Origin of the sequence: Actinomadura madurae (genome assembly GCF_900115095.1) — a bacterium.
Classification (GTDB): Bacteria; Actinomycetota; Actinomycetes; order Streptosporangiales; family Streptosporangiaceae; genus Spirillospora; species Spirillospora madurae.
The window spans coordinates 113634-227926 of the sequence record NZ_FOVH01000010.1; the positions used below are offsets into that span (position 1 = coordinate 113634).

103 protein-coding genes, 1 tRNA gene and 2 pseudogenes (2 of these 106 cut by a window edge) are annotated in these 114293 nt (G+C 72.7%); 63 read left to right on the plus strand and 43 right to left on the minus strand.

Annotated elements, in window-relative coordinates; all coding sequences use genetic code 11:
* The 4 genes from BM339_RS50090 to BM339_RS26455 form a co-directional block, all read left to right on the plus strand.
* Window positions 1–487, plus strand: the 3' portion of a protein-coding gene (locus BM339_RS50090; protein WP_177287785.1) for a DAPG hydrolase family protein. The gene continues 428 nt to the left of window position 1, outside the view; 487 of the gene's 915 nt are visible here — the last part of the coding sequence; its start codon lies off the left edge, out of view; the stop codon is at window positions 485–487.
* A gap of 218 nt (window positions 488–705) precedes the next feature.
* Window positions 706–1101: a N,N-dimethylformamidase alpha subunit family protein gene (locus BM339_RS26445; protein WP_075022568.1), complete on the plus strand. Its 396-nt coding sequence runs from the start codon at window positions 706–708 to the stop codon at window positions 1099–1101.
* On the plus strand, window positions 1101–3395 hold the full coding sequence (locus BM339_RS26450; RefSeq protein WP_218163762.1) for a N,N-dimethylformamidase beta subunit family domain-containing protein: 2295 nt from the start codon (window positions 1101–1103) through the stop codon (window positions 3393–3395). The genes BM339_RS26445 and BM339_RS26450 overlap by 1 nt, the downstream gene beginning before the upstream one ends.
* 80 nt (window positions 3396–3475) lie before the next feature.
* Window positions 3476–4099 (plus strand): TetR/AcrR family transcriptional regulator, encoded by a 624-nt coding sequence (locus BM339_RS26455; RefSeq protein WP_177287786.1) that lies wholly within the window; start codon window positions 3476–3478, stop codon window positions 4097–4099.
* A 142-nt stretch (window positions 4100–4241) separates the two neighbouring features.
* On the opposite strand, the gene BM339_RS26460 is transcribed toward BM339_RS26455, so the two are convergent.
* On the minus strand, window positions 4242–5567 hold the full coding sequence (locus BM339_RS26460) for an MFS transporter (RefSeq protein ID WP_075022571.1): 1326 nt from the start codon (window positions 5565–5567) through the stop codon (window positions 4242–4244).
* Between the two features lie 343 nt (window positions 5568–5910).
* Complete coding sequence (locus BM339_RS26465; RefSeq protein ID WP_075022572.1) at window positions 5911–6549, minus strand: TetR/AcrR family transcriptional regulator; 639 nt, start codon at window positions 6547–6549, stop codon at window positions 5911–5913.
* 236 nt (window positions 6550–6785) lie between these two features.
* Here BM339_RS26465 and BM339_RS26470 point away from each other — a divergent pair, with 236 nt between their 5' ends.
* The 8 genes and pseudogenes from BM339_RS26470 (at window position 6786) to BM339_RS26505 (ending at window position 15126) form a co-directional block, all read left to right on the plus strand.
* Complete coding sequence (locus BM339_RS26470; RefSeq protein WP_075022573.1) at window positions 6786–8405, plus strand: AMP-binding protein; 1620 nt, start codon at window positions 6786–6788, stop codon at window positions 8403–8405.
* Entirely contained in the window at window positions 8402–9232 is an 831-nt protein-coding gene (locus BM339_RS26475; protein ID WP_075022574.1) for an alpha/beta fold hydrolase, read from the plus strand. Before BM339_RS26470 ends, BM339_RS26475 begins: the two co-directional genes overlap by 4 nt.
* 14 nt (window positions 9233–9246) lie before the next feature.
* The gene (locus BM339_RS26480; RefSeq protein WP_177287787.1) at window positions 9247–10248 is read left to right on the plus strand and encodes an LLM class flavin-dependent oxidoreductase; all 1002 of its coding nucleotides are present in this window, start codon (window positions 9247–9249) and stop codon (window positions 10246–10248) included.
* A gap of 81 nt (window positions 10249–10329) precedes the next feature.
* A pseudogene (locus BM339_RS51710) lies at window positions 10330–11042 on the plus strand (SDR family NAD(P)-dependent oxidoreductase); the annotation flags it as partial.
* A complete protein-coding gene (locus BM339_RS26490) occupies window positions 11035–12438 on the plus strand; it encodes an amidase (protein WP_075022576.1) in 1404 nt (467 codons plus the stop codon). The pseudogene BM339_RS51710 and the gene BM339_RS26490, both read left to right, overlap by 8 nt.
* Window positions 12435–13175 carry an enoyl-CoA hydratase/isomerase family protein gene (locus BM339_RS26495; RefSeq protein ID WP_177287788.1) on the plus strand — a complete coding sequence of 247 codons (741 nt, stop codon included), beginning with the start codon at window positions 12435–12437 and terminating at the stop codon, window positions 13173–13175. The genes BM339_RS26490 and BM339_RS26495 overlap by 4 nt, the downstream gene beginning before the upstream one ends.
* Window positions 13172–14332, plus strand: coding sequence for an acyl-CoA dehydrogenase family protein (locus tag BM339_RS26500; protein ID WP_075022578.1), 1161 nt, complete (start codon window positions 13172–13174; stop codon window positions 14330–14332). The genes BM339_RS26495 and BM339_RS26500 overlap by 4 nt, the downstream gene beginning before the upstream one ends.
* Window positions 14329–15126: a MaoC/PaaZ C-terminal domain-containing protein gene (locus tag BM339_RS26505; RefSeq protein WP_075022579.1), complete on the plus strand. Its 798-nt coding sequence runs from the start codon at window positions 14329–14331 to the stop codon at window positions 15124–15126. Before BM339_RS26500 ends, BM339_RS26505 begins: the two co-directional genes overlap by 4 nt.
* 285 nt (window positions 15127–15411) lie before the next feature.
* On the opposite strand, the gene BM339_RS26515 is transcribed toward BM339_RS26505, so the two are convergent.
* Window positions 15412–15485 (minus strand) — tRNA-Arg (locus BM339_RS26515).
* A 105-nt stretch (window positions 15486–15590) separates the two neighbouring features.
* Between BM339_RS26515 and BM339_RS26520 the strand changes: the two genes are divergently transcribed.
* The 4 genes from BM339_RS26520 to BM339_RS26535 are packed head-to-tail and all read left to right on the plus strand — an operon-like array spanning window position 15591 to window position 19448.
* Window positions 15591–16382 (plus strand): phosphotransferase enzyme family protein, encoded by a 792-nt coding sequence (locus BM339_RS26520; RefSeq protein ID WP_075022580.1) that lies wholly within the window; start codon window positions 15591–15593, stop codon window positions 16380–16382.
* Window positions 16366–17262 carry a cobalamin biosynthesis protein gene (locus tag BM339_RS26525; protein ID WP_218163773.1) on the plus strand — a complete coding sequence of 299 codons (897 nt, stop codon included), beginning with the start codon at window positions 16366–16368 and terminating at the stop codon, window positions 17260–17262. Before BM339_RS26520 ends, BM339_RS26525 begins: the two co-directional genes overlap by 17 nt.
* On the plus strand, window positions 17259–18770 hold the full coding sequence (locus BM339_RS26530; protein WP_075022718.1) for a cobyric acid synthase: 1512 nt from the start codon (window positions 17259–17261) through the stop codon (window positions 18768–18770). The genes BM339_RS26525 and BM339_RS26530 overlap by 4 nt, the downstream gene beginning before the upstream one ends.
* Before the next feature lie 45 nt (window positions 18771–18815).
* A complete protein-coding gene (locus BM339_RS26535) occupies window positions 18816–19448 on the plus strand; it encodes a DUF1444 domain-containing protein (protein ID WP_256255463.1) in 633 nt (210 codons plus the stop codon).
* A 6-nt stretch (window positions 19449–19454) separates the two neighbouring features.
* Here the strand turns inward: BM339_RS26535 and BM339_RS26540 are convergent, their stop codons facing one another.
* Window positions 19455–20993 carry an ArnT family glycosyltransferase gene (locus tag BM339_RS26540; RefSeq protein ID WP_075022582.1) on the minus strand — a complete coding sequence of 513 codons (1539 nt, stop codon included), beginning with the start codon at window positions 20991–20993 and terminating at the stop codon, window positions 19455–19457.
* A gap of 121 nt (window positions 20994–21114) precedes the next feature.
* Between BM339_RS26540 and BM339_RS26545 the strand changes: the two genes are divergently transcribed.
* A complete protein-coding gene (locus BM339_RS26545) occupies window positions 21115–21756 on the plus strand; it encodes a LysE family translocator (RefSeq protein WP_075022583.1) in 642 nt (213 codons plus the stop codon).
* 4 nt (window positions 21757–21760) lie between these two features.
* On the opposite strand, the gene BM339_RS51720 is transcribed toward BM339_RS26545, so the two are convergent.
* On the minus strand, window positions 21761–23572 hold the full coding sequence (locus tag BM339_RS51720; RefSeq protein ID WP_075022584.1) for a serine/threonine-protein kinase: 1812 nt from the start codon (window positions 23570–23572) through the stop codon (window positions 21761–21763).
* Window positions 23573–23685: 113 nt separating this feature from the next.
* Between BM339_RS51720 and BM339_RS26555 the strand changes: the two genes are divergently transcribed.
* Window positions 23686–24636: an alpha/beta hydrolase gene (locus BM339_RS26555; RefSeq protein ID WP_256255464.1), complete on the plus strand. Its 951-nt coding sequence runs from the start codon at window positions 23686–23688 to the stop codon at window positions 24634–24636.
* A gap of 45 nt (window positions 24637–24681) precedes the next feature.
* Here the strand turns inward: BM339_RS26555 and BM339_RS50845 are convergent, their stop codons facing one another.
* From BM339_RS50845 to BM339_RS26575, 4 genes are all read right to left on the minus strand, one after another.
* On the minus strand, window positions 24682–26409 hold the full coding sequence (locus BM339_RS50845) for a serine/threonine-protein kinase (protein WP_075022586.1): 1728 nt from the start codon (window positions 26407–26409) through the stop codon (window positions 24682–24684).
* Window positions 26410–26487: 78 nt separating this feature from the next.
* Entirely contained in the window at window positions 26488–27849 is a 1362-nt protein-coding gene (locus BM339_RS26565) for a DUF4389 domain-containing protein (protein ID WP_075022587.1), read from the minus strand.
* Between the two features lie 74 nt (window positions 27850–27923).
* Complete coding sequence (locus BM339_RS26570; RefSeq protein WP_075022588.1) at window positions 27924–28886, minus strand: quinone oxidoreductase family protein; 963 nt, start codon at window positions 28884–28886, stop codon at window positions 27924–27926.
* A gap of 80 nt (window positions 28887–28966) precedes the next feature.
* Window positions 28967–29647 carry a TetR family transcriptional regulator gene (locus tag BM339_RS26575; RefSeq protein ID WP_021598492.1) on the minus strand — a complete coding sequence of 227 codons (681 nt, stop codon included), beginning with the start codon at window positions 29645–29647 and terminating at the stop codon, window positions 28967–28969.
* Between the two features lie 300 nt (window positions 29648–29947).
* On the opposite strand from BM339_RS26575, the gene BM339_RS26580 reads away from it, so the two are divergent.
* The 3 genes from BM339_RS26580 to BM339_RS26590 all read left to right on the plus strand — a co-directional run bounded on the left by BM339_RS26580 (window position 29948) and on the right by BM339_RS26590 (window position 33942).
* A complete protein-coding gene (locus BM339_RS26580; RefSeq protein WP_024935014.1) occupies window positions 29948–30220 on the plus strand; it encodes a hypothetical protein in 273 nt (90 codons plus the stop codon).
* 106 nt (window positions 30221–30326) lie between these two features.
* The gene (locus tag BM339_RS26585; protein ID WP_083597953.1) at window positions 30327–30602 is read left to right on the plus strand and encodes a DUF6504 family protein; all 276 of its coding nucleotides are present in this window, start codon (window positions 30327–30329) and stop codon (window positions 30600–30602) included.
* A 1-nt stretch (window position 30603) separates the two neighbouring features.
* Window positions 30604–33942: a DNA polymerase III subunit alpha gene (locus BM339_RS26590; protein ID WP_256255465.1), complete on the plus strand. Its 3339-nt coding sequence runs from the start codon at window positions 30604–30606 to the stop codon at window positions 33940–33942.
* Between the two features lie 21 nt (window positions 33943–33963).
* On the opposite strand, the gene BM339_RS26595 is transcribed toward BM339_RS26590, so the two are convergent.
* The 4 genes from BM339_RS26595 to BM339_RS26610 all read right to left on the minus strand — a co-directional run bounded on the left by BM339_RS26595 (window position 33964) and on the right by BM339_RS26610 (window position 37010).
* Window positions 33964–34641, minus strand: a complete 678-nt coding sequence (locus BM339_RS26595; protein WP_021598496.1) for a DUF4328 domain-containing protein — start codon at window positions 34639–34641, stop codon at window positions 33964–33966.
* 94 nt (window positions 34642–34735) lie between these two features.
* Window positions 34736–35068, minus strand: coding sequence for a hypothetical protein (locus BM339_RS26600; protein WP_256255466.1), 333 nt, complete (start codon window positions 35066–35068; stop codon window positions 34736–34738).
* 78 nt (window positions 35069–35146) lie between these two features.
* On the minus strand, window positions 35147–35794 hold the full coding sequence (locus BM339_RS26605) for a response regulator (RefSeq protein WP_075022592.1): 648 nt from the start codon (window positions 35792–35794) through the stop codon (window positions 35147–35149).
* Between the two features lie 25 nt (window positions 35795–35819).
* Entirely contained in the window at window positions 35820–37010 is a 1191-nt protein-coding gene (locus BM339_RS26610) for a sensor histidine kinase (RefSeq protein ID WP_244938407.1), read from the minus strand.
* 317 nt (window positions 37011–37327) lie between these two features.
* Between BM339_RS26610 and BM339_RS26615 the strand changes: the two genes are divergently transcribed.
* Both BM339_RS26615 and BM339_RS26620 read left to right on the plus strand, forming a co-directional pair.
* On the plus strand, window positions 37328–37543 hold the full coding sequence (locus BM339_RS26615; protein ID WP_021597557.1) for a hypothetical protein: 216 nt from the start codon (window positions 37328–37330) through the stop codon (window positions 37541–37543).
* 141 nt (window positions 37544–37684) lie between these two features.
* Window positions 37685–38485, plus strand: coding sequence for a methyltransferase domain-containing protein (locus tag BM339_RS26620; protein WP_075022593.1), 801 nt, complete (start codon window positions 37685–37687; stop codon window positions 38483–38485).
* A gap of 7 nt (window positions 38486–38492) precedes the next feature.
* On the opposite strand, the gene BM339_RS26625 is transcribed toward BM339_RS26620, so the two are convergent.
* The 5 genes from BM339_RS26625 to BM339_RS26645 all read right to left on the minus strand — a co-directional run bounded on the left by BM339_RS26625 (window position 38493) and on the right by BM339_RS26645 (window position 42949).
* Complete coding sequence (locus tag BM339_RS26625) at window positions 38493–38912, minus strand: DUF3592 domain-containing protein (protein ID WP_075022594.1); 420 nt, start codon at window positions 38910–38912, stop codon at window positions 38493–38495.
* A 25-nt stretch (window positions 38913–38937) separates the two neighbouring features.
* Window positions 38938–40647, minus strand: coding sequence for an acetolactate synthase large subunit (locus BM339_RS26630; protein WP_075022721.1), 1710 nt, complete (start codon window positions 40645–40647; stop codon window positions 38938–38940).
* A 98-nt stretch (window positions 40648–40745) separates the two neighbouring features.
* A complete protein-coding gene (locus BM339_RS26635; protein WP_075022722.1) occupies window positions 40746–41765 on the minus strand; it encodes an LLM class F420-dependent oxidoreductase in 1020 nt (339 codons plus the stop codon).
* Window positions 41766–41906: 141 nt separating this feature from the next.
* Window positions 41907–42107 (minus strand): DUF397 domain-containing protein, encoded by a 201-nt coding sequence (locus BM339_RS26640; RefSeq protein WP_218163763.1) that lies wholly within the window; start codon window positions 42105–42107, stop codon window positions 41907–41909.
* Window positions 42104–42949: a helix-turn-helix domain-containing protein gene (locus BM339_RS26645; protein WP_021597551.1), complete on the minus strand. Its 846-nt coding sequence runs from the start codon at window positions 42947–42949 to the stop codon at window positions 42104–42106. The genes BM339_RS26640 and BM339_RS26645 overlap by 4 nt, the downstream gene beginning before the upstream one ends.
* A 199-nt stretch (window positions 42950–43148) precedes the next feature.
* Here BM339_RS26645 and BM339_RS50095 point away from each other — a divergent pair, with 199 nt between their 5' ends.
* Window positions 43149–43661, plus strand: coding sequence for an ATP-binding protein (locus BM339_RS50095; RefSeq protein WP_021597550.1), 513 nt, complete (start codon window positions 43149–43151; stop codon window positions 43659–43661).
* On the opposite strand, the gene BM339_RS26655 is transcribed toward BM339_RS50095, so the two are convergent.
* Window positions 43658–44302: a TetR/AcrR family transcriptional regulator gene (locus tag BM339_RS26655; RefSeq protein WP_075022595.1), complete on the minus strand. Its 645-nt coding sequence runs from the start codon at window positions 44300–44302 to the stop codon at window positions 43658–43660. The genes BM339_RS50095 and BM339_RS26655 overlap by 4 nt on opposite strands.
* A 74-nt stretch (window positions 44303–44376) precedes the next feature.
* Here BM339_RS26655 and BM339_RS26660 point away from each other — a divergent pair, with 74 nt between their 5' ends.
* The 17 genes from BM339_RS26660 (at window position 44377) to BM339_RS26740 (ending at window position 64377) form a co-directional block, all read left to right on the plus strand.
* Entirely contained in the window at window positions 44377–45012 is a 636-nt protein-coding gene (locus BM339_RS26660) for a GNAT family N-acetyltransferase (protein WP_075022596.1), read from the plus strand.
* A complete protein-coding gene (locus tag BM339_RS26665) occupies window positions 45009–45488 on the plus strand; it encodes a hypothetical protein (protein ID WP_075022597.1) in 480 nt (159 codons plus the stop codon). Before BM339_RS26660 ends, BM339_RS26665 begins: the two co-directional genes overlap by 4 nt.
* Window positions 45489–45490: 2 nt before the next feature.
* Entirely contained in the window at window positions 45491–46735 is a 1245-nt protein-coding gene (locus tag BM339_RS26670) for a bifunctional cobalt-precorrin-7 (C(5))-methyltransferase/cobalt-precorrin-6B (C(15))-methyltransferase (protein ID WP_075022598.1), read from the plus strand.
* Window positions 46736–46748: 13 nt separating this feature from the next.
* The gene (locus tag BM339_RS26675; protein WP_021597545.1) at window positions 46749–47345 is read left to right on the plus strand and encodes a precorrin-8X methylmutase; all 597 of its coding nucleotides are present in this window, start codon (window positions 46749–46751) and stop codon (window positions 47343–47345) included.
* Window positions 47342–48361: an Rv2231c family histidinol phosphate aminotransferase CobC gene (gene cobC / locus BM339_RS26680; RefSeq protein WP_075022599.1), complete on the plus strand. Its 1020-nt coding sequence runs from the start codon at window positions 47342–47344 to the stop codon at window positions 48359–48361. Before BM339_RS26675 ends, cobC begins: the two co-directional genes overlap by 4 nt.
* Before the next feature lie 15 nt (window positions 48362–48376).
* Window positions 48377–49474: a nicotinate-nucleotide--dimethylbenzimidazole phosphoribosyltransferase gene (gene cobT / locus BM339_RS26685; RefSeq protein WP_024935008.1), complete on the plus strand. Its 1098-nt coding sequence runs from the start codon at window positions 48377–48379 to the stop codon at window positions 49472–49474.
* A 130-nt stretch (window positions 49475–49604) separates the two neighbouring features.
* Window positions 49605–50843, plus strand: coding sequence for a uroporphyrinogen-III C-methyltransferase (gene cobA, locus BM339_RS26690; RefSeq protein WP_021593094.1), 1239 nt, complete (start codon window positions 49605–49607; stop codon window positions 50841–50843).
* Entirely contained in the window at window positions 50840–52936 is a 2097-nt protein-coding gene (locus BM339_RS26695) for a GTPase family protein (protein WP_256255467.1), read from the plus strand. The genes cobA and BM339_RS26695 overlap by 4 nt, the downstream gene beginning before the upstream one ends.
* On the plus strand, window positions 52933–54642 hold the full coding sequence (locus BM339_RS26700; protein ID WP_083597959.1) for a GTPase family protein: 1710 nt from the start codon (window positions 52933–52935) through the stop codon (window positions 54640–54642). Before BM339_RS26695 ends, BM339_RS26700 begins: the two co-directional genes overlap by 4 nt.
* An 83-nt stretch (window positions 54643–54725) precedes the next feature.
* Window positions 54726–55196 carry a single-stranded DNA-binding protein gene (locus tag BM339_RS26705; protein WP_075022600.1) on the plus strand — a complete coding sequence of 157 codons (471 nt, stop codon included), beginning with the start codon at window positions 54726–54728 and terminating at the stop codon, window positions 55194–55196.
* A 240-nt stretch (window positions 55197–55436) separates the two neighbouring features.
* Window positions 55437–56729, plus strand: a complete 1293-nt coding sequence (locus tag BM339_RS26710) for a sensor domain-containing diguanylate cyclase (protein ID WP_075022601.1) — start codon at window positions 55437–55439, stop codon at window positions 56727–56729.
* Window positions 56730–57120: 391 nt separating this feature from the next.
* Entirely contained in the window at window positions 57121–58782 is a 1662-nt protein-coding gene (gene ettA, locus BM339_RS26715) for an energy-dependent translational throttle protein EttA (RefSeq protein ID WP_021593089.1), read from the plus strand.
* 151 nt (window positions 58783–58933) lie between these two features.
* Window positions 58934–60406 (plus strand): aldehyde dehydrogenase (NADP(+)), encoded by a 1473-nt coding sequence (locus tag BM339_RS26720; protein WP_021593088.1) that lies wholly within the window; start codon window positions 58934–58936, stop codon window positions 60404–60406.
* Window positions 60403–61731, plus strand: coding sequence for an enolase C-terminal domain-like protein (locus BM339_RS26725; RefSeq protein WP_075022602.1), 1329 nt, complete (start codon window positions 60403–60405; stop codon window positions 61729–61731). Before BM339_RS26720 ends, BM339_RS26725 begins: the two co-directional genes overlap by 4 nt.
* Window positions 61732–61787: 56 nt before the next feature.
* Window positions 61788–62219 carry an acyl-CoA thioesterase gene (locus BM339_RS26730; RefSeq protein WP_075022603.1) on the plus strand — a complete coding sequence of 144 codons (432 nt, stop codon included), beginning with the start codon at window positions 61788–61790 and terminating at the stop codon, window positions 62217–62219.
* A complete protein-coding gene (locus BM339_RS26735; protein ID WP_075022604.1) occupies window positions 62216–62809 on the plus strand; it encodes a GNAT family N-acetyltransferase in 594 nt (197 codons plus the stop codon). Before BM339_RS26730 ends, BM339_RS26735 begins: the two co-directional genes overlap by 4 nt.
* A gap of 161 nt (window positions 62810–62970) precedes the next feature.
* Window positions 62971–64377 carry a S28 family serine protease gene (locus tag BM339_RS26740; protein ID WP_218163764.1) on the plus strand — a complete coding sequence of 469 codons (1407 nt, stop codon included), beginning with the start codon at window positions 62971–62973 and terminating at the stop codon, window positions 64375–64377.
* 112 nt (window positions 64378–64489) lie between these two features.
* Here the strand turns inward: BM339_RS26740 and BM339_RS26745 are convergent, their stop codons facing one another.
* The 4 genes and pseudogenes from BM339_RS26745 to BM339_RS26760 all read right to left on the minus strand — a co-directional run bounded on the left by BM339_RS26745 (window position 64490) and on the right by BM339_RS26760 (window position 68107).
* The gene (locus BM339_RS26745) at window positions 64490–66061 is read right to left on the minus strand and encodes a glycoside hydrolase family 13 protein (protein ID WP_075022606.1); all 1572 of its coding nucleotides are present in this window, start codon (window positions 66059–66061) and stop codon (window positions 64490–64492) included.
* 24 nt (window positions 66062–66085) lie between these two features.
* Window positions 66086–66451 (minus strand): annotated as a pseudogene (locus tag BM339_RS26750) (globin); the annotation flags it as partial.
* Between the two features lie 61 nt (window positions 66452–66512).
* Window positions 66513–67553 carry a mechanosensitive ion channel family protein gene (locus tag BM339_RS26755; RefSeq protein ID WP_083597961.1) on the minus strand — a complete coding sequence of 347 codons (1041 nt, stop codon included), beginning with the start codon at window positions 67551–67553 and terminating at the stop codon, window positions 66513–66515.
* A 254-nt stretch (window positions 67554–67807) separates the two neighbouring features.
* Window positions 67808–68107: a hypothetical protein gene (locus tag BM339_RS26760; protein ID WP_075022608.1), complete on the minus strand. Its 300-nt coding sequence runs from the start codon at window positions 68105–68107 to the stop codon at window positions 67808–67810.
* A gap of 399 nt (window positions 68108–68506) precedes the next feature.
* On the opposite strand from BM339_RS26760, the gene BM339_RS26765 reads away from it, so the two are divergent.
* Window positions 68507–70156 (plus strand): NsdA family TPR-like regulatory protein, encoded by a 1650-nt coding sequence (locus BM339_RS26765; RefSeq protein WP_075022609.1) that lies wholly within the window; start codon window positions 68507–68509, stop codon window positions 70154–70156.
* Between the two features lie 6 nt (window positions 70157–70162).
* On the plus strand, window positions 70163–70768 hold the full coding sequence (locus BM339_RS26770) for a GNAT family N-acetyltransferase (protein WP_075022610.1): 606 nt from the start codon (window positions 70163–70165) through the stop codon (window positions 70766–70768).
* Between the two features lie 492 nt (window positions 70769–71260).
* On the opposite strand, the gene BM339_RS26775 is transcribed toward BM339_RS26770, so the two are convergent.
* Together BM339_RS26775 and BM339_RS26780 are read right to left on the minus strand one after the other, a co-directional pair.
* Entirely contained in the window at window positions 71261–72067 is an 807-nt protein-coding gene (locus BM339_RS26775) for a methyltransferase domain-containing protein (RefSeq protein WP_083597963.1), read from the minus strand.
* Entirely contained in the window at window positions 72064–74178 is a 2115-nt protein-coding gene (locus tag BM339_RS26780; RefSeq protein WP_075022612.1) for a prolyl oligopeptidase family serine peptidase, read from the minus strand. Before BM339_RS26780 ends, BM339_RS26775 begins: the two co-directional genes overlap by 4 nt.
* Before the next feature lie 261 nt (window positions 74179–74439).
* Between BM339_RS26780 and BM339_RS26785 the strand changes: the two genes are divergently transcribed.
* Together BM339_RS26785 and BM339_RS26790 are read left to right on the plus strand one after the other, a co-directional pair.
* A complete protein-coding gene (locus tag BM339_RS26785) occupies window positions 74440–74949 on the plus strand; it encodes an HNH endonuclease (protein WP_075022613.1) in 510 nt (169 codons plus the stop codon).
* Window positions 74950–75070: 121 nt separating this feature from the next.
* On the plus strand, window positions 75071–75283 hold the full coding sequence (locus BM339_RS26790) for an FmdB family zinc ribbon protein (protein ID WP_075022614.1): 213 nt from the start codon (window positions 75071–75073) through the stop codon (window positions 75281–75283).
* Here BM339_RS26790 and BM339_RS26795 read toward each other — a convergent pair.
* From BM339_RS26795 to BM339_RS26805, 3 genes are all read right to left on the minus strand, one after another.
* Window positions 75280–75627 carry a DUF1330 domain-containing protein gene (locus BM339_RS26795; RefSeq protein WP_075022615.1) on the minus strand — a complete coding sequence of 116 codons (348 nt, stop codon included), beginning with the start codon at window positions 75625–75627 and terminating at the stop codon, window positions 75280–75282. The genes BM339_RS26790 and BM339_RS26795 overlap by 4 nt on opposite strands.
* Window positions 75628–75719: 92 nt before the next feature.
* Window positions 75720–77576: a dihydroxy-acid dehydratase gene (gene ilvD, locus BM339_RS26800; RefSeq protein ID WP_075022616.1), complete on the minus strand. Its 1857-nt coding sequence runs from the start codon at window positions 77574–77576 to the stop codon at window positions 75720–75722.
* A 281-nt stretch (window positions 77577–77857) separates the two neighbouring features.
* Entirely contained in the window at window positions 77858–78694 is an 837-nt protein-coding gene (locus tag BM339_RS26805) for a nuclease-related domain-containing protein (protein WP_075022617.1), read from the minus strand.
* Between the two features lie 225 nt (window positions 78695–78919).
* Here BM339_RS26805 and BM339_RS26810 point away from each other — a divergent pair, with 225 nt between their 5' ends.
* Window positions 78920–80344 (plus strand): amidase, encoded by a 1425-nt coding sequence (locus tag BM339_RS26810; protein ID WP_024935817.1) that lies wholly within the window; start codon window positions 78920–78922, stop codon window positions 80342–80344.
* Window positions 80345–80372: 28 nt separating this feature from the next.
* Window positions 80373–82481, plus strand: coding sequence for a 4-alpha-glucanotransferase (gene malQ / locus BM339_RS26815; RefSeq protein WP_075022618.1), 2109 nt, complete (start codon window positions 80373–80375; stop codon window positions 82479–82481).
* Here the strand turns inward: malQ and BM339_RS26820 are convergent.
* The gene (locus BM339_RS26820; protein WP_021593067.1) at window positions 82462–83457 is read right to left on the minus strand and encodes a hypothetical protein; all 996 of its coding nucleotides are present in this window, start codon (window positions 83455–83457) and stop codon (window positions 82462–82464) included. The genes malQ and BM339_RS26820 overlap by 20 nt on opposite strands.
* 88 nt (window positions 83458–83545) lie before the next feature.
* Window positions 83546–86125: an aminopeptidase N gene (gene pepN, locus BM339_RS26825; RefSeq protein ID WP_075022619.1), complete on the minus strand. Its 2580-nt coding sequence runs from the start codon at window positions 86123–86125 to the stop codon at window positions 83546–83548.
* Window positions 86126–86293: 168 nt separating this feature from the next.
* On the opposite strand from pepN, the gene BM339_RS26830 reads away from it, so the two are divergent.
* The 8 genes from BM339_RS26830 (at window position 86294) to BM339_RS26860 (ending at window position 92425) form a co-directional block, all read left to right on the plus strand.
* Window positions 86294–86908, plus strand: a complete 615-nt coding sequence (locus BM339_RS26830; protein ID WP_024935816.1) for a mycothiol-dependent nitroreductase Rv2466c family protein — start codon at window positions 86294–86296, stop codon at window positions 86906–86908.
* Between the two features lie 116 nt (window positions 86909–87024).
* Window positions 87025–87744, plus strand: coding sequence for an energy-coupling factor ABC transporter permease (locus tag BM339_RS26835; protein ID WP_256255469.1), 720 nt, complete (start codon window positions 87025–87027; stop codon window positions 87742–87744).
* Between the two features lie 13 nt (window positions 87745–87757).
* Window positions 87758–88114 (plus strand): PDGLE domain-containing protein, encoded by a 357-nt coding sequence (locus BM339_RS50850; protein WP_021593063.1) that lies wholly within the window; start codon window positions 87758–87760, stop codon window positions 88112–88114.
* Entirely contained in the window at window positions 88114–88878 is a 765-nt protein-coding gene (gene cbiQ, locus BM339_RS26840; RefSeq protein ID WP_075022620.1) for a cobalt ECF transporter T component CbiQ, read from the plus strand. The genes BM339_RS50850 and cbiQ overlap by 1 nt, the downstream gene beginning before the upstream one ends.
* Window positions 88875–89654: an energy-coupling factor ABC transporter ATP-binding protein gene (locus tag BM339_RS26845; protein ID WP_075022621.1), complete on the plus strand. Its 780-nt coding sequence runs from the start codon at window positions 88875–88877 to the stop codon at window positions 89652–89654. Before cbiQ ends, BM339_RS26845 begins: the two co-directional genes overlap by 4 nt.
* 157 nt (window positions 89655–89811) lie before the next feature.
* Window positions 89812–90771: an ATP-binding protein gene (locus BM339_RS26850; protein WP_075022622.1), complete on the plus strand. Its 960-nt coding sequence runs from the start codon at window positions 89812–89814 to the stop codon at window positions 90769–90771.
* Window positions 90772–90816: 45 nt separating this feature from the next.
* Window positions 90817–91905, plus strand: a complete 1089-nt coding sequence (locus BM339_RS50100) for a hypothetical protein (RefSeq protein ID WP_075022623.1) — start codon at window positions 90817–90819, stop codon at window positions 91903–91905.
* Window positions 91906–91948: 43 nt separating this feature from the next.
* Window positions 91949–92425 (plus strand): ribose-5-phosphate isomerase, encoded by a 477-nt coding sequence (locus BM339_RS26860; protein WP_075022624.1) that lies wholly within the window; start codon window positions 91949–91951, stop codon window positions 92423–92425.
* A gap of 23 nt (window positions 92426–92448) precedes the next feature.
* Here the strand turns inward: BM339_RS26860 and BM339_RS26865 are convergent, their stop codons facing one another.
* Window positions 92449–92673: a hypothetical protein gene (locus BM339_RS26865; RefSeq protein ID WP_021593057.1), complete on the minus strand. Its 225-nt coding sequence runs from the start codon at window positions 92671–92673 to the stop codon at window positions 92449–92451.
* 141 nt (window positions 92674–92814) lie between these two features.
* Between BM339_RS26865 and BM339_RS26870 the strand changes: the two genes are divergently transcribed.
* The gene (locus BM339_RS26870) at window positions 92815–93933 is read left to right on the plus strand and encodes a PP2C family protein-serine/threonine phosphatase (protein WP_024935814.1); all 1119 of its coding nucleotides are present in this window, start codon (window positions 92815–92817) and stop codon (window positions 93931–93933) included.
* A 17-nt stretch (window positions 93934–93950) separates the two neighbouring features.
* Here the strand turns inward: BM339_RS26870 and BM339_RS26875 are convergent, their stop codons facing one another.
* Window positions 93951–95072, minus strand: a complete 1122-nt coding sequence (locus BM339_RS26875; protein ID WP_024935813.1) for a serine/threonine-protein kinase — start codon at window positions 95070–95072, stop codon at window positions 93951–93953.
* Between the two features lie 395 nt (window positions 95073–95467).
* On the opposite strand from BM339_RS26875, the gene BM339_RS26880 reads away from it, so the two are divergent.
* The gene (locus BM339_RS26880; RefSeq protein WP_083597965.1) at window positions 95468–96832 is read left to right on the plus strand and encodes a sensor histidine kinase; all 1365 of its coding nucleotides are present in this window, start codon (window positions 95468–95470) and stop codon (window positions 96830–96832) included.
* Window positions 96833–96838: 6 nt separating this feature from the next.
* On the opposite strand, the gene BM339_RS26885 is transcribed toward BM339_RS26880, so the two are convergent.
* Window positions 96839–98260 carry an amidase gene (locus BM339_RS26885; protein WP_075022625.1) on the minus strand — a complete coding sequence of 474 codons (1422 nt, stop codon included), beginning with the start codon at window positions 98258–98260 and terminating at the stop codon, window positions 96839–96841.
* A 100-nt stretch (window positions 98261–98360) separates the two neighbouring features.
* On the opposite strand from BM339_RS26885, the gene BM339_RS26890 reads away from it, so the two are divergent.
* Entirely contained in the window at window positions 98361–99833 is a 1473-nt protein-coding gene (locus BM339_RS26890; protein ID WP_075022626.1) for a carboxyl transferase domain-containing protein, read from the plus strand.
* A gap of 82 nt (window positions 99834–99915) precedes the next feature.
* Here the strand turns inward: BM339_RS26890 and BM339_RS26895 are convergent, their stop codons facing one another.
* From BM339_RS26895 to BM339_RS26905, 3 genes are all read right to left on the minus strand, one after another.
* Window positions 99916–100206: a hypothetical protein gene (locus tag BM339_RS26895; RefSeq protein ID WP_021599281.1), complete on the minus strand. Its 291-nt coding sequence runs from the start codon at window positions 100204–100206 to the stop codon at window positions 99916–99918.
* A 97-nt stretch (window positions 100207–100303) separates the two neighbouring features.
* Window positions 100304–100957 (minus strand): response regulator, encoded by a 654-nt coding sequence (locus BM339_RS26900; RefSeq protein ID WP_075022627.1) that lies wholly within the window; start codon window positions 100955–100957, stop codon window positions 100304–100306.
* Window positions 100954–102063 carry a sensor histidine kinase gene (locus tag BM339_RS26905; RefSeq protein ID WP_083597967.1) on the minus strand — a complete coding sequence of 370 codons (1110 nt, stop codon included), beginning with the start codon at window positions 102061–102063 and terminating at the stop codon, window positions 100954–100956. Before BM339_RS26905 ends, BM339_RS26900 begins: the two co-directional genes overlap by 4 nt.
* A gap of 133 nt (window positions 102064–102196) precedes the next feature.
* Between BM339_RS26905 and BM339_RS26910 the strand changes: the two genes are divergently transcribed.
* Entirely contained in the window at window positions 102197–103093 is an 897-nt protein-coding gene (locus BM339_RS26910; protein WP_143118603.1) for a hypothetical protein, read from the plus strand.
* Between the two features lie 15 nt (window positions 103094–103108).
* A complete protein-coding gene (locus BM339_RS26915) occupies window positions 103109–104158 on the plus strand; it encodes an alpha/beta hydrolase (protein WP_218163765.1) in 1050 nt (349 codons plus the stop codon).
* Here the strand turns inward: BM339_RS26915 and BM339_RS26920 are convergent.
* Window positions 104155–105582: an aldehyde dehydrogenase family protein gene (locus tag BM339_RS26920; RefSeq protein ID WP_075022630.1), complete on the minus strand. Its 1428-nt coding sequence runs from the start codon at window positions 105580–105582 to the stop codon at window positions 104155–104157. The two genes, BM339_RS26915 and BM339_RS26920, sit on opposite strands and share 4 nt — an antisense overlap.
* Before the next feature lie 4 nt (window positions 105583–105586).
* Window positions 105587–107065, minus strand: a complete 1479-nt coding sequence (locus BM339_RS26925; protein WP_075022631.1) for a PucR family transcriptional regulator — start codon at window positions 107063–107065, stop codon at window positions 105587–105589.
* A 91-nt stretch (window positions 107066–107156) separates the two neighbouring features.
* Here BM339_RS26925 and gabT point away from each other — a divergent pair, with 91 nt between their 5' ends.
* Complete coding sequence (gabT, locus tag BM339_RS26930; protein WP_075022632.1) at window positions 107157–108497, plus strand: 4-aminobutyrate--2-oxoglutarate transaminase; 1341 nt, start codon at window positions 107157–107159, stop codon at window positions 108495–108497.
* A 17-nt stretch (window positions 108498–108514) separates the two neighbouring features.
* Here gabT and BM339_RS26935 read toward each other — a convergent pair whose 3' ends face one another.
* The 4 genes from BM339_RS26935 to BM339_RS51730 form a co-directional block, all read right to left on the minus strand.
* Entirely contained in the window at window positions 108515–109504 is a 990-nt protein-coding gene (locus BM339_RS26935) for an LLM class flavin-dependent oxidoreductase (RefSeq protein ID WP_021598254.1), read from the minus strand.
* Window positions 109505–109542: 38 nt separating this feature from the next.
* Entirely contained in the window at window positions 109543–109839 is a 297-nt protein-coding gene (locus BM339_RS26940) for a hypothetical protein (protein ID WP_143118604.1), read from the minus strand.
* Window positions 109840–109958: 119 nt separating this feature from the next.
* Window positions 109959–110939 carry an ExeM/NucH family extracellular endonuclease gene (locus BM339_RS51725; RefSeq protein WP_256255476.1) on the minus strand — a complete coding sequence of 327 codons (981 nt, stop codon included), beginning with the start codon at window positions 110937–110939 and terminating at the stop codon, window positions 109959–109961.
* On the minus strand, window positions 110936–111652 hold the full coding sequence (locus tag BM339_RS51730; RefSeq protein WP_256255470.1) for a hypothetical protein: 717 nt from the start codon (window positions 111650–111652) through the stop codon (window positions 110936–110938). The genes BM339_RS51725 and BM339_RS51730 overlap by 4 nt, the downstream gene beginning before the upstream one ends.
* Window positions 111653–111761: 109 nt before the next feature.
* Here BM339_RS51730 and BM339_RS26950 point away from each other — a divergent pair, with 109 nt between their 5' ends.
* Complete coding sequence (locus BM339_RS26950) at window positions 111762–112556, plus strand: IPT/TIG domain-containing protein (RefSeq protein WP_075022633.1); 795 nt, start codon at window positions 111762–111764, stop codon at window positions 112554–112556.
* Here BM339_RS26950 and BM339_RS26955 read toward each other — a convergent pair.
* A complete protein-coding gene (locus BM339_RS26955; protein WP_143118605.1) occupies window positions 112543–114009 on the minus strand; it encodes a carbon-nitrogen hydrolase family protein in 1467 nt (488 codons plus the stop codon). The two genes, BM339_RS26950 and BM339_RS26955, sit on opposite strands and share 14 nt — an antisense overlap.
* A 173-nt stretch (window positions 114010–114182) precedes the next feature.
* Here BM339_RS26955 and BM339_RS26960 point away from each other — a divergent pair, with 173 nt between their 5' ends.
* A protein-coding gene (locus BM339_RS26960; protein WP_021598249.1) for a hypothetical protein crosses the window boundary here: on the plus strand, window positions 114183–114293 show its 5' portion. Its footprint extends 450 nt past the window's final position; only the first 111 of its 561 coding nucleotides appear in the window; it begins with the start codon at window positions 114183–114185; the stop codon falls past the right edge of the window.

Sequence of the window (114293 nt, forward strand, 5' to 3'; positions counted from 1 at the left end):
CGACCGGTCGCTGACCGACCGGCAGCGGTACATCGGCAACGTCGCCTACGTCGATGAGTACATCGGCGGGCGGCTGCAGCCCTTGGCGATCCGCTTCCTGGACCCCGCCGCGATGGGCATCGCCCCTGCCTCCGGCACCACCCACATATGCGCCCGCGTGAGCCTCAGCTCGCATCCCATCGCCATCGGCTGGCTCGTCCACCAGGTCCGGCCCACCGACGACGGCGCCGAGATGCGTTCCCGGTTCTTTCTGGGCGACACCGCACTGCTGAACTTGCCCGCCCACGCCCTGCCGCCCGGCCGCACCACTCGCCCGCTCACCTCACCGATCGGACGCGCCCTGAGCCGCACCGCCATCGCCAAGGCCGGTCATCGCTTCATACCCGGCACGATCGGCGCCGACATGGTCCACCACTGTGCCGCCGAGATGAACCATCTGGCCTCTTTTCTTCCCCAACTCCACCAGGAATTCCAGGACACTCCATGAATCATCAGGCCCCCCTGGGCCAGGGGCCAGGGGCCGGCTGTCGGCAGGAACCCCACCAGGCGCCATTGCCGCGTGTTCTCTGTGTCAAGGGCCTCACCTGCGGAAATGGGTTCAGTTGACGGATATCGGTTCGTGCGGGACGTCCCTGGCCTCTGACTGGACCAGAGGACGCGCCGCGAGGCGATCCGGTTCTTCCACTCCGCAGTCTTGGAGGGCCGATGAGCTCACTCCCTTCACTCGAGGAACAGAACGCACGGGCGTACGCCGCGTTCCGGCAGGTCGAGGACCGCATCCTGGCCACGGAGATCCGCCCTCGGATCACGACGGCGGTCATCGAGGAGCATCGGCGGCGGCCGGTCGGCAAGCACAGCGACGATCTTGAGCGCGTGCTGGTCTACCTGCGCAAGAACCATCTGGTCATGGCCAGCAAATACATCCTGGTGTGCACCAGACCTCACGAGGAGTGGCGGATCGCGGCCATCACCGGCGAACCGGACCGGCCGCCGAGGCTTCTGGACGACACGTTCTCCGACCGGTTCGAGGCCGAGCACGGGTTGTTCCTGAAGCGGCTGCGTGACAACGGCCTGCTCGCGGACGCGGAAGGAGCGCGCTGATGAAGGTCGTCGGATACAGCGAACAGCTCAGCGTGCGCCCCGGTGAACGGGTGGACTTCAACGTCAGCTGCGATGCCGACCGCTACCACGCGGACATCGTCAAGCTCGTCCACGGCGACACCAACCCCGACGGTCCCGGCTTCAAGGTCGAGCCGGTCGCGACGTCGGTCGACGGGGAGTACCCGGGGCAGGTCCAGCGGATCCACTCCGGGTCCCACGTCCTGGTCGACGACGACGAGGCGCTCAGGTTCACCGGCCCCTTCACACTGCAGGTGCTCATCTGCCCGACGACGCCCGCGAAGGGCGTCCAGGGTCTGATCACCAAGTGGGACAGCGCCCGGCACTCCGGATACGGCCTGTTCATTGGAGAAGACGGCGGTGTCCAGCTCTGGATCGGGGACGGGGCCGGCAGGGTGCAGCGCCTCAGTACCGGCAGGCCGCTGCTGGCCGGCATCTGGTACCGGGCATCGGCGTCGCTGAACACCGACGGCATGATCACGGTACGGCAGGAGCCGGAGGTGGCGAAGGCGAACGGGCGCTTCACGCTGGCCTCTTCCTTCGCGTCGACCACGGCGGAGGTCACCGGGAGCGCGGTTCTGCGGCCGGCCTCGGACAACGGCGTGCCGCTGGTGATGGCGGGCTTCGTCGAGGCGCTGACCGCCGAGCGGATCGGTGTCGTCGTCGGCGGTCACTACAACGGCAGGCTCGATCGCCCTCGTGTGCATGCGCGGGCTCTGGACGGCGACGCCGTCCGCGCGCAGACCGACCGGCCGGGCGGCGACGGGCTTGTCGCCGCGTGGAACTTCCAGCACGAGATCACGCCGAACGGCATCGAGCAGACCCGCCAGATCACCGACGTGTCGTCGAACCGGCTCGACGGGCGCACCGTCAACCTGCCCACCCGCGCCGTGACCGGCTACAACTGGGAGGCGCGCGAGCAGAACTTCGTCCACGCGCCCGAGCAGTACGGCGCGATCCACTTCCACGACGACGATCTCGACGACGCGCGCTGGCGGGCCGACTTCTCGCTCACCGTGCCGGACGACCTGCCGTCCGGGCTGTACGCCGCGCGCCTCGCCGCCGCCGATGACACCGACTACGTGCCGTTCTACGTGCGCGCCCCGCGCGGGCGAGAGAAGCGCGTCTGCTTCCTGGCGCCCACCGCCAGCTACATGGCCTACGCGAACGATCATGTGACGCTGTCGGCACCGCTCGCCCAGCTTCTCGTGGCGCGGACGCCGGTGCTGGAACAGCGGAACATCGTGCTCAGCGAGCACCGCGAGTTCGGCCTGTCCACCTACGACACGCACACCGACGGCTCCGGCGTCGCCTACTCCACCCGGCTGCGCCCGATCCTCAACATGCGGCCGGGCTTCCGGCACTGGCTCTCGCCCTCGCTCTGGCAGTTCAACGCCGATCTGCACCTGATCGACTGGTTGATCGAGATGGGCTACGAGTTCGACGTGGTGACCGACGAGGACCTGCAGCGGGAAGGGCCGGAGGCCATTGCCCCCTACCGGGTCGTGCTCACCGGCTCGCATCCGGAGTACTACTCCGAGCAGATGCTCGACGCGCTCAACGGCTACGTCGAGAACGGCGGCCGGCTGATGTACCTCGGCGCCAACGGCTTCTACTGGGTGATCAACTACGACCCGCAGAACAGGAACGTCATCGAGGTCCGCAAGGGCAATGGCTCCAACGCCTGGAAGTGCGCACCGGGCGAGTTCCACCTGTCGTTCACCGGAGAGTACGGCACCCTGTGGCGGCATCGCGGGCGTGCCCCGCAGCGGCTCGTCGGGGTCGGCTTCGGCGCCGAGGGCTTCGACGTCTCCTCGTACTACCGGCGCACGCCCGAGGGCCGCGACCCGATCACCGCATGGATGTTCGAGGGGATCGAGGACGAGAGGATCGGCGACTTCGGGCTCGTCGGCGACGGCGCCGCCGGACTCGAACTGGACATCTACGACGCCGCCCTCGGTACACCGCCGGAGACGGTCATCGCGGCGACGTCGGAGGACCACACCGACATCTACCTTGAGGTGCTCGAGGAGCTGTACTTCAACGTGCCCGGCACCGGCGGGAGCCAGAGTGGCCAGGTCCGCGCGGACATCACCTATTTCCCTGCGCCGAACGGCGGTGGCGTGTGGTCGGCGAGCTCGATCGCCTACTGCGGATCGCTGTCGCACAACGGCTACGACAACAACGTCTCCCGTCTCACCAAGAACGTCCTTGACCGCTTCGCGTCGGACCAGCCTGCCCCGGCGGGCGCGCGGTCCGCTGGCCGAGAGATGTGACCCTGGGGCGGGCCTGCGGCGGCCAGCCCGCGGGCTGGAACGGGATTATGGAGCTGTAGGCATCTTTGGAGGGGGAGCGGGTGGCTGCTGGGACGGTGCGAACGCTGACGGCGCGGAGTCGGAACCGTCTGTCGATTCTGAGCGCCGCGCGGGAGGTGCTGGCCGCCGACCCGGACGCGAGCATGGACGACATCGCCGCCGCGGCCGGGATGGTGCGGCGCACCCTGTACGGGCACTTCCCGACTCGGCGCGATCTGGTCGCGGCCCTGGTGCAGGTGGGCGCCGAGGAGTTCGTCTCCCGGCTGGGTGCGATCGACGTCGAGGCCGCCGACCCTGGCACGGAGCTGGCCGGGATGGTACTGCGCACCTGGAGCGAAGCGCGCCGGTTCGCCCCGGTGATCGAGCTGGCCCGGCGCGGCGCCGCCGACGCGGTGACGGCGGCGATGGAGCCGTTCAACACGGCCGTCGCCCACCTGATCGGCCGCGGGCAGCAGCGCGGGATCTTCACCAATCGCCTCGATCCGGGTGTGCTGTCGCGGGTCCTGGAGAACGTCGCGCTGACGTTCTTGTCCGCCGGACTCGACGAGACCTGGGACGGCGACGCCGCCGACGTCGCGTTCACTCACCTGCTGCTGCTCGGGATGCCCGTGGACGCGGCCCGCGCCGCGGTGGACCGCGCACGGCTCCGTGAGCGAGATCGATGAGCTACGAGGGGTGTGCTCGCGGTTTCGTGCCTGGGTGACTTGGATCGAGCAAGTGCGCTCCAGGCGACCGGGGCCCCTCGCTCGCCGGTCGCCTGGTGCCGCTGTAGCTGATAGCCGAGATCGGCTCCGCTCCGGGAACTCCTTAGCGGGAGCTCAGTGTGGATTCGTGCAGGTCGACCTGCGTGGTCTCCGGGCCGGCGAGTGCCGATCCGAGGACGAGGAGCGCGCCGACCAGCAGGAGGATGGTCCCGGTGTAGTCGAAGGGCATGAGGTTGCCCAGTCCAGCCTGGTAGAAGGCGTAGAAGGAGGGCAGGACCACGGCCAGGCTGTAGGCGAGACCGTAGCCGGAGGCTCTGACCGAGGTCGGGAACCGCTCGTTGATGTAGGCGGGCAGCACCGCCCACGGGCAGATCGCGACGAGGATCACCACGATCGTCCCGGCGGCGGCCGCAGGGGTGCTGGTGGGCCCGAAGCGGACCACGGCGAACAGGGCCGGCGTGGCGATGACGATCATCGCCATACCGGACCAGGTCAGGTAGCGACGTCGCCCGATGCGCTGGGAAAGCGCCGCGGCCGGGGGCTCCACGCAGGCCAGGAGCAGGTAGGCGACCACCAGGAGCAGGGTCGTCTCCCGGCTGGTCAGCCCGATTCCGTCGGGGCCGAGCAGGGACGGCAGCACCGCTGTGACCGGCTGCATCGACAGCCAGAAACCGCTCATGAGCACGAACACCTGGATGAAGCGGGAGCGGTTGCCGCGCGCGAACAGTTCCTTGATCGGGCTCTTCGCCCGTTCTGCCGAGGCGAAGACCTCCGACTCGTCCACCGAGCGCCGGAAGTACAAGACCAGCAGGACGGTGAGCACGGCGCCGATCACGAACGGGATCCGCCAGCCCCACTGGACGTAGGCCGAGTCGAGGTCCTGCGCCGGCATCAGCAGCAGCAGGAACAAGGTGATCAGGGAGATGGCCGCGTAGGCGAGTGGGAAGCCGGTGTTGATGATGCCGCTATAAAGCCCGCGCTTGTGCGGGGGCGTCGCCTCCATGGCCAGGGGGTTGGCGCCCGTGTACTCACCGCCCAGGAAGATGCCGCCCACGAAGCGGATCACCACGAACGCCACGACGCTGACGATGCCGACCTGATGGAAGCCGGGCAGCAACGCGATCAGGAGCGTGGACACCGCCGCCCCGCTCATCGCCATGATCGTCGCTCGGCGGCGGCCCAGGGTGTCGGCGATGCGGCCGAAGACGGCCGCGCCGATCGGCCGTCCCAGCAGCGTGGCGGCGAAGATCGCTCCATTGACGATCGCCTTGCCGCCGGTGCCGAGGTCGGGCGAGACGAAGTAGGCGATCGCCGGGGCGAGCGTGACGATCGGCAGGTAGATGTCGAACAGGTCGACGAAGAATCCGAACCACGCCCCGAGCATCGCCCGGCGCCCGCGCTCGGCCGAGACCTGCTCGCCGTCCGGCACCCCTCCTTCACCGGGATTCTGCGCCGTGGCGGGCGCTGGTAGATCACCAGTGCCCGAAACCGCTGAGCGCGGCGGCCGCGTCGCGCGCACAGGGTCGGTTCCGGTTCCGTCTGACGTGATGGATGGGTCAGGTGTCGCCATGGGGCACCTCGCGGATCGAGTGTGAGGCGTTCGGATGTGCCCATGCTGGGCGTGCCCTGCATCACAGTCAAGAGTGATGTCGCTTTTTTTTAAAAGTGGCATCGCTTTTTGCTGTGCGGCGTTGTGCCTGGTCCCGCCCCGTCAGGGCATGCGAAAGCCCCGGTGCCATGGGCTCGCGGCACCGGGGAGCGATGAATCCGGGTCAGTCGCCGGCCGGCGCGAATTCCGGGGCGTCGGCGAAGAACAGGTTGTGCCATGCCTGGGTGACGATGACCGCCGCATCGGCGAGGGGAACGGTCTGCGCGCGCAGCTTCTCGTGCGCGTACCAGACATAGGCCGACTGTTCGACCATGCAGGCCGCCGCCTCGGCCATCAGTCGGGCGGACTGTCCGCCGACAGTGTCGATCCCGTGGTGCTCGGCGAGCGCGGTGACGAATCGGTCGACGTGCCGCTCCCTCATCCGGAACCACACGTCCCGGAAACGCGCGTCGACGTTGGCCGCCTCGATCAGCGCTCGCATCACGTCCCGGTTGGCGTGGTAGTGCTCCAGATACCCGCGGTTGGCGTCGAGCAGGGCGGCATAGGCGTCCGTGCGGAAGTCATGGGCGGTGCGGCCGCTGGCCTGGTACAGCTCGTCGTGTATGTCGCCGATCAGCGACTCGAACACGTCCTCCTTGTTGCCGAAGTAGCGGTAGAGACCGCCCAGCGACAGCCCCGACTCCTCGGCGATCGCGCTCATGGTGGCGTTCACGTAGCCGGATCGGGCGAACACCCGCCGTGCGGCCGCCAGGATCTGCGTTCGCGTGCGGATGCCTTTCGGGGTGGTCGGGACCGCTGCCACCGCGCGCCTCCTCGTCGGCGGACCGCCGCGGGACCGCCTGTGTCGTGGGGTGTTTCCGGCGTGCGCGAGACGTGGGGAGGACGCCACGCGCCGCGGCTCATGCTACCGCCGATCACTCGTGAAAGCGACGTCGTCATATAAAAAAAGCGATGTCGCTATCTTGACGATCTCGTGAAGCGTCCGTGACGATGGGGACGGTAACGGGTGGCTGTCACCCTGACCAGCGAGGAGGCCCCATGACCACCCTCCCTGAGCCGGCCCCGCACGATCGGGCGGACCGGTATCGCCGCCAAGGCTGGTGGCCGGGCGAGGCGCTCGTCGCCCGCTTCAGGCGCCAGGTGGAGGCCGACCCGGAGGCGATCAGCGTGCGCGATGATCGCGGCGCGGTGCTGACCAGGGCCGGCCTCTGGCACGCCGCCGGCCGGTTCGCCGGCCTGCTGGCCAGCCGCGGAGTGGGCCGCGGGGACGTCGTCGTCCAGTGCTTGCCGAACGCGGTGGCCTGGCAGGTGATCTTCCTCGGCTGCCTGCGGCTGGGCGCGGTCCCGGCGACCATCCCCGTCACGACCGACCCCGGGACGCTGCGCTACGTGGCCGACCTGGTCGCGGCGCGCGCCCTGGTCACCGACCGCACCTACTCCGGCGGCACCGACGACGGCGTCGCCCTGCGCGTCGCCGCCGAGAGCGCCCACGTCGTGACGGCCGTGACGGTCGACGCCGACGCCGGGTCGGCACCGGAGCCGGCGATGGTCCTTCGCGACGTCGCGAGCGGTGCCGGGCCCCCGGCATCACCGCCCCACGCCGCCGGGCTCGCGCAGCTGATGTTCACCTCCAGCACCACCGGGCGTCCGAAGGCCGTGGCGCACACCGAGGACACCCTCGCCGCGGTCAATATCGGCTTCGCCGAGCGCTTCGGGCTGACCTCCGCGACGCCCATCTTCATGGCCTCGCCACTGGGGCACAGCGTCGGCGCCTGGCACGGTGCCCGGCTGTCGTTGTTCACCGGGGCCGAACTCGTCCTCCAAGAGCGCTGGGATCCCGAGCGGGCGCTCCGGGTGATCGATCGTCACGGCTGCGCCTTCACCGCCGCCGCCACGCCCTTTCTGAAGGACCTGATGGACCTGCCATGGAAGGGCCCGAAAATGGCGGGCCTGCGGACGTTCCTCTGCGGTGGCGCCCCGGTGCCTCCCGCACTGCTGGAGGAGGCGGCCGCGCAGGCGCCCGGAACGTTCGTCACGGTGCTGTGGGGCATGACCGAAGGCGGCGTGACCACCTGCCTTCCCGGCGATCCGCCGGAACGGATCACCGGTACGGCCGGGACCGGGCTTCCCGAGCTGGAGCTGCGGATACTGGACGACACCGGGGCGTGGGCGGCGCCGGGCGCCGAAGGCGAGCTGGCCATGCGCGGGCCGGGGGTGTTCACGGGATACGCGGGGCAGCCCGAGATGTACCACGAGCTGATCACCGAGGACGGCTTCTTCCGCACCGGCGACCTCGCCCGGCTCGACGGGGACGGATATCTACACCTCACCGGCCGCCTGAAGGACCTGATCATCCGAGGCGGCGTGAACATCTCCCCGATCCCGCTGGAGAACGCGCTGTCGGAGCATCCCGCCGTCCGTGCGGTGGCCGTGATCGGAACGCCGGACGCGCGGCTCGGCGAACGCATCTGCGCGGTGGTGGAGCCCGCCGGCGAGCCGCCGACGCTCGACGCCTTCCTGCACTGGCTGGACGAACGGGGCGTCCCGCGCCGGCTGTGGCCGGAACGGCTGCGCCTGGTCGACGGGATGCCGAGGACCGCCGCCGGCAAGATCCGCAAGGCCGATCTCCGTGAGCGCATGGCGAAGGAGCCGACATGAGCACGAGCGGGAACTCTCAGGGAACCGGGACCATTCCAAGAACCGAGACCACTCGTCTCAGGGACATCGATGTGCGCTACCGGGTCTCGGGCCAGGGGTCGCCGGTGCTGATGGCGCACGGCCTGGCCGAGGACCACCTCACCTGGCGTCCACAGCAGGAGGCACTGGCCGGCTACCGGACCTACGCCTACGACCTGCGCGGCCACGGCGGTACCACGCTCGGTGCTCCCGACGGCACGCCGGAGCAACTGCGCGACGACCTTCTGGAGTTCCTCGCCCGGGTGACCGGTCCGGCCCCGGTCGTCGGCTTCTCCCTCGGGGGCACGATCGCGCTCGCCGCGGCCGCACGGGACCGCCGTCTGGTCACCGGAGTCATCGCGCTCGGCGCTTCCACCAAGGTCGGACGCGCGGCCGCCGGCTTCTACGCCGAGCGGATCGGGCGCGCAGGCGACCGGGCACGCCTCGCCCAGGCTCTTCGCGAGGACACCGAGGCGGGTCTGCACGACCCGTCCTCCGACGCCGAGGCGGTCACCGCCGCCAGGATGGCCGCCATCGGTGACGGGGCCGGCTACGCCAACGCGGCCGCCGCGATGGCCGCGCTGCACGATCGTCCGCTGACCCCCGCCCTGGCCGATGTCCGCTGCCCGGTCACGGTGATCGGCGGCGAGTACGACACCTTCTGCCCGCGCAAGGCCGCCGACATCATCCTCACGGCGCTGCCGCAGGCCGAGTATCGCGAGATCTCCGGTGCGGGCCACCTGATGAACATCGACCGCCCGGACGCCGTCACCGCCGCCGTCCGCGAAGCCCTGGAAGGGATGAGCTGATCATGACTCGCACTATGAGCCGTTGGGGACTGTCGATGGGCGTCAGCCCGCGCGAGCCGCTCGCCAACGTCACCGAACTGGCCCGGCAGGCCGAGGGGCACGGGTTCGAAGCGATGTGGTTCATCGACTTCCAACTCGGCATGAAGGACGTGTACGCCGCGATGAACCTGGCGGCGCTGGCCACCGAGCGGATGCACATCGGGTCGGCGGTGACCAACCTCGTCACCCGGCACCCGACCGTCACCGCCAACGCGACGGTCGCGCTGGACGAGCTGTCGGGCGGGCACGCCATGCTGGGCCTGGGCGCCGGCTGGTCGGCGGTGCTGGGCGCGGGCGGGCAGCCGTCCAAGCTCGGCGATCTGCGGCAGGGGATCGCCGAGTTCCGCGCCCTGTTCTCGGGAGAACCGGCGGAGCTGTACGGAACCGAGGTGCAGATCGCCGCCGCCCACCACCAGATTCCCATCTACCTGGCCGTCTCCCAGCCGGGCATGCTGCGTCTGGCCGGGGAGGCGTGCGACGGCGCGATCCTGATGGGCGCGGCCGACCCCGAATTCTGCGCATGGCAGCTGGACTTCATCCGTGAAGGCTTGGCGAAGGCCGGGCGGGACCGCTCCGAGCTGCTGATCGACCTGATCGTCACGATGAGCGTGGACGAGGACGAGGAGCGGGCACTGAGCGCGGTGCGGGCGTGGGCCACCAGCCAGGCCGCCACCATGGACGTCTGGAAGAGCATGCCCCCCGCCTGGGAGAGGTTCCGGCCGGAGTTCGCCGCCGCCAGCCGGGGCTACCACCTGGTCGACCACCTGTCCCGGCACGCCGGTCACAAGAAGGTCGTCAGCGACGACTTCGTCCGCTCCGTCGCCCTGGTCGGCGACGAGCGGACGTGCGTCGAGCGACTGCGGGAACTGGCCGCGCTCGACATCGACCGGATCACCTTCGCGCTGCTGTCCGGCGGACGCAAGCGGCACATCGCGCAGCTCGCCGAGCGGATCATCCCCGCCGTCGCCGCGGGCTGAGCGCGCCCACCCTTCCTGAGAAAGGCGGACACTCAGATGGACGGTCGTCAGGTGGCGGTGGTCACCGCCGCCGCGGGGGCGGGCATCGGCAGCGCGGTGGCGCGCCGGCTCGCCGCCGACGGATTCGACGTCGTGATCACCGACGCGCACGAACGCCGCGCCGAGGAACTGGCGGCCGGGCTGGAGGCCCGGCACGGCCGCCCGTTCCTCGCCCGGCCCCTCGACGTCACCGACGAACGGGCGGTCGAACGGGTCATGGACGATGTGGTGGCCGCGCGCGGCAGCCTGAACGTCCTGGTCAACAACGCGGGCTGGAGCAAGATCGAGCCGGTGACCGGATGTCGGGGGAGACCTGGCGGCGCTGCCTGGACGTGGACCTCAACGGCACCTTCTACGCGATGCGGTACGCCCTGCCCCACATGATCGAGTCCGGGGCGGGCGCGGTGGTCAACATCAGCTCGATCGCCGCCTGGGAGACCAGCGTCGAGCACGGAGCCGCGTACTCGGCCGCAAAGGCCGGAGTGCTGGCGCTGACGCGCGTGGCGGCGGCGGAGAACGGCCGGCACGGAGTCCGGGTCAACGCGATCGCCCCCGGCCTGATCTACAACGACTTCCTCCGCAAGATCTACCCCGACGACTTCTTCGACGGCTACGCCGAGGAACGCTCCCGGGTGGGCAGGGTCGGTCGCCCGGACGACGTGGCGGCGCTCGTGTCGTTCCTGGCCGGGCCGGAGGCGGGGTACATCACCGGCGAGGTCTACGGGATCAGCGGCGGGGTGGCCCCCCATGCCTGAGCATCCCCTGGAGCTTCCCGTCCGCGCTCTCACCAGGGCATTCGCCGACGGCACCCTCTCACCGTCCGAGTTCACCGCCGAGGTCCTGGAGCGCATCGGCCGGCTCGACCCGTACCTGCACGCCTACCTCACCGTGACCGGCGACCTCGCCCGTGAGCAGGCGAGGCGTGCCACCGAGACGTACCGGCGCGGCGAGTGGGACACCCGGCGCGCACCCCTGCTCGGAGTACCGGTATCGATCAAGGACGCCTTCCACCTCCGGGGCGTGGAGACCACGCTGGGCTCGCTGGTGCACCGCGGAGAGATCGCCGAGAGCGACTCGGGCGTCGTCCGCAGGCTCCGCGCGGCGGGCGGCGTCTTCACCGGGAAGACCAACACCGCCGAGTTCGGGCAGTCCGCGACCACCGACAACCTGCTCGGTCCCGCCACGGGCAACCCCTGGGACCCGGACCGCACCGCCGGCGGCTCCAGCGGCGGCGCCGCCGCCTCCGTCGCCGCCGGCATGGCCGCCGTGGCGGTCGGGTCGGACGGCGGCGGCTCCGTCCGCATTCCCGCCGCGTTCTGCGGGCTCGTCGGCGTGAAGCCGACCTGGGGCCTGTGCCCCGACGAAGGCGGCTTCCGTGCGATGACCGAGTTCGCCTCGCCCGGGCCGCTGACCCGGTACGTCGACGACGCCCGGGTGATGCTCGGAGTCCTCGCCGACTCCGGCTACCCGCGTCGCAAGGTGCCGACCGGGCTGCGCGTCGCCTGGTGCCCGCGTCCAGAGGACCGCCCGGTGGACCCCGGCGTGGCCGCCCTCGTCAAGGAGATCGCCATGCTCCTCGCCGAGCAGGGACACCGGGTCGAGGAGCACGACGCGCCCGTCGAAGGCTGGCAGGAGATCTTCGGTCCTCTCGTCCTGGACGACGAGGACCGCGAGCGCAGGCACCTCCTCGTCGAGTCGCCCGACCTGATCACCGGATATCAGCTGAGCACGCTGCGTGCGGCCCGCCACCTGCCCGCCGCCGAGGTGGACGCCGCACGCCGGGCCCTGCCCCGCTACCGTGCGCGGGCCGAGGCACTGTTCGAGTCGATCGACATCCTCGTCACCCCGGCGACCGCCGTTCCGGCCTTCCCGCTGGGAGAGCGCCCGAGGCGAATCGATGGACAGCCCGTGTCCTCACTGTGGGGCGCCTTTCCGTTCGCCGTGCCGTTCAACGTCGCGGGCGTACCGGCCCTCAGCCTGCCCTGCGGCACCACCGCGAGCGGCCTGCCGGTGGGCGTCCAGCTCGTTGCCGCGCCGCGGGCCGAGCAACTGCTGCTGGACGTCGCCGAGGACATCGAGGACGCGGTGGCCTTCGACCGCGGGCCGCTATGGCGTCGCTGGTCGCCGACCACCGCGGGCACGGACCGATGACCATCGACGTGCGCCGTGACGGCCCGCTGTGGCGCGTGCGCCTGGCCGCACCGGAACGGCGCAACGCCCTCTCCCGCCTGATGCTGGCCGAACTGCGGAGAGTCTTCGCATCGGCGGACGACTGCGGCGGGATGGTCCTCACCGGCGAGGGCGGCGCCTTCAGCGCGGGCGCCGACCTGCACGACCTCTCCGGTACACCGGACGATCTCGCCTACGACGACGACCTGTCCAGAACGGTCCATCTCATCCGGACGGCCCCGTTCCCCGTACTGGCGGCGCTCGAAGGCCCGTGCGTCGGAGCCGCGGTCGAGCTCGCACTGGCCTGCGACCTGCGGGTGGCGGCATCGGACGCCTTCCTGCAGATACCTGCGGTCGAGCTGGGGCTCCTCTACAACCCGCGCACGATCGCCCGCCTGCACCGGACCCTCCCGCGCGACACGGTCACCCGCCTGGTCCTGCTCGGCGAGCGCTTCACCGCAGCCTCGGCCCAAGCGGCGGGCCTGGTCAGCGAGGTGGCCGAACCCGGCGAGGCCGCCGCACGAGCCGAGGAGATCGCCACCGGGATCGTGCCGGGCCCCGGCTCGGCCTCGTTCGCGGCGACCAGGCGGCTGCTGGCCGACCTGGACCTCGGCGCATTCGACGCCGAGCACTGGCACCGCGTCCGGCTCGACCTGCTGGGCTCAGATACCCGCCGCCGTGCCGTCGCGGCGGCCAAGGACAGATTGGAGCACAGATGATCAACCCTGCCGACTTCCTGGACGTGGAGATGTCCCTCGGCGACGAGGAGCGCATGATCCAGGACACGGTCCGCCGGTTCGTCCGCGAGCGCGTCGCACCCCACGTCGGAGGCTGGTTCGAACGCGGCGAGTTCCCGCGGGAGCTGGCGAAGGAACTCGGCGCGCTCGGCCTGCTCGGCATGCACCTGGACGGTTACGGGTGCGCCGGGAGCAGCGCCCTCGCCTACGGCCTGGCCTGCCTGGAGCTGGAGGCGGGAGACAGCGGACTGCGCAGCTTCGTCTCGGTGCAGGGGTCGCTGGCGATGTTCCCGATCCACCGCTACGGCTCGGCCGAGCAGAAGGAGCGCTGGCTGCCCGGCATGGCGAGCGGCGAGCTGATCGGTTGCTTCGGGCTGACCGAACCTGATTCGGGCAGCGACCCGGGCGGGATGCGCACCACCGCCCGGCGCGACGGCTCCGACTGGATCCTCAACGGCACCAAGATGTGGATCACCAACGGTTCCCTCGCGGATATGGCCGTCATCTGGGCACGGACCGACGACGGGATACGGGGCTTCCTAGTGGACACCGCCACCCCCGGATTCGCCGCGAGCCCGATCGAGGGAAAGCTGTCCCTGCGGGCCTCGGTGACCGCCGAACTCACCCTCGACGAGGTCCGGGTGCCGCAAGCGGCGATGCTGCCCGGCGCGCACGGCCTGCGCGGACCGCTGTCCTGCCTGAACGAGGCCAGGTTCGGCATCCTGTTCGGCGCGGTGGGCGCGGCCCGCTCCTGCTTCGAGACCGCGCTGGACTATGCGCTGCATCGCGAGCAGTTCGGCAAGCCCATCGCCGGCTTCCAGCTCACCCAGCACAAGCTCGCGGACATGCTCGTCCGAGTGAACAGGGCGCACCTGCTGGCCCTGCATCTGGGCGGGTTGAAGGACGCGGGGCGCCTCACACCGGAACAGGTCAGCTTCGGGAAACTGGACAACGTCCGGCAGGCGCTGCACGTGGCACGTGAGGCCCGCGGGCTCCTGGGCGCCAACGGCATCTCCCTCGAATACCCGGTCATCCGGCACATGACCAACCTGGAGTCCGTCTCCACCTACGAAGGGACCACCGAGGTGCACACCCTGGTGCTCGGCCAGGCCATCACCGGAATGGCGGCGTTCCGATGATCGCCGTCCCCGACCTGGCCGGGCACGACCTCGGCACCCGCGCCATCGCCTACACCGAACGGGACGCGATCCTCTACGCCCTGAGCGTCGGCGCACGCGCCGACGAACTGGACCTGGTCTATGAGCGGGATTTGCGCGTCCTGCCGACCTACGGTCTGGCCCTCGGCCTGTGGACGGTCGAGGCCGCGGGCGCGCTGGGTGCCTACGATCCTGTCCGCTCCCTCCACGCCGCCCAGCGCCTGGAGGTCCGCCAAGCCCTCCCACCGGCCGGAACCCTCGACCTGACCGGCCGCATCGCCGCCGTGTGGGACAAGGGAACGGCCGCGATCATCGAAGTCGAAACACGGTGCCCGCAGTTCACCGCGACGTACTCGATCTTTCTACCCGGCCACGGCGGCTTCGGAGGCGAACGCGGCCCGTCCATACCACGCACCACCACGCCGGGCGACTGGCACGCCGACCATCCGACCAGCGAGTCGCTGGCGGCCCTGTACCGGCTGACCGGCGACCTCCACCCAGTCCACATCGACCCGGATGTGGCCGCCGAATCCGGCTTCGACGGGCCGATCCTGCACGGGCTGTGCACGCTGGGCATAGCCGCCCGAACCGTCGCCGCCGCAGCGGACGCCCACCCCTGCGACCTCACCGAACTGCGGGCCCGCTTCGCCGCCCCCGTCCGCCCTGGCGCCGTCCTCCGCCTCTCCGCGACCGTCCCGGAAAAGAGAACAGCGACCTTCGCCGCCCTGGTCAACGAAAAGCCAGTACTCAACAGCGGATACGCCCGCTTCACCTAGCCCGAGCCTCGAAATGAGCCGAGCGCCGGCGTGATGTGAACACAGCGAGGTCCCCGTCGAACGCGTGCTGTGGTTGAACGCGGGCGTCCATGCTCCCGAGGCGGGCGAACGGGCTGGGCGCGGTGTCGAGCCGATGTTGCGTGTTTACGCTATGTGCATAGACCGGCAACGGGACGTCGCCAACCAGCGCCATCAAGGGTGTGTTGGCATGATCGGCAACTGCCGTGGAGAGGCATCGGGGTATTCCGGGGCCTGGTCAGAGCCCGGATGGCCTGGTTGAAGGGGCGCGCCCGGCAGGATTCGAACCCGCGACCGTCGGATTAGAAGTCCGATGCTCTGTCCAGCTGAGCTACGGGCGCTCGGCGCCCGGCGGGACGCCGGGACACAGTGTAAGGGGGCCGGTCGTTCGGCTCCACATCTATAACGGCGTCGGGGGTGGGGCGGGGGTTCTATCTTGGGGTGCTGTGGCGGTGAACTTTGAGGTTCCGCTCTCCGGTGGGGACGTGTCGGAGGGCGTGGTGCGGGTGGGGGAGACGGTGCGCAGGCCGTTGCGGGCGCACAGTCCGGCGGTGCATGGGGTGCTGCGGCATCTCGAGGCGGTGGGGTTCGACGGGGCGCCGCGGGTGCTGGGCATCGATGAGGTGGGGCGGGAGGTTCTCAGCTGGGTGCCTGGGGACGTGCCGGATCGGCCGCTTGAGGCGCAGTACGTTTCGGAGGACGTGCTTCGGGGTGTTGGACGGTTGCTCAGGCGCTATCACGAGGCGGTGGCGTCCTATGAGGCGCCGGCCGGGGCGCCGTGGGACGGGGAGACGTCCAATCTGGACGGGGAGCCCGAGGTCATCGGGCACTGTGATGTGACGCCCGAGAATGTCGTGTTCAGGGGCGGGGTGCCTTGTGCGCTGATTGATTTCGATCTGGCTCGGCCTACAACGCGGTTGTTCGATGTGGTGACCGCGCTGCGGCATTGGGGGCCGATTGCCGATCCGGCCGATCGGGATGCCGTGTTGTACGGGGCCGAGGTGGGGCGCAGGCTGCGGGTCTTCTGTGATGCCTATGGGCTGGATCGGGAGTCGCGGCGGGATGTGCTGTCGGCGGCTCGGGTGAGGTTCGAGCGGTCTTACCGGGCGATGCGTGAGAAGGCTCAGGGCGGGGGCGGTTGGGGGCGTATCTGGCAGGGGGGCGCCGGGGCGCGGATTCGGCGGGCGCAGGATTGGCTGGAGCGGCACTGGGATGAGCTTGATGCGCGTCTCTGGTGAGGGTTTGGTGCTCGGGGTCGTTCTGGACGCGCTTTTCGGGGATCCGAAGCGGTGGCATCCGGTGGCCGGGTTCGGACGTGTCGCTGCGGTGGGGGAGCGTTGGATCTATGGGGATTCTCGGTGGCGAGGGGTTGTTTACACCGGGGTTCTCGTGGGGTCGGTGGGTGTGGGCGGGTTTGTGCTTGAGCGGGTTGGTCGGCGGCCTGGGGTGCATTGTCTTGTCACTGCGGGGGCTACTTGGGCTGTGCTCGGTGGCACTTCTTTGGGGCGTGAAGGGTTGTTCATGGCCCGGGTGCTGGAGCGTGGTGATGTGGAGGCGGCGAGGGGGCGGCTTTCTCATTTGTGCGCCCGGGATCCGCGGGGGCTGGATGCGGCTGCGTTGAGCAGGGCCGTTGTCGAGTCGGTGGCCGAGAATACTTCGGATGCGTCGATCGCTCCGTTGGTGTGGGGTGCGGTGGCGGGTATTCCGGGGTTGCTCATGTATCGGGCCGTGAACACGCTGGACGCGATGGTCGGGTACCGGAGTCCGAGGTATGAGCGGTTCGGGTGGGCGAGTGCGCGGCTCGATGATGTCGCCAACTGGGTTCCCGCGAGGGTGACCGGGGGATTGGTCGCGCTCCTTTCGGGGCGGGAGGCGTGGCGGGTGCTGATAAGGGACGGGAGTAAGCATCCGAGTCCCAATGCCGGACGGTGCGAAGCCGCGTTCGCCGGGGCGCTCGGGGTGCGGCTGGGGGGCACGAACGCCTATGAGGGACGGGTCGAGCATCGGCCCGAGATGGGGGACGGCAGAGCGCCCGAGGTCGCGGACATCAGGAGGGCCGTCAGGCTTTCGGCGGTCGTGACGTTCGCGGCGGCGGCCATCGTGTGGGCCGTCAGATGAGCGGCCTCCTGGTGGCGGGGACGACGTCCGATGCGGGGAAGAGCGTCGTCACGGCGGGGTTGTGCCGGTGGCTGGCGCGGAGGGGTGTGCGCGTCGCGCCGTTCAAGGCCCAGAACATGTCGCTGAATTCGATGGTGACGATTGACGGGGCGGAGATCGGGCGGGCGCAGTACATGCAGGCTCAGGCGGCGGGGGTCGAGCCGGCGGCGAGGATGAATCCGGTGCTGCTCAAGCCGGGGAGCGATCGGCGAAGTCAGGTCGTCGTTCTGGGACGGCCTGTGGCGGAGGTCGACGCGCTCCAGTACGGGGAGCACAAGGAATGGCTCAAGGGCGTTGTTCTGGAAAGCCTCGACGAGCTGCGGGCCGAATACGACGTGGTGGTGTGCGAGGGGGCCGGGAGTCCTGCCGAGATCAATCTGAGGGCCGGCGACATCGTCAACATGGGGCTGGCGCGGGCGGCGGATCTGCCGGTGATCGTGGTCGGTGACATCGACCGGGGCGGTGTCTTCGCGTCGCTGTTCGGCACGGTCGCGTTGATGGAGCCGGAAGACCAGGCTCTCGTCGCGGGGTTCGTCATCAACAAGTTCCGGGGTGCTCCGGAACTGCTGGCGCCGGGGCTGGAGCAGCTCAAGATGCTCACGGGGCGGCCCACGCTCGGGGTGCTGCCCTGGAAACTCGGCCTGTATCTCGACTCCGAGGACACTCTGGCGTTGGACGCGCCGCGTCCGCACGCGAGAGCGGCCCATGGGAAGGAGACGCTGCGGATCGCGGTCGTCAGGTTCCCGCGCATCTCGAATTTCACCGACATGGACGCGCTGGCCTGCGAGCCCGGTGTCGTGGTCCGCTATGCCGCGAGCGCCGGGGATCTGGCCGAGGCCGATCTGGTCGTGCTGCCGGGGACGCGGGCCACGGTCACCGATCTGGAATGGCTCCGCGACAGGGGGATGGCCGGCGAGATCCAGAAGAGGGCCGATGAGGGGCGCCCTGTACTTGGTATTTGCGGCGGTTACCAGATGCTCGCCGGGGAGATCCTGGACGAGGTCGAGTCGAGAAGGGGCCGGGTCGAAGGGCTCGGTCTTCTTCCCGCGAGGGTCGAGTTCGGGGCCGAGAAGACCCTGGGACGCCCACAGGGCAGCGCCTATGGCGAGGATGTTCATGCCTATGAGATTCACCATGGGCACGTCGAGGCGTATGGCGAGCCTTTCCTCGATGGTTGCCGGAAGGGTGCCGTCTGGGGGACGACGTGGCACGGTGCCATGGAGAACGACGGGTTCAGGCGGGCCTTTCTGGAAGACGTGGCCCAGCATGCCGACCGGGACTTCACCCCGGCCCCGGACGTCTCGTTCCATGCGCTGAGGGAGGCGACGCTGGACACACTGGGCGATCTCGTCGAACAGCACATGGACACCGGCGCCCTGGGGCGGATCATCGAGGGCGGTGCGCCGGCGGGCCTCCCCGTCGTCCCTCCCGGTGGTGCGCCGGAACCGCCCGCCGCGGCGGTAGGGTGATCCACTCGTAGGCACAGGCCGTAACAGGACCAGGAGGAACGTCCCGTGACCGACCCGCGGTCCAGTCTGATCGTCCCGCTGATGAAGGCGCGGGTGCCGGCCGAGGTCCAGCTGGAGTTCCCGCTCCCGGCGGACGAGGACCCGATCCGCGACCCGTTCACCGCCGACCTCTACGTCACCTACGCGCTGGAGATCTCCGACGAGGGCGTCCCGTCCGGCCGGCGGTACGAGCACGTCGCCCGGCGGCACTGTGCCGAGCTCGGCGTGGCGCCGGGCGAGCTGCGCCGGCACGCCGTGATCAACTTGCGTGACCGGCGGCCCGAGCTGAGCCTCAGCTGGTATCCGGACGTGCGCGCCGTGACGGTGTCGCTGGGCGGGGCGGGGCGCCGCGGGAGCCTGGAGTCCGGACTGCTGCTGGACGAGGGGTTCCTGGAGAAGCTGGCCCAGGACGTGGAGGGCGACCTCGTCGTGGCCGCCCCCGCGCGGGACGTGTTCGTCGCGTCCGGTACCGGCCACCCGGACGGCGTAGACCGGCTCCGCTGGGCGGTCGCCCAGGTGTGGGCGGAGGACCGCGGAGACGACGGCGCCGACCCGGCCTGGGACGTCCCCGCCGGGAGCCTCCTCACGCACGACCTGCTGGTACGCCGCGCCGGCGCCTGGGACGTCCTCCCGGTGTGAGGGCCGCTACGAGAGGCGCCTGAACTCGGGCCACAGCTCCGTCCACGGCGCGCGCTGCCCGCGGCACACCCATACCGGTTTGCCCTGTTCCTGGTTGTCGAGGCCGACGCCGTTGTCGATGCGGCCGACCGGGCGGACGTCCGTCCAGTACCGGCGCAGCCCGGCCCCTTCCGCGACGTCTTCCGGCCCCACCACGATCGTGGGGCCGCGTCCGTCCGGCGGGCGCCCGAAGTACCAGTAGCCGTTGTGGCCGCTGTAGGCGCGCGGAAGCCCCAGGGCGGGCCCGTACCTGTCGAGCGCGCCGGCCTCGCCGTAGTTGCTGACGACGATCGTCGCCGCGGCCCGCTCACCGGGCGGCAGCGCGTCGCGGACGGCCGCGACCCGCGCGGCGAACCGGGGCCAGCCGACGGTCTCCGCCGAGTCGGCGTTGACGACGGGCTGCGGCGTGTCGGCCAGCCACCTCAGCGGGTACACCGGCAGCGTCAGCAGGACGGTCGTGACGGCGGTGATCACATACGCCGGGGCGGACGCCGCCCAGCCCCAGCCCCGCGGTGCGCCGTGCCGCTCGATCTCCACGGCGCCCGCCGCCCAGAGCCCCGCCCACAGCCCGCTCAGGTAGTACGGCTTCCCGGCGGTGACGAGGAAGACGACGTTCAGCAGCACGTACGCGTGCCCGAGGAAACGGTACGTTCGCAGGTCGTCGGACCGGTACGTCCGCCACAGCCCGTAGATCCACAGCCAGGACGGCAGGACGCCGGTCAGGAGCAGCTGGAACGGGACGAACCCGGGCCGTCCGCCGAAGTCGCCCTTGCCGGCGATCGCGTCGGCCATGTCGAGTTGCGGCCAGCCGTGCCGCGCCTGCCAGACCAGTCCCGGCATGACCGCGGCGATCACGACGAGCGCCCCGGCCCAGAGCAGCGGGCGCCGGAGGAAGTCGCGCGGTCCCGACAGCAGCATCCCGGCGACCAGCGCGACCAGCAGGAACGCCGCCAGGTACTTCACGTTCAGTGCCAGCGCCGACGAGATCCCCACGGCGAGCAGCAGCCGCTGATCACGGGTCCGGACCCATCGGACCACCAGCCAGACGATCACGGTCGACAGCAGCAGGTCGAGCGTCGCGGTGACGAAGATGTGGCCGGCCGCCACGGCGAACGGGCAGACCGTGAAGGACGCGGCCGTCAGCAGCTGCGCGCGCCGTCCACCGTCCATCTCCCGGGCGGTCAGCGCGGCGACCAGCACGCCGCAGGCGGCGAGCACGGCGGACGGGACGCGCAGCGCGACCAGCGAGTCGCCGAAGACCGCGGTGATCGCCCGGACGAGAACCGGCAGCAACGGCGGCTGGTCCGGGTATCCCCAGGCCAGATGGCGTCCGGCGACCCGGAAGTACAGCTCGTCGCGGTGGTGGCCGTACCGGGCGCTGACGGCCAGGAGCACCACGCCGAGCGCACCGCCCATCAGCAGCACCGGCTTCCAGGCGACCGCCGGGACGGTCGGGGGAGTGGTGACATCGAGGGGACCGGACGCCGCTGAGGCGGGGGCGGACATGATCCGAACCTATGCGGGCACTGTGGCCTGCGTCACGAGCCGGACCCGTCCGGCCTGGGACACCGCGGGGGGCCCGAAAAATCGATGGGACGATCCGGGCGGCCTGCGTAGGGTGCGGGCCATGGTGTCGACGCATCAAGTGCTGGCCTTCTCCGCGATGGCCTTCGCCATCATCGTGATTCCCGGGCCCACGGTGTTCTTCGTGGTCGGACGCGCCCTGGCCCACGGCCGGCGGACGGCGCTGACCAGCGTCGCCGGCAACGAGATCGGCGCGCTGCTGCTGTCGGTGACCGTCGCGCTCGGCGTGGGGTCGATCGTGGAACGGTCCGTGATCGTGTTCACGACGGTCAAGCTGGTGGGCGCCGCCTACCTGCTGTACCTCGGCGTGCAGGCGTTCCGGCACCGGCACTCCCTGCAGGCGGAGCTCGGTGAGACCGGCCCCGAGGTGGGGAACCGGGCCCGCGATCTCTGGCAGGGGTTCGTGGTGGGCGTCACCAACCCGAAGACCACGGTGTTCTTCGTGGCCGTGCTGCCGCAGTTCGTCGTCCGCGAGCACGGGCACGTCCCGCTGCAGATGCTGGTCTTCGGGCTGATCTTCAGTTTCATCGCGCTGCTGTGCGACAGCGTGTGGGGCCTCGCCGCCGGGACGGCCCGCGCGTGGTTCGCCCGATCGCCGCGCCGTCTCGCGGCGATCGGCGGCACCGGGGGCCTGATGATGATCGGCCTCGGGGTCACCGTCGCCGCGACCGGCCGCAAGGAGTAGGGCCTCAGAGCGAGCAGAGCGAGAAGTCGTCGAAGACCGCTTCCGGCCAGCCGGTCGCGTCCTCGGGACGGACGACGAGCAGCCCGCTCGGCCCCGGCTCGCCCTCCGAGGGCGGGGTGGCGGCGGACGAGGCGACCGGCTTGCCGTTCACCCACATCGCGAGGTCGATGTTGCCGCCCTCGCCCTTGGCGCACGCGGCCTGGAGCCGGTTGTCGCCGTCGCGGAGCCCGGGGACGGTGCCGGTCGTCACGGTCGTCGGCTGCCCGGACGACAGGCGGGCGATGCGCGCGCGCCCGTCCCGGCTGAGGAGGAACGCGTAGCCGGAGTCGCCGTGGCAATACACCCCCGCCTCGCCGGCGGCGTCCTTCGGCGAGACCTTGACCTCGATGAGCTGCGAGTCGGGGATCTTCTCCACCGGCGCGGCGGCGGTCGTGCGCGTCGTCGTCGGGAGGACGTGGAGCTCGTACTTCTTGTCGCGGTAGGACGCGTCCGCGGCGGGCGTGGTGGCCGTCTTCCAGCCGGAGCCCTCGTCGCTGAAGTTGTCGTCGAAGATCTCGTCCTCGACGTCCGGCGGCCCGTCGCCGAGGTCGGCCGCCGCCGTGGTCCCGGAGTCCTGCGGGGTGCGGTCGCCGCCCGGCAGGTTGAGGACCCCGATCACGGTCGAGACGGCGACGACCGCGCCGACCGCGACCATCAGCAGGCCGTGGTTCCGGTGCGGCGACGGCCTCTTCGCCAGGGCCGCCGCACGGGCCGCGGCCGGCATTCCGACCGGGTGCGTCGGCTCGTCCGCCGGCGGCTCCGGTGGGCCCGCGGTACGCGTGGGCGGCACGGAATCGACGCTCGTCGCAGGCGCAGGCGCAGGCGCAGGCGCAGGCGCAGGCTTGGGCGCGGGCTTCTCCGTCTGCTCCGGCTCCTCTTCCGCAGGTGCCGGCTCCGCCCGCACCTCCGCGGGCTCGGCGGTCGGCTCCGACGCGGGCAGCGCGACCGTGGGCGGCGTCGCGGGCGGCTCGTCCTCGCCGGTCAGCGCCTGGATCAGCTGCTTCACCGCCGGACGGTCCGCGGGATCCTTCGCGAGCGAGCGGGCCACCAGGTCGCGGACGGCCGGGTCGAGGCCGTCCAGGTCGGGGTCGCCGGCCGTCACCCGGTTGATCGTCTCCGGGAGCGACCCGCCGCCGAACGGGGCGCGTCCCGTGCCCGCGAAGGCGACGACGCACCCCCACGAGAACACGTCCGCCGCCGGGGTGATCTCCTCGCCGCGCATCAGCTCCGGTGCGATGTAGGCGGGGGTGCCGACGAACTGGCCGGTCCTGGTCGGCCCGTCCGAGGCGTCCAGCGCGCGGGCGATGCCGAAGTCGATCACGCGCGGGCCGGTCGGGGAGAGCAGCACGTTGGACGGCTTGAGGTCCCGGTGCACGATCCCGGCACCGTGGATCGCGCTCAGCGCGGTGGCGATGTTGACCGCGAAGGACTCCAGGTCGCCGCCCCGCAGCGGCCCCTCCCGCTTGACCGCCTCCTCCACGGAGGGGCCGTTCACGTACTCGGTGACCACGTACAGCGGGTCGCCGTCCAGCCGGGCGTCCAGCACCGCGGCGGTGCAGAACCGCCTGACCTGCCGCGCGGCGGTCACCTCGCGGCGGAACCGCTCGTGGAACGCCTCGTCGTCGGCCAGCTCCGGGTTGATGACCTTGACCGCGACCTGCCGGTCGCCGCCGTCCTCGCCGAGGTAGACGGTGCCCATGCCGCCGCGGCCGAGGCGGGCGGTGAGGCGGTACGGCCCGAGCCGGCGCGGGTCACGGTCACGAAGCGGCGCCTGCATGGCTCGACTCCCGGGGGCGAGGGCTCTTTTGTGGTTCAGTCTGACGTACGGTCAATGTCTTTGACGCGGGACCACGGTGGATCAGTTCGCGGCATATGGGAGGAATTGTGGACGTGACGGCGGATGTGCTCGGCCCCGGCTACGAGGCGATCGAGCTGCCTATGGGCCGGGACGCCGAGGGCGAGGTCGTGGCGACGCTGGTGCGGCGGCGCGGCACCGACCCCTCCCGCCGGGCCGTGCTGTACCTGCACGGGTTCGTCGACTACTTCTTCCAGAAGCACCTGGCCGATTTCTACCTCGATCTCGGCTTCGACTTCTACGCGCTCGACCTGCGCAAGCACGGGCGCTCCCTGCGCCCGCACCAGACCCCGAACTACGTGGAGAGCCTGTCGGACTACTTCCCGGAGATCGACGAGGCGGTGCGGATCGTCCGGGACGTGGACGGGCACGACACGCTCCTGCTGAACGGCCACTCCACCGGCGGCCTGATCGCGGCCCTGTGGGCCGACCGGGTGCGGGGCCAGGGCCTGGTGGACGGCCTGTTCCTCAACAGCCCGTTCGTGGACCTCGCCGAGCCGCCGGTCCTGCGCAAGGTCGGTGCCGGCCTCGCGCGTGCGCTGCGCCCCCGCTTCCCGAAGGCCGCGCTGCCCGCGGGCGTGTCCGACCGGTATCCGCGCAGCCTGCACCGCGACCACGAGGGCGAGTGGGAGTTCGACCTCGCGTGGAAGCCGCTGCTCGGGTTCCCGGTGCGGGCGGCGTGGCTGGCCGCCGTCCGCCGTGGTCAGCTCCGGCTCCGGCGCGGCCTGGACGTCGACGTGCCGGTGCTGGTCATGGCGTCGACGCGCAGCGTCCGCCCGACCCGCAAGGTGCTGGACGTGACGGGCGCCGACGCCGTCCTGGACGTCGAGCACATGGCCCGCTGGGCACCGCGGATCGGGCGTCATGTGACGTTCGTCCGGATCGACGGGGGTCTGCACGATCTCGTGCTGTCCGCCGAGCCGGCCCGCACGCAGGTCTTCGCGGAACTGACCCGCTGGACGAACGGCTACCTGCCCGCCCGCTGACCCTCGGGCATCGGCCCGGCGGCCTGCCGGCGTCCGCCCGGCGGGTTACTGGATCTTCGACATGTCGAAGTCGTCGAACCTCACGGTGATCTGCTGGGCGGCGTTGCCGCCGCGCTCGCCCGTCAGGGCGACCTTGCCGTTGGGCAGCGGCTGGTCGGTGTCGGTCTCGTCGATGACCTTGTCGCCGTTCACCCAAAGCCGCAGGCGCACCTTCGGGCCGTCCTTCTCCTGGCCTTCGCAGGCGACCTGGAGCCTGTTCTGGCCGTTCGCCTCGAAGCCCGGCACCGAGTCGGGGCTCGCCAGCTCCTTCGTGCCGAGGTCGCCGTTGACCTTGCGGAGCACCGCGCCCTTGCCGTCGTTGCGGAGAAGGAACACGTACTTCTTCTTGCCGGCCTCGTTCATGCGGCATTCCACGCCGAACCGGCCGTCGGCGGGACCCTCGGCCGACGCCGTGACGGTCACCAGCATCGGGTCGGGGAAGTCCTCCACCTTGTCCTTGGGCACCGTGCGGCTGATCGAGCCGGTCGTGCCGGAGGTCTTCAGCTGGTACTTGCCGTTCACGTAGTCGTACTCGTCGAGGATGCTGTCGCCCCAGCCGGAGTTCGAGTCGGAGAAGTCGTCGGCGAACGCGGTGGCCAGGTTGTCGTCGGGCGGGCCGTCCGAGCGCAGCACCGTGAATCCCACGACGGCGAGCACGGCCAGCACCGCGACGGCCGCCCCGGCGATGATCAGCGGCCGCCGGAGCTTCGCGCCGCCCCGCCCGGGGCGCGCGTCCTCGCGGGTCGCGTTCCCGCCGAGCTGGGCGGTCGGCTGCTGGAAGGCCGCCTGCGCGGTGGGCGCCTGCCCGCCGGTCCCCTGCCCGGCCGCTCCCTGCACGGTGGGGCCGGCCGCCGGGCCGTGCCAGCTCGCCTGGACGGTCTCGGCGAGCGTCGCCGGATCGGTCTTCTCGTTGCCGACGAGCCGCCCGAGCAGGTCCTGGACGGACGGCCGGTTGCGCGGGTCCTTGTCGAGCGCGGCGGCGACGACGTCCCGCAGGCCGGGGTCGAGGCCGTCCAGCTTCGGCTCGTCGTGCGCGACGCGGTAGAAGATCTCCGGGACCGTGTTGCCCGCGAAGGGCGCGCTGCCCGTCCCGGCGTAGGCGACCACGCAGCCCCAGGAGAACACGTCGGACGCGGGGGTCACCTGCTCGCCGCGCAGCAGCTCGGGCGGCAGGTAGTTCGGCGTCCCGACGAACTGGCCGGTGCGGGTGGGACCGTCGGCGGCGTCGAGGGCGCGGGCGATGCCGAAGTCGATGACGCGCGGCCCGGTCGAGGACAGCAGGACGTTGGCGGGCTTGAGGTCGCGGTGCACGATCCCGGCGCCGTGGATGGCGGCGAGCGCGGTGGCGACGCCGACCGCGAGGCCCTCCAGGTCGGAGCCGGGGAGCGGGCCGCGTTCGGCGACGGCGCTCTCCAGGCTCGGCCCCTCGATGTACTCGGTGACGACGTACAGCGGGTCCCGGTCGAGCTCGGCGTCCATCACGGGCGCCGTGCAGAACCGGCGCACCTGCCGCGCGGCGGTCACCTCCCGGCGGAACCGGTCGCGGAACGGGCCCTCCCCGGCCAGCTCCCGGTTGATCACCTTCACCGCGACGCGGCGTCCGGACGGATCCTCGCCGAGGTAGACCGTCCCCATGCCGCCCCGGCCGAGCCGGCCGACCAGCCGGTACGGGCCGAGCTCCGCGGGGTCCTCGGGGCGCAGGGCCTCGCCGTTCTCTCCTGCGTGCGTGGTCATCGTGGTCCTGACGGAAATATCGGGAGTCTTTGCGGTAGCACCCTAGCGGCGCCACCGTCTTTCCGACGCGCGAAGGTGTCAGCGCGTTCGGCGCGCCCGCGGAAGAGTCCGGAACGGCGGCATCCTCTCGCCGGTGAGCCCGAACGCGTACGCCACGACCCGGCCGGACCACCGCTGGCATCCGACGACCAGGGCGTACAGAGCGCGCGGGTACCGGCCGGTGAACGGGATCACCAGCCAGCTGACCATCATGACGAGCACCAGCGCGGTGTACATGACCAGCATGACGACCAGGTGCGGGATCACGAGAAAGCCTTTGAGCAGCATGAACCAGCGCCTCGGGCCGCGCCAGGAGTCCGGGAACGGCAGGTCGACCATGACCGTCGGCTCGTCCGCGGCCGGCTCCATGGTGGCGCCGGCCTGCCGCGCGGGCTCGGGCTCCCGCGCGTCGACGGGGCGGGAGCGCTCGCCCGGCACCGGCTCGGCGGCGGGCGGCGTGCCCGGCTCCGCCCCCCGCGCCGGGTCTTGCCCCTGAACCGGCTCCGGAACCGGCGCTTGCGCAGGCCCGAACCCGTGCCAGGACGCGGATATCGTCTCCACGGCCTGTTCCAGGTCGGCCCTGTCCTGGCCGACGAGCCGGGTGAGGATCTGCCGGGCGGTCGGGCGGTTGCGCGGGTCCTTGCCGAGCGCGGCGGCGACGATGTCGCGCAGCCGCGGGTCGAGGCCGGCGAGGTCGGGCTCGTCGTGCTCGATGCGGCGGAACGTCTCCGCGACCGTGGTGGCGTGGAACGGGGGACGGCCGGTCCCGGCGTAGGCGACGACGCAGCCCCACGAGAACACGTCCGACGCCTGCTCGACCGGCTCGCCCCGCAGCACCTCGGGCGCGATGTAGGCGGGCGTCCCGACGAACTGGCCGGTGCGGGTGGGGCCGTTCGGGGCGTCGAGGGCGCGGGCGATGCCGAAGTCGATGACGCGCGGGCCGGTCGAGGAGAGCAGGACGTTGGCGGGCTTGAGGTCGCGGTGCACGATCCCGGCGCCGTGGATGGCGGCGAGCGCGGTGGCGACGCCGACCGCGAGGCCCTCCAGGTCGGAGCCCGGCAGCGGCCCCTTGTCGCGGACGGCCTTCTCCAGGTTCGGCCCGTCGATGTACTCGGTGACGATGTACGGCGGGTCCTGGTCGAGCTCGGCGTCGATCACGGGCGCGGTGCAGAACCGGTGGACGCGCCGCGCGGCGGTCACCTCCCGGCGGAACCGGGCGAGGAACGCGGGCTCCCCGGCCAGCTCCCGGTTGACGACCTTCACCGCGACGCGCCGCCCGTCCGGCTCGGCGCCGAGGTAGACGGTGCCCATGCCGCCGCGGCCCAGCCGGCCGAGCAGGCGGTAGGGCCCGAGGACACGGGGCTCGTCGTGCTCCAGGGGTCCGGCGGCGGTCGTCGTCATGGGGGGGTGGCGCTCCTCGGAAGATCGTCTCTCCGGGCCCACCCTAAGGGAGCCGGCGGGCTCCCGGAGGGCCGCTAGGGGATCACGAGGAGCTTCCCGGTGGTCCGCCGCGCCTGCAGATCGTCGTGCGCGGCGCGGGCGTCGGCGAGGTCGTAGCGGTGCCCGACACGGACCTTCACCTCGCCCGATCCCACCCAGCCGTAGACGTCGGCGGCGCGCTCCAGCAGCTCGTCCCGCTCCTCGACGAAGTGGCGGAGGGTCGGCCGCGTCAGGTACACCGACCCGGCGCGGTTGAGGCGCTGCGGATCGAACGGCGGGACGGCCCCGCCGGCCGCCCCGTACAGGGCCAGGGTGCCGCGCCGCCGGAGGCTCGCGAGGCTCCCGTCGAACGTGGGCGCTCCCACGCCGTCGTACACGGCGGCGACGCCCGCGCCGCCGGTCAGCTCCCGGACCCGGTCGGCGAAACCGTCGTAGCCCATGGTGACGTCCGCGCCGGCGGCCTTCGCGAGCTTCTCCTTCTCCGGGGTGGACGCCGTCGCGAGGACCCGGGCGCCGAGCGCCTTGGCCGCCTGGGTGAGCAGCAGGCCCATCCCGCCCGCCGCCGCGTGCACCAGGACGGTGTCGCCCTCCTTGACCGGATACGTGGACCGGGTGAGGTAGTGCGCCGTCATGCCCTGCAGCAGCGACGCGGCGGCGTCCTCCAACCCGACCCCGTCCGGGACCGGGACGGCCTTCGCCACCGGGACCGCGGCCTGCTCCGCGTAGGAGCCCTGCACGTCGGACCAGGCGACGCGATCTCCCACGGAGAACTCCCGGACGCCGTCGCCGACCGCGACGACCGTCCCCGCCGCCTCAAGGCCCGGCGTGTACGGGAGCTCCTGCTCGTAGGCGCCCGTGCGGTAGTAGACGTCGATGAAGTTGACCCCGGCCGCCGCCACGTCGACCAGCACCTCGCCCGGACCCGGCTCCGGGGCGGGACGCTCGGCGGGCTCCAGCACCTCGGGGCCGCCGGTGCGGGTGACGACGATCGCACGCATGGGATGCTCCCGACTGGCCGGCTGCGGCGGACGATCCGGAGAACCCGGGGCGCTCGCCGGCTATTCCGGCCGCGGAGCGGTCACACCCAGTCGCGCATCGTCTGCGCGGCGAGCGTCACCGCCCGCTCGACCCGGGCCGCGACCGTCCCGGCGTCCCAGATCTCCCGGCGGGCGCACTCCTCGAACGCGACCTTGACGGTCGCCAGGTAGAACGCGACGAGGATCCGCGGCCGCGGGTCGTTCTCCAGGTCGACGCCCTCCCGCCGCGCGATCTCGGCCGCGAGGGCCTCGGTGGACGCCGAGTACCGCGCCATCTGCGCCGCCATCAGCGACGGCGTCGCCTCGATCACCTGCCGGACGCGGCGCCACCGGGCGCCGTCGGCCGGGTCGCCGTCGGCGATCGTGCGCAGCACCACGCGCAGCGACTCGAACAGCGCGGTGAACGGCCGTTCCTCGGGGGGACGGGCGGCGAGCGCCTCGCCCATGAGCTGGTCGTGCTCGGAGAGGAAGCTCGTGACGACGTCCTCCTTGGTGCCGAAGTAGCGGAAGAACGTCCGCTGCGACACCTCGACCGCCGCCACGATCTCGTCGATCGTCGTGGCCTCGTATCCCTTGGCGAGGAACAGGTCCAGGGCCGCGTCGATGAGCGCGAGCCGGGTCCGCTGCTTCTTGCGCTCGCGGAGCCCGGCGAGGGCGCGGCCCTGCTCGGGGGCGGGGTGGTGGGTGTGGCCTGACGGGTCGCCGGCGGGGACGGCGCTCATCGGCTCGCTCCTTCTGTCAGCCTGACGCGGGCGGTGCGCGTCTCACAGAGGCTTCTATCACGGACGGAGCCTCCGCATGGACGCCGGGTTCCAGGAACGGAACGATTGGCGCACGACGGCGCGGCACGTCGCGCCGCTCCCCGCGGACCATCCCCGCGAGAACGCGGAACAGCCCTCCCACTCTCCGGATTCTCGCTGCGCAGCCGCGGTTTTCGGGCCATGCTGGAGCACGGTCACCAACCGTCGCCGGACGATCGCCCATGGTCATCCGGGCGGCATGGACCTGCTGAGGCGGCTGATGTGTCTGTAGTCGGTGGGCGCGACATCGCCGAGGTGCGCAGGCGTCACCTCGCGGCGCTCGCGCGCGAGCTGGAGGCCCGCGGCCTCGCCTGGAGGTTCGCCGGGCCGGACGGGTCGCTGCTGGCGGTGCTCGGCCCGCGGACGCGGCGCCGGCTCATGGTCGTCGCCACTCCCTCCGGCGACACGTGGCTCTATCTGTGGCCCGGCGGCGGCATGGCCGACGTCACCGAGCTGACCGGGGTCGCGGAGCGTATTCGCGCGCTCCTCGGCTGACCCCCGCCTTGCTCCCGGGACGGGGGCTTCCCTAGACTCGGGTGCGAACGTCTGTTCGAACGTCCGCATGTTCTTCCCCCGTGCGGTGAGCGCGAGGGGGAGGCAGATGACACGCGTGTTCGGCGATCCGGTGGACGTCTGGGTGAGCGATGGGCGTCCGGTCCGGTTCGTCTGGCGTGGCCGGCTCTACACCGTCCGGCGGGTGCTGGAGCACTGGGTCACGACCCGCGACTGGTGGCGGGAGCAGCGCCCCGACGGCGAGGCCACCGGCGAGCGGGAGTTCTGGCGGGTCGAGGCGACCCCGGACAGGGAGATCGGCGTCTACGAGCTGCGTTATGACGTGGCGGCCGACAGCTGGCTGCTCTCCCGGGTATGGGACTGACGTGCATATTCATGTCGCTTCGTCCTATTCGCTCCGGTTCGGGGTCGCGCCGCCCGCGGCGCTGGCCGAGCGCGCGGCGGGCCTCGGCATGGAGACCCTGGCGCTGACCGACCGCGACGGGCTGTACGGCGCCGTCCGGCATGTCCGGGCCTGCGCCGACGCCGGCATCGGAGCCGTCGTCGGCGCCGACCTCAAGGTCGTCTCGACCGGCGAGGAGCGCATCGTCGTGCTCGCCGAGGGCCGCGCCGGCTGGCGGTCGCTGTGCCGGCTGGTGACGGCGGCGCACGCGGCGGGCGAGCGCGGGAACCCGCTGGTGACGCGGGAGATGGTCGGCGCCCACGCCGACGGGCTCATCGTGCTCCTCGGCCCGATGTCGGACGTGGGGCGCGCCGTCACCGGGCGGCGCCCCGACGTCGCGGCGGCGCGGCTGGCCGCCTGGCGGGACGCGGCGGAGACCGTGATCGAGATCGTGGACCACCGCGACCGGGGCGACGGCCCGCGCGCCGCCCGCATGCTGGCGCTCGCCCGCGAGGCCGGGGTGCCCGCCGTGCTGGGCAACGCCGTCCGGTACCTGGATCCGGCCGACCATCCGGTCGCGCAGGTGCTGGACGTGGCGCGCTGGCTCGTCCCGCTGGACCGGCGGCATCTGGACGACCGGACCGGCCAGGCCTACCTGAAGCCGATCCCCGAGATGCGCCGGGTCGCGGAGCTGAGCTGCGGCCCGCGGGAGGCCGAGGCGCTGCTGGCGGAGACCCGGCGGCTCTCGGAGCGCTGCGTCCTGGACCCGGGCCGCGACCTCGGCATGGACGAGGTCCACCTGCCGGCCGTCGGCGGCGAGCCCTACGCCCGCCTCGTCGCCCGGTGCGCCGAGGGGACGGCGAGGCGCGGGCTCGCCGGGTCCCGCAAGGCCGCGGACCGGCTCGACGCCGAGCTCGGCGTGATCGCCCGCAAGGGCCTGGCGCCGTACTTCCTCACGGTCGCGGACGCCGCCGCGCTGATCAGGTCGCGCGGCATCCGCTGCGCCATCCGCGGCTCGGGCGCGGGCAGCCTGGTCACCTACCTGCTCGGCATCGGCGACCTCGACCCGCTGCGGCACGACCTGGTCATGGAGCGGTTCCTCGCCGACAGCCGCGAGGGCCTGCCCGACATCGACCTGGACGTGGAGTCGGCGCGGCGGCTGGAGGCCTACGAGGCGCTGTTCGACCGGTTCGGGGCCGACGCCACGGCGTGCGTGTCGATGATGGAGACCTACCGGGCGCGCAGCGCGCTGCGCGACGTCGGCAACGCCGTCGGCCTTCCTCCGCACGAGATCGACGCGATCGCCAAGGCGTTCCCGCAGATCAGGGCGAGCCAGATCCGCGCCGCGCTGGACGACCTGCCCGAGCTGCGGCAGAGCGGCCTCGCGGCGGGCCGCCTGGAGGTGCTGTTCCGGATCGCCGAGCGCCTGGACGGCCTGCCCCGCCACATCGCCATGCACCCGTGCGGCGTGCTGCTGTCGGACCCGGGCCTGCGGGACCGCACGCCGATCGAGCGGGCGGCCGTGGGCTTCCCGATGAGCCAGTTCGACAAGGACGACGTCGAGGCGATGGGCCTGCTCAAGCTCGACGTGATCGGCGTCCGGATGCAGTCGGCGATGGCGCACGCGGTGGCGGAGGTCGCCCGGCTGACCGGGGAGGAGATCGCGCTGGAGGACGTCCCGCGCGACGATCCCGCGACGTACGCGCTGGTCCGCACGTCCCGGACGCTCGGCTGCTTCCAGATCGAGTCGCCCGGCCAGCGGGAGCTGATCGGCCGCCTCCAGCCGCGCGACCTGGACGACCTGGTCATCGACATCTCGCTGTTCCGTCCGGGCCCGGTCAACTCCGACATGGTGTCGCCGTTCCTGGAGGCCCGCGCCGGCGCCCGGGAGCCGGAGTACCCGCATCCCGACCTCGAACCGGTGCTGCGGGAGAGCCTCGGCGTGGTGGTCTTCCACGAGCAGGTGCTGCGGATCTTCGACGTGATGACCGGATGCGGGCTCTCCCAGGCGGAGGCCGCGCGGCGGAGCCTGAACCACGAGCGCGGGCAGGCCGTCGTCGGCGCCTGGTTCCGGCAGCGGGCGCTGGCCCGCGGCTATGACGGGCCGACCGTCGACCGCGTCTGGCGGACGCTGACCGCGTTCGGCGCGTTCGGCTTCTGCAAGGCGCACGCCGCGTCGTTCGCGCTGCCCACCTACCAGTCGGCCTGGCTGAAACGGCACCACACGGCCGCCTTCTACGCCGGCGTCCTGACCCACGACCCCGGCATGTACCCCAAGCGGGTCATCCTTGACGACGCCCGGCACTTCGGCGTGCCGATCCTGCCGCTGGACGTCAACCGCTCGGCGGCGGACTGGCACGCCGAGCCCGTCTCCGAGGGCGGCCCGACCGGCATCCGGGTCGCGTTGAGCGAGGTCAGGGGAATCTCCGCCGCCGAGGTCGGCGCGATCGTCGATGCCCGGCCCTACGCGTCGCTGACCGACTTCCGGCGCCGCGCCCGGGTGTCCCGCCCGACCGCCGAGCGGCTCGTCCTGGCCGGGGCGTTCGACACCGTCCACGACGGCGTCCCGCGCCGCGACCTGCTCTGCCGGGTCGGCGCCCTCGACCGCGCCACCGCCCGTCCCGGCCGCGTCCCCGAGGGCCAGCTTCCGCTCGGCGACGCGACCCCGCCCGGCCCGGCCGAGGAGATCCCGGCGGGCGGGCTGCCGCCGATGACGCCCGCCGAGGTCGTCGAGGCGGAGCTGGACATCCTGGGCATGGACGTCAGCCGGCACATCATGACGTTCTACGCCGGCCTGCTCGCCGGAATCGGCGCCGTCCGCGCCGCTGACCTGCCGGGACGCCCCGACGGGAGCGACGTCCTGGTCGCCGGCGTCAAGGTCGCCACCCAGACCCCGGCGGTCAGGTCGGGCCAGCGCGTCATCTTCGCCACGCTGGACGACGCGACCGGCCCGGTCGACCTCACGTTCTTCGAGTCGGTGCAGGACCGGTGCGCCGCCACCGTCTTCGGCTCCTGGCTCCTGGTCGCCCGCGGCCGCCTCCGCCGCGCCGGCGCCCGCGCCGTCTCGATCACCGCGAACGCCTGCTGGGACCTGAACACCCTGTACGAGGAATGGCGCCGCGGCGGACCGGACGCCGTCCGCGCGGCCATGGCGCGCCCGGCCGTCCCCGGCCGCCCGGTGGGCCGCCGCATCGTCCAGCCGACCGGCTTCGCGATGTCCCCGTACTCCGACATCGGCCACGCGGGCCCGGCCGTCAAACGCCCGCCCAAGACCGCCCTATGGCACACCAGCCAAGGCAGCTCAGGCCCCCCGCCCTCCTAGGAACCCCGCCTGCGCAGGGGGCTAATCCCGCAGTACCTGGATCCGGGTGATCTGGAAGACGGTGGCCATGCAGAGGGCGGCGGCGAGGGCCTGGAAGGCGGCGGCGGCGACGCCGACGTGGACGTCGAAGCGGGCTTCGGCGAGGGTGTCGACGCTGCCGTGCGTGAAGGCGTAGCCGAGGAGGAGGCCGAGGATGGCGCAGGCCCACCAGCCCGCGACGACGAGCCCGGCGGCCTGGCGTTCGGCCGTCCGGTAGCGGCCGCTGTTCACCCAGACCTCGTACACCACGCGGGGCGGGAGCCACAGGTTGACGACCGGGAGGAACCAGCCGAGGAGCACCCAGGCGCGGTGGTGCCGGTGGGGGCCGGGGGACTGCCGGTACGCGCGCCAGAGCCAGGTGAGGTACAGCAGGCCGGTGACCCCGGCCATGATCGTGCCGATCGTGAACACGTCGGCGTAGGGGGCGAGGGCCTTGCCGGTGGCGGCCGCGTCATAGCTGTCGTGGGTCGCCCCGCGCAGCGGTTCCGCCATCCTGAGCAGGCTGATCCCCGAGCCGAGGGCGACGAAGGCGTTGAAGCCGAGCAGCATGAACACGGCCACGCCGACGGCGCGGAAGTCGCGGCGCCGCGCCCACGCGCCGCAGGCCGGGCACCGGTCGACCTCGGTGGGGATGATGTCGCCGCACAGCGCACACGGCATGATCCACCTCCCTGGTCTTTGCGGTCGCCTGCTCCGGATACTACGTACGTTTGACCGACTCGGCCCAACGCGGGTTCGGGGTCTCACCGAATCGTCACACGTGGAACACGAGCCGTGTCGCCGCGTAGGCGGCGGCGGCGGTGACGGCGGCCCACGCGGCGAGGCGGGCGAGGCCGCCGGTGTACAGCAGCCGCTCGGGACGGAACCCGGTCACGGCCAGCAGTGCCCACCATTCGGCGGTCAGCGCGATCGTGGCGTGCAGCGACCCGAAGCCGATCAGCGAGAAGAGCAGGACGACGCCCGCCGGGGTCGCGGTGTGCGCGAACAGGGCGGGGGCGCGGGCGGGCCCGCGCAGCCCGTTGCGCAGGCCGGCGAGGACGGCGCCCCAGCCGGCGGCGCACAGCGCCCAGATGACCAGGACGGTCACGGGCAGGCCGTTCAGCGACTCCGGTGCCAGTGCCGTCCCTCCCCGTCTCGCCGCGTCCCGTGCCCGTGCCCGTGCAGGTCAGGTCATGAGGCCCGACTCCCAGGCCCAGGCCGCCGTCTCCACCCGGTTCCGGGTGTTCAGCTTGCGGGAGAGGCTCCCGAGGTGCGTCTTGACCGTGGAGAGCGACACGAACAGCTCCCCGGCGATCTCCTCGTTCGTCCGGCCGCGCGCGACGAGCCTCACCACGTCCAGCTCCCGGCCGGTGAGCGGCTCGCTGGGCTGTGCGGGCACCGGGCGGGGCCGGGCCAGCCGCTCCAGGAGCCGGACGGTGATGGACGGCGACACCAGCGACCCGCCGTTCGCCGCCGCGCGGACGGCCTCCACCAGCAGTGCGGGGCCGCTGTCCTTGAGCAGGAACCCGACCGCGCCGCCGCGCAGCGCCCCGTACACGTACTCGTCCATGTCGAAGGTGGTGACGATCACGATGCGGGGCGGGTCCGCGACGCCGGGGCCGGCGAGGGCGCGGGTCGCCTCCAGGCCGTCCATCCGCGGCATCCGGATGTCGAACAGGCACACGTCGGGGCGCAGCCGGTGGGCCAGCGCGACGGCCTCGGCGCCGTCGGCGGCCTCCCCGACCACCTGCATGTCGGGCTGCGAGTCGACGATCATCCGGAACCCCGTCCGGACCATCTCCTGGTCGTCGGCGATCAGTACGCGGATGGCCACCCACCGATTCTGTCAGCAATCGGGATCAGCCGTCCCCCGCGGGCAGAAGCGCGACGACCTCCCAGCCGCCCTCCGGGCGCGGGCCCGCGTGCAGCCGGCCGCCGAGGGCGCCGATCCGCTCGGCGAGGCCGGTGAGCCCGAACCCGCCGGACGGCAGCCGCCGCCCGCGCCCCCGCCCGTCATTGCGCACCGCGACCTCGACGTCGCGCCCGACGCGCGCCACCGACACCCGCACGCTCGCGGCGTCGGCGGCGTGCTTGCGGATGTTGGTCAGCGCCTCCTGGACGACGCGGTGGGCCGACGCCGCGACCTCGGGCGGCAGCGTCCCGAGGCCGGGGGCGAGGGTGAGCGCGGCGGGCGGGTGGGTGAACCCCTCGACGAGGTCCTTCAGCTGCGCGAGGTCGCCGAGGGGACGGGTGGAGCCGCCGTCCGGGAGGGCGTCCCCGTCCGGCGCGTTGACGTGCTGGGCGTCGCGCAGCAGGCCCACCATGCGGCGCATCGAGGTGAGCGCCTCGGTACCGGCCTTCTCGATCCCGCCGAACATCCGGTCGAGCTGCTCCTGCGTCGGCCCCGCCCCGGCCCCGGCCGCGAACCGGGCCGCCTGCGCCTGGACGACGATGCCCGTCACGTGGTGGGCGACGAAGTCGTGCAGGTCGCGGGCCAGCTCCAGCCGCTCGTCCCGCCGCGCCGCCGCCAGCGACCGGGCCCGCCGGGCGTCCAGCGCGCGCAGGTAGAGGCCGACGCCGAGCGCGATCGCCACCGCGATGCCGAGCGGCGCGGTGATCAGCGCCGCCGCGAGCACCGACCAGCGCATCGGCACCGCGAGGATGGCCGCGCCGAGCAGCACCGCGGTCGGGATCAGGGGCTGGCGGCGGGTCCGCCACACCGTCCGCGTCATGACGATCAGCAGGGCGCCGATCTCCGCGAACACGCTCGGGGCGCCTTCCTCCGGGTAGTCCGTGAGGCCGAGGAACAGGGTGCTGAGCACCGACAGCGCGCCGGCGGCGACCGCCCACGGCAGCAGGAGCCGCCGTCCCATCACCGCGGCGACGCCGGCGACCGCGGCGATGACCACCATCCACAGGACGGGAGGGTCCTCGATGGCGGCGTACGCGCAGGCCAGGAGGAACAGGGTCACGAACGCCGTGTACGCGACGCGCACCATGCAGCCGCCCACCGAGTGGATGCGGTCCAGCTTCGACGCGACGTCGCTCACGCTGCCGCAGCGTAGGGCCTCGCGACCGCCGGGGATATCGACCATTCGGCCGACCCTGCGCGCGAGGCCGTGTCCGGTGCGCCCGGGGTGACCCGCCCGTTGTCGCTCTCCGTGACGCGCGGCCCCGCTCCGCATCCTGATGGATCGAATGGACGTTCGAGAATGTCAGAGGTGCTGAGTAGCGTTGACCTTGTGATTTAGGAGACACCTGGGAACAGGTGTCGAACCGAGTGGCTTGTAACGACGTACCTAGGGGTATGTGACAACCGGTGGCATCCGCACAGGCGCGGCCCGCCAGGTTCGGAAGGGGTGTTGGCATGAAGGCGACCGGCACGTTCCATCTCTCCCGCCCGCGGCTGGACGGGCCCGCCGAGCGGACCGTCGTGGAGCCGTGGCTCACCCAGCTCTCCCACGCGACGCTGAACGCCTACGCCGAGACCACGGGCCCGCTGGCCGAGGTCGAGGCCCTGCCCGTGCGGCCGGTTCCGGCCGTCCGGTCCCTGCCCGCCCGCCGGGTCGCCGCCGCGGCCTGACGCACTCGTCGAGAAGGGGATCGAGGCACCGGCCTCGGTCCCCTTCTTCGTGCCCGCTATGTCTCGCATATTGATACAGAGTTCTCGTATTGTGAGAAGTGGTCGTACGGTGGGGGCACCGGACACAGAGAGGCGACCCCGATGACCGCGAAGGCGACCTACACCCACGGCCACCATGAGAGCGTGCTGAGCGCCCATCAGTGGCGCACGGTCGAGAACTCCGCCGCCTACCTGATCGAGCACCTGCGTCCGGGCCTGTCCGTGCTGGACGTCGGCTGCGGCCCGGGCACGATCACCGCCGGGTTCGCCGGACGCGTGGCGCCCGGCCGGGTCGTGGCGGCCGACTCCGCCGAGGCCGTCCTGGAGGAGGCCCGGAGGAACACCGCGAGCCTGGACAACGTCGAGGTCGCGGTCGCCGACGTCCACGCCCTGGACTTCGCGGACGGCGCCTTCGACATCGTCCACGCCCACCAGGTCCTGCAGCACATCGGCGACCCCGTCCACGCCCTGCGCGAGATGCGGCGCGTCACCAGGCCCGGCGGGCTCGTCGCCGTGCGCGAGGCCGACTTCGGCACGATGATCTGGTATCCGGAACCGCCCGGCATGGACGCCTGGCTGCCGGTCTACTACAGGGTCGCGCGGGGGAACGGCGGTGAGCCCGACGCCGGGCGCCGCCTGGTCTCCTGGGCCCGCGCCGCCGGCTTCACCGACGTCACCGCCTCCGCCTCGGCCTGGTGCTACGCCACCCCGGAGGAGCGCGAGTGGTGGAGCGAGTCCTGGGGCGGGCGCCTGATCCGGTCGTCCGTCGCCGACCACGCCGTGGCCGGAGGGCATGCCACCCGGGAAGAGCTCCAGCGCATCTACGAGGCATGGAAGGAGTGGGCGGCCGCCGAGGACGGCTGGTACTCCGTCACCCACGGCGAGATCATCGCTCGGGTCTGAGCCCGCGTCACGCCGTCGAGCGACCTGTGCGGTAGGCGACGACGCCGGACAGGACCGCCCCGGCCGCGAAGAGCCCCACCAGGAACGGCGCCTTCGCCACGTCCTGGAACGGTGCCACGCTGCCCGCCGGGTCGTCGGCCGCGTAGACGACCTCGATCGTGCCGCCCTGCCGCACGGTCGCCGGCCAGCTGCGGCGGCGTTCCTCCACCCTGACCGCGCGGCCCTGGCGCGTGGTGAACTCGACCGTGATGTGCCCGGACGAGCGCGTGCCGTCGACGTCCAGGACCCGTGCCCTCGCCTTCTCCTTGCCTATCTGACCGGCCCAGGCGGCCACGGCGCCGCCGCCCCAGGTGACGGTGAGCAGCCCGAGGACGCAGGCGAGGACGATGCCCGTGATGTGGACGGGGCGCCGCATGGTGGCCGACATGTCCCCATGATCACTGATTCAAAGGTCAGAAGGGGCCCGTCAGGTCGCCGAGCTTGTCGGTCAGCTGGAGGTTGTGGGAGTAGTCGACCGGGACCGTGATGACGGAGACCGTGTCGTCGGCCAGGGCCTTGCGGAGGGTGGGGAGCAATTCGGCGGCCGACTCGACGCGGTAGCCGCGGGCGCCGAAGCTCTCCGCGTACTGGACGAAGTCGGGGTTGCCGAACCGGATGTTCGAGCTGTGCCCGAGGTCGAGGTCCATCTTCCACTCGATCAGGCCGTAGGCGGAGTCGTCCCAGATGAGCACCGTGATCGGGATGTTCTCGCGGACGGCCGTCTCCAGCTCCTGGGAGTTCATCAGGAACGCGCCGTCGCCCGTCGCGGCGAGGACCCGGCGGTCGGGGTGGGCGAGCTTGGCGGCGATCGCCCCGGGGACGGAGAAGCCCATCGAGGACAGGCCGTTGGAGACCAGCAGCGTGTTCGGCTCGTAGGTCGGGTAGAGGCGGGCCATCCACATCTTCACCGCGCCGGTGTCGGCGAGGACGATGTCGCCGCGGCCCATGGCGGCGCGCACGTCGGCGACGACGCGGCGCGGGGAGAGCGGATGCCCGTCCTCGGTGGCGCCCTCGGCGAGCTCCTCCCGGAGCATTTCCCGGATCCTGCGACCTGTCGAGCGGAGCTCGTCCGTTGAATGGTGGTGGGTGGGGGCTGGAGGACGGTCTGTGCCGTTGACGTCGAAGCGGCGGTGGATGGAGTCGGCGAGCGCGCGGAGCGTGCTGGAGATGTCGCCCTGGACGCCGACCTCGACCGGGTAGTGGTCGTCGACCTCGGCGGGCGACGGATGGATGTGGATGATCTTCTTGTCCGCGGCCGGGTTGATCTTGACCGGGTCGAACTCCTGGAGCTCGTACCCGACGGTGATGAGGACGTCGGCCTCGTCGAACCCGAAGTTCACGTAGTCGTGGCGCATGAAGCCGACGGCGCCGAGGGCGTTGCGGTGGTCGTCGGGGAAGACGCCCTTGCCGTTGAACGTGGTCGCGACCGGCAGGCCGAGGCGCTCGGAGAAGTACACCAGGGCGTCGCTCGCGCCGGCGCGGGCGGCGCCGTGCCCGGCGAGCACGATCGGCCGCCTCGCCAGCGCGATCACATCGGCGGCGCGGGCGAGCTGAGACGGCGACGGGTCCTGCGCGCGGACGACGTTCACCGGCAGCGGCGCCAGCCCGGCGGAGACCTTCGCGGCCTCCACGTCCTCGGGGATCGCCAGGTAGACGGCGCCCGGACGCTCGGTCTGCGCGGTCTTGAAGGCCTTGCGGACCATCTCCGGCAGCGCCTCGGCGGTGGGCGCCAGCTCCGCCCACTTGGTGATCGGGCGGAACAGCGACACCAGGTCGATGACCTGGTGCGACTCCTTGTAGATGCGGTCGAGGCCGACCTGCGCGGAGATCGCGACGACCGGGGTGCTGTTGGTGGTGGCGTCCGCGACGCCGAGCTGCAGGTTGATCGCGCCGGGGCCGAGCGTCGCGGAGGCCACGCCCGCCCGGCCGGTCAGCCGGCCGTAGATCTCTGCCATGAACGCCGCGCCCTGCTCGTGCCGGACGAGGATGTACCGGATCGCCGAGTCGTTCAGCGCGTTGACGAAATGGATGTTCTCCTCGCCCGGGATGCCGAAGACGTATTCGACGCCCTCCGCCTCAAGGGTCCTGACGAGCAGCCGGGCGGCGTCCTCCTGCGTGGACATCGTGTGTCCCATCTCCAGTCTGTGTTTCTCCTGGGGTGCGTCGGGTGCAGCACCCCGGTACCTACCTCCATTCCGCGAACCGATGTGTCGTTGCTCTCTTACGCGTCGGCCATTTCCTTGATCGCGCGGAGCGTGGGCTCGTCCTTCACCCCGGCGATCAGCAGGGTGGTGACGGGGCTGTCGCGCCACAGCGGGAGCCGCTCCCTGATCCGCCCGAGCGGGCCGAGGAGGGAGATGGCGTCGGCCAGCTCGTCCGGGACGGCCTTGACCGCCTCGTCGCGGCGGCCGTCCAGGAACAGCTCCTGGACGCGTTCGGCCTGCTCGGCGTAGCCGAGCCGGCCGATCAGGTCGAGGTGGAAGTTGCGGTCGCGGGCGCCCATGCCGCCGATGTAGAAGGCGAGCGGGATCTTGGCGAACTCCAGCGCGGACGCGAGGTCGTCGGTGACGATCGTGGTGACGGTCGCGGCGATCTCGAAGCCGTCCGGGCGGTTCGCCAGGGACGCGCCGAAGACGCCGTCGATCTGCTGCGGGTCGACGAACAGCGGCAGCCAGCCCTGCGCGACCTCGGTGGACAGCGCGACGTTCTTCGGCCCCTCGGCGCCCAGGTAGACGGGGATCTCCGGGCGGACGGGGCGCGCGATCGACTTCAGCGGCTTGCCGAGGCCCGTCCCGCCCGGGTAGGGGAGCGGGTAGTGCGGGCCCTCGCTGGTCACCGGGGCCTCGCGCCGCCACACCTGCCGGACGATGTCGAGGTACTCGCGGGTGCGGGCGAGCGGCTTCGGGAACGGCTGCCCGTACCAGCCCTCCACGACCTGGGGGCCGGACGCGCCGACGCCGAGGATCACCCGCCCGCCCGACAGCGCGTCGAGGGTGAGCGCGTGCATGGCGGTCGCGGCCGGGGTCCGCGCCGACAGTTGGACGACGGCGGTGCCGAGCTTGATCCGGGACGTGCGGGCGCCGTACCAGGCGAGCGTGGTGAACGCGTCGGAGCCGTACGCCTCGGCGGTGAAGACCGAGTCGTAGCCGCAGCGCTCGGCGGCCAGGACCGTCTCGGTCTGGTCGTCGGGGTCGCGCTGCCAGTAGCCGACGTTGATGCCGAGCTTGAGTTCCGCGGTCACGTTCACCCTCCGGTTGTCGACGCACCGCCGATACTAGAACTCGTTCTAGTTTTCTGGGAAGGGGTCGCGCGCATGGCGAGGGGACGCGCCCATGGCGAGGGGCCGCGGCGTGGCTCGCCGCGGCCCCCTGCCGTGTGTTCGCTAACTGTTCTTGATCGCGTCCAGGAGGCCTCGCCAGGCCGGCGGCTCCAGCACCAGGGCCGGGCCGGCGGGGTCCTTCGAGTCGCGTAGCGCGCGAAGACCGCTGGCCAGTGGCGCCACCTCGACGCACTGGTCGCCGCTCCCGCTGTGGGACGACTTGCTCCAGGTGGCACCGGTGAGTTCGCGCTGCAGGTTGGTCACGGGCTGCTCCTTGCTGCCTCGGCGATGAGGTGCGCGGAATCCTCGGGGGACAAAGCGGCCGCCTCGATCCGTTCGAAGCGATACCTATGTTTTGCTATTGCCTCGGCGCTCTCAAGGTAAACGTCGCCCATGGTGCCCTCTACGTAGGCGATATCTGGGTCTGCGGGGTCTGGATACGACAATATGGTGAAACGTCCGTCTAGGCCCGCATGCTCCTTTGCCGTGTATGGAAGTACCTGGATGGTCACGGATGGGTGGGTTTTCGGGGCGCCGGCGAGGGCGTCCAGCTGGCCCCGCATGACCTCCTCGCCGCCGATCGGGCGGTGCAGCACCGCCTCGTCGAAGATCACGTGCAGCCGGGGCGCGTCGGTGCGGTCCAGCAGCGCCTGGCGGATCTTCCGGGCGGCGATGCGGCGCTCGATGTCCTCCGGGCCCGGCAGCAGCCGGCCCGCCGTGATCACGGCGCGGGAGTACGGCTCGGTCTGCAGCAGCCCGTGCACGAGCTGCGGGTCCCACGTGCGGATGTGGGACGCCTCGTCCTCCAGCGCGACGTAGCTGCCCGCGAAGACGTCCTGGTAGGCCGTCCACCAGCCGCGCTGGCCGGCCTGCCGGGCGAGCGTGATGAGCGCGTCGCGATCCGGGCTCGGGACGCCGTAGAGGTCGAGGATGTCGGCGATGTCGCCGGGTTTCGGGCGCGTCTGGCTGGTTTCGAGGCGGGAGACGGTGGCGCGCGACCAGTCGAGCCGGTCCGCCACCTCCTGCAGGGTCAGGCCCTGCTCCTCGCGCAGCTTGCGGAGCTCCCGGGCGAGACGGCGGCCGCGGACGGTGGGGCGGTAGGTCATGGAAGTGGAGTCTTACCATTCCGCGGGCTCGCCACAACGCGATTGACGAACCCGGCAGGAAGGCCAGAGCAATTCGGTGAAGGGTGTTGCGTGCGTGAGAATCTCACGACACGCTTGTTTGCGTGACCGCCTGGGAACTCATGGTGACCGTCCGGGACGCTCACCCGGGCACGGAGCACGCAGACCGCGGGAGGAACCCGTGAACACCACGCCAGCCGACCTGACCACCGCGACCGTGGCCGACGCGACGAAGGGCGGCGATCAGGCCCCGGGCGACGGCGTGCCCGGGTGGGTGTGGGCCCTGCCGGGCGGCCCGGGATGCGCGGGCCACGCGCGCCGCGTCCTCGGCGACGCGCTCGCCTCGCTGGGCGTGCCGGTCGAGGTGATCGCCGACGCCCAGCTCATGGTGAGCGAACTGGCCACGAACGCGCACCAGCACGCCGGTGAGCACGGCCCGCACGAGCTGTGGCTCTACATGGGCGACGGGACGGCGGGCGAGGTGCGGTGCGCCGTCTTCGACGGGTTCGCCGACGTCGGCCTGCCCGTGTACTCCTGGACGTCCGGCGACTGCGGGCGCGGGCTCAGCATCGTCCAGGAGCTGTCCGGCGGATGCTGGGGCCTGCGGCGGACGCTGTCCCGGCTCGGGCCGTCCGTCCGCGGGAAGGCCGTCTGGTTCGCCCTCCCCGGGACCGCCGGAATCGGCCGCTCCTAGTCAGCCGCCTGCTCCGAGGCGGGCTTCTCCGGGTCGGGCTTCGCGGCGGGCTTCTCCAGAGCGGGGCCGATGTCGCTCACCAGGGCGAGCAGCGACCTGGCGAGGAGCGTGTGCACCTGGTCGCGGTCGAGGGTCTTCTCCTGGAGCCACTGGCGCGTCGCGGCGTCCGCCAGACCGGAGTAGACGCGCAGGACGGCCCGCAGCGTCTCGGTCGGCTCCGGCACCCCGAGGACGGCCAGCATGTGCTCGACCGTCTCGTCCCGGAACCGGTTGACGATCCTCAGCAGCTCCGGGTCCTGCCCGAACCCCTCGGCGTCCAGGGCGGCGAACCAGGTCGTCGCGTTCCGCTCGGCCGCGTCGAGGAACAGGTTCACGCACAGCTCGACCGCCTCGGGGAGCGTCGTCCGCTCGTCCGCCGGCGGCGCCTGCATCGCCGCCGCCGCCGTCAACCCCTGGACGACCTTGAGGAACAGCTCGCGCTTCGTCCCGAAGTAGTAGTGGATCAGGCCGCGCTGCACGCCGGTCTCCCGCGCGATGGCGGCCGTGGACACCTCGGCGTAGGGCAGTTCGGTGAACATCCTCCGCGCCACGCCCAGGATCTGGGCACGCCGTTCGTCCGGGGACAGACGCTGGTAACTCACCGCGACAGCCTATTCTGTGCGGGCGGCCTGGTGCTGTGCGAGCAGGGCTTGCGGGTGACGTGAGGGGAGCGCGCGTGGACGCTTTCAGAGGGGACGTGCGCCTGGAGGGTGAACGGCTGGTACTGCGCCCGTTCGGCCTGGACGACGCGCCCGCGCTGATCGACGCGATCCGCGCCGGGGAGGACTTCCTGCCGCCCAATTTCCCGGACGCCCTGGAGGCCGAGCCCCTCGCCTGGTTCCTGCGGGAGGGCGTCCACAAGGTCCAGCGGTTCGGCCTGGGAATCCATCTGGCGGTGACGGATCGCGATACCGGCGACCTGCGGGGCACCATCGGGCTGTTCAGGGTGAACTGGTCGCATCTGACGTCCGAGGTCGGCTACGGGATGCGGCCGAGCGCGCGCGGGCGCGGCTACGCCACCGAGGCCCTCTCCCTGGTCTCCGACTGGGCGCTGCGCCACTGCGGGCTCTTCCGCGTCGAGCTGCGCGCCATGGTCACGAACCACGCCTCGATCCGCGTCGCCCGGAAGGCCGGCTACCTGCGCGAGGGCATCGCGCGCGGTGCGGAACGCGACGCGGACGGCGTCAGCCGGGACATGGTCGTCTTCAGCCGCATCGCGACCGATCCACCTCCGGACGGCGCGCCGCGGCGGCCCCCGGACGGTGCCTCGGAGAAGCTCGTCGCCGACGACGTGGAGGGAAGGCACCGATGACCGCTGTGGAGAAGACGCTCGTGATGTACGGCGAGGGGGCGCGTGAGGCCGCTCGCCGGATGCTGCCGAAGCTGCCGGACGAGCGTTTCGTCCCGATCGAGCCGGAACGGCTGCGCGAGGCGGTCAAGGAGGGGCTCGTCCAGGTCATCATGGTCGCCCGCATGGAGGAGCAGGTCGCGTTCCTTGGCGGCGCGTCCGGCCTGCTGGAATCGATCACGCTGGACATGGACTGCGGGACGGCGATGGCGGGGAAGGTGGCCGAGGCCCCGGCGGTCCGGGACGTCTACGACCTGTGGGACGCCGCCGGCAAGCTCGGCCCGTGCGGGCGGGAGCTGTGCCGCAGGACCGCCGGCGAACTGGAGCGCCGCGCCGCCGGCATGGCAGGCGATTCGGACGTTCAGGTCGCCGCCCAGGTGGTCCTGCTGGACGCCACGGGGGAGAGCATGGTCGGCATGTACGGGCGAATGGCCCGGTAGCGATGCTGACGGTCGTCGGCCGTGACGGGTCTCCGCTGTGCGAGGCGGCCAGGCTGGCTCTGGAGAGCGCTTCGCTGGTGGTCGGTGAGCTTCGCCTGCTGAAGGATCTGCCGCTGGCGGCGGGCGCGCGGAAAGTCGCCACCGAGGATGTCGTCGAAGCCTTGCAGGGCGTCGATGTCGCCGAACAGGACGTCGTCCTCGTCGTGGACGGCGATCCCGGCTACTTCGGGATCGTCCGGGAGCTGCTCGAACAGGGCCACGCGCCCGAAACCTTCCCTGCGGCGCCCCTGGTCGCGAGGGCCTTCTCCCAGGCGGGCCTGCCCTGGGAGGACGCGCTGGTCGTCTCCGCCAAGGACGGCCATCTGAGGCAGGCCGTCAACGCGTGCCGCGCCCATCCGAAGGTCGCGGTCCTGACCGAGCCGGGTGCGGGCCCGGCCGAACTTGCGCGCGCCCTGTTCCCGGTCACTCCTCGTTCGTTCGTGGTCTGCGAGGACTTGGGCGGGCCGGGGGAGAGGGTGGTCTACGTCCGTCCGGCCGAGGCGACCACCCGTCCTTGGAACGACCCCCAGGTCGTGCTCGTCCTGGACAACCGCCACGCGCTCGGTCGATCGAGCTGGCTTTCAGGTGCGGCGCCCAAGGCCGCCGGGTGGGCGCTGCCCGCGGAGGCCTTCGGCGAGGGGCCGGGCCTTCGTCCGGAAGTCCGCGCCCTCGTCCTGGCCAAGCTGGGCCCCCGCATCGGCGACATGGTGTGGGACGTCGAATCCGGCGACGGCTCGGTGGGCATCGAATGCGCGCGCTTCGGCGCGGCCGTCGTCGCCGTCGACCGCGACTACGCCGCGTGCGAGCTGGTGCGGGAGAACGTCCGCCTGCACGGTGTGAAGGTCGCGATGGCCTCCGGCGACATCCGGTCCACCGCCGGCCACCTTCCCCAACCCGACGCGGTGTTCGTCGGCCCCGGATTCCTCGGACGGAGCGGACTGGAGGCCCTCCGCGCCTGCGCGGCCCTCGGCCCCTCCCGGGTCGTTGCCCTGGCCACGGCGGACGATGCCCAGGCCATACTGGACATGCTGGACGAGCAGGGCTTCACCGGCGACGCCGTCCGGCTCCAGGGCACCCCGCTGACCCCGCGGGGCGAGCCGGGAGAGCCCGTGACCGTCGTCTGGGGCGAGCGCGGCGCCCCGGCCCCCTCCTGGCGGCCGTCGCGGAAGAACCGCCCGATCGAGACCATTCCCGCCCCACCGGAGTAGCCGAGGAGCGCCGTTGACCGTCCGTCAGCCCCACCCGATCGAGGTGCGGTCGTATGAGATCCTGCGGTCCCGCGTCGATCTCTCCCCGATGCCGCCGCTGTGGCGGGCCGTGGCCGAGCGGGTGATCCACGCCACCGCCGACCTGGAGTACGCGGTGGACCTGGTGACCCGGGAGGAGTTCCTCGTCCAAGGCTGGGCCGCGCTCCGCGACGGGGCGCCGATCGTCACCGACGAGGGGATGGTCGCCGCCGGCATCAGCGCCCGCGACACGGTCTGCCACGCGGCCGACCCCGCCGCCGCGCGGATGGCCCGCGCCGCCGGCATCACCCGGTCGGCCGCGGCCGTCCGGCTCTCCTACTCCGAGGTCGGGCCCGGCGCGGTCTGGGCGGTCGGCTCCGCACCCGAGGCGCTCTCGGAGATCATCGCCCAACGGGTGAGCCCGGCCCTGGTCATCGGCATGCCGGTCGGCTTCGTCGGCGCCCGCGAGGCCAAGGAGGCGCTGCGCGCCGGCGGGCTCCCGCAGCTCAGCAACGTCTCCGAGAAGGGCGGGTCCGCCGTCGCGGCGGCCGCCGTCAACGCGCTCCTGTACTACGAGGCGGACCGGCCGTGACCGGCGACGTGGATCTCCGCCACCACGGGGACGCCGAGGTCGGCGGCGGGCTCGCGGACTTCGCCGTGAACGTCCGGACGGGCACGCCCCCGGAATGGCTGGCCGCGCGGATCCGGGCGTCGATCGGCGACCTCGCCGCCTACCCCGACCCGCGTCCGGCCCGCCGGGCGGTCGCCCGCCGGCACGGCAGGTCGGCCGAGGAGGTGCTCCTCACCGCCGGCGCCGCGGAGGCGTTCGTCCTGCTCGCGCGGGTGCTCGCGCCGCGCCGGGCGGTGGTGGTGCACCCGCAGTTCACCGAGCCCGAGGCCGCGCTGCGGGCCGCTGGGCACGAGGTGGAGCGAGTGGTCCTCGGCAAGGACTTCACCCTCGACGCGGTGCCGGTCCCGGACCACACCGACCTCGTCGTCATCGGCAACCCGACCAACCCGACCTCCGTGCTGCATCCGGCGGACGTCGTCACCGCGCTGGCCAGGCCCGGACGGACCGTCGTGGTGGACGAGGCCTTCATGGACTGCGTCCCGGGCGAGCCGGAGACCCTCGCCACCCGCCTGCCCCCGGGCATCGTGGTCATCCGGTCCCTGACCAAGACATGGGGGCTCGCCGGGCTGCGCGCGGGCTACGTCCTGGCCGACCCCCACCTGATCGGACGGCTCGCCGAAGCGCAACCGCTCTGGGCGGTGTCCACACCGGCGCTCGTCGCCGTCGAGGCGTGCTCCGCACCGGAGGCCGTCGCCGAGGCCGAGGCGTGGGCCGTCCAACTCGCCGCCGAACGCGACCGGCTCGCCGCGGAGCTGTCGGCAAGGGGCCTGTACGTCGTCCCGGAGGCGCGCGCGTCGTTCCTCTGCCTGTGCGTGCCGGACGCCCTCGGCCTGCGGGCCCTGCTTCGGCAACGCGGCTACGCCGTCCGGCGCGGAGACACGTTCCCCGGCCTCGGCCCGGACTGGCTGCGCATCGCCGTGCGCGATCGTCCGTCCAACGACCGGCTGCTGGAGGTGCTCGGTGAGCTGGGCATCTGACCCTGAAAGGACGCCATGAGCCTCATCGAGGACACGATCGCCTCCATCACGCCGCCGAACGAGGCGGCCATGCGGGACGCCCGCGACCACCAGGCCCGGCTCACCAAGCCGCCCGGGTCGCTCGGCGTCCTGGAGGAGGTGTCGGTCCGCCTGGCCGGGCTGGCCGGCCGGTGCCCGCCGCCGCTGCCGGAGCCGGCCGCCGTCGCCGTGTTCGCCGCCGACCACGGCGTGCACGCCCAGGGCGTCACCCCGTGGCCGCGGGAGGTCACGGCGCAGATGGTCGCCAACTTCCTGGCCGGCGGCGCCGTCGTCAACGCGTTCGCCGCCCAGGTCGGCGCCGGCGTCACGGTGGTCGACGTCGGGGTGGCCGCCGAGCTGGACGCCGCCCCCGGCCTGCTCGCGCGCAAGATCGCGCAGGGCACCGCCGACATGACGCTCGGGCCCGCGATGACCGCCGCCGAGGTCCGGCGGGCCGTGGAGACGGGCATCGAGGTGGCGCGCGACCTGGTCGCGGGCGGGGCGCGCTGCCTGGTCGCCGGTGACATGGGCATCGCGAACACCACCGCGTCAGCCGCGCTGATCGCCGCCTTCACCGGGCAGCCGCCCGAGCGGGTCACGGGCCGGGGGACCGGCATCGACGACGCCACCCACGCGCACAAGGTCGAGGTGGTCCGGACGGCCCTGGACCGGCACGGCCTGCTCGGCGGGGACGGCCTCCTCGGCGGGGCGGGCGCCGAGCCCCTGGAGGTCCTCGCGGCGGTGGGCGGCCTGGAGCACGCCGCGATCGCCGGGTTCGTCCTCGGCGCGGCGGCGCTGCGCGTCCCCGTCATCCTGGACGGGGTGATCTCCGGTGCCGCCGCCCTGGCCGCCGCCGCGCTGTGCCGCGACGCCCTCGGCGCGTGCGTCGCCGGACACCGCTCCGCCGAGCCCGGCCACGCCGCCGCGGTCGGCGAGCTCGGCCTGCGGCCGCTGGTCGACCTGGAGCTCCGGCTGGGCGAGGGAACCGGCGCGCTGCTGGCGTTGCCGCTGGTCCAGGGGGCGGTGCGGGTCCTGCACGAGGTCGCCACCTTCGACTCCGCCGGGGTGAGCGAGAAGGACGCCGGAGCGCCGTAACAGCGTGATCACGGAATGAGTCACGCTCGGCTATCGACTGCGCGGAGCCCCTCTCCATGAACTCCCCAACCCGAGTACCTTTGTTCCACAAAGACACCTGTCCGCCACCCGCGTCCGAGAGATCCGCCACGTGCCCCCGTACCTGCTAGGCCTGCGACTCGGCGGGCGACGCGTCCTCGTCGTCGGCGGGGGCCGGGTCGCCCAGCGCCGCGTGCCCGCCCTGCTGGACGCGGGCGCCGACGTCGTGCTGGTCTCGCCGGAGGTCACCGCCACCCTGGAGGGCCTCGCCGACCGCGGGCGCATCACCTGGCACCGGCGGCCCTACCGGCGCGGCGACTGCCGGGGCGCCTGGCTGGTGCAGGCCGTCACCGACGACGCCAAGGTCAACGGGGACGTGGTGGCCGAGGCCGACGGGGCGCGGATCTGGTCCGTCCGGGCCGACGACGCCGAGTCGTCCCCGGCCTGGACGCCCGCGAGCGGGCACGCGGGCGACGCGACCGTCGGGGTGCTGCTCGGCGGCGACCCCCGGCGCGCCGCCGGGATCCGGGACGCCGTGGTGACCGGGCTGCGCGACGGGGCGCTGGAATCCCGGCACTCCCGGCGCAAGCCCGCCGGCGTCGCGCTCGTCGGCGGCGGTCCCGGCGACCCGGGGCTGATCACCGTGCGCGGGCGGCAGCTGCTCGCGATGGCCGACGTGGTCGTCACCGACCGGCTCGCCCCCGGCGGGCTGCTGGACGAGCTCGCCGCCGACGTCGAGGTGATCGACGCCGCCAAGATCCCCTACGGCCGGACGGTCACCCAGGACCGCATCAACGAGTACCTGGTCGAGAACGCCCGGCAGGGGCGCTTCGTGGTCCGGCTCAAGGGCGGCGACCCGTTCGTGTTCGGGCGCGGCGGGGAGGAGGCCCTCCACTGCGCCCGCCACGGCGTGCCCGTCACGGTCGTCCCCGGCATCACCAGCGCGGTCGCCGTGCCGGCCGCCGCCGGCATCCCGGTCACCCACCGGGGCGTCGCGCAGGAGTTCCACGTCGTGTCCGCGCACGTCCCGCCGGATCACCCCGACTCGACCGTCGACTGGGAGGCGCTGGGCCGCGCGGAGGGCACGATCGTGCTGCTCATGGCGGTGGAGCGGATGGGGCTCATCGCACCGGCCCTCATGCGCTATGGTCGATCGTCCGGCACGCCGGTCGCCGTGGTACAGGACGGTACCCTTCCCGGCCAGCGGACGCTGACGGCGACGCTCGGCACGGTGGCCGGCGAGATGGCCGCCGGTGATGTCCGGCCCCCGGCGATCGTGGTCGTGGGCGACGTGGTGAACGTGGCACGAGAGATCGACGTGATTCGAGCGGACATGGGACGGGATCCGTGACACCCCCGGCAGAGCAGAGCACGGTCCACGACGAGGAGGCCGGCGCCGGCCGGGGACGCGGGATCGAGGAGCCCGCCCCCGGCGAGACCGCGGCGTCCGGCGAGAGCGCCGCGCCCGTTGGGAGCGCGGCGTCCGGAGACGACACCGACGCGTCCGAGAAGGGCACCCCCGACGCGGGAGGCGGGAAGACGGCGAGGAGAGAGCGAAGGTCCAGGAAGGGCGCGGCCGGGAAGGGCGCCGCGCCCCCGGAAGCCGTGAACCCGGACGCGGCGTCTCAGGAGGCCGCGTCCCCGGAAGACGCCGCACCCGGGCCAGCGGAGAAGCCCGAGCCCGCGGAGAAGCCCGAAAAGCCCGCCGCGCCCAGGCGCGGCAGGCGGCGCGCGCCGCGCGCCGGTGAGACGGTCCGGCAGGGCGAGCTGACCCGGGCCCTGGCCGCGCTGCGCGACCAGCTCGGCTCGTTCGAGTTCCTGCTGGACGTCCCCGGCGTCGAGCAGGCCCGCGAGGCCCGCGACGAGCTGCGCGCCCAGCTCGACGACTACGTCCTGCCCCGCATCCAGGCCGCCGGCGCCCCCATGCTGGTGGTGCTCGGCGGGTCCACGGGCGCGGGCAAGTCGACCCTGGTCAACACGCTCGTCGGCGCCCGCGTGAGCGCCACCGGCGTGCTGCGCCCCACCACCAGCAGCCCGATCCTCGTCTGCCACCCCGACCACGTGCAGTGGTTCATGGAGGGGCCGATGCTGCCGGGGATGGGACGGATCCGGGGTCCCGCACCCGACGCCATCGCGGGCGACCAACTGGTCATCATCGCCAGCGACGTGCTGCCGCCCGGCCTCGCGCTGCTCGACAGCCCCGACTTCGACTCCGTCTTCGAGGACCACTACGAGTTCGCGACCAAGCTCATGGCCGCGGCCGACCTGTGGCTGTGCGTCACCACCGCCGCCCGGTACGCCGACGCCCAGGTCTGGCAGATGCTCCAGCGCGCCAAGGAGAACGGCGCGACGATCGGCGTCGTCCTCTCCCGCGTCCCGCAGGGCGCCGGCGCCGGCGGCGGCGAGATCGTCGAGCACTTCGCCGAGATGCTCGACCGGCACGAGGTCGGCGACGCGCGGCGCTTCACCGTCCCGGAGACGCGGATCGAGGACAGCCGCCTCCCCGAGGAGGCCGTCGAGGACATCCGCGACTGGCTGACCGGTGTCGCCGAGGACGCCGAGGACCGCGAGATCGTCATCAGCGACACCCTCGCCGCCGTCCTGGACAGCTTCCGCACCCGCGTCCCGGAGGTCGCCCGGCAGGTCGAGGCCCAGGTCGGGCAGCGCACCGAGCTCGCCAGGGAGGTCGAGGCCGGGTACGGCACCGCGCTCGCCGAGCTCGACGAGGCCACCCGCAACGGCTCGCTGCTGCGCGGCGAGGTGCTGGCCCGCTGGCAGGACTTCGCCGGCACCGGCGACCTGCTGAAGTCCCTGCACGTGCAGCGGTCCCGGCGCGGCCGCGCCGCGAACCGGCGCCACCGCAGCCCCGCCCGGGTGCGCGCGCTCAAGGCGGCGCTGCGCAGCGGGCTCGAATCGCTCATCATGGCGTCCGCCGAGCACGGCGCCGAGCAGGTCCTCGCCCGCTGGCGCGACCACCCGGCCGGCGAGCAGGTCCTCGCCGGGGTGGACGCCGACCTCGGGCACGTCTCCCCTGAACTGTCGCGGCGCGTCACCCGCGCCGTGAGCTCCTGGCAGGACCACGTCCAGGAACTGATCCGCACCGAGGGCGTCACCAAGCGCTCGGTCGCCAAGCTGGTCTCGTTCGACACCGAGGCGGTCTCGCTCGTCCTGATGATCGGCCTGCTCGGCTACGGGACGTCCGACGTGGCCGTGGAGGGCGGCAACAGCGCCGTCCCGCAGCGGCTGCTGAAGGCGCTGTTCGGCGCCGAGTCCCTGCGCGGCATGGGCGCCAAGGCGCGCGCCGACCTGCGCAGCCGCATCGGGATGTTGTTCGACGAGGAGGCCATCCGGTTCGGGCAGGTGCTCGACTCGGCCGGCATCCCGGACGAGACCGTCCCCGTCCAGCTGTACCAGGCCACCTACAACCTCGAGGTTGCCCGATGACCACCTCGGCAATCCCCGCTAACTCGCCGGCGGGTACCGGCGGGTACCCGACCCTCGGCCCGTCCGGGCCCGGCGCCCCCGCCGAACCGGCCGGCCCGCCGGGGCTGGTCGAGCGGCTCGACGGCCTCGACCGGCTCGTCCGGGCGGGTCTCGGACGGCTCGACCAGCCCGTCCTGGACGACGCCGACGCGCTGCTGGAGCGGGCCGGGCAGCGGCTGCGGCTCTCCGGCGAGCACACCGTCGTCACCCTCGCGGGCGGCACCGGAAGCGGCAAGTCCTCCCTGTTCAACGCCATCTGCGGGCTGGAGCTGTCGCCGACCGGGATGCGCCGCCCGATGACGTCGAAGGCCCACGCGTGCGTCTGGGGACTGGACGGCGCCGGCCCGCTGCTCGACTGGCTCGACGTCGACAAGCGGCACCGGTACGCCCGCGCCAGCGCCCTCGACCTGGAGCGCGCCGATGCCAGCCTGCAGGGCCTCGTCCTCATCGACCTGCCCGACCACGACTCCATCCAGGCGATGCACCGCGCCGAGGTCGACCGGTTCGTCACGATCGCCGACCTGCTCGTCTGGGTGGTCGACCCGCAGAAGTACGCGGACGCCGCGCTGCACCGCAACTACATCGTGCCGTTCGCCCGGCACACCGGCGTCACGCTGATCGTCCTCAACCAGGTCGACCGGCTCGCCCCCCACGAGATCGACGACTGCGTCGCCGACCTGCGCCGCCTCCTGGAGGCCGAGGGCCTCGCCGACCCGCGGATCGTGACCACCGCCGCGGTCGCCGAGGACGGCGTGCACGGCTTCCGGGACGTCCTCGTCGACACCGTCGCCGCCCGCCGCGCCCGCACCGAGCGGCTGTCGGCCGACGTCGACCGCGTCGCCGAGCGGTTCACCGGCTACCGGCTCGACGCCGAGCCCCCGACCACGGTCGACGACGGGCGCAGGGCCGAGCTGGTCCAGGCCCTCACCGACGCGGCCGGCGCGCCCGCCGTCGCCGAGGCCATGGAGAGCGCCTACGAGCTGCGCGCGTCCGACTTCATCGGCTGGCCCGTCACCGCGATCATCACCCGGCTGCGGTCGGACCCGCTGCGCCGGATGCGGCTCACCGAGCTGCGCGAGGAGCTGCGCAACGCCTTCACCGGCCCGATCGGCGCCCAGCAGGGGGACGTGGACAACGCGCTCCAGAACGTCACCGAGGGCGTGGCCGCCGAGCTTCCGCCGCACTTTGGCCGCTCCGTCCGCACGGCCGCCCGCTCGCACGCCACCGAGATCCCGGAGGCGCTCGGCGAGTCGCTGAAGGAGGCCCTGCCCACGTTCAACGTGGTGCCGCGCTGGTGGTGGCTGGTCAAGACCTGGCAGTACTTCCTGGTCCTGGTCGCCGTCCTGAGCGTCGTGTGGATCGGCTTCCTCGTCGCGTACGGGCTGCTCGACATGGGCGGCGAGGACCCGGGCGGCCTCGTCGGGCAGGCGGGCCTGATCCCGTACGTGCTGATCCTGGTCCTGTGCACGCTCGGGATGGGGTGGCTCACCGCGTCCGCCTGCCGCAACATGGTCGCGCTGTCGTCCGCCAAGCACGGCGAGAAGATGGAGCACCACATGCGCCAGGGCATCGAGCGCGTCGCGCACGAGAAGGTGATCGAGCCCATCGAGGACGAGCTGGAGATCTACGCCCGGTTCCGCAAGGACGTGGACGTCGCCCTCGGCTGAGTTATCCACAGTTCCGCGTTCCGCGCCGCCACCCGGCCCGCCCGCGCCACCGTTGACCCGTACGCGAGACAACGGAGGACGCGATGAACGAGGCGCACGTCACCATCACCGGCTGGGTCGCGGCGGAGCCCCGCTACGCCGTGACGGCCAACGGGCATGCCTTCCTGTCGTTAAGGGTCGGCTGCACGCCCCGGCGCTTCGACCGGCAGACCGGTCAGTGGCAGGACGACGAGGCGCTGTACGTGACCGTCAACTGCTGGCGGCACCTCGCCGACAACGTCAACGCGTCCGAGCTGAAGCGCGGCACGCCCGTCCTGGTCAGCGGACGCCTGCGGATCCGCCAGTACGAGCGCGACGACCAGTGGCGCTTCTCCGCCGAGATCGAGGCCATGACGCTCGGCCCCGACCTGAGCCGGGGCACGGTCGACTTCCGTCCGGCCCAGCGCAGCGGCCCCCTCACCGACGAGGACCGGCAGCTCGCCCGCGACGCGGCCGACCAGTGGGCGCTGGGCGGTCCCGCCGAGGACGAGGAGGCCGAGCCCAAGGCGGCCTGACCCGCACGGGAGCGCGGCCGGCGGACGGTTCACCGTCGGTCTGCGCCCCCCGTACCACCGGGGGTTCTTGCGGCCTGGTCAGATCCAGGAAACGCCGCGCATGGTGGTATCCCCCTCAGGATGTGCCGGGCGGCCGGAGCGGCCACCGGCATGTGCGTTCCCGAACCTACCTGTTTCACGCCCCTTCCGCACACGTTGCAACTATCGTGTTACACAACGTGATGCGCGTAAGGGGGAAGGATGACGGCAGTGCAGTCGTCCGCCGAGGACCGTGGTGGGGAGCTGGCCCGCAGGCCCAGACGGCGGGCGCGACCGGGGCGCCGGGCCCTGCTCGTGGTCTACGTGCCGGTGGTCGTCGCCGTCCATCTGGGGCTCACCGTCGCGGGCCTGCTCGGGACCCCGTACCGGGGCGACGACCTGGCGACGTTCACCGCCCTGCTGGCATGCGGGGCGGTGTGCATCGAGGCGACACGCCGGCTCGGGATGCCCGCCGGCGTAGCGCGAGACCTGCTGTCCGCCTGGTGGCTGCCTGTCGCCCTGCTGCTCCCCCCGGTATACGCGCTGCTGATCCCCGTGCCGCTCCAAGCACTGCTCCAGTTCCGCGTGCGCCGCACGCTGATCTACCGGCGCGCCCTCGTCGCCGCGGCGCTCGGCATCGCCGGCGCGTGCGCGTCCATGGTGTTCCACCTGATGGAGCCGGAGCCGCTGGAGGGCGTCCCGCACTGGGTCGTCGAGGCCTGCCCGGGCATCCCGGCCGCCGTCGGCTGCGCGGCCCTGTTCACGGTGGTCAACGCCGCCATCGTCGCCGTCGCCGCCCACGCCGCGAACCCCGAGGGCCGCTGGCGCGACGTCCTGTGGACCCGCGAGAGCCTCCTCCTGGACGTGGTGGAGCTCTGCGTGGGCATCCTCGTGGCCATCACCAGCGCGCTGTCGCTGGGCCTGCTCTTCCTGGCCCTGCCCCCGGTGATGCTGCTCCAGCGCAGCCTCATGCACCAGCAGCTCCAGGCCGCCGCGCGCACCGACGCCAAGACGGGCCTGCTGAACGCCGCCGCCTGGCAGCGCGAGGCGGACACCGAGCTCTCCCGGGCCCAGCGCACCCACGACGCCGTGGCCCTCCTGCTGATCGACATCGACCACTTCAAGCGCGTCAACGACACCCACGGCCACCTGATCGGCGACCAGGTCCTCGTGGGCGTGGCCAGCACCCTCTGCCACCAGCTGCGCGACTACGACGTGGTCGGCCGGTTCGGCGGCGAGGAGTTCGTCGTCCTCCTCCCGGGCGCCGACACCGTGGAGGCATGCCGCGTGGCCGAACGCCTCCGCGGCCGCGTCCGCCGCCTGGCCGTCCCCGCGGAGGAGGGCACGGTCACGGTAACCGTCTCGGTGGGCGTCTCCCTCTTCCGCACCCACGGCCAGGACCTCCTGGAACTCCTGGCAGCAGCCGACCTGGCCCTCTACCGAGCCAAATCCTCCGGCCGAGACAGAGTCTGCCTCCCCGCGGTAGACAATGACCCCCAATCCACAGAAACCTGACCACCCTGCGAAGCCGCAGCGCACGTCTTGGCACGTCGCCACCCGCCAGGCACCGCCCGCCGCACCGCGGCCGCCGACCTGGGAGCGTCCAGGCCGCATCGCGCCCGAACCCAGACACAAGCAAAGCGAAACCCGCACCCAAGGGACGACCCGCACCCACTACTCCGCTGACCTCAGCCCTCGCCGCAACCACGCGACAACCTCAGTGGTTGCGATCGCGTCCGAAGGCAGGTTCGAGCTTGCGAGACCCTGATCGCGCAGCGAGCCGCCAGGCGAGTCGGAGTGATGCAGCGATCGCCCGCAGTGCCCGACGATGGAGGGCCGCCAGGCCCGAAGGAGGAGGGCACTGCAATAAAACCGAAGTGCGATGAAGACCCCCTAGGCTTGGGGGATGGCCGAGTACATCTACACGATGCAGCGTGTGCGTAAGGCACATGGCGACAAGGTCGTCCTGGACGACGTCACCTTGCATTTCCTCCCGGGCGCGAAGATCGGCGTCCTGGGGCCGAACGGCACCGGTAAGTCGACGCTGCTGCGCATGATGGCCGGTCTGGAGCAGCCTTCCAACGGCGACGCGCGTCTGATGCCGGGGTTCACGGTCGGCATGTTGCAGCAGGAGCCGCCGCTGAACGAGGAGAAGACCGTCCTCGGGAACGTGGAGGAGGGTGTCGCCGAGATCAAGGGGATGCTCGAGCGGTTCAACGAGATCGCCGAGAAGATGGCGACGGACTTCTCCGACGAGCTGATGGAGGAGATGGGCAAGCTCCAGACGGAGCTCGACCACCGCAACGCGTGGGATCTGGACAGCCAGCTGGAGCAGGCGATGGACGCGCTGCGCTGCCCGCCGGGGGACGCCGAGGTGGCGACGCTGTCGGGTGGTGAGCGCCGGCGGGTCGCGCTGTGCAAGCTGCTGCTGGAGGCGCCCGATCTCCTGCTGCTGGACGAGCCGACCAACCACCTGGACGCCGAGAGCGTGCAGTGGCTGGAGCAGTTCCTCGCGAAGTACGAGGGCACCGTCCTCGCCGTCACTCACGACCGGTACTTCCTCGACAACGTGGCGACCTGGATCCTGGAGCTGGACCGGGGCCGCTGCTACCCGTACGAGGGCAACTACTCCGTCTACCTGGAGAAGAAGGCGGAGCGGCTCAAGGTCGAGGGCAACAAGGACGCCAAGCGCAAGAAGCGGCTCCAGGACGAGCTGGAGTGGGTCCGGTCGAACCCGAAGGCGCGGCAGACGAAGAGCAAGGCGCGTCTGGAGCGGTACGAGGAGATGGCCGCCGAGGCCGCGAAGTACCGCAAGCTGGACTTCGAGGAGATCCAGATCCCGCCGGGTCCCCGGCTGGGCAACACGGTGATCGTCGCGGACAAGCTGACGAAGGGCTTCGGCGACCGGGTCCTGATGGACGACCTGTCGTTCAACCTGCCGCCGAACGGGATCGTCGGCGTCATCGGCCCGAACGGCGTCGGCAAGACCACGCTCTTCCGCATGATCGTCGGGGAGGAGCAGCCGGACGCCGGCGACCTGCGGGTGGGGGAGACCGTGAAGGTCTCCTACGTCGACCAGGGCAGGGGCGGCATCGACCCGAAGAAGACGGTGTGGGAGGCCGTCTCGGACGGCCTGGACCACATCAAGGTCGGGCAGGTCGAGATGCCGTCCCGCGCGTACGTGGCGGCGTTCGGGTTCAAGGGGCCCGACCAGCAGAAGCCGTCCGGCGTGCTGTCCGGTGGTGAGCGCAACCGCCTCAACCTGGCGCTGACGCTGAAGCTGGGCGGGAACGTCCTGCTGCTGGACGAGCCCACCAACGACCTGGACACCGAGACCCTGTCCAGCCTGGAGAACGCCCTCCTGGAGTTCCCCGGCTGCGCCGTGATCACCTCGCACGACCGGTGGTTCCTGGACCGCATCGCCACGCACATCCTCGCGTGGGAAGAGGGCTCGAACTGGTTCTGGTTCGAGGGCAACTTCGCCGACTACGAGAAGAACAAGATCGAGCGGCTGGGCGCCGACGCCGCCCGCCCGCACCGGGTGACGCACCGCAAGCTCACCCGCTGATCCGTGCCCCGGCCGGCCGCGTGCGGTCGGCCGGGCATGCGGTGATTCACGTTGGGCATCGCTCGATGCGTTCTTCGTGTTGGACAGGTATCGTTCGCGTCTCCTATCGTCCGAGGCAGGCACCCCTGCCCAGACGGAGGAGGACGGGACATTGGCGCAGCTCACCGGCGAGATGGTGATCGGCTTCGAGCGCGTCGCCGGGACGGGGCGGACGATCACCGCCGTCGATCCCCGCACGGGTGAACGCCTCGATCCCGCGTACGGCTACGGCGGCGACGCGGAGGTGGCGCGCGCGTGCGCGCTGGCGGACGAGGCCTTCGACGCCTACCGGGCCACGAGCGCCGAGGAGCGCGCCGCGTTCCTGGACGCGATCGCCGGGAAGCTCGACGACCTGGCCGGCACGCTCGTCCCGCGGGCCATGTCCGAGACCGGGCTGCCCGAGGCGAGGCTGACCGGCGAGGTCGCCCGGACCACCGGGCAGCTGCGCCTGTTCGCCGCCGACCTGCGGGCCGCCGACACGGTGACCGGCGTCGATCCGGCGGGCGAGGCCGGGCCCGAGATCAGGCAGGGGCGGGTTCCGCTCGGCCCGGTCGTGGTGTTCGGGGCCAGCAACTTCCCGTTCGCGTTCTCCGTGGCCGGCGGCGACACCGCGTCGGCGCTCGCGGCGGGATGCCCGGTGATCGCGAAGGCGCACGACGCGCATCCCGGGACGTGCGAGCTCGTCGGGCGGGCCGTGTCGGACGCGGTCCGCGAGGCCGGGCTGCCCGAAGGCGTGTTCTCGATGCTGTACGGGGACGGCCCGACGCTCGGCATCGCGCTCGTCACCGACCCGCGCGTCCAGGCGGTGGGCTTCACCGGGTCGCGGACGGCGGGGCTGGCGATCGCGAAGGCGGCGGCGGGCCGCCCGCGGCCGATCCCGGTCTACGCGGAGATGAGCAGCGTCAACCCCGTCTTCCTGCTGCCGGACGCCCTCGCGGAGAACGGCGGGGACCTGGCCGAGCAGTACGTCGGCTCCGTGACGCTCGGCGCGGGGCAGTTCTGCACCAACCCGGGACTCGTCTTCGCGGTGAAGGGCACCGATCTCGACGCGTTCCTGGACGCGGCGGCGAAGGCGATCGAGGCCGTCCCGGGGGCGCCGATGCTCACGCCGGGCATCGCCCGCGCCTACGCCGAGGGCGTCGGGCGGCTCGAAGACCACCCGCACGTGGAGATCCTCGCCCGGGGACGGGAACCGGACGCGGCGGCGGGTTGCCGCGCGGCCCTCGCGGCGGTCGACGCCGAGCACTTCGGCCCCGACCTGGAGGCGGAGATCTTCGGTGCGTGCTCCCTGGTCGTCCGGTGCGACGACCTCGACCAGGTCATCGCCCTGGCCCGCGGGCTGGAGGGGCAGCTGACCGCGACGATCCACGGGTCGGGCGAGGCCGCCGCGCGGCTGCTGCCCGTCGCGGAGCGGCTGGCCGGGCGGATCCTGTGGGGCGGGTGGCCCACGGGGGTGCGGGTCGGGCACGCGATGGTCCACGGGGGCCCGTTCCCGGCGACGTCCGACTCACGGACGACGTCCGTGGGGAGCCTCGCCATCGAGCGCTTCCAGCGTCCCGTCGCCTACCAGGGCGTGCCGCGATGAGCACGCCGGTCGTCACCGAGATGCGGGTCGTGCCCGTGGCCGGGCACGACAGCATGCTCCTCAACCTGGGCGGCGCGCACGGTCCGTTCTTCACCCGGAACCTGGTGCTGCTCACCGACTCGTCCGGGAACACCGGCGCCGGGGAGGTGCCGGGCGGCGAGGGCATCAGGCAGACGCTGGAGGACGCCCGCGAGCTGGTCGTCGGCAGGCCCATCGGCCGGTCGGACGAGATCCTCAACGCCTTCCGCGCGACGTTCGGCCACCTGGACGCGGGCGGGCGCGGCGCGCTGACGCACGACACCCGGATCATGGTCCACGCGCTGACCGCGATCGAGTCGGCGCTGCTCGACCTGCTGGGGCAATACCTGGACGTGCCGGTGGCGGCGCTGCTCGGCGACGGCGTCCAGCGCCGGACCGTCCCGATGCTCGGCTACCTGTTCTACATCGGTGACCGGAACAAGACCGACCTTCCGTACGAGGCGCCGCCGGAGGGCGCGGACGGCTGGCTGCGGCTGAGGCGCGAGGAGGCCCTCACCCCGGAGGCGATCGTCCGGCTGGCGGAGGCCGCGCGGGAGCGGTACGGGTTCGCCGACTTCAAGCTCAAGGGCGGCGTCCTGCGCGGAGACGAGGAGGCCGAGGCGGTGCGGGCGCTCGCCGAGCGGTTCCCCGAGGCCCGCATCAACCTGGACCCGAACGGCGCGTGGTCGCTGGACGAGGCGATCCGGATCGGCACCGGCCTCAAGGACGTCCTCGCCTACGCCGAGGACCCGTGCGGCGCCGAGCCGGACTATTCGGGGCGGGAGACGATGGCGGAGTTCCGCCGCGCCACCGGCCTGCGCACCGCCACCAACATGATCGCGATCGACTGGCGGCAGCTCGGCCACGCGATCCGGCTGGACGCGGTGGACATCCCGCTCGCCGACCCGCACTTCTGGACGATGCGCGGCTCGGTCCGGGTGGCGCAGCTGTGCGAGGCGTGGGGCCTGACCTGGGGTTCGCACTCCAACAACCACTTCGACGTGTCGCTGGCGATGTTCACCCACGTCGCGGCGGCGGCGCCGGGGGAGATCACCGCGATCGACACGCACTGGATCTGGCAGGACGGCCAGCGGCTGACCAAGGAGCCGTTCCAGATCGTGGACGGTGCGATCGGGCTTCCCGAGAGTCCCGGTCTCGGCGTCGACATCGACGAGGAGCGGATCGAGGAGGCGCACCGCCGGTATCTCCGGTACGGGCTGGGCGACCGGGACGACGAGGCCGCGATGGAGTACCTGGTCCCGGGCTGGACGTTCGACCCGAAGCGACCCTGCCTCGTCAGGGGCTGAACCCGCTGCGGGTAGCATCAGGCGACCCCGGTTCCCCCGTATCCCCAGGCGAGGACATGCAGCAGATGGCCGCGGCCGAGTACCGGCACGTCTACGAGTTCAAGATCAGGTTCGGCGACATCGACTCGCAGGGCCACGTGAACAACGTGAAGTTCCTCGGCTACCTGGAGGACGCGCGGCTGGAGATGTTCCACGGCGACCCGGTGCGGAAGGGGGAGAAGCCCGTCCGCGGGATGGTGATCTCCCGGCACGAGATCGACTACCGGATGCCGCTGCTGCCGACCGTGTACCCGATCCGGGTGGAGACGTGGGTGACCGAGGCCCGCGCGGCGTCGTTCAAGCTGGCCTACGAGGTGCGGGACGACGAGCACGTGTACGCCGAGGCGACCTCGACGCTCGTCGCGTTCGACGTCGAGGCGAACCGGCTGCGGCGGTTCACTCGGGAGGAGCGGGAGTTCATCGGGCGCTACGTGGCGCCCGGCGCATGACGGCCCTCGCCGGTCCGCCGCCTGCCCTGGACGGACGCCGGTCCGGGGTGCGGCTGCGGGTCGTCCAGGTGGCGGACGCGGAGGCCCTCGCGGCGTTGTACGAGGCGAACCGGGAGTACCTGCGTCCCTGGGAACCGGAACGGGACGACGCGTACTACACGGTGGAGGGACAGCGCGACAACCTGCACGACCTGGCCGAGGCGTACGCGGCGGGGGAGATGTGGCCGGGCGTCATCGTCGTCGACGACGAGGTCGCCGGGCGGATCACGCTCAACAACGTCCTGCGCGGCCCGCTCCAGAGCTGCTTCGTCGGCTACTGGGTGGCGCGGGCGCACGCCGGCCGGGGCGTCGCCACCGAGGCGCTCGGCCAGGCGCTGGACGTGGCCTTCGGTGCGCTGCGCCTGCATCGCGTGGAGGCGTTCACGAGGGTCGACAACCACGCGTCCCAGCGCGTTCTGGAGCGCAACGGGTTCACGCCCGTGGGAACGGCCCGGCGCCACATTCATCTGGACGGGCGCTGGCACGATGAACGGCTTTTCGAGTGCCTTGCCCCGTGGGACGACGGAATCGCCCTCGTTCCACCGACCTGATCAGGGAAATCCGCACTGCCCCGGTGACAACTGCGCCGTCACGGATAGGTAACAAGCGCAACAGCGATCCGTTTTCGGCCCACTTCTCCCTCTAGTGTCGCGACGCAAATGTGGAGAACCCACGTGAAAGGGGCACAATGCGGCGCGTCTCACGAGGAGCGATGGCACTGCTGCTCGCCGCCGGCATGACCGGGGCGGGCGCCAGCGCGGCGCAGGCGGTCACGACCCGGGCGGGCACCGCCACGGCGGGTGCCGCCCAGGCGGGCGACGTCCTCGCCCAGCTCAAGGCGATCCCCGGAATGCAGGTCACGGAGAAGGCCTCGACCCTGCCGGGCTACCGCTGGTTCTGGCTTGAGTACAGGCAGCCTGTCGACCACCGCAACCCGCGCGGGCAGTGGTTCGAGCAGCGCATCATGCTGCAGCACAAGGCGGCCGACCGTCCGATGGTGCTCTACACCAGCGGCTACGACACGCCGGAAGTGATGTTCACGTCCGAGCCGACGGCGCTGGTGGACGGCAACCAGATCTCGGTCGAGTACCGGTACTTCACTCCGTCCCGTCCCGAGCCGACGGACTGGAAGAAGGACACGATCTGGCAGGCCGCCACCGACGAGCACCGGCTGATCCGCGCCCTCAAGACCATCTACAAGGGCAAGTGGATCTCGACGGGCGCCAGCAAGGGCGGCATGACGGCCGTCTACCACAAGCGGTTCTACCCGCGCGACGTCGACGGCAGCGTCGTGTACGTCGCGCCGAACGACGTCAGCAACAACGACGACCGCGCCTACGACGAGTTCTTCCGGACGGTCGGCACCGACCCCGAATGCCGCGCCCACGTGAAGGGGCTCGCACGAGAGTTCCTCAAGCGCCGCCCCGCGATGCTCGAACGCTTCAAGGCCGCCGCGGACGAGAACGGCTGGACGTTCACCATCCTGCGCACGCAGGACCGCGCTTTCGAGAACTCGGTGATGGACTACGAGTGGGCGTTCTGGCAGTACAGCCTGCAGTCCGACTGCGCAGACCTTCCCGCGGTGAACGCCACCGACGACGAGCTGTACAAGACGCTCGACACGATCTCCGGGCTGTCGTTCTACAGCGACCAGGGTCTCTCCCCGTACATCCCGTACTACTACCAGGCGGGCACGCAGCTCGGCTGGCCGTCGCCGAAGTTCAAGCACCTCCGCCCGCTGCTGCGGTACGAGAGCAGCTACCAGCCGCGCACCTACGTCCCGCGTGACATCCCGATGCGGTTCGACAACGGGCGGGCCATGCGCGACATCGACCGCTGGGTGCGCGGGAACGCGAACCACATGCTGTTCCTGTACGGCTCCAACGACCCGTGGGGCGCCGAGCCGTTCCGCCTCGGGCGCGGCAGCCGCGACTCGGCCGTCTACGTCGCCCAGGGCATGAACCACAGCGGCCGCATCATCACCGCGCTGCCCGCCGACGAGCAGTCGAAGGCGATCGCCTACGTCAAGCGCTGGGCGGGCGTCGAGGCCGGCGCGCAGACGCTGAAGTCCGCACCGCGCGCGGACGACCCGCTCCAGCTCCAGCGTCCTCCGCTGTAGCGGACACATCTGGAGCGAACTCGCGGTGTGCCGCCCGTGCACTGACCCCTTGCACGGCGCGGCACACCGCGCTCGCTTGCCCGGCCCCCGCAACGAAGCTCGCTGGCCTCGTTCAGGCGGTTTGGAGCCAGGCCGCCGTGTTTTCCGGAAGCAGGTCGCCGTACAGCGGGGTACTGGTCAGCAGCGGCGTGCCCGCCGGGACGCGCACGGGGTTCTCGCCGCAGTTGAGGGCGACCGTGAGCGGCCCGCGACGGAAGAACAGGGCCGTGTCGGGGGAGTCGAGCCACTCCAGGTCGTCCGGAAGCCCGTCCCGCAGGCGGCGGCGCAGCGCGAGCGCCTCGCGGTACCAGGCCAGCATGGAGGACGGGTCGGACGCCTGGGCCTCGGCGGTCATGGACGCCCACCCCTCCGGCATGGGCAGCCAGGGCCGGACGCCGTCGGGGGAGAACCCGTACGGCTCGGTGGAACCCGACCAGGGCAGCGGGACGCGGCAGCCGTCCCGTCCTGCAAGCTCCCCGTTCGTCCGGTACCAGATGGGGTCCTGCCGGGCCTCACCGGGCAGGTCGGCCACCTCCGGCAGTCCGAGTTCCTCGCCCTGATACAGGTACGCCGACCCTGGAAGCCCCAGAAGTAACAGCAACGCCGCCTTGGCCCTGGCATATCCGATTCCGGGGACGCCTTCCGGCTGCTCGTAACGGGTGAGGTGGCGCACGGAGTCGTGACTGGACAGCACCCATGTGGGGGCCGCCCCGGTAGGAGCGACGGCCTTCAAAGCGGCGACGATGACCTCCCGGAACGCCGCGGCCGACCACGGAGCCAGTTGCAGGTCGAACTGGAAGACCTGATGCAGTTCGTCTGGACGCAGATAGAGCGCGAGGTCCTCCGGTCCGTCCGTCCACACCTCGCCTATCGCCATGCGGTCCCCGTCGTACCCGTCGAGGATCTGCCGCCATCTGCGGTACACGTCATGGACTTCCGGACGGCTGTACATGGGGCCGTTCAGCGCCCGGCGCTCCTGCCCGCCGAGGTCGCGGAACGACTCGTCCTTGAACAGCCCGGCGGCGACGTCGATGCGGAAGCCGTCCACCCCGCGGTCGAGCCAGAACCGGAGGACGTCCTCGAACTCGTACCGCACCTCCGGGTTGCGCCAGTTGAAGTCCGGCTGCTCGGGCGCGTACAGGTGCAGGTACCACTCGCCGTCGTCCAGCCGCGTCCAGGCCGGGCCGCCGAACGCGGACGGCCAGTCGTTCGGCGGCACCTCCCCGCCGGGACCATCCCCTGGCCTCCCGGACCGGAAGATGTAGCGCGACCGTGCGGGCGACCCCGGCGGCGCGGCCACCGCCTCGCGGAACCAGCGGTGCCGGTCGGACGAGTGGTTCGGGACGATGTCGACGATCAGCCGCATCCCGTGGGCGTGGACGTCCGCCACCAGGGCGTCGAAGTCGTCCAGCGTGCCGAAACGCGGATCGACGTCGCGGTAGTCGGCCACGTCGTAGCCGCCGTCCGCCAGCGGGGACGTGTAGAAGGGGGTGAGCCACAGCGCGTCCACGCCCAGGTCGCGCAGATGGCCGAGCCGGGAGCGGATCCCCTGGAGGTCGCCTTCACCGTTCCCGTCGGAATCGGCGAAACTGCGGACGTAGACCTCGTACACGACGGCGTCGCGCCACCACGGGATTCGCGTCATACACGGCGATCTACCCGCTTATGCCGGAGCGTTCACCATGCTCTGCGCCGCCATCGTGAAGTAGCCCCAGAGCTGCCGCTCCAGGTCTTCGGGCAGGCCCAGCTCGTCCACGGCCGCCCGCATGTGCCGCAGCCACGCGTCCCGCTCCGCCGGCCCGATGACGAACGGGACGTGCCGCATCCGCAGCCGCGGATGGCCGCGCCGCTGGCTGTAGGTGGTCGGGCCGCCCCAGTACTGGATGAGGAACAGCCGCAGCCTCTCCTCGGCCGGGCCGAGGTCATCCTCGGGGTACATGGCGCGCAGTTCGGGGTCGCTCGCGACGCCCTGGTAGAAGCGGTGCACCAGCCGGTGGAAGGTCTCCTCGCCGCCGACCGCCTCGTAGAAGGTCACCTGTTCAGCCATAGCGCTCTCCACCCTATGTGAGCCGCGCCCCGGTTCTCACCATGATCCACTAGGGCGCGGGGGTGGCGACCGTGACGCCCGCCTCGTCGAACGCCCGCTTGACGCGTTCGCGCAGCTCGCGGGCGATGTCGCCCTGCTTGCCCGGCGCCGTCTTCAGCACGACGCGGATCACGATCGCGTCGCCCGCGAGGGCCTGGACGCCCCACACCGACGGCTCCTCCAGGATCGCCTCGCTCCACGCCGAGTCGGCGGCCATCGCGTCGGCTGTGGCCTGCAGGATCTCCTTGACCTTCTCGGTGTCCTCGTGGATGTCGACCGGGATGTCCAGGACGGCGCGGCCCCAGTTCTGCGACTCGTTCCCGACCTTCTTGATCTCGCCGTTCGGGACGTACCAGACGACGCCGTCCATGTCCCGCATCCGGGTGACCCGCAGCGTGACCGCCTCGACCGTCCCCTTCGCGGTGCCCACGTCGATGAAGTCGCCCACGCCGTACTGGTCCTCCAGCAGCATGAACAGCCCGGCGAGGAAGTCCTTGACGATGTTCTGCGCGCCGAAGCCGACCGCGACGCCGATGACGCTGGCGCTGGCCAGGATGGGGGCGAGGTTGAGGCCGAGCGAGCCGAGGATGCTGAACGCGGCCGTTCCCATGATGACGATGGACGCGACGGAGCGCAGCACCGAGCCGAGCGTCTGGGCGCGCTGGGCCCGCCGCTTGTTCAGCAGGGCCGGGCTGCCCTCGAAGACCGTCCGGGACCGTTCCCGGACCCTCTCCGACATGGTGCCCTCGGCCATCCGGAGCGTGACCCTGGTGATCATGCGGTGCGCGATGTTCTTCACGATCAGCGCGATCACGAAGGTGACGATGATCCAGAAAAGCGTGCTGAGCGGCGTGTCGAGCCAGGTGGCGTAGAACCGGGTGAAGTCGTCGCTGTGGCTGATGTTCCAGACGAGCCGGCACGTCACGGTGGGGTCCTGGCTGTTGCATGCCCTCTCGGGGGTGCCGTCCTGGGCCCAGGGCAGGACCCCGGCGGCCGGCGACGCGGCGAGCGACACGCTGAAGGGCGCGCTGAGCGGCGCGGCGAATGACATGTGCGGCAGACCCTCCCCGGCCGTTGTGGTGCCTCGACACCTCGCCGTGGACCCGCGGCGGGTACGAGCCCGATCGTAGGGGACGGGGCCGACCGGTTCGTACGGCGCCTGGCGAGGTGACGCGAACCGGCCGGGGAGGGACTTCGGGCGAACGTGTCCCGCGGATCCGCGGCTGCCGCGCCGATCCGCCGCGGCCCGCGGGACACGCCCGGTCTTACGGGCGTCCGGCCGTCCGGACGCCCGGGTCTCGGGGGCTAGGAGCGTCCGCTCACCCCGTGGCGCAGCGGCTGGAGGACGTGCGCCAGCTTGTGGGCGGCGCCGCCGACGTCGTCGACGTGGTGCATGCGCTCTCCCCACGACCACCAGAAGTAGTGGTCCTTGCTCTCGGGAGCCGGCGCGCAGGTCACGTCCTCCGCGAGGCTCGCGGCCTCGGGGTTCACGACCCGCAGGAAGGCCGGGCCCGACCGGGTCCGGACGACCCGGGCGACGAGCCCCCGCGTGTCGAGCTCGTGCTCCAGCTCCTCCAGGTAGCCGACGCGTCTGTCGCTGACCACCTCTCGCACCCCCTCCGGTTAAGGCGAGCACACCCTTGGCGAGCTCCGCGGCGGGCCCATCCTTGATCGACTCTGCGGATCCGTCCGGTCACTCGCCGCGAGAATTGCAACTCTCACGGTGGCGGGTCAAGAGACCGGCCGTCCCGCGAAGTACCGGATTACCCCACCTCAGAGGAAGGCTCCCTCCCCTCGGAGGAAGAATCTCTACCCGCGGGGGGCGTGACAGCCTCCGGACGTCGCCTGTTCTCCGGAATCGCTTGGCCGGGCCTGTGACCAGGGTTACGCTGCGTGCGCGAGAGATTATCTGTCGTGGCCGTAAAGCGACCGGTCGCCGTGGCAGGGACGATCGTCCACCCCCGACGGGGCGGCGTCCCGACCCGACGGTGAGGAGGCCGGAGGATGTCGGATCCCCCCCGAAAAGAGACCGACGTGGCTCGCCGGATCCGCGCGCATGCCCTGGCCCGAGGTCGTCCCCCGGTCGAGATCGCGCAGGAGATCCACGAGCAGTGCGGGCCTCTGTTCGGCACCAGCCGGGTCAAGGCGCACCGCCTGGCCCACGGTGTCGCGCTGTCCGACATCGTGGCGCAGGTCAAGGCACTCTACGAGGTCGACGGCAAGCCGCCGCCCCGGCTCGGGGAGACGCTGCTGTCCGCCTATGAGAGCGGGTACAAAAGACCCGGCCCCGAGTACCTGCACTACCTCTGCGCCGTCTACCGGGTCGAACCCGACGCCCTCGACTACCAGAGTCCCTGCATCTGCGGCCGCGGCCACGCGGTCCGCTCGGCGGGCGCCGTGAGCGTCCCGCAGCCGCGCACGCCCGACCGGCGCGCGGCACCCGACCCCGGCGCGCTCGTCGGGGCCATCGTCCCCAGGAGCGACGACCGCCCCTGGGCAACCGTGAACGAACTTCGGGGCGCCGACCGCGCAGGTGCCCCCCTGACCATTGATGTAGGAGAGGAGGACATCGTGCTTCGTAGGACCCTTCTGCAACTTCTGGCCGGAGCGGGCGTGGCGCTCGACGGTCAGTTCCTTGGGGCGGTCGACAACCTGCGCCGCAAGATGGACGACACGCTCGTCGGCGCGACCGTCTCGCCGACCATGCTCGACCAGTGGGAGGAGACCACCTACGGCTACGGCCGGCAGTACCAGGCGACCCCTTCCCTCCGGATGCTCTGCGACGTGCTGCTCGACTTCAGCGAGGTGCGTCGCATGTGCGACAAGCGCCAGCCCGTCGAGTTGCAGGAAAGGCTGTGCCGGATCGCCGCGCAGCTGTCCGGGCTGTCCGGTCTGATCATGATCAACCTGGGCGACCACCGGCTGGCCCGCTCGTTCTTCCGGACGGCGCGCACCGCCGCCGACGAGACCGGCGACCGGCAGCTGCGCGCCTGGGTGACCGTGCGGGAGTCGCTCGTGCCGATGTACTACGGCGACCCCCGCGAGGCGCTGCACCTGGCCCGCAAGGCGCAGGACCTCGCCGGCCGCACCCCCGGTGTCGCCGCCGCCATGGCCCCCGCCGTCGAGGCGCGCGCTCTCGGCATGCTGGCGATGCGCGGGCGCGGCGACGCCGCCCCGAGCGCCCGCCGCGCCCTCGTGCGCGGCCGCTCTGTCTTCGACCAGCTTTCCAAGACCGACACCTCCGACCTCGTGTTCGGGTTCACCGACCGGCAGATGGCCTTCTACGAAGGTGACACGTTCACCAATCTCGGTGACCACCAGCACGGCGACGAGGTGCTCAGCCACGCCCTCACCCTCTACGCGCCCACCGACCGCGTCGACCTGACCCTGGTGCGCCTCGACCGCGCGATGTGCAAGCTGCACGCCGGGCAGCCCGAGGCCGCGCTGACCGCCGGCCAGGAGGCCATCCTCGATCTGCCGTCCGACCACCGGTCCGACATCCTCGTGCACCGGGCGCGGCAGATCGGCGCGGCCGTCAACGCCAAGTGCGGTGAGATCCCGCAGCTCAAGGACTTCTACGAGGCGCTGGCCGGTCCCTGGGTGACGAGTCCCACCCAGGACCGGCCCGCGGTCCGTCCGGGTGAGCAGGTCTGACCGGGCATGGGCACGCCTGACAGCACGTCCTGGCAGGGCCACCACACCCTCGTCCGCCTCCAGGACGAACCACCGGTGTGGAGCTACGGAGACCTGAGACTGCGCCGCTATAGCGCCCCCGACCACGGCACCGTCCTCGCCCTGCACCGCGAGGGCCTCGCCCAGGTCGGCCTGCGCCCCGGCGACGGCGTCTACTACGACCACGACTTCTTCCGGATGGAGGACATCTATCTCCGCAACGACGGCGAGTTCCTCGTGGGCGAGCTGGACGACCGGATCGTCGCGATGGGCGGCCTGCGCCGCGCCGACCTGATCCCCGGCGGCCACGCACGCGCCTACGGCGGCTACGCGCCCGGCAGCCCCGTCCTCGACGCCGTGGAGATGGTGCGGCTGCGCGTCCTGCCCGCCGTGCAGCGCCGCGGCTACGGCGCCGCCCTCGTCCAGGCGCTGGAGGAACGCGCCGCCGAGTACGGCTACCGCGTCCTCCGCGCCGACACCACCGAGTTGCAGCCCCCCGCCCTCGCCCTCTACCGCAAGTTCGGCTGGACGGAGACCCGCCGCGAGACCATCGGCGGCATCGTCAACATCTACCTGGAGAAACGGCTCCGCTGAGACCCCCGAGCCGCGGCGGTACCGGTAGCGCGGCCCGGTCCCGCCGCGGCTCCGGGCCAAAAGCCGCGCCCCCGAGCCAGGGAAAGGCGCGCGCGGAGCGGTAGCCACTACTGCGCAGAGCTCAGCCGCCACCGCAACAACCTGGGGACCGCGATCGCGTCCGAAGGCAGCGGCGAGCGAAGCGAGACCCTGATCGCGCAGCGAGCCGCAAGGCGAGTCGGAGCGATGCCAGCGATCGCCCGCAGTGCCCGACGATGGAGGGCCGCCAGGCCCGAAGGAGGAGGGCACTGCAATAAACACAGAAGCGAGCCGCAAGGCGAGTCGGAGCGATGCCAGCGATCGCACGTGGCTTTTTGTGGTGCGGCGCCCCCGGGCGCCGCACCACAAAAATACGAAACCCCCTCCTGGAGGCTTCCCAACCCCAGGAGGGGGCGTCCGTGGGCACGGTGTCCGTGCGTGTGGTGGGAGGGTAGCGCGAACCTCGGCCGCGTCCTAGGGGCTGGGGGGTGGACGCCGTCCTCCGACCATCTGCATCAGAGGGTAGCGGCGTCGGCGGATTTCGGTGAATCCCCGGTCGGTGAGCGCTCCGGTGACTTCCTCGTCACCGAAGACGGTGAGTCCGGTGGCGTGGCGGAGGAGTTCGCCGCCCACGCGGTTGGCGGGGAGCCGGGAGGGGCGCCGGGACGTGAGGATGACGAGGCGCCCGCCGGGTTTGAGGACGCGGGCCATCCCGTCGACGGCCGCCCACGGGTCGTCGAACAGGTAGAGGGCGCCGAAGCAGCAGACGGCGTCGAACACGCCGTCGCGGAAGGGGAGGCCGGCCGCGTCGCCGCGCACGTAGCGGACCTCGCCGCCGGGGCCGGTGTCGGCGACGGCGCGGGCCAGCATGGTCTCGGACGCGTCGAGCCCTACGACCAGGCCGTCCGGGCCGATGCCCGCGGCGAGCGCGCGGGTGACGTTGCCGGGGCCGCAGGCGACGTCCAGCACGGTCGCGGGCGGGCGGGCCGCGTAGCCGGGGTGCGCGAGGCCGAGCCAGTCGCGGGCCATCGCGTGCTCTTCGGCGGTGTCGGGGCCGAGCGGCCAGCCCTTCGCCAGGTTGAAACCGACGGGCCGCCACACCTTCTCGTAGATGCGGGGCAGGAACCTCGACTCCATGACCGCCTGGGCGAGGGACGGCGGCGCCTTGGCGGACGGGCCGAGCAGGTCGAGGTACCCGGCGGACTCGTCCGGGGTCTCCGGTGGTTCGCGGAGCAGGCCGAGCACGCGTTCCATGGTGCCGCGCACCATCGTCTCGCTCATCCCGTTATTAGACCATCCGTCAACTCGTCGTGCTCGCCGGGGTCCAGGGAGAGCCCGGTCTGCGCGGCCATGAACGTGAGCGTGTCGGTCATCAGATCCACCGACCGGCTCACCGACCGGGCGGAATGCCCCACCTCCGCCTCGTCCCGCAGCAGGATCGGAGCGTCCGACGCGGTCGCGTGCTGCAGCGCCGCGCAGAGCTTGCGGGCGTGCAGCGGATCCACGCGGGTGTCGCTGCCGAAGGTCGTGAACAGGACGGCCGGGTAGGCGGTCCCGGCGTGGACGTGGTGGTACGGCGAGTAGCCGATGAGCCAGCCGAACTCCTCGGGGTCGTCGGCCGTCCCGTACTCGTCGTTCCACGTCTCGCCCAGGCCGAACCGCTCGTACCGCACCATGTCCAGCAGCGGCGCCGAGCAGACGACGGCACGGTACAGGTCGGGACGCTGGGTGAGGGCGGCGCCGACCAGGAGCCCGCCGTTGGACCCACCGGAGATCGCCAGCCGGGACGGCGTCGTCAGGCCGTCCGCGATCAGCTTCTCGGCGGCGGCGTGGAAATCGTCGAACACGTTCTGCTTGCGCTCCCGCATGCCCGCGCGGTGCCACTCCTCACCCTCCTCGGACCCGCCGCGCAGGTTCGCGACCGCGTACACGCCGCCGGCCTCGACCCACGCGAGGACGCTCGCCGAGTAGGACGGCGTGAGCGAGATGTTGAAGCCGCCGTATCCGTAGAGGATCGCGGGCCGGGGGCCGGACAGCCCCGGGCGGGACGCGACCAGCATCCGCACCTGCGTCCCGTCCCGCGAGGTGTAGACGACCTGGCGCGTCTCGATGTCCGGAACGTCGACCGTCCCCGGCGCGGACGCCCACAGGGTCGTCTCCCCGGTGCGGGCGTCGTACCGCATGACCGACGACGGCGTCACGTTGTCGGTGTAGCCGAACCACGCCTCGTGCCCGCCCTCGGGACGCTCGATGATCCCGCCGATCGAGCCGAGCCCCGGTGCCGGGACGGTCCCGACGCGTTCGCCCGACTCCAGGTCGTGCACGGTGATCTCGCTGACCGCGTGGCGCGTCCAGCCGGCCAGCAGCACCGGGGAGTCGAGGCCGTCGAGGATCGCGAAATCGCTGAGGACGGCCTCGGAATCCTGCGGCACGAGGTCCCGCCACGTCCCGTAGGACAGGTCGGACGGGTCGGCGACGCACAGCCGGGAGCGGGGCGCGTCGCGGTCGGTGAAGACGTACGCGCGGCCGTCGCGCCCCACGTGCACGCTGGTCTCGGCGTCGACACCCTCCTGCACCGTCCGCAGCGCGGGCGCCTCGGGCGAGGACGCCGACAGGTCCGCTATCCACAGGTCGTTGCGCGGCGCCGTGCCCTGCGACGCCGAGATCGTGAGCCAGCGCCCGTCGCGGCTCACGCCGACCCCGTAGTAGTTGGTCTTGTCGCGCCCCGCACCGAAGATCAGCACGTCGCCGGTGTCGGGCTCGGTGCCGACGCGGTGCAGGTACACGCGCCGGTGGTACTGCTCCTCGCCCGTCGGGACGTCCCGCGCGGGCAGCCGCCGCGTGTAGTAGTACGCCTCGCCGCCCGGCAGCCACGCGACCGACGAGTACCGGGCCCGGTCGATCGGCCCCTCCACCCGCGCGCCGGTCGCGACGTCCATCACGTACAGCAGCGACTCCTCGTCCCCGCCGGTCGAGATCTTGTAGGCCAGCAGGCGGCCCTCCTTGTCGGGCTGCCACCCGTCCAGCGTCGTCGTCCCGGCGGGATCGAGGGCGATCGGGTCCACCAGGACCCGCTCGGACCCGTCCGGATCGACCGTGTAGAGCACCGGATGCTCCTGGTCGGCGCCGCGGCGGGTGAAGAACCGCCGCTCGCCCCGCCACACCGGGGACCCGACGCTCCCCGCGCCGAGCAGCTCCCCGAGCCGCGCCCGCAGCCGCTCCCGCCCCGGCAACGCGTCAACGACCTTGTGGAACAGCCTGTCCTGCGCGGCGAGCCACTGCCTGGTCTCGTCGCTGCCGGCGTCCTCCAGCCAGCGGTACGGGTCCGCGACCCGGTGACCGTGGATGTCCTCGACGATGTCCTGGCGCTGCGCGGGCGGATACGGCGTCATGAATGCACCTTATTGGCCGCCCGGACCGCCCGTTGCGGGCGCTCCCACCAGGGCGCGCGTTCGAGCCGGCCGCCGGCGGGAAATGAATGGGGTAGCGAACGGGCTCCCTCAGACGCCACACTGATGTGGTCGGGTCGCCCCTGGGGAGGTCCTCATGGCGAGTGAGCAGGTGCCGGAGACGATAATCGGGCCTCGGTGGGAGGCGCGCCCAGACGCGCCCACCGAGGCGACAGACCAGCAGTGCCCGGTGGAGGGCGTCTGATGAGACAGGTCCTCCTCCTGAACGCGACGTACGAACCACTGACCACGCTCCCGCTCAGGCGGGCCGTCTGCCTCGTGCTTCGCGAGAAGGCGGAGATCGTCCATCACGACACCTCCGGCGCCGTGCTCCACTCCGCCACCATGACGGTCGAGGTCCCCTCCGTCATCCGCCTCCGCCGCTACGTCCGGATCCCGTTCCGCACCCGCGTGCCCCTCACCCGCGCCGCGCTGATGCGCCGCGACAACTTCCGCTGCGTCTACTGCGGCCGCCGCGCCGAGACGATCGACCACGTCCACCCGCGCAGCCGCGGAGGCAAGCACGTCTGGGAGAACTGCGTCGCCTCCTGCATGACCTGCAACCACAGCAAGGCCGACCGGCTCCTGTCCGAACTCGGCTGGAGCCTCAGCGTCACCCCCGCCGTCCCCCGAGGCGCCCACTGGCGCCTCATCGGCCTGGTCCACGACGGCGACCCCCAATGGGCGGCGTACGTGACCGAACCAGCGGCGTGAACTCCCCGGGGCTGTGTTGGCCCAGGGGGGGCGACCCCTGAAACCCCCGTCACTACGGGCATGCGCGTTCCGCTCGCTCCACTCGCCTGCCCGTGATGGTGGCTGAGGTTATTCTGGGAGCGTGCCTCGTTATGACTATCGCTGCCGTGCGTGCGGGTCGACCTTTGAGGTCTCCCGGCCGATGATCAATGCTTCCGATCCGGCGCCCTGTCCGGACGGGCATGACGACACGGTGAAACTGCTCTCGACGGTCGCCGTCACCGGGGCGGCCCGGCCCGGCGCGTCGCCGCCGTCCGGTGGGGGCTGCTGCGGCGGGGGGTGCTGCTCCTCCTAGCCGTTCTGGGCGGCGCGCATCGCTCGGCCGGTGGCCGCGGCGTCGTAGTCCTCCGGGACGCCCTGGAGGAGGACGGCCGTGCCCGGGACGTGGTCGGTGCGCATCGGCAGGATCGCCTGGTAGGCGTCCGACTCGTACCAGGCGCGGGCGCTGTCCATGTCGGGGAACTCGATCAGCACGTAGCCGCCGTCCAGCGGGCCCTCGATGACCTCGGCGGGCGTGTTGTGGACGAGGAAGCGGCCGCCGAACGGGTCCATGGTGGCCTGAATGCGCTCGATGTAGGTGAAGACGTCGTCGTGCAGCGGCGGCTGGGGGCGCAGGTGGGCGAGAGCGTAGGCGGTCATCGGGATCTCCTTCGGTGGTGAGTGCCGGCCTGTCCGGCACCCACCACTCTGTCGCCCGAGGGGAATGCGGGCGATTACCCGATGGGTAATGCTCAGAGGCGCTCGAGCTGCGACACGTCGCGGGCGGCGCCCGTGGACGCGGACGTCGCCATCGCGGCGTAGGCGCGCAGGGCGGCGCTGACCGGGCGGTGCCGGTCGCGCGGCCGGTAGCCGCCGAGGTCGGCGAGGAGCTTCTCCCGCCGGATCTCCAGCTCGTTGGACGGGACGTCCAGCTCCAGCACCCGGTTCGGGATGTCGATCACGACGCGGTCGCCGTCCTCGACGAGGGCGATGACGCCGCCGCCCGCGGCCTCGGGGGAGGCGTGCCCGATGGACAGCCCGGACGTGCCGCCGGAGAACCGCCCGTCGGTGACGAGGGCGCACGCCTTGCCGAGCCCGCGGCCCTTGAGGAAGCTCGTCGGGTACAGCATCTCCTGCATGCCGGGGCCGCCCTTCGGGCCCTCGTAGCGGATCACCACCACGTCGCCGGCCTTGACCTCGCCGCCGAGGATGCCCTCGACGGCCTGCTCCTGCGACTCGAAGACGACGGCGGGGCCGGTGAAGGTCCAGAGCTCCTCCTCCACGCCGGCGGTCTTGACGATCGCGCCGTCGGGCGCGATGTTGCCGCGCAGGACGGCCAGGCCGCCGTCGGCGGTGTAGGCGTGCTCGGCGGAGCGGATGCAGCCGTTCTCGCGGTCGAGGTCGAGCGACTCCCAGCGGGCGCTCTGCGAGAAGGCGGAGGTGCTGCGGACGCCGCCGGGCGCGGCGTGGAACAGCTCCACGGCCTCCGGCAGGACGTCGGGGGAGCGGACGTCCCACTTGGCGACGAACTCGTCCAGCGACGCCGAGTGGATCGAGTGGGCGGAGCGGTTCAGCAGCCCGGCCCGGTTCAGCTCGCCGAGCAGGGCGGGGATGCCGCCGGCGCGGTGGCAGTCCTCGACGTGGTACGTGCCGGTGGCCGGGGCCAGCTTGCAGATGCACGGGACGCGGCGTGACACGGCGTCGATGTCGGTGAGCCCGAAGTCGACGCCGGCCTCGGTCGCGGCGGCGAGCAGGTGCAGGATCGTGTTGGTCGAGCCGCCCATCGCGACGTCGAGGACCATGGCGTTCTCGAACGCGTCGCGGGTGGCGATGCTCAGCGGCAGGACGGACTCGTCGTCGTTGTCGTAGTAGCGGCGGGCGACGTCCACGACGGCGCGTCCGGCGTCCTCGTAGAGGCCGCGGCGGGCGGTGTGGGTGGCGAGGACGGTGCCGTTGCCGGGCAGCGCCAGCCCGATCGCCTCGGTGAGGCAGTTCATCGAGTTGGCGGTGAACATGCCGGAGCAGGACCCGCAGGTCGGGCAGGCGCTCTCCTCCATCTCCAGCAGCGTGTCCTCGGACGTGGACGCGTCGGCGGAGGCGATGATCGGGTCGATCAGGTCGAGCTTGTTGCCGCCCATGACGCCCTGGACGGGCTTGCCGGCCTCCATCGGGCCGCCGGAGACGAACACGGTCGGGATGTTCAGCCGCAGCGCGGCCAGCAGCATCCCCGGCGTGATCTTGTCGCAGTTGGAGACGCAGACCAGGGCGTCGGCGCAGTGCGCGTTGACCATGTACTCGATCGCGTCGGCGATGACCTCGCGGGACGGCAGCGAGTACAGCATGCCGTCGTGGCCCATCGCGATGCCGTCGTCCACGGCGATGGTGTTGAACTCGCGGGGCACCCCGCCCGCCTCGCGGACCGCGCCGGCGACGACCTTGCCGACCTCGTCCAGGTGGACGTGGCCGGGCACGAACTGGGTGAAGCTGTTGGCCACCGCGACGATCGGCTTGCCGAAGTCCTCGCGTTCGACGCCGCTGGCCCGCATGAGCGCGCGGGCGCCCGCCATGTTCCTGCCATGGGTGACCGTGCGTGACCTGAGCGGTGGCATTGTGACCTCTCCAACCTGTGACGTGCCGGACGACGGGCCGCGCATGGTTCGGCGTGGCGGTACGGGTCGCCTGGGGAAGCGTGTGCTCGCAGCGGCGGATCGCGGCGCTGCCGCCGGCTCGGCGGAGGTCGCGCGCGGGCCGGCCCGTCCCCGATGCTACCAACCGGCGGAGGGCGTGAAAAAAGCCGGGACGACGGTGTCCCGGCCTGCCCGTCCTCGGGCGCCCGGCTCGCGGCCGGGCCGTGCGGTGGGCGGCCCGGGGAAGCAGGCCGCCCCCTGACCTACTCGGGGTACTTCGGCGGCAGGGCCTGCTCGGCCGCCTGGAAGATCCGCCGGACGTCGCCGTCGGTGAGGATCTTCGGACGGCGGCGCAGGTACGAGCGCGCCCGGTTGCCGGCGTAGACGTCCACCTCGCGGACCCGCATGACCTTCCACGGGATGGACGGGCCGTAGATCGCCACGGACGGCTGGACGGGCACGTCGAACCCGACCCGCTCGCCGAGGATGCTGCTGGCCTGCTGGGCCTCCCAGCGTGCCTCGTCCAGGCGGTCCTTCTTGTTGAAGGGGCCGTGGAAGAGCTTGAGGTGGGACATGGTGCGCACGGGGAGGCGCTTGTCCCACTTCTCCGAGTCGATGGCGTAGACGCCGCTCGGCCCGATCACCAGGTGGTCGATCCGCCCGTCGCTGACGCCCTCGTCGTCCCGGGGGACGGCCCGCGCGTGCAGCACGAGGTAGCCGTTGCGCTGCAGCGACTTCAGTTGCCGCTCGGTGCGCCGTTCGGCCGCCGAGGACTTCTGCCAGGCGGTGACGGAGGAGCTCTTGCGGGACTGCCGGACGACGTCGCCGATGACCACGAGGACCGCGACGGTGACGCCGAGCCGCCAGCCGAACACGAGCAGGACCGCGAGGCCGGCGACGACGGCCACGCCGATCCGCCACATCCACCGGCGCGTCCGGGGGTCGTCCAGCAGCGTCGCGGCGGTGTCCTCCTCGGGTCGCTCCTTCACCGGAGCCTGCTGATGGTGCTCACGCCTCTCCTCCGAGCGTGTCTCCTCGGTGTCGGCCTGGGGCCGTCCTCTGGCTTGTCCCTGCATGTTGCCCCGCTCCACGATCGCCATGAGTGACGCTCCGTATTCCTCTCCCATCGGGGGCATGATCCTCCGTGCGCAGAGTAATCATCGATCGGGTCGTCGCCTAGTCATGGGGGGTTCATAGTTTTGTCGCCCCGGGACGGTGATTCACTTACGGCACGGACGGGTAGACCGGTATTCATCTCCCTTCACCGATGTTGTCCTGTCTGCCCTCTTTGATGCCCGCGCACACGGCGTCTAGCGTTCCGGTTTGTGACACAAACCCATGACCTCAGCGCCACCCGGATGGCGACCGCCGTACGCACGAGGGAAGTATCTCCGGTCGAGCTCGCCGACCACTATCTGGCCCGCATCGAACGGCTCAACGAGCAGGTCGGCGCCTACGTGACGGTCACCGCCGAACGCGCCCGCGAGGAGGCGCGCCGCGCTGAGAAGGCGGTGACGGACGCCGCGGACCCCGCGGACCTGCCGCCGCTGCACGGCGTCCCGGTCCCGATCAAGGACCTCAACATGGTGAACGGCGTCCGGATCACGTTCGGCTCGGCCGTCTACGCCGACCTGACGGGCTTCGCGGACGACAACGTGGTGGCCAAGCTGGCGGACGCGGGGACGGTCCTGCTCGGCAAGACCACGACGCCGGAGTTCGGGCTGCCCTGCTACACCGAGGGGGACGTGTCGCCCCCGGCCCGGACGCCGTGGGACACCTCCCGGTCGGCGGGCGGCTCCAGCGGCGGCGCCGCGGCGGCGGTCGCGTCCGGGCTGGCGCCGGTCGCGCAGGGCAGCGACGGCGGCGGCTCGATCCGGATCCCCAGCAGCGCCTGCGGGCTCTTCGGGATCAAGCCGACCCGCGGCCGGATCTCGCAGGGGCCGGTCATCCCGGACCTGTTCGGGCTGTCCACGAACGGGCCGATCACCCGGACCGTCCGCGACGCCGCCCTCATGCTGGACGTGATGTCGGGCCACATGCCCGGCGACCTGTTCCGGGCGCCGGAGCCGGACGCGCCGTTCCTGTCCCACGCCGACCGGCCGCCCGGCCGGCTGCGCATCGCGCGGAGCCTCCGGCCGCCGGTGCCGGACGTCGAGGTGCACCCGGACTGCGTCGCCGCCTACGAGGACGCGTCCGCGCTCCTGGAGGAGCTGGGCCACGAGATCGTCGACCTGCCGCAGGTGCTCGGCTCGGACCTCGTGCCCCACTTCGCGACGCTGTGGGGCGTGATGGCGACGATGACGCCCGTCCCGGAGGAGAGCGAGCACCTGCTCCAGCCGCTGACCCGCCACCTGCGCGCGTACGGCGACAAGACGCCGGCGCCGAAGCTTTTCCAGGCGCACGCCGCGCTGCAGGGCGCGCTGCGCGCCGCGTTCCCGGTGATGGACGAGTTCGACGCGATCCTGCATCCGACGCTGGCCATGCCGCCCGTCCCGATCGGGTACTTCCACGACCTGGAGCCCGCGGAGAACTTCCGGCGCCAGACGCACTTCACGCCGTTCTGCGCGATGTACAACATCTCGGGGCAGCCGGCGGTGAACGTCCCGCTGCACTGGAACGAGCAGGGCCTGCCCATCGGGATCATGCTCGCCGGGCGGCTCGGCGGGGAGGGCACGCTGATCTCGCTGTCCGCCCAGCTGGAGGAGGCCCGCCCGTGGACCGACCGCAAGCCCGCGATCTGGACGGCGTGAGCCCGCCCGCACCGGGCATGGTGCAGGCGTGGGCGACGACGAACTGATCAGGCTGGCCGGCCGGCACGGGGTCGCGACCCGGTACGAGGACTGGCGCGGGCGCGACACGGCGGTCGCGCCGGACACGCTCGTCGCCGTCCTCGCGGCGCTCGGGGTGGACGCCTCCACGCCCGCCGCCGTCCGGGCCGAGCTGGACCGGCACCGGGAGCGGGCGCGCGGGCTGCCGCCGAACCTCCTCGTCCACCGGGCGGCGGGGGAGACGGCCGGCCGGATCCGCGCGGCGCTCCGGCGGCATCTGGAGCCGGGCGAGGACGCCGAGGCCGAGATCAGGGCCGGCGCGGACGAGGTGCTCGCGCCGCCGCACGCCGGCGGCTCTCCGGCCGAGCGGCCGTTCGAGCCGCTGCCTGGCAGCGGGGACGTCCCGCCGGGCTGGCACCACCTCCGCGTCCGGCGCGGGTCGACCTGGCTGTACACGACGCTGCTGGTCGCCCCGGACTCGCTGCGCCCCCCGCCCCGGGCGTGGGGGTTCACGGCGCAGCTGTACTCGGTCCGGTCCAGCGCGTCCTGGGGGCTCGGCGACCTGCGCGACCTGGTGGACCTCGCGACGTGGAGCGGCCGGGAGCTCGGCGCGGGTTTCGTGCTGGTCAACCCGCTGCACGCGACGGAACCCGTCCCGCCGGTCGGGCCGTCCCCGTACTCGCCGATGAGCCGCCGCTTCCCCTCGCCGATCTACCTGCGGATCGAGGACATGCCGGAGTACGCGCGGCTGCCCGCCGAGGACCGGGAGCGGTTCGGGGCCCTCGCGGCCAAGCTGCGCGCCCAGGAGGGCCTGCTGGACCGGGACGCGGTGTGGGCGGCCAAGCTGGAGGCCTTCGAGGCGATGTACCGCGTCCGGCGGGAGGGCGACCCGGCGTTCGAGGAGTTCCGCCGGCGTGAACAGGGAGCCCTCGGCGACTTCTCGACGTGGTGCGCCATCAGCGAGGAGCAGGGCACCACGGACTGGCGGCGCTGGCCGTCCCGCCTGCGCGACGCCCGCGACCGCGGTGTCCTGGAGGCCCGCGAGTACGACCGCCGCGCCGCCTTCCACGAATGGCTCCAGTGGCGGCTGGACGGGCAGCTCGCGGACGCGCAGCGGGCCGCCCGGGACGCCGGGATGGCGGTCGGGATCGTCCACGACCTGGCGGTCGGGGTTCCGCACGGCAGCGCCGACACCTGGATGTACGGCAGCCTGTGCGCGCCCGGGATCAGCGTCGGCGCGCCCCCGGACGAGTTCAACCAGCGCGGCCAGGACTGGGGCCAGCAGCCGTGGCGGCCCGGGGCGCTGGCCACCGGCGCGTACCGGCCGTTCCGCGAGATGGCCGCGGCAGCGCTCCGGCACGCCGGCGGGATACGCCTCGACCACGCCATGCAGGTGTCGCGGCTGTGGTGGGTGCCCGAGGGCGCGTCGCCGGCCGAGGGGACCTACGTCCGCTACGACCGCGAGGCCCTGCTCGGCTGCCTGGCGTGGGAGGCCGAGCGCTTCGGCGCCGTCGTCGTCGGGGAGGACCTCGGCACCGTCGAGCCCGAGCTGCGGGAGGAACTCGCCGACCGCGGCGTCCTCGGCACGTCCCTGCTCTGGTTCGAGCGCGACGCCGGCGGACGCCCCAAGCCTCCCGGCCAGTGGCGGGAGCTGTCCCTGGCGACCGTCGGAACCCACGACATGCCGCCGATCACCGGCTTCGCGCACGGCGACCACATCGCGCTCCGCGACCGCCTCGGCCTGCTCACCCGCTCCCGGGCCGAGGAGGAGGACGACCACCGCCGCCAGCTCGGCGACTGGCTGGCCGTCCTGCACGCGCAGGACCTGCTCCGCAGCGCGCCCGCCGACGTCATGCGGGCCCTGGAGGACGGCTCCGCCGCCTACGACGAGGAGATCGTCACGGCCCTGCACGACTTCCTGACCCGCACCCCGGCCCGCCTCATCGGCGTCTCCCTGGCCGACGCCGTCGGCGAACGGCGGACCCAGAACCAGCCCGGCACCACCGACGAGTACCCCAACTGGCGGGTCCCCCTGGCCGATCGGGACGGCGAGCCCGTCCTCCTCGACGACCTCCGGACGGGAAAGGCGCTGCGGCTCTTCAGGACAGCGTCGACATGATGCGCTTGGTGACGTCGTGGAGCAGCGTGTCGGGGTGCAGCTCGGCCGCGGCGATCGCCGAGAACAGCGCGGGCAGCCCCGGGAGCGGGTAGGAGTCGTCGTCGCCTGCCAGCACCGTCTTGCCCAGGGGGTGGCGGGACAGGGACGTGCGGGCGCGGCTCCACGCCGCCTGGACCTCCTCCGGGGACGGGACGCCGAAGCCGTGGCCGACCGGGGCGGCGTGCCGCAGCTTCACCAGCGGGCTGTCGGCGAAGTCGGCGGCGAGCTTGCAGCGGCCGGTGAGGTCGGCGCGGACGAGGTCGTCCAGGCGCGTCACGACCGTGCAGGGCGTGCGGCACCGGGCGGCGCAGTCGCCGAGGGCGGAGGAGACCTGGCTGTGCTGCCGGTCGAGATACGCGCGCCAGCCGGGCCCCGGCTCCCTGGCGACCCGCAGGGTGCGCTCGCAGGCGGAGCGCTCCGGCCGGGTGTGGTCGCACATGCGCGGCGTCCCGGGCTCGATCGGGACGCCGAAGCGGCTGCCCTCCCCGCTCACCGCCGCGCCGATCAGCGCCGGGTCGCCCGCGTGGCCGAGCACCGGCTCCCACGCCAGCATCGGCAGGTACTCGCTGGCGATGTGGACGGCGGCGACGAGCGCGGCCATGTCGCGGCGCCGCCAGCGGATCGCGATGACCTCCAGCAGGAGGCGGTAGGCGGGACGGAGGCTGGCGAGTGCGCCGCGCGGCCGCTCCCGCGGCGCCTGCGGCATGCGGCTCGCGCGGGCCCGGTCGAGCAGGTCCGGCGGCACCTCGCCGGCCTCCTCGGGCATGCCGAAGTCCTCGGCGTCCAGGTCGAGGACGCGCTGCCCGAACGCGCAGAGCGCCGCGACGGCGGTGGAGCGGCCGTCCGCGGCCAGGGTGCCCTGCGTGATCAGCGCCTCCAGGTCGCCGAACGCGTAGCGCCGCGCCAGAGCCGCCAGAACGTCCTCAGCCGTCTCCACGCCGCCTCCCCGTGACCGTCGTCCCCCGTGACCTTGCAACTTTCGCACGGTCACGGGGGACGGGAACAGGGGTCGGCCGAACACCGGGTCAGGCGGACGCGGCGTCCTTCGCGCGGGCGCGCAGGGCGCGGGCCACGCCGTCGCGCCCCTCCGACAGCAGCCGGGTGAGCGCCGCGGGCGGCCGCTCGTCGGCGATGTAGGACTCCGTGCGGTCGATCGTCGACCGCTCGATCACCAGGAAGGGGTAGGCGACCTCGGCGAACGTCTGGGACATGTCGCTGGACCACTCCTTCCACACCCGGCCGACCTCGGCGAAGTACCGGTCCACGTAGGGGACCAGCAGGTCGGCCTGGTCGGGCTCGACGAAGCCGCCGAGCGTCGCCCGGTAGACGGCGTTCGGCAGGTCGCCGGCCACGATCCGCTCCCACGCGGCGGCCTTCGCCTCGGCGGTCGGGACCGCGGCCTTGCAGGCGGCGGCGTGCCGCTCCCCGGCGGCGGTCCTGTCCCGGTCGAGCTCGGCGTCGATCTCGGGCTCGCCCGCCTTGCCGGTGACGACGAGGCGACGCAGCAGCGCCCAGCGCAGGTCGGTGTCGACCGTGAGGCCGTCGAGGACCTGCGAGCCCTCCAGCAGGTCCCGGACGAACGCCAGGTGCTCGTCCGTGGCGGCGGACGCGGTGAACGCCTGCGTGTAGGCGAGCTGGAGGTCGGAGCCGGGCTCGGCCTCGCGGGCGAGGTCCCAGAGGGTGTCGGCGAGCAGGGCCAGGCCCTCGGTGCGCCAGGCCGGGTCCGCGTACTGCTGGACGGCCGTGCGCGCCTGCCGCAGCAGCGTCTGCGTGACCGAGATGTCGGTGACGCCGCGGATGCCCTTCGCGACGAGCCGGACGTAGTCGCGGGTCGCCATCTCGGCGTCGCGGGTCATGTCCCACGCCGCCGACCAGCACAGGGCGCGCGGCAGGCTCTCCTTCACGTCGCCGATGCCCGCCTGTTCATTCAGGGGGGCCGCCCCCCCTGTACCCCCCGGAACCCCGATGAGCGTCCGCAGTGAGTGCTCGTCCAGCCTGATCTTCGCGTACGTGAGGTCGTCGTCGTTGACGAGCACGAGGTCGGGACGCTTCTCGCCGACGAGCTGCGGCACCTCCGTGCGGGCGCCGACGACGTCGAGTTCGACCCGCTCGCGCCGGACGATGCCCTCGGCAGTCTTGTCATAGAGCCCGATCGCGAGCCGGTGCGAACGCACCGTCGGGTAGTCGGCCTTCGCCTCCTGCAGAACGGCGAAGGACGTGAAGTCGCCGTCGGCGTCCACCTCGTACTCGGGACGCATCGTGTTGACGCCGGCGGTCTCCAGCCACTCCTTCGACCACGACGCCAGGTCGCGGCCGGACGTCTCCTCCAGCGCGCCCAGCAGGTCGGTGAGGACGGTGTTGCCCCACGCGTGCCGGTCGAAGTAGCGCCGGACGCCCTCCAGGAAGTTGTCGAGGCCGACATAGGCCACGAGCTGCTTCAGGACGGACGCGCCCTTGGCGTAGGTGATCCCGTCGAAGTTCACCTCCACGGCGCGGATGTCGGGGATGTCCGCCGAGATCGGGTGGGTGGACGGCAGCTGGTCCTGCCGGTACGCCCACGCCTTCTCCAGGTTCGCGAACGTCGTCCACGCGCCCTTCCACTTGGTGGCCTCGGCCATGCACAGGACGCTCATGTAGGTGGCGAACGACTCGTTCAGCCACAGGTCGTCCCACCAGCGCATGGTGACCAGGTCGCCGAACCACATGTGCGCCATCTCGTGCAGGATCGTCTCGGCGCGCCGCTCGTAGGCCGCGTCGGTGACCCGGGACCGGAAGACGTAGTCCTCCAGGAACGTCACGCAGCCCGCGTTCTCCATCGCCCCCGCGTTGAACTCGGGGACGAACAGCTGGTCGTACTTGCCGAAGGGGTACGGACGGCCGAACACCTTCTCGAAGTAGGCGAACCCCTGGCGCGTCACGTCCACGATCGCGGGGGCGTCGAGGTGCTCGGCCAGCGACGCCCGGCAGTACACGCCGAGTGGGATCACGGTGCCGTCCTCGCGGCGGTACTCGTCCCGGACGACGTGGTACGGCCCGGCGACGAGCGCGGTGATGTAGGTGGAGACCTGCGGCGTCGGCAGGAAGTGCCACCGCCCGCCCTCGGCGGTCTCCGGAGCCTCGTTCGTGATCACCTCCCAGTCCTCCGGCGCCTTCACCGCCAGCTCGAAGGTGGCCTTCAGGTCGGGCTGGTCGAAGCACGTGTACATGCGGTGCGCGTCGGCCGTCTCGAACTGCGAGTACAGGTAGACGCTCTCGTCCACGGGATCGACGAACCGGTGCAGGCCCTCGCCCGACCGCGAGTACTCGCAGTCGGCCACGACCCGGAGCTCGTTGTCCGCGGCCAGTTCCGGCAGCGGGATCCGGCCCTTCTCGGCGTCGTAGGACGCCGGGTCCAGGGCCTTGCCGTTCAGCGTCACCTCCCGCACGACGGCGCCGTGCAGATCAATGAACGTGGACGCGCCGGGCTCGGCACTCCCGAACCGGACCACGGTCGTGGACCCGAACCGCTCCGCACTCGTGGTGAGGTCCAGGTCGACCGTGTACGACTCGACGCTGAGCAGCCGGGCCCGTTCCCGCGCCTCGTCGCGCGTGAGGTTGCCTGCCACATGAACTCCTTGGTCGGTTCAATCGCTTGCCGCCCCCATGTCTACCAACCGGACGCCGATCCGGTCGCTCCGCCACGGTGCCCGGCATGGTGCCGGCGACCGGGAATCGGAAGGGGGGCGCCCCGGTTGTCGCCTGATGAGGTACCCCGTTCGCTGTAGGAGGCGACATTGGCCGAGAACGCCCCCACCCCTGTGGACTTCTGGTTCGACCCCCTGTGCCCCTGGGCGTGGATCACCTCCCGCTGGATCCTGGAAGTGGAGAAGCAGCGTCCGATCGAGGTTCGCTGGCACGTGATGAGCCTGGCCGTCCTCAACGAGGACAAGGACATCCCGGACTCCTACCGGAAGATGCTGGCCGATGCGTGGGGCCCGGTCCGCGTGTGCATCGCCGCCGAGCAGAAGTACGGCCCGGAGGTGCTCGGACGGCTCTACACCGAGCTCGGCACCCGGCGTCACAACGAGAAGCGGAAGTTCGACGGCGACCTGATCGCGGCGGCCCTGACGGCGGCCGGTCTCGACCCGGCGCTCGCGGACGCCGCCGACTCCACCGACTACGACGAGGCCCTGCGCGCCTCCCACAAGGACGGCATCGACCGCGTCGGCCAGGAGGTCGGCACCCCGGTCATCGAGGTCGAGGGGCACGCCTTCTTCGGCCCGGTCGTCACCCCGATCCCGCGCGGCGAGGCCGCCGTCAAGCTGTTCGACGGCGTGCTGGCCGTCGCTTCCACCGACGGGTTCTTCGAGCTGAAGCGCACGCGCACGCGGGACCCCATCTTCGACTGAGCGGAGTCAGGGGACGGGCAGGGAACAGGTATCGCACCGGTCAGGTAGTTGCGACTTAGTTGCAACTACTAGCAGTACGCCCCAAACTGGTCCTGCAGTCACGAAGAGGTAGGACGGTGAGGGACGTGCACGTACCGGACGGATTCATCGACGCGCCGGTGTCGGTCGCGGCCGGCGCGGTCGCGGTGGCCGGCGTCGGGGTGGCTCTGCGCGGGGCGCGACGGGAGCTGGACGACCGGACCGCGCCCCTCGCCGGGCTGACCGCGGCGTTCGTGTTCGCGGCGCAGATGCTCAACTTCCCGGTCGCGTCCGGGACGAGCGGCCACCTGCTCGGCGGGACGCTCGCCGCGATCCTCGTCGGGCCCTACACGGGCATCTTGTGCGTGTCGGTCGTCCTGCTGATGCAGGCCCTCCTGTTCGCGGACGGGGGCCTGACCGCGCTGGGCGTCAACATCACGACGATGGCGCTCGTCACGGTCGCCGTCGGGTACGGGCTGTTCCGGGTCCTGCTGTGGGTGCTGCCCAAGACGCGCACGTCCGTGTCGGTCGCGTTGTTCGCCGCCGCGGTCGTCTCGGTGCCCGCCGCCGCCGTCGCCTTCACGCTGATCTACGCGGCCGGCGGGACGGCGGACGTCTCCCTCGGCAAGGTCGCCACCGCGATGATCGGCGTCCATGTGCTCATCGGGATCGGCGAGGCGCTGATCACCGCCGTGACCGTGTCCAGCGTGCTCGCCGTCCGGCCCGACCTCGTCCACGGCGCCCGCGGGCTGATGAAGCCCCTGGAGCTGCGGACCGCCGGGCGCCCGGCCGCCGAGCCCAAGCCGTCCCGGGCCTGAGAGGAGGGTCGCGATGACCACCAAGCGCTTCTTCGCCGGTTTCCTGCTCGTCTCGCTCGTCCTGGCCGGGATCGTCAGCTACTACGCCAGCGCCGACCCGGACGGCCTGGAGAAGGTCGCCGAGGACAAGGGCATCAGCGCCAAGGAGAAGGACCACACGTTCAAGGACTCCCCGCTCGGCGACTACGGGGTCAAGGGCGTCGACAACGCGCGGCTGTCCGGCGGGCTGTCCGGCGTCGTGGGCGTCGGCGCCGTCCTGCTGGCCGGCGGCGGCCTGTTCTGGGCCGTCCGGCGCCGGGGTCCCGGGGACGCGGAGGCGGTGCCGGACCGGGACGAGCAAGTGCCGTCCGAGACGTCCCAGAAGGGCTGATGGGCGCGGGCCACGCGCACCGGCTCTACGTGCCGGGCGCCTCTCCGGTGCACCGGCTTCCGCCGCAGTGCAAGCTGGTCGCGGTGCTCGCCTTCGTGCTGCTGGTCGTCGCCACGCCGCGCGAGCGCGTGTGGGCGTTCGGCGTGTACGCGCTGCTCCTCGCGGCCGTGGCGGCGGCCGCCCGGATCCCGTTCGGGACGGTCGCCCGCCGCATCGTGATCGAGGTGCCGTTCGTCGCGTTCGCGTTCCTCATGCCGTTCGTCGCGAACGGCGAGAAGATCACCGTGCTGGGGCTGCGGCTGAGCGAGAGCGGGCTGTGGGGCGCCTGGAACATCCTCGCGAAGGGCACCCTCGGCGTCGTCGCGTCGATCCTGCTGGCCGCGACCACCGAGCCGCGGCTCCTGCTCCTCGGCATCGAGCGGCTGCGGATGCCGCAGCTCATCACGCAGATCGCCACGTTCATGCTGCGCTACGGCGACGTCGTCGCGGCCGAGCTCGGACGGATGAAAGTGGCGCGGGCGTCGCGCGGCTTCGAGGCGCGCGACCTCCGGGCGACGGGCGTGCTCGCGAAGTCGGTGGGGGCGCTGTTCCTGCGCTCCTACGAGCGGGGCGAGCGCGTCCACCTGGCCATGATGAGCCGCGGCTACGACGGCCGCATGCCCGTCACGCACGACGTCGCCGCCACGGCCGCGCAGTGGGCGGCGGCGGCCGTCCTTCCCTCGGCCGCCGCCCTCGTCGTCCTGGCTGCTTGGATGGCCCCATGACTCCCTCGCTGGAGGTCCGGGGCCTCGCGTACGCCTACCCCGACGGCACGCAGGCCCTCTACGGCGTCGACCTGACGATCGGGCGCGGCGAGCGGGTCGCGCTGCTCGGGCCGAACGGCGCCGGGAAGACCACGCTCGTCCTGCATCTGAACGGCATCCTGCACGGCGGGCTGGGCGGGGTGAGGGTCGGCGGCCTTCCGGTGGACCCGAAGGACAAGAAGGCGCTGCGGGAGATCCGGCGCCGCGTCGGGATCGTCTTCCAGGATCCCGACGACCAGCTGTTCATGCCGACCGTGCGCGAGGACGTGGCGTTCGGGCCCGCCAACCTCGGCCTGCGCGGCGCCGAGCTGGACCGCCGGGTGCGGGACGCGCTCGGCCGGGTCGGCATGCTGGACGTCGCCGACCGGCCGCCGCAGCACCTCAGCTTCGGGCAGCGCCGCCGCGTCGCCGTCGCGACCGTCCTGGCGATGGAGCCCGAGATCCTCGTGCTGGACGAGCCGTCGTCCAACCTTGACCCGGCCAGCCGCCGCGAGCTGGCCGAGATCCTGCTGTCCCTGGACGTGACCGTCCTGATGGTCACCCACGACCTCCCGTACGCCGCCGAGCTGTGCCCGCGGTCGGTGATCCTCTCCGGCGGCGTCATCGCGGCCGACCGTCCCACCCGCGACCTGCTGACGGACTCGGCCATGCTCGCCGAGCACCGCCTGGAGCTCCCGTTCGGCTTCGACCCAGCAGCGGCACTTGCCGGGGGGTGTGGGGGGTCGTCCCCCCACTGAAGGTGGGCCGCCGTTTCCTGAGCCGCCGCCGTTCCGGAGCCGCCACCGTTCCGGGCCGCGTGTCCGGGCGTTCCGCTTGCCTTGCCGTCCGCGCTCCGCGAGACTCGGGGGTACTGACACTGGTAACGGTTTTCATATCTCCACTTTGGGGGCATTCGTGAAGGTTGCGTTCGTCGGCAAGGGCGGCAGCGGCAAGACCACCCTGTCGTCGCTGTTCGTCCGGCACCTCGCCGGGCGCGGGCTGCCGGTGGTGGCCATCGACGCCGACATCAACCAGCATCTCGGCGTCGCGCTCGGCCTGGACGAGGCGCGCGCCGCCAAGATCCCCGCCCTGGGCGACCGGCTCACCGAGATCAAGGACCATCTGCGCGGCACCAACCCCCGGATCTCCGGCGCGTCCGCGATGGTCAAGACCACCCCGCCCGGCACCGGCTCGCGGCTGCTGCGGTTCCGCGGCGAGGACCCCGTCCACGAGGCCGGGCAGGAGGTCGACGGCGTCACGCTGCTCGCCACCGGCCCGTTCAATGACGACGACCTCGGCGTGGCCTGCTACCACTCCAAGACCGGCGCGGTCGAGCTCTACCTCAACCACCTCGTCGACGGCCCCGGAGAGTACGTCGTCGTCGACATGACCGCGGGCGCGGACACGTTCGCCTCCGGGCTGTTCACCCGGTTCGACCTGATGTTCCTGGTCGCCGAGCCCACCCGCAAGGGCGTCGGCGTGTACCGCCAGTACACCGAGTACGCCCGCGACTACGACGTCTCCATCCGCGTCGTCGGCAACAAGGTGCAGTCCGAGGACGACGTCGCCTACCTGCGCGAGCACGTCGGCGACGACCTGCTGACCTGGCTCGGCCAGTCCGCCGCCGTGCGGGCGCTGGAGCAGGGGCGGCACGGGGTCGAGCTGGAGGACGGCAACGCCGCCGCCCTCGACCGCATGCGCGCCGAGGTCGACGCGTGCGTCAAGGACTGGGACAGGTTCCAGCGGCAGGCCGTCGAGTTCCACGTCAAGAACGCGCGAAGCTGGGCGAGCCGGGCCGCGGGGGAGGACCTCGAAGCGCAGGTCGACCCGGACTTCCGCTTCCCCTCCGCGGCGGACGCCGCCTACTCCGGGTAGTCCGGGGCCTACCGGCGGAGACGGATGGGGACTACTCTGCCCGCCATGACGATGCGGCGGATGCTCGCGATGACGGGCGGCGCGTTGGTTCCCCTTGCCGTCCTCTCCCTCCTCGTCGGCAACCAGTGGGTGACCGACGCGATCGCGGAGAGCGGCTTCGAGTTCGGCGACGGCATCGGACCGCTGGTCTCCTGGCTGTTCGCGCTCGCCTGGCGGTTCACGCCGCGCACCGGGGCGGACTGGCGCTCCGTGGTGTCGGACGACTTCAGCCTGCTGGTCCTCTTCGCCGTGCTGGCGGTGCTGGTGGCGGGCGGCATCCGGCTCACCGACCCCGAGCGCGGCCCGTTCGGCGCCGTGATCATCGGCTGGTGGGCCGCGGTCGTCGCGGCCGGCGCGTCCGGCCTGGTGTCCGGGCCGCTGTCGTACTGGGCGCTGGACTTCCCCGACGATTCGCTCAGCATGGTGATCTTCTCGTCGATCGGTCAGGGCGCGGCCTTCGGGCTGGCGTTCGGCTGGCTCTCCGGTCTCGGCGCGCTGGGCGGCCTCTTCCTCGGCCGCCCGCGCGAGGCCGGGCCGCGGCCTCCGGGCGCCCAGCAGCCGTACGGCCCGCCGCAGCCGTACGCGGCGCAGCCGGGCATGCCCATGCAGCAGCCCTACCCCCAGCAGGCGCCCCCGCAGCAGATGCCGCAGCAGATGCCGCACCAACCGCACCAACCGCAGCAGCCGCACCCGTCGGCCGTCCCGTACGTCCCGCCGCAGGGGCAGCCGCCGCAGGCCGGCTGGGGTGCCGGTCCCGTCCCGCAGCAACCGGGCCAGCCGGGCCAACCGGGCCAACCGGGAGGGCAGTTCGGCACGCCTCCCGTCCCGCAGCAGCCGTCGGCGCCTCCCCAGGAGCAGGCGCCGCCTCCCGCCTCGCCCGCGGAGCCGGAGGAGGCCCCGCGGGACGCGCCGGGCGAGGCCCCCAAGGGCCCCGGTGAGGACGCTCCCGAGGACGCCGGAGACGACACGCCGAAGGACGACCCGAAGGACGAACCGGCCGACGACGGCCAGGACGACGGCAAGGACGACGGGGACGACGACCTCGACCTCGCCGACCGGACGGTGATCGACCGCAGGCGCGACGACGACACCTGACCCCCGCGCGCGCACGCTTCCCGGGCCTGCGAGAATCGGGCCCATGCGCGTGTTTCTTGGATCCGACCATGCCGGCTTCGAGCTGAAGGAGCACCTGGTCTCCTGGCTGAAGGAGCACGGGCATGAGGCCGTCGACTGCGGCGCGTTCGAGTACGACGCCGCCGACGACTACCCGCCCTTCGTCCTGCGGGCGGCCGAGCGGACGGTGGCGGAGCCGGGCACGCTCGGCGTCGTGATCGGCGGGTCCGGGAACGGCGAGGCGATCGCGGCGAACAAGGTCCGGGGCGTCCGCGCCGCCCTGGTCTGGAGCGAGGACACCGCGACGCTCGCCCGCGGGCACAACGACGCGAACGTCATCGCGCTGGGGGCGCGCCAGCACGATCTGGACACCGCGGCCCGGTTCCTGGAGCTGTTCATCGAGACGGCCTACTCCAAGGAGCCGCGCCACACGCGCCGGATCAGGATGCTGAGCGAGTACGAGGAGACCGGTCAGCTGCCCTCGCTGCCGCGCGAGGGCTGACCGGCACCGCCGGGCGCCGGGCGCTACAGCCCGTTCTCCGGGGGTTTGTGGGGGCCGCGCTTGCCGAGGCGGCGCCGCTCGTTCTTGGCGGCCTTGGTCCGCTTCGCGGGCTCGCCGGAACCGCCGGGTCCCGGACGCGCGCCCGGCGCCGGACCGGCGGGCGGCGCCTCGCCGTCGGGCCGCGGGCGCGAGATGTCGCGGGCCCTCATCGCCGCGTCCACCGTGATCCTCATGCCCGGCTGGACCATGCCGCCCCTCCTCTCCCGGGGAGAACATCGACCCCGGAGTCACCCCTACCCCGATATCGTGTAGCGGGACCGTCGCGAACAGTGACCGGTGCGGCCGGATACTGACCGGGCGGGGGCAATGCTCGATACAGTGCCGGAGTCATGCTTCAACGACTGGTGCAGCTGCTCCCGCCGAGAGTCCGCGCCGTGCTGCGCAGGATCCCCTTCCTCGTCATGCTGTACCGGTGGCTCCGGCGCGGGAAGCTGACCAGGGAGCGGTACGTCTTCGCCGCGCTGGCGGTCCTCGCGATCGCGATCGGGCTGGCCACCTCCAGCGAGTCGCGCGGGCTGGCGCCGTCCGGCGCCTTGGTGCTGATCGTGCTGGTCGGCGGGCTGCTGCTGAAGGTGCGGAGCCTGGTCGGCCTGCTCGGCGTCGTGGTCGCGGTGACGGCCTACAACGCCTGGGAAGAGGTCGCCTCGATCGGGCCCGGCATGATCGCCACCCTCACCATCACCGCGGTGCTCGCGCTCACCCTGGCGCGGACGCGCCAGCAGCTCGGGGTGCAGGGCCTGCGCGGCGACTCGATGCTGTTGGAGCTGCGCGACCGGCTGCGGCGGCACGGCGAGATGCCCGAGCTGCCGGACGGCTGGAACACCCAGGTCGTGATGCTGCAGGCAGGCGGGTCGTCGTTCGGCGGCGACTTCGTGGTGTCGGCGTCCGACGGCGACACGCTGGAGGTCGCGCTGGTCGACGTGTCCGGCAAGGGCACCGACGCCGGGACCCGGGCGCTGATGCTGTCGGGGGCGTTCGGTGGGCTTCTTGGATCGGTCCAGCCCGACCGTTTTCTCCCCTCTTGTAACGGTTACCTGCAACGCCAGCGGTGGGACGAGGGGTTCGTCACCGCCGTCCACGTCGTGGTCGACCTGAAGTCGGGGGAGTACACGGTCGAGTCGGCGGGCCACCCGCCGGCCGTCCAGTTCGACTCGGGCAGTGGCGCCTGGCGGGTCAGCTCCGCCAAGGGCGTGGTGCTCGGTGTGGTCCCCGACCTGAACTGCGTCCCCGAACGGGGGCAGCTGCGGCCGGGCGACGCGCTGCTGCTGTACACCGACGGGCTGGTGGAGTCCCCGGGCAGCGATCTCGACGCCGGGATCGACCGGCTGCTCGGCGAGGCGGAGCGGCTCGTCCCGCAGGGCTTCGGCAGCGGCGCGCGGAAACTGGTGGAGACGATGGCCGCGACCCGCGACGACGACTGCGCGCTCGTCCTCATCTGGCGCACCTGACCGCGGCCGGCCCCGCGTCAGCCGCGCCTGTGCCTGCCCCTGGCCACGGACGCCGGAGGCGACGGCGGATGGTGGCCCCGGCCCTGCGTGCGGCCGGCGATGATCGCCCCGATGAGGACGGTGCCGGCGGCGGCCCCGACCCCCGCCAGGAGCCGGGTGCGCGTGGACGGCGGCCCGGCGGCGTCGGGCGGCGTGAACGCCCTGGTGTCGGTCTCCTCGTGGCGCGCCGGTTCGGGCCGGTACGGCGCGTCGGGCGGCGGCGCGACGCGCGCCCGGACCGGCGGCGGGGCGGCGTCGGGCGCGGGCCGCGCGGGCCGTCCGCCGGACCGCGGCTGCCCGACCAGGGCGAGCAGCAGGTCGGACGCGGTCGGGCGGTCCGCCGGGTCCGTCGCCAGCGCCCACCGGACGGCCGGGACGAGCGCCTCCGGCAGCCCCGACAGGTCCGGGTCGCCGGCGGCGGTGCGCAGCGTCGCGGGGTCCCCGCCGATCGGCATGCGTCCCGTCCCGGCGTGGGCGATGAGGCAGCCCCAGGCGAAGACGTCGGCCGCTGGGGTCGCGGGCCCGCCGACCAGCACCTCCGGCGCCATCCAGCCGGGGGTGCCGAGGAGCTGGCCGCTCGCGGCGGGCGGCCCGGGGGAGTCCTGGCTGCGCGCGATGCCGAAGTCGATCACGCGGCAGCCCGACAGGGTGAGCATCACGTTGGCGGGCTTGAGGTCGCGGTGCACGAGCCCGGCCGCGTGGATGGCGGCGAGCGCCGACGCGACGCCGACGGCGACGCCGTGCAGGTCGGCGGGCGGCAGCGGCCCGTCGCCGGCGAGCCGGTCGTGCAGGGAGATGCCGCCGACGTAGTCGGTGACGAGGTAGGGGCGGCCGTTCTCCTCCCCGTGCGCGATGACCCGCGCGGTGCAGAAGGAGGCGACCCGGCTCGCGAGGTACGCCTCGTCCTTGAAGCGCCTGCGGTAGGACGGGTCGCCGGCCAGGTGCGGGTGGATCGTCTTCACCGCGACCCGGCCGCCGGACTCGGGATCGGCGCCGAGGTAGACCGTGCCCATCCCGCCGGAGCCGAGCCGGCCGAGCAGCCTGTGCCCGGCCACCTGGCGCGGATCGGCGGGTTCGAGCGGCCGGATGTCTGCGTTCATGCGGTGTTCCCGGCCCCCCTTCCGTCTCTCCCGTCCGTCCATCCCCGTTCGCGGGCAGATTATGGCGAGTTCGCGGAGGAAGTGCGGAAACGTGATTGTCACGCCGATGTAGCACCGCGTGCACCGGACGGGTGCAGAGTGGAGGTCAGTTCGGCAGCACGGCCGGTCCCGTCGGATCCTCCTCGGCGCGCGGGTGGCGGCCGGCTGGCGGCACCGAAGGCGGTGTCCGCGTGGACGGCTCCCCAGGGGTGGGAGGCGCCGTCCGCGCGGGCGCCGGTCCGATGTTTCGCAGGGCAATGGGGAGGTAACAACCAGTTCTGCGCTCACCCCCCGGCGCTGGACGCGGCGCGCGGCGCCGGCCGCCGCGTGCGAGCCGGAAGGGGGAGAAGCGCCGGGTGCGGAGGCTCCGGGACCTGCTGTCGCCGTCGTGCTGGTCGGTACGGACCCGCGTGACCGCCGCCGCGACCCTGATCGTCGCCCTTCTCTTCATCGCCGGCGTCGTGCTCTTCTACCAGACCGTCCGGAACACGGTCTACCAGGGCCTGCACGACCGCGGCACCTTCGCCATCGCCGACCTGACCGCCCAGGTGCGCGACCACGACCCGCGCGGCACGCTGCACGTGCATGATCCCGATTTCATCCTCCTGCAGGTCGTGGACGAGAACGGCATCGTGCTGGCGCACAGCGAGCCCCTGCGGACGAGCCCCCCGCTCGACGTCCCCGCCCCGCCGGTCCAGGGCAGGCCCGGCCATCGCACGACGGAGCTTCCGGGGTACGCCGAGGTCTATGTCGTCACCGAGCGGGTGCGGACCCGGACGGGGCAGCGGACCGTCCACACCGCCGCCCCCATCACGGAGTTCCACCGCTTCAAGAGCCTGTTCATCGGCCTGCTCGCGATGTCGGTCGTGGTGGCCACCACGGCGGTCGGCTGGATCGTGTCGCTGTCGATGCGCCGGGCGCTGCGGCCGGTGCGGGAGATGAGCGCCGAGCTCACGGAGATCACCGGTGGCGAGACCGACGAGCGGGTGACCGTCCCGGCACCGGTGGACGAGGTGTCCGAGCTGGCCGCGTCGGTCAACGTGACGCTGGACAGGCTGGAGGACGTCCTGCGGCGGCAGCGCGCGTTCGTCGCGGACGTCTCGCACGAGCTGCGCAGCCCGCTGACCGGGCTCCGCGCCCAGCTGGAGGTGGCCCTCCAACATCCCGAGGACGAGGACTGGCCGGCGGTCGCGCGGGCGGCCCTCGCGGACGCCGACCGGCTGCAGGGCATCGTCGGCGACCTGCTCATCCTGGCGAAGCTCGGCGCGGGCGTGCACGTCCCGCGCGAGCCCAAGGATCTCGGCGAGCTGGTCCGGGCGGAGGTGGACCGGCGGCCCCGCCGGGTCCCGGTCGAGGTCGAGGCGGACGAGGGCGTCCAGGCGCGGGTCACCCCGCACCACATGGTGAGGCTGCTGACCAACCTGCTCGACAACGCCGAGCGGCACGCCAAGTCGCGGGTGCGGGTGAGCGTGGCGGCGGACGGTCCGGACGCCGTGCTGGAGGTCCGCGACGACGGCACCGGCGTCCCGCCGGAGTTCCGCGAGCAGATCTTCCGGCGGTTCCAGCGGCTCGACGAGGGCCGCGAGCGCGATCCCGGCGGCACCGGCCTCGGGCTGACGATCTCCCGCGACATCGCCCGCGCGCACGGCGGCACGCTCGTCGCCGCCGACAGCGACCAGGGCGCGCGGTTCGTGCTGCGCATCCCCCGCGACGAGCTGTGATCCTCGCTAGCCCGCCGCCACCGGCGGGCGGCGTGCCGCGTGCCGGGTCGCCTGCTCGAACGCGTGCCCGATCCGCAGCACGGCGAGGTCGGCGCGGTGGGGGCCGACGATCTGCAGGCCGACCGGCAGCCCGCCGGAGGTGAACCCGGCGGGCACCGACAGCGCCGGGCAGCCGGTCGCCGAGATCAGGAAGCACGACCGCATCCATTCCAGGTAGTCGTGCATCCGCTGCCCGGCGACCTCCTCCGGGTATTCGAGGTCGGCGTCGAACGGCGGCACCTGGCTGACCGGCAGGAGCAGCGCGTCGTACCGGCCGAAGAACTCGCGCATCCGGTGGAACAGGGCCGTGTGCAGCGTCTCGGCCCGCCCGAGGTCGGCGCCGGTGAGGGAGCGCCCGGCGTCGATGTTCGCGGCGAGGGACTCTTTGAATTCTCCGCGGCGCTCGTCGAGGAGGGGGCGCAGGGTGATGTCCCAGTGCCAGGCCCGCAGGGTGCGGAACACCTCGTCGGCGCCGGTCAGGTCGGGCGCCGCCTCCTCGACCGCGCAGCCCAGCTCCTGGAAAACCTTGACGGCGGGTTCGAGGACGCCGGTGACGGCGGGTTCGACGGGGATCGTCCCGCCGAGGTCGGGCGCCCAGGCGACGCGGAGTCCCGCGAGGTCGCCGTCGAGCGGGGCGGCGAACGCCGAACCGGGCGTCTCCAGGGCGATCGGGCTGCGCGGGTCGGGCCCGGCGAGCACCGACAGCAGCAGCGCCACGTCCGCGACCTCCCGGGCCATCGGGCCCTGCACGCCGAGCGTCGACCAGGCCGCCGCCACCGGCCACGACGGCACCCGTCCCGGCGACGGGCGGAGCCCGGCGACGTTGCAGAAGGACGCGGGGTTGCGCAGGGAGCCGCCCATGTCGCCGCCGTCCGCCAGCGGATGCATCCCGCAGGCGAGGGCCGCCGCGGCGCCGCCGCTGCTGCCGCCCGCCGACCGCGACGGGTCGTAGGGGTTGCGGGTGAGACCGAAGACGGGGTTGAACGTGTGCGATCCGGCGGCGAACTCCGGGGTGTTGGTCTTGCCGAGCGTGACGGCCCCGGCGGCCCGGATCCGCTCGACGACCAGCTCGTCCTCGGCCGGGACGTGGTCGGCGAAGATCGGCGAGCCGGACGTGGTGCGGATGCCCGCGGTGGCGTGGGTGTCCTTGTGCGCCACCGGAAGGCCGTGCAGCGGGCCGGGCTCCTCCCCGGCCGCGAGCCGCTCGTCGGCGGCCCGTGCCTGCTCGGCCGCCCGCTCCGCGACCAGCGTGACGACGGCGTTGACCCGCGGGTTCGTCCGCTCGATCTGGTCGAGATGCGCTTGCAGGACCTCGCGCGCAGACAGGTCGCGGGTGCGGATGCGGCGCGCCAGGTCGCGGGCGGACGCGAAGCAGATCTCCTCGGACACGTGCCTTCCCTTCTGCCGGGTCCCTCCCAGTGTCCACCCCGGATGCCGGAGGGACCCGCGCTGAGGTCATCATGCAGGGGAGACCGGCGGAAGGGGACCCGTGACGGAACGTGCCGGGGCGCGCGAGCTGCTGCGCCGCGTGCTGGACGGCGGCGCCTGGACGTCCTGGGACGCGCCGCCGGCGGGGCCGCCCGACCCCTCGTCGCCCTACGGGCGGGACCTCGCCGCCGCCCGCGAGCGCAGCGGGTGCGACGAGGCCGTCCTCACCGGGGAGGGCCTGCTGCGGGGCCGCCGCGTCGCGTTCGTCGTGTCGGAGTTCCGGTTCCTCGCCGGGTCGATCGGCCTCGCCACCGCCGACCGGATCGTCGCGGCCGTCGAGCGCGCCACCGCCGAGCGCCTGCCGCTGCTCGCCGCGCCGTGCTCGGGCGGCACCCGGATGCAGGAGGGGACGGCCGCGTTCGTCCAGATGGCGCGGATCACGGCCGCCGTCATGGCGCACCGCGCCGCCGGCCTGCCCTACCTGGCGTACCTGCGGCACCCGACGACGGGCGGGGTGTTCGCCTCATGGGGCTCCCTCGGCCATGTGACGGCCGCCGAGCCCGGCGCGCTGATCGGGTTCCTGGGGCCGCGCGTGTACGAGGGGCTGCGCGGGGAGCCGTTCCCGCCGGGCGTGCAGGTCGCCGAGAACCTCGCCGCCAAGGGGCTGCTGGACGCCGTGGTGGGCGTCGACGACCTCGCCGAGGTGGCGTCCCGCGCGCTGAACGTCCTGTGCGGGCGCCCGCCTCCGGCTCCCGCCGCCCTGCCGGAGACCGCCGCGCCCGGCGGGACGGCGTGGGACTCGATCGAGCGTTCCCGCAGGTCCGACCGGCCGGGCGTCCGCGAACTGCTGCGTTACGGGGCGTCCGATGTCACCCCGCTCTCGGGCACCGGGCAGGGCGAGGCGGACCCGGGCCTGCTGCTCGCGCTGGCCCGCTTCGGCGCGGCGCCGTGCGTCCTGGTGGGTCAGGACCGGCGCAGCCAGCGCGCGGGCCACCCCCTCGGCCCCGCCGGCCTGCGCGCCGCGCGGCGCGGGATGCGGCTGGCCGCCGAGCTGCGGCTGCCCCTGGTCACCGTGGTCGACACGCCCGGCGCCGACCTGTCGGCGGACGCGGAGGAGGGCGGCCTCGCGGGCGAGATCGCCCGCTGCCTCGCCGACCTGATCACGCTCCCCGCGCCGACGCTCTGCCTGCTCCTCGGCGAGGGGACGGGCGGCGCGGCCCTGGCCCTGCTGCCCGCCGACCGCGTCCTCGCGGCCCGGCACGCCTGGCTGTCGCCGCTGCCGCCGGAGGGCGCCTCGCTGATCGTGCACCGCACTCCGGACCGGGCGGCCGAGATGGCCGCCGCCCACGGCGTCCGCTCCGCGGACCTGCTGCGCGAGGGCCTCGCCGACGCGCTCGTCGACGAACGCCCCGACGCCGCGGACGAGCCCGGGCCGTTCTGCCGCCGCGCCGCCGCCGCGGTCGAGGCGGGCCTGTCCGGCCTGGCCCCCACCGGACCCGGCGCCCGCCGGGCCCGCTACCGCCGGACGCCATGACCGACACCGCCACGCGGGCGGCCTACGACGCCGCGGCCGCCCTGGTCGAGGTCGGGCGTCTCATGCGGCGCTTTGACGAGGGCTAGGAGAGTCTCCGGGCTTCGGCGTCCTGCGGCACGACCCGCCCGTTCCCGGGCTCGGGCCGCGGGACGGCGGCGGTCCGGAGCGTGCGGTGCCAGGGACGCGGGCGGCGGCGCCGGCCGCGGTGGCCGCGGTGGGCGAAGGAGGCGATGAGCGCGGCCGCGGCGGCTCCGACGAGGGCGGCGAGGACGTAGGTGGCGACCTTGGGGATCTGGCACCTCCGGGTGGCGGCCCCGCTCACAAGCTCCGGGACGCTCCCGGAGGAGCCGCCTGTTGCGGACTTGTCGGCCATGTCTCGCTTTCCTGTCCCTCTGGTCCCTTCGCTCTCCCCGCGTCAGTTTGTCACACCCTGCACACCGACGCCCGGGATCTTTCCACCGACACGCCCGTCACCCGGATTCGCGCATGGCGTCGTCGAGGAGCCCGGCGCGGTGCGCGAGGATGGCGGCCTGGACGCGGTTGGTGAGCGACAGCTTCGTCAGGATGCGGCTCACGTGCGTCTTCACCGTCGCCTCGCTCATGTGGAGGGCGGCGGCGATGTCGGTGTTGGCGAGACCGCGGCCGACGGCGACGAGGACCTCGCGCTCCTTGGCGGTCAGCGGGCGCAGCCGGGCCTCGGCGTCGGAGCGGCCCTCGGCGGCGAAATCGCGGAGCAGGCGGCGGGTCACCTTCGGGGAGAGCATCGCGTCGCCGCGGGCGGCGCTGCGGACGGCCGCCAGCATCTCCGGCGCCGACGCGTCCTTCAGCAGGAACCCGACCGCGCCGTGCCGCAGCGCGGTGCGGACGTACTCGTCCAGGTCGAACGTGGTCAGGACGACGACGCGGTGCGCGCCGGCGAGGCGCTCGGTCGCGGTGAGGCCGTCGGCGCGGGGCATCCGGATGTCCATGAGGATCACGTCCGGGCGGTGCGCCGCCGCCTCCCGGACGGCCTCGCGGCCGTCGGCCGCCTCGCCGACGACGGTGATGTCGGGCGCCGTCTCCATGATCGTGCGGAGCATCGCGCGGACCATCCACTCGTCGTCCACGATCAGGACGCGGATCACAGCGGCACCTCGGCGCTGACGCGGTAGCCGCCGTCCCCGGTCGGGCCGGCGGTCAGGTCGCCGCCGAGCAGCCGGACGCGCTCGGCGATGCCGAGCAGGCCGTGGCCCCCGCCCGGCAGCCCGGGGACGGGCGCGCGGCCCCGGCCGTTCGTCACCGAGAGGCGCAGCGCCTCCGGGGCGTGCCGGACGACGACCGTGCTCTCGGCGTTCCCGGCGTGCTTGCGGACGTTCGTCAGCGCCTCCTGCACGACCCGGTACACCGCGTGCCCGGCGAGCGCCGGAGGCGGGGACCCGGCCTCGTCCACCACGGTCAGCGTCACCCGCATGCCGGTGCGGCGGGACTCCTCGACCAGGTCGGCCAGGTCGGCGAGGCCCGGCTGCGGGGCCAGCGGGGCGTCGCCGGCGCGCAGGACCTGGACGAGCGACCGGAGCTCTTCGAGCGCCTCGCGCCCGATCGTGCCGATCCGCCGGCCGATCGCGGGCGCGTCCCGTCCCTCGGACGCCTCCAGCGCGGTCGCGTGCAGGACCATCAGCGACACCCGGTGCGTGACGACGTCGTGCATGTCCTGCGCGATCTGGGCGCGTTCGTCGCTGCGGGCGCGCAGGACGCGCTCGTGCTGCTCCCGCTCGGCGCGCTCGGCCCGCTCCCGCATGCCCGCGATCAGGTCGCGGCGGGTTCCGGTGTAGAGGCCGAGCAGCGCGGGGGCGAAGCAGATCGCGGCGGTCAGCGGCGCGGCCGCGTCCGGGCCGCCGAGCCGCCAGATCGGCAGGCCGACGAGGGCGGCGGCGACCACCGTGGCGGCGGCGGTCGCGCCGCGCGAGCGCGTCCGTTCGGCGAAGATGTACAGGGCCACGATGACGGCGACGAACGCGGCCAGCGTCACCCACGCGACCAGGGCCAGCGCCAGCAGCGTCCGGTGCCGCCGCCACCAGAGCGCGGCGCCGGCCAGCAGGCCGAGCGGGACCGCGAACCACAGCGGCGGGCTCCAGTCGAACGCGGCGATGTCGTGGTCGCCGATCGACCGTCCCCCGCCGAGGTCGCCGGACGCCGTGCTCGCGGCCACCGCGACGGCGAGGACCGCGTCCAGCACCGTCCCGCGCCTCATGCGGCTCACGCTAACCCGGGCCGCGTCGCGCGGTCATCCATAGAAAGTTGTAGACGGCCTCCGGCGGTCCGCCGAGCGCGAAGGCGGGGAACGGCCGATGTGCCGCCGCCCGCGCCCCGGCGACGCTGGCCGCATGCCGAGAACGGAGACGCCCGGCCGCCCCGACGAGATCAGGCGCGGTATGCAGTTCGCCTTCGCCGCCTTCTCCCTCGCCGCCGCCGCCCTGCTGTGGAGCTACGACGAGACCGCCTACCCGACCATCAAGTCGGGCGGGATGTTCGGCCACCTCCTGGCCACCGCCGTCGTCCTCGGCGCGGCCCTCGCCGGGGCCCGCCGCACGTTGATCGCCTTCCATCTCCTGTTCGTTCCGGTGCAGTTCCTCTTCCTCTTCGCCGGAGGGCTGGAGGAGATGGCCGGGATGGTCTTCTCCGCGGTGATCGTCGCGCGGATGCGCCCCCGCTTCCCCCAGCTGAAACGCCTCGCGCGCCGGGTGTGGCTGACCCTGCACGTCGGGGTCAGCGTCGGCTGGCTGGGCCTGGCCCTGGCGATGACGACCCTCGCGATCACGGGCGCCACCGCGGACGACCACGCGGTGCGCCACGGCTCCTACGAGCTGATGCACGTCTTCGACCTGACCATCGTGATCCCGAGCGTCGTGCTGGCCGTCGTCACCGGGCTCGTGGTGTCGCTCGGCACGCCCTGGGGTCTGGTCAAGCACCGGTGGGTGCTGCTGAAGTTCGTGATCTCCCTGGTCATCCCGGTCATCGCGACGGTCCAGAGCGGCTGGATCGAGGAGCTCCAGCACCGCACGGCCGACCCCGCCGCCGATCCCGGCGGCACGGGCCTCGTCCTCGTCCTCTGCATGCTCCTCTACGCGGCGCTGCTGTGGACGGCGGTGGTCCTCTCCGTCTTCAAGCCGGGAGGGAAGACCCGCTGGGGACGGACGGAGCGTGCCCGGCGTCCCCGGGCGGCACCGGCGCGGGCCGATCGGGGCGGGACGCCGGAGAGTACGGTGTCCGCAACCCCCTGAGCCTTGGAGGATCGCGTGGCGCAGTTGACCGAGATGGTTCCGCCTTCGGTGGCGGGCGGGCTTCTCCGTGCCGTGTTCGGACTGCCGGCGCCCGTGCGGCGCCTGCTCGCCGGGTCGCCGGTGCGGCGGGACGGGCAGCTGCTCTCCCTGGACGCGCAGCTGCTCCTCCGGATGATGAAGCTGGAGGACGCGAGCCTGACCGCGCCCACGGTGGAACAGGCCCGGGCCGGGCTCGTCCGGGGGACGGCGTACCTGCCGAAGGCGCCGGCGCGGCCGGTCGCCACGCGCGAGCTGGACGCGGCCAGCGTGCCGGCGCGGCTCTACACGCCGAAGGCGCTGAAGGACGGGTCGCCGCTGCTCGTTTTCTACCACGGCGGCGGCTGGGTCATCGGGGACCTCGACACGCACGACACGCTGTGCCGCTACCTGGCGGTGCACGCGGAGGTGCGGGTGCTGTCGGTGGACTACCGGCTCGCGCCCGAGCACCCCTACCCGGCGGCGACCGAGGACGCGCTCGCCGCCTACGGGTACGCGGCGGCGAACGCGGAGGAGCTGGGCGCCGACCCGCGGGCGATCGCGGTCGGCGGCGACAGCGCCGGCGGGAACCTCGCGGCGGTCGTGGGGATGCTGGCCGACCGCACGCCCGACTTCGCGCTGCTGATCTACCCGGTCACCGACCTGTCCGCGCGGCGGCGGTCGCGGGAGCTGTTCGCGGAGGGCTACTACCTGACCGACCGGGACATGATCTGGTTCAGCGACCACTACTGCCCCGACGTGGAGCGGCGTGCCGATCCGGCGGCCTCCCCGCTGCTCGCCGAGGACCTGAGCGGCTTCCCGGCGACCTATCTGGTCACCGCGGGGTTCGACCCGCTGCGGGACGAGGGCGAGGCGTTCGCGCGGCGGCTTGAGGAGGCCGGCGTGCCGGTCGCGCTCCGGCGCCAGGAGGACCTCATCCACGGGTTCGCGAACATGTGGTCCCTCGGCGGGCGGTTCCAGGAGGCGGTCTCGGAGGCGGCGGGGGCCCTGCGCACCGGCCTGTACGCAGGGCCGCGCGTCCGCTCCTAGAGGGGGAGCCCGGTGAAGATCATGACCTTCTCCTCGGTGTAGTCGGCCATCGCCGACCGCAGCCCCTCCCGGCCCACGCCGGAGTCCTTCACGCCGCCGTACGGCATCTGGTCGGCGCGGTAGGACGGGACGTCGCCGATCACCACGCCGCCGACGTCCAGCTCCCGGTGCGCCCGGAAGGCGATGTCGAGGCTGCGGGTGAACACGCCCGCCTGGAGGCCGAACTTGGAGTCGTTGACGAGGGCGAACGCCTCGTCGACGCCGTCCACGGGCTGGACGAACATGACCGGCCCGAAGACCTCCTCGCGGGAGACCTTGGCGTCCGGCGGGACGTCGGCGAGGACGGTGGGCGCGTACGCGGCGCCCTCGCGGGTGCCGCCCGTGAGCACCTTCGCGCCCGCCGCGACGGCCTCGTCCACCCAGGACTCGACGCGCTCGGCGGCCTCCTGGCTGACGAGCGGGCCGACCTGGGTCTTGTCGTCCCACGGGTCGCCGGTGACGAGGGAGGCGACCGTGTCGACGAGCTTCGGCACGAACTCCTCGTACACGGACCGGTCCACGTAGACGCGCTGGACGGCGATGCAGCTCTGCCCCGCCTGGTAGTTGGCGAACAGCCCGACCCGCTGGGCGGCCCAGTCGAGGTCGGCGTCCGGCAGGACGACCGCCGCGCCGTTCCCGCCGAGTTCGAGGGTGACGTGCTTGCGCGGCGCCTGGTCGTTGATCGCCCAGCCGACGGGCACCGAGCCGGTGAACGACACGATCGGCAGCCGCGGGTCGTCCACGAGCGCGGGCGCGCGGTCGTTCGGGACCGGCAGGATGGAGAACATCCCGGCGGGCAGGTCGGTCTCGGCGAGCAGCTCGCCGAGCAGCAGCGCCGACAGCGGCGTGGCGGGCGCGGGCTTGAGCACGATCGGGGCGCCCGCCGCGATCGCCGGGGCGATCTTGTGGGCGGCGAGGTTCAGCGGGAAGTTGAACGGGGAGATGCCGAGCACCGGGCCCTTCGGCACCCGGGTGATGTAGGCCATCCGGCCCTCCGCGGCCGGGTCGGTGTCGAGCCGCTGCGTGGTGGCGCTGAAGCGGCGGGCCTCCTCGGCGGCGAACCGGAACGTGGAGACCGCGCGGGCCACCTCGCCGCGCGCCCACAGCAGCGGCTTGCCGTTCTCCGCGGTGATCAGCCGGGCGGTCTCCTCGGCGCGCTCGGCGAGGCGCGCGGACACGTGCGCGAGCGCCTTCGCGCGCACGTGCAGGGGCAGCGCCGCGGCCTCCCTGCGGAGCGCGTCGGCGGCGGCGATCGCCTCCTCGACCTGGGCGGGCGTCGGCACCGCCGCCGTCCCGACCACGCGGCCGTCGTAGGGATGCGTAACGGTCAGCTCACCGTCACCGGTCTCGGGCCGGCCGGCCAGCCAGAATGGGGTCACGTTCATGCGTTCACGCTATCTCCGGCGCGCCCGAATGGGAGTCTCCAGGCCGTCCAATCCGGCCGCCCTGATTGGACGCGATGGCGAGCGCGACCCACAGCTCGGCGCGGACGGCCGGGTCGTCGGGATCGCGCCCGAGCACCTCGGCGGCCTTGCGCATCCGGGCCCGCAGCGTGTGCCGGTGGACGCCGAGCGCCCGCGCCGCCGCCTCGCCCTGCCCGTTCGCCGCCACGTACGCCCGGACGGTCTCCACCAGGTCCTCATCGCGCAGCGGGGCGAGCAGCGTGCCGGCGAAGGCGCGGGCGAGGCCGGGGTCCAGCAGCGCGAGCACCCCCTGCCCCGGAAGGTCGGAGTGGTGCAGGACGCCGCGGTTCGTGCGCACGGCCGCGGCCAGAGCCTCTTCGGCCTGCCGCAGCGCCGTCCCGAGGTCCTCGGCGGCGGTGTCGCTGACGCCGACCGCTCCGGTGGAGGCCAGGAGGGGCTCGACCGTCCCGAGCAGTTCGTCCGGGACGACGACCGCGGTGTGCTCGTCGAGTGGCAGCGCCGGGCAGCGCGCCCCCGCCGGGTCGGACTCCAGCGCGTCCAGCACGGCGGCGCCGCCCGCGCAGGCCAGCACCCGGACCGGTCCGCGCGGCACGGCCGGCCCGTCGTCCGGCCGGCCGAGCAGCAGCGCCGCCAGCGAGGCCCGCAGCTCGCGGGCGGTGCGCGGGGTCTCCGACTGGAGCGTCAGCAGCGCGACGGCCGCCCCGACGATCGTGTGCGCGGCGGGCGGCAGCGGCGCGGCCGTCCCCACCGCGAGGAAGCCGCGGGGCCGCCCGCCCAGCCCGACCCGCTGCACCACGACGTTGTCGTCGGGGACCGCCAGCGCCACGCTCGCGGCCGGGCCGCCCTTCCCGGGACGGCGCCGCAGCCGGGTCAGCTCGGGCGCGAGGGCCGCGGCGCGGTCGCGGGCGCCGGAGGGCTCGGCGTGCTGGACGGCGCCGGACGCGTCCAGCAGCAGCGCCCAGCCGCCGAGCAGCCGCGCCAGCCGGGCGACGAGTGCGCCGGGGCCGGTGAGCGCCGCGCGGGTCAGCTCCCGCTGCGCCTGGAACGCGCGGGTCACGTCCTCGTACCACTCGGCGGCGAGCATCCGCGAGACGGCCTTGCCGACGGCGATGAACGGGGTGGGGCGCGGCACCTCCAGCAGCACGAGCCCCTGGTCGCGGGCGGCGGCGAGCAGCTCGGGCGGCACCCGCTCGTGGATGACCCCGACCGCGAACCCGAGCCCGGCGACACCCCGTCCGACCAGCCGGGACACGTAGCCCGCGGCGCTCGCCGGGGTCAGCCGCATGCCGGTGGTCAGCACCAGCTCGCCGCCCTCCAGGAACGGGGTCGGGTCCTCCAGCTCGCTGACCGCGACCCACACGACCGGGGTGGCGGGCAGCGGCCCGGTGAGCGACCGGAGGCCGAGCTGGGGGAGGGCCGCGACGGCGGCCAGCGTGGGCGGCATGGCAATCCCTGTGCAAAGTGTCTACCTCGCCGGACGGATTTCGCCGTCCCGTACGGTTCATCGTAGGCGGCGCCCGGCTTATGTTCAGCGCATGACCAGCCAGGATCCTGCCCTGCCACAGGTACGCCGTGTCGTGACCGAGATCCCCGGCCCGCGCTCCCGCGAGCTGCACCGGCGCCGGACCGCGGCGGTGCCGCCGGGCGTCGGCAGCGTCCTGCCGGTGTACGTGACGGACGCCGGCGGCGGCGTGGTCGTCGACGCGGACGGCAACTCGCTGATCGACTTCGGGTCCGGCATCGCCGTGACGGGCGTCGGCAACGCGAACCCGCGGGTCGCCGCGCGGGTGAAGGCGCAGGCGGACCGGTTCACCCACACCTGCTTCATGGTCGCGCCGTACGAGTCGTACGTCGCGGTGTGCGAGAACCTCAACCGGATCACGCCCGGCGACCACGAGAAGCGGTCCTTCCTGGTCAACAGCGGCGCCGAGGCGGTGGAGAACGCCGTCAAGATCGCCCGGTACGCGACCGGCCGGCAGGCGGTCGTGGTGTTCGACCACGGCTACCACGGCCGGACCCTGCTGACCATGACGCTGACGGCGAAGAACATGCCGTACAAGCAGGGCTTCGGCCCGTACGCGCCCGAGGTCCACCGGATGCCGCTCGCCTACCCGTTCCGGTGGCCGACCGGCCCGGAGAACTGCGGGCCGGAGGCGGCGGCGCAGGCCGTCGACCAGATCGCCAAGCAGATCGGCGCGACGAACGTCGCGGCGCTGCTGATCGAGCCGATCCAGGGCGAGGGCGGGTTCATCGAGCCCGCCCCGGGCTTCCTGCCCGCGCTCGCCGAGTTCTGCCGTGCCAACGGCATCCTGTTCATCGCCGACGAGGTGCAGACCGGCTTCGCGCGGACGGGCCACATGTTCGCCTGCGAGCACGAGGGGATCGTCCCCGACCTCGTCGCGACCGCGAAGGGCATCGCGGGCGGGCTGCCGCTCGCCGCCGTCACCGGGCGCGCCGACATCATGGACAAGGTGCACGCCGGCGGGCTCGGCGGCACCTACGGCGGCAACCCGCTCGCCTGCGAGGCGGCGCTGGCCGTCCTGGAGGAGATCGAGGACGGCAAGCTGGTCGAGCGGGCCGGCCGCATCGGGGAGATCATGCTGCCCCGGCTCCGGGCCCTCGCCGCGCGGCACCCCGCGATCGGCGACGTGCGCGGGCGCGGCGCGATGACCGCGATCGAGCTGGTGCGGGAGGGGACCAAGGAACCCGACCCCGAGCTGACCGCGAAGGTCGCGCGCCGCTGCCACGAGCGCGGGCTGCTCGTCCTGACGACCGGGACGTACGGGAACGTGCTGCGCTTCCTGCCGCCGCTCGTCATCCCCGAGGACCTGCTGGCCGAGGGCCTGGACGTCCTGGACGAGGCCTTCTCGGAGTAGGGCGGGCGAGGGGCAGGTCAGGCCGGGGTGAGGCTCTCCGCGTAGAGGTCGGCGAGGATGTCGTAGGAGCGGAGCCGGTCGGCGTGGTCGTAGACCTGGGTGACCACCATGACCTCGTCGACGGCCGTCCGCCCGATCAGCGCGTCCAGCTGCTTGCGGACGCTGTCCGGCCCGCCCACGACCTGGTCCGCCAGGCGCGCGTCGATCATCTGCTGTTCGAGCGGCGTGTAGGGGTGGGCGGCGGTCTCCTCGGGCGTCGGCAGCGGCCCCGGGCGGCCCTGCCGCAGCCGCAGGAACGCGAGTGCCTGCGGGGCGGCCAGCTCGCGTGCCTGCTCGTCGGTGCCGGCGGCCGTGACCGACACCCCGATCATCGAGTACGGCTCGTCCAGCGCGCCCGGCCGGAACGACTCCCGGTACAGCGCCAGCGCGGGCACCGTGTTCTCGGCGCTGAAGTGGTGCGCGAACGCGAACGGCAGGCCGAGCAGGCCGGCGAGCCGCGCGCTGTACCCGCTGGATCCGAGCAGCCAGACCGGCGGTTCGTTCCCGGCGGCGGGGGTCACCTTGCTGTCCGCGCCGAAGTAGCCGCGCAGCTCGATGACCTGCTCGGGGAAGTCGTCCACCGACAGCGCCTCCGGGGACCGCCGCAGCGCCAGCGCGGTCGCCTGGTCGGTGCCGGGGGCGCGGCCGAGGCCGAGGTCGATGCGTCCCGGGTACAGCGCCTCCAGCGTGCCGAACTGCTCGGCGACGACCATCGGCGCGTGGTTCGGCAGCATGACGCCGCCGGAGCCGACCCGCATCCGGGAGGTCGCCGCCGCGACCTGCCCGATCAGCACGGCCGTCGCCGAGCTGGCGATGCCGGGCATCGCGTGGTGCTCGGCCAGCCAGTACCGGTGGTAGCCGAGCCGTTCGGCGTGCCGCGCCAGGTCGAGGGTGTTGCGCAGGGCCTGGCCGGACGTGGAGCCGCTGACGACGGGGGCGAGGTCGAGGACGGAGAAGCGCACGCTCATACCGGGTGCCAACCCGCCGCGCGCCCGTCCTCTTCCCGCTAGCCGCCCAGCGCCACGAGGACGACGGCCGCGATCGCCGCGAGCACCACGGGGACGGTGATGCTGAGCCAGGACCAGTTCACCAGCGTGCGGGCCCGCGCGGGGTCCTCCGCGAACCGGACCTCGGCCCGCGCGTACAGCAGCGCGGCGACGACGACCAGCGGGAGGAAGGCGAAGGTGGTGAGGAGGCCGAGGACGAAGGCGGCGACCTGCCCGAACCGGGTGTACGTGCCGTCCGGGCCGATGCCGAACGCGAGACGGGGAGCCGCCGCGGGGGCGGAGACGGCTTCGGTCATGATGCGCACCGTACCGATCACTAGTTCCACTAGGAATGTGACCTGGATCATACGCTTCGTGATCAGCCGGAACCAGGGGCCGGCCGCCACTTTTCTGGACGGCCGGCCCAATACGTGGTTCAGCGCAGGTCGAGGCCGAGCAGCACCGGGTCGTGGTCGGACGAGCGGAACGCGTCCGGCCGGTAGAAGCGCGCCGGGTTGAACTCGGTGTTGTAGTCCAGGAACACCGGCTCGTCGCTGTTGGCGTGCCAGATCGTCGCGCCCGTCACGCGCCGGGACAGCGCCTTGCCCGCGAGCGCGTGGTCCAGCTCGCCCGCCTGCCCGTCGAAGATGTAGCTGTACCGCTGGTCCGGGCGGACGAACCGCTGGGTCTGCCCGGCGAGGCCGGCGCCCGCGAGGGTCCGCACCGGGTCCTCGGCCGTGTAGGCGTTGAGGTCGCCGACCACCAGGGGGTTCCGCGCGCCGGCCGCGATCGCGGCGATCGCCTTCGCCTGGGCGACGCGGCGGGCGTTGTAGCAGCCCTGGCCGTCGCCCTGGTCCTGGTCCGGGCCGGTGGCGCCGTCGCAGCCCTTCGACTTGAAGTGGTTGACGATCATGGTGAACGCCGTCCCGCCCTTCGCCGGGCGGAACGCCTGCACCAGCGGCGGCCGGTCGAAGACCGGGTCGTCGGACGAGCGGGCGGCGCCGGAGGGCGTGACGGCGGCGGGCCGGTAGATGAGCGCGACGTGGATCTCGTCGGTCCCCGGGAACGGGTGCCTCACCCACGCGTAGGTCCCGGCGCCGGACGCGTTCAGCCGGTCGACCAGCGCCTTCACCGCGGTGTCGCCGTTGTTCTCGACCTCCATGAGCCCGACGACGTCGGCGTCCAGGCCCTTGAGCGCGGACGTCAGCTTGGCGAGCTGCCGCTCCTGCTCCTCGGCCGTGTCCGCGCCGCGCCGGTTCAGCGTCGTGAACCAGTTCAGCGTGTTGAAGCTCGCGACGCGGACGTCGCCGCCGACGCGGCCCGGCCTGTTCGGCCGCGGGTCGGTGCGGGCGAAGTGCGCCGCCCTGGTCGGCTCCAAGCGGTACGCGCCGAACCCGTAGCCGAGAACGCCGGTCAGCCTCCGCGCCGAGTCGCCGAGTCGCCGATGCGCAGGACGCGCGGGTCGGTGTACGGGATCGTGTCCGGGTTCTGCACGTTCGACCCGTCGTCGACGAGGAGCTTCCGCGCGTCGTTCCGTGCCTGGGTGGAGCCGTGCCCGTCCGTGGGCTGGAAGAGGCGGCCGCCCGCGGAGACGGTGACCTCCCCGTACCGTCCGAGCTGGTAGGTCTCGGTCGCGGTGAGACGCTGCCCGAACCGCAGCAGCATGCCCTCGTACCGCTCCAGGGTCGCGCCGCCCTTCAGCGGCAGCCGGACCTCGGCCGGGGCGACCCGTCCCTTGCCGCACACGTCGACGGCCGAGACGGGGGACAGCTCGGTGAGCCCGTTGTACTCGACGGCCTTGCCGGTCACGAGCACGCGGTCGCCGGCCGCGACGTCCGCGGTGGAGTAGACGAAGAGTCCGTCGGACGTCCGCGGGTCGGCGTCGGGGGCCGGGTCCTGGACGAAGAAGCCACCGAGCTGGTCGGACCGCTGGAAGTCGGCGGTGACGACGCCCTCGACCCGGACGGTCCGCCCGTTCAGGGGGCTCGCGTCGCCGCCGCCCTGGACCTCGGCGATCCGGTGGTCGGCGGGAGTGCCGCAGGTGGACGGCTCCGCCGCGGCGGCCGTCTGCGCGCCGGCGGTGAGGCCGGCGGTCAGGACGGTCGCGAGTGCTGCTGCTGTTCGGCGCATGGCCGGAGAGTAGAGGCGGGTTTCGACGAACCGGCGACCCGTTAATGAAGACTCCACCAATTTGCAACGGATTGTCGTAACTATGGAGACCCCGTCCAGAAGGAGGGCCGTGACCCAGGCATCGGCCGGATCCGAATACGCCCGCACCCGCGACATCATCGCCGTGTTCGCCGTCCTGCTCGCCCTCACGGCGGTGCTGGTGGTCGTCCTCGTCCAGGCGTGGCCGGCCGGCCCGCGGCCGGGCCCCGGCGGGGGCGGCGGGATCACCCCGGCCGAGAAGACCGTCCACCTGCCCGGATGGTCGCCCACCGTGTCGCGGGAGACGAGCCTGTTCGTGATCGTCATGGCCGCCGGCGCGCTCGGCGCGATCGCGCACGTCCTGCGGTCCTTCTACTGGTACGTCGGCAACCGGGCGCTGCGCCGGAGCTGGCTGCCGATGTACCTGCTGCTCCCGCTCGTCGGTGCGCTCTTCGGGCTGATCGTCTACCTGGTGGTGCGCGGCGGGCTGACCTCGCCGGCGGGCGGCGCCTCCGACGTCAACCCGTACGGGATCGCGGCCATCGCCGCGCTCGTCGGCCAGTTCTCCCGCGAGACCGCCGAGAAGTTCCGCGCCGTCTTCTCCACGCTGCTGGCGCCCGCGCCGCCGGGAAGCGACCACGCGCCGGCGCCGCGGATCACCGCGGTCGAGCCCGCGGGCGGCCCGCCGGGCGCGCCGGTCGCGCTCCGCGGCACCGGGCTGGCGTCCGCGACGGGCGTCCGTTTCGGGGCGGTGCGGTCGCCCGTGGTGGACGCGACGGACACGCTGGTGCGGACCGCCGTCCCGGCCGGCGCCACCTCGGGGCGCCCCGTGGTGACGACCCCCGCGGGCTCGGCCACCGCCCCCGAGCCGTTCACGGTGGAGTGACCGGCCCCTCGTCCGGCCAGTGGTCGTGCCAGACGTCGTAGGCCGCGCCCGGGAACACGCGCGGCAGCTCGGAGGTGGGGAGCCGCCCGGGTTCGGCGCCCGTCCGGGCGACCCCGAACTGCCGGTCCAGTTCGTACGCGGCGCGGCGCAGGCTCTTCGGGCCCGCGACCAGGCACGTGTAGCGGGGGCCGGGCAGCTCCTCGTCGGGGATGGCCGCGCCGACCGCGAGGCTGTTGGACACCGCCACCCAGCCGCCGAGGTCGGCGACCTGCCGCTCGGCGCCCTGGTCCTCCCAGCGGTGCTCCAGGATCGGCTTGGAGAAGATCGGGACGAGCAGGTGCGACACGCCGCACGCCAGCAGCTCCCGCTCCCAGCCGATCGACCGGCCGAGGTCCTCGCAGATCAGCACCGCGAGCCGGCCGAGGGAGGAGTCGAGCACGCTGATCCGCATGCCGGGACGCGCGTACTCGACGGCCGTGCCCGAGTCCGGCGCGTCGGGCAGCCGCCACAGCCGCATCTGCCCCTGGTCCAGCGTGAACCCCGACAGCTTGTCCTGGACGAGGAGCTCCTGCCCGGTCCAGCGGTCCAGCAGGACGGCCCGGTTCGGCGGCGGGTCCCCGCCCCCGACCGGGCCGCTGCCGAGCAGCAGGAACCGCAGCGGGCGGCGGCCCCGGTCGCGGGCGGCGGTGTCGAACGCGACCTCCTTCCAGTGCTCCAGCAGCGCGTCCGACAGCGACGCCTCCGGCATCACGGCGAGCTGCGCGCCGGACTCGTCCAGCCGCCGGACGATCGCCTTGATCCGGCTGCGGATGCCGGCGGACTCCATCGGGCGGAGCGTGTAGACGGTCATGCCGTGCCGCTCGCCGAACGCGATGTCGACGTCGTCGTAGGTCTCCAGCACCGGCGCGCAGCCGACGGCGACGGGCTCGTCGCGGGCGAAGTAGGGGTCGTTCACGGTGGGCAGGATCCGGTGGTCGAGGCGCTCCCACTCCGCCTGCGGGACGCGGTGGACGCCGAAGAACTCCGCCTTCGTCCGCAGGCCGCGCGGGCGCCCCGGGTACGCGCAGCGGGGGAGCAGCGCGCCCGTCGTCTCCGGCCCGTTGAGCCTTCCCTCGGTCAGGTAGGTGACGAGCACTCCGGCGAGCGCGGGCGCGTCGTGGTAGGGGGAGTAGGGGCTGGCGTGGGCGAGCGCGATGTCCAGCCCGAGCAGGAGGGTGAACCGGCCGAGGTCGCCGTGCTCGGTGACGATCTCCGCCGTCACCGCCGGATCGAGGACGCCGTCCCTCAGCACCGTCTCGGCGACCTCGTCCGCGTCCCGCCGCACCCGCTCCCGCCTGGCCCAGCGCGTGGCCGTCCAGCCCTGGAAGACGTCGTCCGCGATCGCGTCGTAGAGGCGGACGAATAGATCAGCGGGCCCGGCCGGGTACACGGCTGTGACCGACTGATCCGTCATAGGCGCCCCCGGGGGATTGACACACGCGGTGACCGATGGTGGATCGATGCTAACTCGCTCCGCCACCGGTTTCAGTGTCGTACGCGACAGTGGCGGGCCCCGTGTCACTTGACATTCACTTGGCATGAGCGCACGCTGGAGCCGGCGGTGCTCGTCGACCCCGGGAGTGAGCCGTGAACGTCAGCGCAGACGCAGTCTCCAGCACCCGCGACCGCCGGACCGAGGTCCGGCGCCTCATCGAGGCGATGGAACACGCCAAGGTCATCAGCGACGGCCACTTCTCG

Bases quoted from the DNA above. Each gene is read 5' to 3' on its own strand.
- BM339_RS26615 (WP_021597557.1), top strand. From the start codon at position 37,328: ATGAAGGCGACCGGCACGTTCCATCTCTCCCGCCCGCGGCTGGACGGG.
- BM339_RS26700 (WP_083597959.1), top strand. From the start codon at position 52,933: ATGACCACCTCGGCAATCCCCGCTAACTCGCCGGCGGGTACCGGCGGG.
- BM339_RS26780 (WP_075022612.1), bottom strand. From the start codon at position 74,178: ATGACGCCGTATCCGCCCGCGCAGCGCCAGGACATCGTCGAGGACATC.
- BM339_RS26910 (WP_143118603.1), top strand. From the start codon at position 102,197: ATGCCGAGAACGGAGACGCCCGGCCGCCCCGACGAGATCAGGCGCGGT.
- BM339_RS26625 (WP_075022594.1), bottom strand. From the start codon at position 38,912: ATGTCGGCCACCATGCGGCGCCCCGTCCACATCACGGGCATCGTCCTC.
- BM339_RS50845 (WP_075022586.1), bottom strand. From the start codon at position 26,409: ATGACCACGCACGCAGGAGAGAACGGCGAGGCCCTGCGCCCCGAGGAC.
- gabT (WP_075022632.1), top strand. From the start codon at position 107,157: ATGACCAGCCAGGATCCTGCCCTGCCACAGGTACGCCGTGTCGTGACC.
- BM339_RS26765 (WP_075022609.1), top strand. From the start codon at position 68,507: ATGTCGGATCCCCCCCGAAAAGAGACCGACGTGGCTCGCCGGATCCGC.
- BM339_RS50100 (WP_075022623.1), top strand. From the start codon at position 90,817: ATGACGATGCGGCGGATGCTCGCGATGACGGGCGGCGCGTTGGTTCCC.
- cbiQ (WP_075022620.1), top strand. From the start codon at position 88,114: ATGGGCGCGGGCCACGCGCACCGGCTCTACGTGCCGGGCGCCTCTCCG.
- BM339_RS26665 (WP_075022597.1), top strand. From the start codon at position 45,009: ATGACCGCTGTGGAGAAGACGCTCGTGATGTACGGCGAGGGGGCGCGT.
- BM339_RS26630 (WP_075022721.1), bottom strand. From the start codon at position 40,647: ATGTCCACGCAGGAGGACGCCGCCCGGCTGCTCGTCAGGACCCTTGAG.
- BM339_RS26525 (WP_218163773.1), top strand. From the start codon at position 16,366: ATGCGCGTCTCTGGTGAGGGTTTGGTGCTCGGGGTCGTTCTGGACGCG.
- BM339_RS26735 (WP_075022604.1), top strand. From the start codon at position 62,216: ATGACGGCCCTCGCCGGTCCGCCGCCTGCCCTGGACGGACGCCGGTCC.
- BM339_RS26705 (WP_075022600.1), top strand. From the start codon at position 54,726: ATGAACGAGGCGCACGTCACCATCACCGGCTGGGTCGCGGCGGAGCCC.
- BM339_RS26870 (WP_024935814.1), top strand. From the start codon at position 92,815: ATGCTTCAACGACTGGTGCAGCTGCTCCCGCCGAGAGTCCGCGCCGTG.
- BM339_RS26905 (WP_083597967.1), bottom strand. From the start codon at position 102,063: ATGAGGCGCGGGACGGTGCTGGACGCGGTCCTCGCCGTCGCGGTGGCC.
- BM339_RS26475 (WP_075022574.1), top strand. From the start codon at position 8,402: ATGAGCACGAGCGGGAACTCTCAGGGAACCGGGACCATTCCAAGAACC.
- BM339_RS26745 (WP_075022606.1), bottom strand. From the start codon at position 66,061: ATGACGCGAATCCCGTGGTGGCGCGACGCCGTCGTGTACGAGGTCTAC.
- cobT (WP_024935008.1), top strand. From the start codon at position 48,377: ATGAGCCTCATCGAGGACACGATCGCCTCCATCACGCCGCCGAACGAG.
- BM339_RS26865 (WP_021593057.1), bottom strand. From the start codon at position 92,673: ATGGTCCAGCCGGGCATGAGGATCACGGTGGACGCGGCGATGAGGGCC.
- BM339_RS26955 (WP_143118605.1), bottom strand. From the start codon at position 114,009: ATGACGGATCAGTCGGTCACAGCCGTGTACCCGGCCGGGCCCGCTGAT.
- BM339_RS26540 (WP_075022582.1), bottom strand. From the start codon at position 20,993: ATGTCCGCCCCCGCCTCAGCGGCGTCCGGTCCCCTCGATGTCACCACT.
- BM339_RS26935 (WP_021598254.1), bottom strand. From the start codon at position 109,504: ATGAGCGTGCGCTTCTCCGTCCTCGACCTCGCCCCCGTCGTCAGCGGC.
- BM339_RS26755 (WP_083597961.1), bottom strand. From the start codon at position 67,553: ATGTCATTCGCCGCGCCGCTCAGCGCGCCCTTCAGCGTGTCGCTCGCC.
- BM339_RS26895 (WP_021599281.1), bottom strand. From the start codon at position 100,206: ATGGCCGACAAGTCCGCAACAGGCGGCTCCTCCGGGAGCGTCCCGGAG.
- BM339_RS26770 (WP_075022610.1), top strand. From the start codon at position 70,163: ATGGGCACGCCTGACAGCACGTCCTGGCAGGGCCACCACACCCTCGTC.
- BM339_RS26730 (WP_075022603.1), top strand. From the start codon at position 61,788: ATGCAGCAGATGGCCGCGGCCGAGTACCGGCACGTCTACGAGTTCAAG.
- BM339_RS50850 (WP_021593063.1), top strand. From the start codon at position 87,758: ATGACCACCAAGCGCTTCTTCGCCGGTTTCCTGCTCGTCTCGCTCGTC.
- BM339_RS26565 (WP_075022587.1), bottom strand. From the start codon at position 27,849: ATGACGACGACCGCCGCCGGACCCCTGGAGCACGACGAGCCCCGTGTC.
- BM339_RS26505 (WP_075022579.1), top strand. From the start codon at position 14,329: ATGATCGCCGTCCCCGACCTGGCCGGGCACGACCTCGGCACCCGCGCC.
- BM339_RS26845 (WP_075022621.1), top strand. From the start codon at position 88,875: ATGACTCCCTCGCTGGAGGTCCGGGGCCTCGCGTACGCCTACCCCGAC.
- BM339_RS26860 (WP_075022624.1), top strand. From the start codon at position 91,949: ATGCGCGTGTTTCTTGGATCCGACCATGCCGGCTTCGAGCTGAAGGAG.
- BM339_RS26740 (WP_218163764.1), top strand. From the start codon at position 62,971: ATGGCACTGCTGCTCGCCGCCGGCATGACCGGGGCGGGCGCCAGCGCG.
- BM339_RS26785 (WP_075022613.1), top strand. From the start codon at position 74,440: ATGAGACAGGTCCTCCTCCTGAACGCGACGTACGAACCACTGACCACG.
- BM339_RS26470 (WP_075022573.1), top strand. From the start codon at position 6,786: ATGACCACCCTCCCTGAGCCGGCCCCGCACGATCGGGCGGACCGGTAT.
- BM339_RS26725 (WP_075022602.1), top strand. From the start codon at position 60,403: ATGAGCACGCCGGTCGTCACCGAGATGCGGGTCGTGCCCGTGGCCGGG.
- BM339_RS26920 (WP_075022630.1), bottom strand. From the start codon at position 105,582: ATGAACGTGACCCCATTCTGGCTGGCCGGCCGGCCCGAGACCGGTGAC.
- BM339_RS26585 (WP_083597953.1), top strand. From the start codon at position 30,327: ATGACACGCGTGTTCGGCGATCCGGTGGACGTCTGGGTGAGCGATGGG.
- BM339_RS26620 (WP_075022593.1), top strand. From the start codon at position 37,685: ATGACCGCGAAGGCGACCTACACCCACGGCCACCATGAGAGCGTGCTG.
- BM339_RS26495 (WP_177287788.1), top strand. From the start codon at position 12,435: ATGACCATCGACGTGCGCCGTGACGGCCCGCTGTGGCGCGTGCGCCTG.
- BM339_RS26795 (WP_075022615.1), bottom strand. From the start codon at position 75,627: ATGACCGCCTACGCTCTCGCCCACCTGCGCCCCCAGCCGCCGCTGCAC.
- ettA (WP_021593089.1), top strand. From the start codon at position 57,121: ATGGCCGAGTACATCTACACGATGCAGCGTGTGCGTAAGGCACATGGC.
- BM339_RS26645 (WP_021597551.1), bottom strand. From the start codon at position 42,949: ATGACCTACCGCCCCACCGTCCGCGGCCGCCGTCTCGCCCGGGAGCTC.
- BM339_RS26710 (WP_075022601.1), top strand. From the start codon at position 55,437: ATGACGGCAGTGCAGTCGTCCGCCGAGGACCGTGGTGGGGAGCTGGCC.
- BM339_RS26940 (WP_143118604.1), bottom strand. From the start codon at position 109,839: ATGACCGAAGCCGTCTCCGCCCCCGCGGCGGCTCCCCGTCTCGCGTTC.
- BM339_RS26500 (WP_075022578.1), top strand. From the start codon at position 13,172: ATGATCAACCCTGCCGACTTCCTGGACGTGGAGATGTCCCTCGGCGAC.
- BM339_RS26450 (WP_218163762.1), top strand. From the start codon at position 1,101: ATGAAGGTCGTCGGATACAGCGAACAGCTCAGCGTGCGCCCCGGTGAA.
- BM339_RS26445 (WP_075022568.1), top strand. From the start codon at position 706: ATGAGCTCACTCCCTTCACTCGAGGAACAGAACGCACGGGCGTACGCC.
- BM339_RS26530 (WP_075022718.1), top strand. From the start codon at position 17,259: ATGAGCGGCCTCCTGGTGGCGGGGACGACGTCCGATGCGGGGAAGAGC.
- BM339_RS26875 (WP_024935813.1), bottom strand. From the start codon at position 95,072: ATGAACGCAGACATCCGGCCGCTCGAACCCGCCGATCCGCGCCAGGTG.
- BM339_RS51730 (WP_256255470.1), bottom strand. From the start codon at position 111,652: ATGCGCCGAACAGCAGCAGCACTCGCGACCGTCCTGACCGCCGGCCTC.
- BM339_RS26775 (WP_083597963.1), bottom strand. From the start codon at position 72,067: ATGAGCGAGACGATGGTGCGCGGCACCATGGAACGCGTGCTCGGCCTG.
- BM339_RS51720 (WP_075022584.1), bottom strand. From the start codon at position 23,572: ATGCAGGCGCCGCTTCGTGACCGTGACCCGCGCCGGCTCGGGCCGTAC.
- BM339_RS26490 (WP_075022576.1), top strand. From the start codon at position 11,035: ATGCCTGAGCATCCCCTGGAGCTTCCCGTCCGCGCTCTCACCAGGGCA.
- BM339_RS26595 (WP_021598496.1), bottom strand. From the start codon at position 34,641: ATGCCGTGTGCGCTGTGCGGCGACATCATCCCCACCGAGGTCGACCGG.
- BM339_RS26570 (WP_075022588.1), bottom strand. From the start codon at position 28,886: ATGCGTGCGATCGTCGTCACCCGCACCGGCGGCCCCGAGGTGCTGGAG.
- BM339_RS26670 (WP_075022598.1), top strand. From the start codon at position 45,491: ATGCTGACGGTCGTCGGCCGTGACGGGTCTCCGCTGTGCGAGGCGGCC.
- BM339_RS26575 (WP_021598492.1), bottom strand. From the start codon at position 29,647: ATGAGCGCCGTCCCCGCCGGCGACCCGTCAGGCCACACCCACCACCCC.
- BM339_RS26480 (WP_177287787.1), top strand. From the start codon at position 9,247: ATGAGCCGTTGGGGACTGTCGATGGGCGTCAGCCCGCGCGAGCCGCTC.
- BM339_RS26545 (WP_075022583.1), top strand. From the start codon at position 21,115: ATGGTGTCGACGCATCAAGTGCTGGCCTTCTCCGCGATGGCCTTCGCC.
- BM339_RS26925 (WP_075022631.1), bottom strand. From the start codon at position 107,065: ATGCCGCCCACGCTGGCCGCCGTCGCGGCCCTCCCCCAGCTCGGCCTC.
- ilvD (WP_075022616.1), bottom strand. From the start codon at position 77,576: ATGCCACCGCTCAGGTCACGCACGGTCACCCATGGCAGGAACATGGCG.
- BM339_RS26805 (WP_075022617.1), bottom strand. From the start codon at position 78,694: ATGGCGATCGTGGAGCGGGGCAACATGCAGGGACAAGCCAGAGGACGG.